Here is a 115343-nt window from a genome sequence, read left to right as displayed (position 1 = left end):
GGTGGTGGGCGATCAGGGGATCTACCGTCCCCAGATGCAGGCCGAAAAAGAGCGCAAGCGCGGCGAACGGATCAATGTGACCAACCTGCGCACGCCGGATGAGATCTGACCATGAAACTGACTCGTGATTTTCCCAGCAATTACGCCATGGCCCAGTGGCAGCCCAGCGACCACAAGGATGCCAAAGTCATTGGCGAACTGTTTGCCCACTTCGGGGCCGAGCACTTCACCGTGCAGACCACACGCACCGGCGTGCCGGTGGTCTGGCTCCCCCGCGAACTGCTGCAGGATGTGATGGGCTTTTTGCGCAAGGTGCCCTCCCCGTTTGTGATGCTGTTTGATCTCAGCGCCACCGATGAGCGGCTGCGCAGCCATCGCGACGGTCTGCCCCAGAGCGATTTCACCGTCTTCTATCACCTCATCTCCATCGACCGTAACGCCGATGTGATGTTGAAAGTGGCGCTGGCCGAAAGTGACCTGCATCTTCCCACCATCACCAACCACTTCCCCAATGCCAATTGGTACGAGCGGGAAGTGTGGGATCTGATGGGCATCACCTTCGATGGCCACCCCCATCTGACCCGCATCATGATGCCCAAGAGCTGGCAGGGTCACCCGCTGCGCAAGGATTACCCGGCGCGCGCCACCGAATTCGATCCCTTCATGCTCGATGCCGCCAAACAGGACATGGAGCAGGAGAACCTGCTGTTCAAACCGGAAGAGTGGGGGCTGGCCCGCGGCAACGAGAACGAGGACTACATGTTCCTCAACCTCGGCCCCAACCACCCCTCTGCTCACGGCGCCTTCCGGTTGGTGTTGCAGCTCGATGGCGAGGAGATCCGCAACTGCGTGCCTGACATCGGCTATCACCATCGCGGTGCCGAGAAGATGGGTGAGCGCCAGTCCTGGCACAGCTACATCCCCTATACCGACCGGGTCGAGTATCTGGGCGGGGTGATGAACAACCTCCCCTATGTGCTGGCGGTCGAGAAGCTGGCCGGCATCAAGGTGCCGCAGCGGGTCGACATGATCCGGGTGATGATGGCGGAGCTGTTCCGCATCCAGAGCCACCTCTTGTTCCTCGGAACCTATATTCAGGACGTGGGGGCCATGACCCCGGTCTTCTTCACCTTCACCGATCGGCAGAAGATCTACACCATCATCGAAGCGATCACCGGTGCCCGCATGCACCCGGCCTGGTTCCGCATCGGCGGTGTGGCCCACGACCTGCCGAAGGGATGGCAACGGCTGGTGCAGGACAACCTGCTGAGCTGGCTGCCCAAGCGGCTGATGGATTACGAAAAAGCGGCGATGCGCAACAGCATACTGCGGGGTCGAACCATAGGCGTCTCTGCCTACACCACCGAGCAGGCGTTGTCCTGGGGCACCACGGGGGCCGGATTGCGCGCCACCGGCCTCAACTTCGACGTGCGCAAGTGGCGCCCCTATTCGGGCTATGACCAGTTCGACTTTGAAGTGCCGGTCGGCAGCAATGGCGATGCCTACGACAGAGCCACCGTGCGGATCGAGGAGATCCGCCAAAGCATGTCGATCATCGAGCAGTGCATGAAGAACATGCCGGAGGGCCCCTTCAAGGCGGATCACCCCCTCACCACGCCGCCGCCGAAAGAGCGCACCCTGCAGCACATCGAGACCCTGATCAACCACTTCCTGCAAGTGTCTTGGGGCCCGGTGATGCCCGCTGCCGAGTCGTTCCAGATGATTGAGGCGACCAAGGGGGTCAACAGTTACTACCTGACCAGTGACGGCTCCACCATGAGCTACCGGACCCGGATCCGCACCCCGAGCTTTGCTCACCTGCAGCAGATCCCCTCGGTGATCAAGGGCAGCATGGTGTCGGACCTCATCGTCTATCTGGGCAGTATCGATTTTGTTATGTCGGATGTGGACCGTTAAGTGATCCGCCATCCCGGCCATGGCCGGGAATCGGGATCGCCGGACGAGCAGTAAAAGGACAAGCCACCAAAGGTCAAGTCATGAGCCAGCAATGTCAGTGTCACAATAATCAGACCCCACAGGGGCAAGGGGCATGCAGCAGCAAACAGGACGACTTCGTTCTGAGCCAGGCTGAACGCGATGCCATCGAACACGAGAAACACCACTACGAAGATCCCCGCGCCGCCAGCATCGAAGCGCTCAAGATCGTGCAGCAGGCCAGAGGCTGGGTACCTGACGGCGCCATTCACGCCATCGCGGCCGAGCTCGGCATTCCCGCCAGCGACGTGGAGGGGGTTGCCACCTTCTATAGCCAGATCTTCCGCCAGCCGGTAGGGCGTCACATCATCCGCGTCTGCGACAGCATGGTCTGCTACATCAATGGCCATGAAGATCTGCTGGCCGGTCTCAAGGAGGTGATGAACCTCGGCCCCGGTCAAACCACCCCGGATGGCCGCTTCACCCTGCTGCCGGTCTGCTGCCTTGGCAACTGCGACAAGGGGCCAGCGATCATGATCGATGACGACACCTATGGCGGCCTCGATCCGGTGACCTTGCTGAAAACGCTGGAGGCTTACCCATGAGCCTGCCGCAGAACAAACTCCTCGCCTCTCTTGGCACCGCCAATCGCACCCCGCGAGCCCCCGAGACCCACCCGCTCACCTGGCGGCTGCGGGATGACGGCCAGCCGGTGTGGCTGGAGGAGTATCAGGCCAAACAGGGCTATGAAGCGGTGCGCAAGGCGCTCGGCCAGATGAGCCCGGACGAGATTGTCAGTACCGTCAAGGATGCCGGTCTCAAGGGGCGCGGCGGTGCAGGCTTCCCCACTGGCGTGAAGTGGGGGCTGATGCCCAAAGACGAGAGCATGAACATTCGTTACCTGCTCTGCAACGCCGACGAGATGGAGCCCAACACCTGGAAAGATCGCCTGCTGATGGAGCAACTGCCCCATCTGCTGATCGAGGGGATGATCATCAGTGCCCGGGCGCTCAAAGCCTATCGCGGCTACATCTTCCTGCGTGGCGAATACGTTGATGCCGCCATCCACCTGCGCCGTGCGGTGGAAGAGGCCAAGGCCGCCGGTCTGCTGGGCAAGAACATTCTGGGATCCGGTTTTGACTTCGAGCTGTTCGTCCACACCGGCGCCGGCCGCTACATCTGTGGTGAAGAGACGGCGTTGATCAACTCGCTGGAAGGGCGCCGTGCCAACCCGCGCGCCAAACCCCCCTTCCCCGCCGTTTCCGGCGTCTGGGGCAAACCCACCTGCGTCAACAACGTCGAGACCCTCTGCAACGTCCCCGCCATTATCGGCAACGGGGTCGCCTGGTATCACGGGCTGGCGCTGCCGGGCTCGGAAGATCACGGCACCAAGCTGATGGGCTTCTCCGGCAAGGTGAACAACCCCGGGGTCTGGGAGCTGCCGTTTGGCATCACCGCCCGCGAGCTGTTTGAAAATTACGCCGGCGGCATGAAGAGCGGCTATCGCCTGAAAGCCTGGCAACCGGGCGGCGCAGGCACCGGCTTCCTGCTGCCGGAGCACCTCGATGCCCAGATGTATACCGCCGGTATCGGCAAGGTCGGTACCCGGATGGGGACTGGCCTCGCCATGGCGGTGGATGACTCCATCAGCATGGTCTCCCTGCTGCGCAACATGGAGGAGTTCTTCGCCCGCGAGTCGTGTGGCTGGTGCACGCCCTGTCGCGATGGCCTGCCCTGGAGCGTCAAGCTGCTACGGGCACTGGAACGTGGCGAAGGGCAATCCGGCGATCTGGCGACTCTGGAACAACTCTGCGGTTTCCTTGGCCCGGGCAAGACCTTCTGCGCCCACGCACCGGGCGCCGTCGAGCCGCTGGCCAGCGCCATCAAATATTTCCGCTCCGAATTCGAGGCCGGGATCAAAGGCAGCGGTGATAACCGCAAGCCGGTCAAAGGGATCCAGCCCAATCTGCTGGGCGAGCGCTGGTAACGACACCACAGATTTCACAAAACAGGTTTCAGGGAAGTTGTATGGCAACCATTTATGTAGACGGCAAAGAGTACGAGGTAGACGGAGCAGATAACCTGCTGCAAGCCTGTCTGTCGCTGGGTCTGGACGTCCCCTATTTCTGCTGGCATCCGGCGCTGGGTAGCGTTGGCGCCTGCCGCCAGTGTGCAGTCAAACAGTATCAGAATGCCGATGACAAACGCGGTCGTCTGGTCATGTCTTGCATGACCCCGGCCACCGATGGCAGCTACATCGCCATCGAGGATGAAGAGGCTAAAGAATTTCGCAAGAGCGTGGTGGAGTGGCTGATGACCAACCACCCTCACGACTGCCCGGTGTGTGAAGAGGGCAGCGCCTGCCACCTGCAGGACATGACGGTGATGACTGGCCACAACAGCCGTCGCTACCGCTTCACCAAACGCACCCACCAGAATCAGGAGCTGGGCCCCTTCATCGGTCACGAGATGAACCGCTGCATCGCCTGCTACCGCTGCGTCCGTTACTACAAGGATTATGCCGGTGGCGAGGATCTCGGGGTCTATGGTGCCCACGACAACGTCTATTTCGGGCGGGTCGAGGATGGCACCCTGGAGAGTGAATTTTCCGGCAACCTGGTGGAGGTCTGCCCCACCGGCGTCTTCACCGACAAGACCCACTCCGAACGTTACAACCGCAAGTGGGACATGCAGTTTGCCCCCAGCATCTGCCAGCAATGCTCCGTGGGTTGCAACATCAGCCCGGGCGAGCGTTATGGCGAACTGCGCCGCATCGAAAACCGCTTCCACGGCAGCGTCAACCACTACTTCCTTTGTGACCGTGGCCGCTTTGGCTATGGCTATGTCAATCTGGCCGACCGCCCGCGCCAACCGCTGCTCAAAGATGGCAACGACCAGCTTACCATCACGGTCGATGGCGCCCTCAACCGAGCCGCCGATGCCCTGCGCACGGCCCGCGACCTCATCGGCATCGGCTCGCCCCGCGCCTCGCTGGAGAGCAACTTTGCCCTGCGCGAGTTGGTGGGTGAAGCCAACTTCTACGCAGGCGTCGAGCAGGCCGAATGGGCCTGTCAGCTGAAGATGCTGCAGATCCTGCAACAGGGCGGCGTGCCGACTCCGAGCCTGCGGGACATGGAAGAGGCTGATGCCATTCTGCTGCTCGGCGAAGATGTCACCATGAGCGCCGCCCGTATCGCGTTGGCGCTGCGCCAAGCGGTCAAGGGCAAGGCTCGCGAGCTGGCTCGCAAGATGAAGGTCGATCTGTGGCAAGTCGCCGCCGTTCAGACCCTGGGTCAGAACGAGCGCTACCCGCTGCTCATCACCAGTCTCGACACCACCCGTCTTGATGATGTGGCGGCCGACAAGCTGCACGCCCCCTATGCTGATCAGGCGCGCCTTGGCTTTGCCATCGCCAATCTGCTCGACCCAGTAGCACCGGCCGTGGCCGACCTCTGCCCCGAACAGCAGGCACAAGCGGCTCGCTGGGCCGAGCTGCTCGGCAACGCCAGGAAGCCGCTCATCATTGCAGGCTCCACTGCCCGCGATGTGGCGCTGCTTGAGGCGGCCAGCAACATTGCCCGCGCCCTGAAAGGCCGAGGACTGGAAGCCAGCATCGCGCTGGTTGGCCAGGAGGCCAACTCGCTGGGTCTGGCCATGCTGGGCGCTCAAACCTTGTCAGACAAGCCGCTCGAAGCCGCCCTTGCGCGTATCGAGGCCGAAGAGGGGTTGGCGCTGGTCACCCTGGAGAACGATCTCTACCGCCGCGCGCCGCGCAACCGGGTGGATGCTGCGCTGGCACGGCTGCAGCACCTGCTGGTCATCGACCATCAGGCAACCCCGACCGCCAACAAGGCAGATCTGGTGCTGCCAGCGGCCAGTTTTGCCGAGGCCGATGGCACCCTAGTGAACATGGAAGGGCGCGCCCAGCGCTTCTTCCAGGTCTATGCGCCCGCCTTCTACAACGCCGATATTCAGGTGCGTGAAGGGTGGCGCTGGCTGGCGGCGCTGCAAGGGGCGATCGAACGCAAGCCGCTGCGCTGGCAGAACTTCGACCAGATCAACCACGCTTGCGCCAGCAGCCACCCGCTGCTCGCTACCATGCTGGAAGCGGCGCCCAACGCAGGCTTGCGGATCCGTGGCATGCGGTTGGCCCGCGAGCCACACCGCTACAGTGGTCGCACCTCCATGCTGGCGGATCAGAACGTCAGCGAACCGCGGGTAGCGCAAGATCCCGACTCCCCCTTCAACTTCTCCATGGAAGGGTATGCCGGAGCCCGTCAGCCGCTGCCGCAAGTACCGTTCGCCTGGGCGCCGGGCTGGAACTCTCCCTCCGCCTGGAACAAGTTCCAGGATGAAGTGGGTGGCAAACTGCGTGCTGGCGATCCGGGTCGCCGTCTGCTGGAAGCAACAGACCCGCAGGCAGAAGGCAAGGAGCTGCTCGGCTGGTTCACCACCATCCCTGCCCCCTTCAAGGCCGCAGAGGCGCTGCAAGTGGTCAATTATGCCCAGCTGTTTGGCGGCGAGGAGCTCTCCGCTCGCAGCCCGGTCATTCAGGCCCGGATGAACGAACCCGAGCTGGTGCTCAATCCCCTTGATGCGCAGCGTCTGGCCCTCCACGGGGGCAGTCAGGTCTCCTTCTCCTGGGGCGGTAGCCACTGGCAACTGCGTCTGCGGCTTAGCGAGCAGCTGAGCGCCGGTCTGGTGGGGCTCCCCCTTGGGGTGAACGGCCTGCCGACGGCCCTGCAACAAGCCTCAATCACTAACCTGCAGGAGGTGATCGCATGAGCGAGTCGCTGATCGATCTGTTGCTGGAGGTGGGCAAGGCACTGATCGTGCTGGTGGGGATCGTGGGGGCTGGCGCCTTCATGAGCTTCATCGAGCGCCGTCTGCTGGCCCTGTGGCAGGATCGCTACGGCCCCAACCGGGTGGGGCCGTTTGGTCTGCTCCAGCTGGCCGCCGACATGATCAAGATGTTCTTCAAGGAGGACTGGATCCCACCCTTCGCCGATCGCCGGATCTTTATCCTGGCCCCCATCATCGCCTTCACCGCCTTTATTCTGGCGTTTGCGGTGGTGCCGATCACCCCCACCTGGGGCGTGGCGGATCTCAACGTGGGGCTGCTCTACATCCTGGCCATCGCGGGGCTGGCTGTCTATGCGGTGCTGTTCGCCGGCTGGTCGAGCAACAACAAATACTCATTGCTCGGCAGCTTGCGCGCCTCGGCCCAGACCCTCTCCTACGAGGTGTTTCTCGGGCTATCCCTGATGGGGATTGTGATCCAGACCGGCAGTTTCAACCTGCGGGATATCGTCGAGGCACAGGCAGACTTGTGGAACGTGGTGCCCCAGATCCTGGGCTTTGTCACCTTCCTGTTTGCCGGTGTCGCCGTCACCCACCGTCACCCGTTTGACCAGCCGGAAGCCGAGCAGGAGCTCGCCGACGGCTATCACATCGAGTATGCGGGGATGAAGTGGGGTCTCTTCTTCGTGGGCGAATATATCGGCATCGTGCTGATCTCCTCGCTCATTGTGACCCTCTTCTTCGGTGGCTGGCACGGCCCCTGGCTGCCCCCCTTCATCTGGTTTGCCCTGAAGACCGCCTGTTTCATGGTGTTCTTCATCCTGCTGCGGGCCTCCCTGCCTCGCCCGCGCTTTGACCAGGTGATGTCGTTTGGCTGGAAAGTCTGCTTGCCGCTGACCCTGATCAATATGCTGGTCACCGCGGCAGTTGTACTGATAAGTACGCAGTGAGGCACTCAATATGAAAATTGTTAGCATTATTCAGGGTGTCGGCACCCAGTTACGCAGTCTGGCCATGGTCTTCTCCCATGCCTGGCGGCCCCGTGAAACCCTCAACTATCCGGAGCAGGCAGTCTATGCGGCCCCCCGCTACCGCGGTCGCATCGTGCTGACCCGTGACCCCGATGGGGACGAGCGCTGCGTGGCCTGCAACCTCTGCGCAGTTGCCTGCCCGGTCGGCTGCATCTCGCTGCAAAAATCCGAGCGGGAAGATGGTCGCTGGTATCCGGAGTTCTTTCGCATCAACTTCTCTCGCTGCATCTTCTGCGGCCTGTGTGAAGAGGCTTGCCCCACCACCGCCATACAGCTGACACCGGATTTCGAGATGGGTGAGTATCGCCGCCAGGATCTGGTGTACGAGAAGGAGGATCTGCTGATCAGCGGGCCCGGCAAATACCCGGACTACAACTTCTATCGCATGAGCGGGATGGCCATCGACGGCAAGCCGAAAGGGGATGCCGAAAACGAAGCCAAGCCCATCGATGTCAAGAGCCTGCTGCCCTGAGGAGTCAATCATGGAACTGGCATTTTATGCCTCGGCCCTGGTGGCCATTTACAGCACGCTGCGGGTAATCAGCACCAGCAATCCCATGCATGCGCTGCTCAATCTCATCATCTCCCTCATCGCCGTGGCCATGATCTTCTTCTGCCTGGGTGCCGCCTTTGCGGGCGCCCTGCAGGTGATCGTCTACGCCGGCGCCATCATGGTGCTGTTCGTGTTCGTGGTGATGATGCTGAACCTGGGGAGTGCCCAGGCGCAGGAGAAAAAGTGGCTCACCCCCATGACCTGGGGGGGCCCAGCCCTGCTCTCGCTGATTCTGCTGGGCTTTCTGGCCCACGGCATTCTCGGGGTGACCGGGGGCCTGATCGGAGTGACCGAGGTGACCGCCAAGCAGGTGGGTGTCGAACTCTTTGGCCCCTATGTGCTGGCGGTGGAGCTTGCCTCCATCCTGCTGCTGGCGGGTCTGGTAACCGCCTATCACCTGGGTCGGGAAGAGAAGAGCGGTGAAGTGCTCTCCGTCCCCCGCACAGCATCCCGCTCTGCACAAGAAGGAGGTCAGCAATGAATGGAATCCCCATGGAGCACGGCCTCCTGCTGGCCGCGGTGCTCTTCTGCATCGGCTTGTGCGGTCTGCTGATCCGGCGCAACCTGCTCTACATCCTGATGAGTATCGAAATCATGATGAATGCCTCGGCACTGGCGTTTGTGGTGGCGGGTAGCCGCTGGGCCCAGGCCGATGGCCAGATCATGTATATCCTGGTGATTTCTCTGGCGGCAGCGGAGGCCAGTATCGGCCTTGCCCTGTTACTGCTGCTCTATCGTCGTTACCACACCCTGAACGTGGACACTGTGAGCGAGATGCGCGGATGAGCCTCTTATATCTGACTTTTCTATTTCCGCTGCTGGGATGGCTGGTGTTGGCCTTCTCCCTCGGCCGGTTTGGTGAGCGTACCTCGGCGCTGATCGGGGTAGGCTCCATTGGCCTGTCGGCCCTCACTACCCTGTGGGTGGGCATCGACTTTCTGGGCAACCCGCCCGAGGGGGGCGTCTATGTCCAGCGCCTGTGGCAATGGATGGCGGTGGGCAACTTTACCCCGAGCTTCTCGCTGGCACTGGATGGCCTGTCGCTGACCATGCTGGGGGTGGTGACCGGGGTGGGTTTCTTTATCCACCTGTTCGCCTCCTGGTATATGCGCGGGGAAGAGGGTTACTCCCGCTTCTTCACCTACACCAACCTCTTTATCGCCAGCATGCTGTTCCTGGTGCTGGCCGATGACCTGCTGTTTGTCTACCTTGGCTGGGAAGGGGTGGGGCTGTGCAGCTATCTGCTGATCGGCTTCTACTACAAGGATCGCAAGAACGGAGCGGCGGCCCTCAAGGCATTTATCGTGACCCGGGTGGGTGATGTCTTCCTCGCCATCGGTCTGTTTATCCTCTATCGGGAGCTGGGCACCCTCAATATCCACGAGCTGCTGGTTCGTGCCCCGACCCTGTTTGCCGAGGGCTCCCCTGCCCTGTCGCTGGCCTGCCTGATGCTCCTGGGCGGCGCGGTCGGTAAATCGGCCCAGCTGCCGCTGCAAACCTGGCTGGCAGATGCGATGGCAGGCCCGACCCCGGTCTCTGCGCTGATCCACGCCGCCACCATGGTGACCGCCGGTGTCTACCTGATTGCCCGTACCCACGGCCTGTTCCTGCTGGCGCCAGAGATCCTCCATCTGGTCGGGCTGGTTGGCGCCATCACCCTAGTGCTGGCAGGCTTTGCCGCGCTGGTTCAGACCGATATCAAGCGGATCCTTGCCTACTCCACCATGAGCCAGATTGGCTACATGTTTCTGGCTCTCGGTGTCGGCGCATGGGAAGGGGCCATCTTCCACCTGATGACCCACGCCTTCTTCAAGGCGCTGCTATTCCTCTCCGCCGGTGCCGTTATCGTTGCCTGCCACCATGAGCAGAACATCTTCAAGATGGGTGGCCTGCGCAAGAGTTTGCCGCTGGTCTATGCCTGCTTCCTGGTGGGGGGCTCGGCGCTGGCGGCGTTGCCGCTGGTCACTTCCGGTTTCTACAGTAAGGACGCCATCCTGTGGCAAGTAGAAGCCTCTGGCCAAAGCGCGCTGCTGTGGGCCGGTCTGGTAGGGGCATTCCTCACCTCGCTCTACACCTTCCGGCTGATCTTTATCGCCTTCCATGGCAAAGAGCAGACCAAAGCCCATGCGGGCCACGGCCTGGCTCACCATCTGCCGCTGCTGGTATTGCTGGTGCTTTCTACCGGCATAGGCGCGCTGATCACCCCGCCACTGGCAGGTGTACTACCCGCAGGCCCTGGTGACCATATCGAAGAGGGTCGCCATGCGCTGGAGGTAGCCTCTGGCATCATTGCCATTGCTGGCATCGCGCTGGCCGCATTTCTGTTCCTTGGTGAGCGCCGTCTGGCCACCTCCATTGCCAACAGCGCGCCAGGCCGGCTGCTCAGCACCCTCTGGTTCAACGCCTGGGGCTTTGACTGGCTCTACGACCAGCTGTGGGTCAAACCCTATCTGCTGGCGACCCGGCTGCTGGCCCGAGACCCGCTGGACTGGATGATGGGCCTGCCCGCCTGGTTTGCCCTGCGTGGCAACCAGCTGCTGGCCTGGACCGTGACCGGCAAGTTGCGCTGGTATGCCGCCTCCATGGGGATCGGCGCCGTGCTGGTGCTGGCGCTGTTGCTGCTGGGATAACGCGATGAACAACCGGACAATCATACAGCCAGGCTGTTTGCTCTCCCTGATGGAACAGGGAGCGCAATCTCATATGAACTTGAACGAGAGCTGATACCGTGACCTTACTCTGGATCTTGCTAATTCCTTTTATCGGCGGCTTGCTCTGCTGGCAGATGGAGCGTCTCGGCGGGCAGTTTGTCCGCTGGGTTGCCCTGCTCTCCATGAGCGCCAGCCTGCTGCTCTCCTGTGCCATCTGGCTAAGTGGTGATTTCTCCCTTGCCACGACCGGCCTCGACAGCGCGGGTGTCTCCGGTGCTGCCTCCGCCTGGGCCGCTGAGTGGCGCCTGCCGTGGATCCCGCGCTTTGGCATCTCTTTGCATCTGGCGGTGGATGGCCTGTCGCTCTTGATGGTGATCCTCACCTGCTTTATCGGGGTACTGGCCATTCTCTGTTCGTGGAAAGAGATCGTGCAGCGCATCGGCTTCTTCCACCTCAACCTGCTCTGGATCCTGGGCGGCGTGCTCGGTGTCTTTATGGCGCTGGACCTGTTCCTCTTCTTCTTCTTCTGGGAGATGATGCTGGTTCCCATGTACTTCCTGATTGCGCTCTGGGGCCATTCAGTCACTGACGGCAAATCACGGATCAACGCCGCGACCAAGTTCTTCATCTACACCCAGGTGAGCGGCCTTATCATGCTGGTGGCCATCATCGGGCTGGTGCTGACCCACCAGCATGCCACCGGAGTCTTCACCTTCAACTATCTGGATCTGCTCAATACCCCGATGAGCAAGGGCGTTCAGTGGCTGCTGATGCTGGGCTTCTTTATCGCCTTCGCGGTCAAGATGCCACTGGTGCCGCTGCACGGCTGGCTGCCGGATGCCCACAGTCAGGCGCCGACCGCAGGTTCGGTGGATCTCGCCGGTATTTTGCTCAAAACCGCCGCCTACGGTCTGCTGCGTTTTGCCTTGCCGCTCTTCCCCGAGGCGTCCGCCGAGTTTGCCCCCTACGCCATGGTGCTTGGCCTGATCGGTATCGTCTACGGTGCCATCGTGGCCTTTGCCCAGACCGACATCAAACGGCTGGTAGCCTACACCAGCATCTCCCACATGGGTTTTGTGATGATCGCTATCTACTCGGGTAGCGAGCTGGCCCTGCAGGGCGCCGTGGTGCAGATGATCGCCCACGGTCTCTCGGCTGCCGGCCTCTTTATCCTCTGCGGTCAGCTCTACGAGCGGTTGCACACCCGGGATCTGCGCCAGATGGGCGGCCTGTGGGGACGCCTGCGCTATCTGCCCGGCGTGATGCTCTTCTTCTCGGTTGCGTCGCTCGGCATGCCGGGCACCGGCAACTTTGTCGGCGAGTTCCTGATCCTGGTCGGCAGCTTCCAGGTTGCCCCTGTCATCACGGCGGTCGCCACCTTCGGTCTGGTGCTGGCCTCGGTCTACTCTCTCATCATGTTGCAGCGTGCCTGCTTTGGCCCCGCCAAGGATGAGAGCATGCTCAAGGGGCTGGATCGCCGCGAGCTGACCATGATGATGGTGATCGCGGGCCTGCTGGTTCTGCTTGGCCTCTATCCCCAACCCGTGATTGACACCGCCAGCAGCAGCCTTATCAACGTGCTGCACTGGTATCTGCTGCCGACTGCTGGAGCCCTGCAATGACTTTCTCCGCTTCCCAACTGCTGGCACTGCTTCCCCTGCTGTTGACCACCGGGGCCATGGCGGCCCTGATGCTGGCCATCGCCTGGCGCCGCTGTGTCACTACCGCCTTTACCGTGACCATTGTTGGCCTCAACCTTGCTCTGTTCTCGCTGCCCATCGTGATGGCGCAAGGGGATCAGGGGGTCACCCCGCTGCTACAAGTGGACAGTTACGCCGTCTTCTACATGGGTCTCGTACTGATCGGCGCCCTGGCCACCTGCACCTTCGGTCAATCGTGGCTGAAAGCCTACCCGGACAACCGGGAGGAGTTCTTCCTGCTGCTGCTGATCGCCACCGCTGGTGGTCTGGTGCTGGCCAGCTCCCGTCACCTCGCCTCTCTCTTTATCGGGATCGAGATGCTGACCCTGCCAATGTTCGGTCTGGTGGGTTACGCCTACCGCGAGCGCCACTCGCTGGAAGCCGCGGTGAAATACATGGTGCTCTCTGCCGCCGCCACCGCCTTCCTGTTGTTTGGCATGGCGCTGCTCTATGCGCAGGCAGGCAGCCTGAGCTTTGCAGCCCTGGGGCAGACCCTGGCCGAGAGCCCGGCTCACCATCCGCTGCTGATGGGCGGTTTGGGGTTAATGCTGGTCGGCTTTGCCTTTAAACTCTCCCTGGCCCCCTTCCACCTCTGGACCCCGGATGTCTACGAAGGTGCCCCGGCACCGGTCGCCACCTTCCTCGCCACCGTCAGCAAGGTGGCGGTCTTTGCCGTGCTGCTGCGCTTCTATCTGGCGGTACCGGCGGCGAGCGATCCCATGATCCACTGGCTGCTGGCAGCCATGGCGGTCATCTCCATCCTGGTCGGCAACCTGCTGGCCCTGGTGCAGACCAACGTCAAACGGATGCTGGGTTACTCCTCCATCTCCCACTTCGGTTACCTGCTGGCGGTAATCGTGGCGAGCCGATTCGGCCAGATGCCGGTGGAAGCAGCCGGGGTCTACCTGTTGATGTATCTGTTCACCAGCCTGGGTGCCTTTGGGGTGGTGAGCATGATGTCGAGCCCCTATCGCGGCAAGGATGCAGACTCCCTGCACAGCTATCGCGGTCTGTTTTGGAAGCGTCCTTACCTCACAGCCGTGCTGACGGTGATGATGTTGTCACTCGCGGGCATCCCGATGACCCTCGGCTTTATCGGCAAGTTCTACCTCATCGGCGTCACCGTCGAGGCGCAGCTCTGGTGGCTCTCCGGTGCCATCGTGCTCGGCAGCGCACTGGGTCTCTACTACTACCTCAAGGTGATGGTGACCCTCTATCTGCGCGAACCGGGCATGCAGCAGCGCGATGCCAGCGCCGACTGGGCGCTCTCCTCCGGTGGTGTGGTGGTACTGCTCTCTGCCGTGCTGGTGGTGTTGCTGGGGCTCTATCCCCAGCCAGTCATCAGCCTGGTACAAGGGTTCCAGCACGTGGTATTGCAGTAACCTTTACCGTCGCTACCCCTCATTACCCGCAAAACCGGCAGCCTTGGCTGCCGGTTTTCTATTTGCGGACCGACAGCATCGCGCACTCCGCGAGCCAGCAAATGACAGATCAATCAGCGAGGGTGATGCCCATCATGGTTTTTGCCATACAACCAGAACCGGGCGAGATCCTCATACCCTCTTGAATTCCTTATTGATATATTGGTTATATTCTGGAATGGAGTTCAGATTGATGAAGCAACACTACGTTTGCCAATTTAACCCGACAGAACTGGCTGCCACGCTGGCACCCTTGCAAGGAGGCAAGCTGACCATACTGCTGGCCGAACAGGATTGCGCTCAGGTCCCCCTGTTGCAGCAGTTGTGCCGCGACTTCAACATCGCCCTGGATGGCGCCATTTTCCCCCAGTTGATCGGTGCGCAAGGATTGTTGCCGCAAGGGGCCTGGCTACTGCCCAGAGCCAACCCCTATCACGCCATACTGCTGCCCCTGACACCGCAGGCCAGCGCAGTATCCCTTGCCCACCGGATTGCGGAACAGGTGGAGAACATGCTGGCCACCTGGCCAACCCCTTCGCCGCCACCAACCCTGTTTCTGACCTTCGACAACCTCATTCCCAATATCGCCTCCATTCTGGATGCGCTTTATCTGCAACTGGCCAATCGCGTCAACTATGCCGGCGCCAACGCAGGCAGCGGCAGCTTCACCCCCCTTGCCTGCCTGTTCGACAATCAACGGCAGCTTCACCCCCCTTGCCTGCCTGTTCGACAATCAACGGCAACTTGCCTACGGGGTCACCTGCACGCTGCTGCCCAGCAACAGCTTCCCCTTTCTGGAACATGGTTACCAACTCTCGGCCCAACCGATGCTGGCCACCAGCAGTGAAGCGAACAAGATTGCCTACATCGATTGGCAACCGGCCTTTCAAAAATATCAGGGGCTGATCCGCCAGCAATTCCAGCACACTATGGTGCGCGAGGAGCTCTACCGTTTTGTGGTGCACATGCCACTGGGCCTGCTGCGGGCCAACGGGGATGTGATTGTCAGGATCCCCGTCGAGGCAAACGATGACGGCGCCCTGCTCTGCGCCGGCGAGGTCGCGGAGCACAGCATCCTCACCCTGCTGAAGGCGCCAGAGAGTGCCACCGAACATGCCTGCTCACTGGCCAGGCGCCTCAACCAGCAACAAACCCTCACCCGGGCACACTTGCTGGAGGTCTACTACTGCGCGGGACGCCAGCTGCACTTCGACCAGCAGACGGTGACCGAGCTGCACACCCTGTTGACCCACTCGGGGGCCGGCGATCTGGCAGGAGCCCTCTCCCTTGGCGAAATTGGCAGCGTGCGCCATGGGGATTACCCCCAATTTCATAACGGCGCCATTCTCTGTAACGGGGCATTGATATGAACAACGACCATGCCATGGCCATCGTCTGCGATCTGGCGCTCTGCATCGGGCGTGAAGTCACGCTGGATGCGCTGCTCACCAAGGTACTGCAACGTTTTATGCATCACTGCGCCACGCCGGTTGGCGCGGTATTGCAGCAACAACGGGAGGGATACAAGCTGCTCAAGGTGATCGGCGACGAGCAGCTGCGCCAGCACACCGGCACCACCCTGCCACTGCCTGGGTGGGTCAGCGAGGAGGAACACTGCCTGCTGCAACAGACGCTCCCCCTGCCGGGCAGCCGCCCCTACCAGTTTGCCTATCGGCTCAAGGTTGAAGGGGGTTATCTCATCTTGCTGCTCGCCCCCCAGCCACATCAGCAGATCGTACCGGTCTGCCATCTGTTCAGCCCGGTGCTCGGCAACCTGGCCCGCGCCATTTCCCTCTGCAAGGACAGCGAGCTGCTCGCCCTGCGTCAGCAGGCCGAACTGAAGGATCTGAAACACTTCAACGAATCCCTGCTCAAGGCCATCCCGATCCCGGTGTTCTACAAAGATATCGAAGGGCGATTTCTGGGCTGCAACCAGGCCTTCAATCAGGTGATCGGCATCGGCAAGGAGGCGCTGCTGGGTCGACGGGTCGAGGAGCTGCTGCCAGTTGGGCTTGCCGAGGCCTACAGCATGCGAGAAGCCGAGTTGCTGCGAAGTCGCCAGCCCCAGTGCATCGAACAGCAGTTGCATGATCGCAATGGCATGCGCTATCAGGTCATCTGTTTCAAGGATCTCTTCTATGACCATCAGGGGATGGTTGCCGGCATCATCGGCACCCTGGTCGACATCACCCGCCTCAAGGATAGCGAGCGTCACCAGCGTGAGCTGCTGTTCCAGACCATCAGTGCCCTCGCCAGCGCTATCAGCCACAAGGATCGCAACAGTGCGGGCCATGAGCTGAGGGTGCGCGATTTGGCACTGGCCATCGGGCAGGCCATGCAACTGCGGCAAGAGCGGCTGGATGCGCTGGGACTGGCGGCCATGGTGCACAATATCGGCCTGCTGCAGATCCCCACCGAGATCATCACCCGCCCACGTGAATTGCGGCCGGTGGAGTTCGAACTGATCAAGCAGCACCCCCAGGCCGGCCACGATATTCTCAAACAGATCGACTTCCCCTGGCCCATCGCCACCATAGTGCTGCAGCACCACGAAAACCTTGATGGCAGCGGCTATCCGCAGGGGCTGGCGGGCAACGCCATTACCCTGGAGGCGCGCATTATCCGGGTGGCCGACTCGCTGATCGCCATGACCTCCCATCGCCCGTTCCGCCGGGCCATGCCTCTGAGTGACGCCATTGCCGAACTGACCCGCTATGCCGGGATCCATTACGATGAAAAAGTGGTCAACAGCTGTATCGTGCTCTGGCAGACCGGCTACCACTTCGGCCCTCCCATCAGTCAACTTGCAGACAAGGCGGGATAAGATGTCCGAACTCCTCACCTCCTGTGCACTCCCCCACCCACTGACCGATGCACTCCCCTCCTCGGCGCTGTTGCTGACCCAAGTGATGGATCAGCTTCCCTATCGGGTGCTGCTCAAAGACACCCGATTCAGCTACATCGCGGGCAACCGCCTGCTGGCGGCGGATCTCGCCCTCTCCCCAGAGGCACTGGTGGGCAAGAATGACTGCGACTTTTTTCCCCCCGAACTGGTACAGCGCTATCGGGAGGATGACACCCGAGTCATGCGCGAGGGGATACACCAGCACATCGAAGAGCCCTATCTGAAGGGGGGAGAAGCCCGCTGGCTCAGCACCACCAAGTTTCCCCTGCGTGATGAGGCGGGGGTCATCGTGGGGGTCGGCGTCTTCTTCGAAGACATTACCGAGCAGAAGTGGCAGCAGGAGAAACTGCAACAGTACAGCTGGACCCAGCAGGCGATCAGCCGCGCCCACCACGCCCTGCTCAAACCGGGCGATGAGCCACAACTGCTGCAGGATATCTGCGATGCCATCGCCGTCGATGACCGTTTTCCGCTGGTCGCAGTGCTGCAAGGCCAGCCCGAACTCGCCCAACCGCCGAGGATCGTGGCACAGGCAGGCAGTGCCGATGCCTCGGAGCAAACGCTGTGGTTGAACGATGAGGCCCTCACCCAGGCCATCCTCCACCAGCGGCGTCTCAATCAGGTGATCTTCCACGAGCGGCACCATACCGGCCACCACCCGTTGCGTTCCCGCCTGCTGATCCCCTTGCCACTGCAGGATGATCTGGCCGGCGCGCTGATCATTCACAGCGACCAGCCACGGTTGTTCAGCCAGGAGGAGGAGCAACTCTTCATCCAGCTGACCGACTACCTCACCTATGGCCTGCAGGCGCGCCATACCCAGCAGGCTTATCTGCGCTCGCAACAGGAGAAAATCTTCCATGCCCGCCAGCTGGAGCTGGCACTGGAAGATGCGCTGGGTGCCATCGCCGCCGTGCTGGAGCAGCGCGATCCCTATACCGCTGGCCATCAGAAACATGTGGCCAAGCTGGCCCAAGCCATCGGCCGGGAGCTCAGGCTGGAAGAGAAGCGGCTGCGAGGGATCTATCTGGGCGCCATGGTGCACGATATCGGCAAGATCCAGGTACCGGCCGAAATTCTCACCAAACCGGAACGCCTCACGCCGCTGGAGTTCGAGCTGGTCAAGGAGCACCCCGCCATCGGCTATCTGGTGCTCAAGGATATCGACTTCCCCTGGCCCATCGCCCGGATGATCCACCAGCACCACGAGTATCTCGATGGCTCCGGCTATCCGCAGGGGCTCAAGGGGGATGAGATCCTGCTGGAGGCCCGCATCCTCACCGTCGCCGATATCGTCGAATCCATGTCCTCGGATCGCCCCTATCGCGCCGCCCTCGGCATTCCCCAGGCCAGGGAGCAGATCATCCAGATGCGCGGCCATCAGCTCGATGCGGATGTGGTGGATGCCTGTCTGCGGATCCTCGACCGGGGAGACTTTATCCCCCAACCGCTCGGCAAGCCGTAACGACACGGATAAAAAAACCGGCCAATTGGCCGGTTTCTGTTTTTATGCACTGGTGCTGTCTCTATTAACCCAGACGAACCCGGGCGTTGCGGAACATCCGCATCCAGGCACCGTCCTCGCCCCAGTTGTCTGGGTGCCAGGAGTTGGCCACGGTGCGGAACACCCGCTCCGGGTGCGGCATCATGATGGTGGCACGGCCATCGGTGGTGGTCACAGCGGTGATGCCCTCCGGCGAGCCATTCGGGTTGGCCGGGTACTGCTCGGTCACGTTGCCACGGTTGTCGACAAAGCGCAGCCCTACCAGACCGCTCTGCTGCAGTGCGCTCAGGTGAGCGGCATCGCGCACTTCCACCCGCCCTTCCCCGTGGGAAACGGCGATGGGCATCACGGAGCCTGCCATGCCGGCGAAGAAGGCCGACGGGGACTCCTGCACCTCAACCAGACTGAAGCGGGCCTCGAAGCGCTCGGAGCGGTTGCGTACAAAGCGCGGCCACAGCTCAGCACCCGGAATGAGATCCCGCAGGTTGGACATCATCTGGCAACCGTTGCAGACACCCAGAGAGAGGGTATCGCCGCGCTCGAAGAAGCGCTGGAACTGCTCGCGGGCGTTGTCATTGAACAGGATGGACTTGGCCCAGCCTTCACCGGCACCCAACACGTCACCGTAGGAGAAGCCGCCACAGGCCACCAGGGTCTGGAACTCCTCCAGCTTGATGCGACCGGAGAGAATATCGCTCATATGGACATCGACCGCCGCGAAACCGGCACGATCGAACGCCGCCGCCATCTCCACATGGGAGTTGACTCCCTGCTCGCGCAGCACCGCCAGACGGGGGGAGGCCCCGCGGGCAATGTAAGGTGCAGCCACATCCTCGGACGGGTTGTAAGTCAGCTTGGCATGCAGACCCGGATCGGTGGCGTCCTGACGGGCCGCGTGCTCACTGTCGGCGCACTCGGGATTGTCGCGCAGGCGCTGCATCTGCCAGCTGGTCTCGCCCCAAATGGTGCGAAGTGCGGTACGGCTGGCGCGATAGACCTCCTGACCGCCCCGCTGCAGGGTGATGAGATCCCCTTCGCGCACGGTGCCGAGCACATGGGAGCAGGCTGCCAGACCGTGACCGGCCAGCAGGGTCATCACCGCCTCTTTATCTTCACGACGCACCTGAATGACGGCGCCCAGCTCTTCGTTGAACAGCGCCGGCAGCAGCTCGCCGCCGATGCGATCGAGCTGGATGTCGAGGCCGCAGTGGCCGGCAAACGCCATCTCGGTCAGGGTGACGAACAGGCCACCGTCGGAGCGGTCGTGATAGGCGATCAGTTTGCGATCGGCTACCAGTGCCTGAATGGCGTTGAAGAAGCCTTTGAGCTGGACCGGATTGTCAAGATCCGGCGCCTTGTCGCCCAGCTGGCGATAGACCTGCGCCAGCGCCGAGGCGCCGAGGCGCTGTTTGCCGTTGCCAAGGTCGATGAGGATAAGGTCGGTTTCACCGAGATCGGTACGCAGCTGCGGAGTAACCGTGTTGCGCACATCCTCGACCCGGGCAAAGGCGGAGATGAGCAGGGAGAGCGGCGAGGTGACGCTGTGCTCCTTGCCATCCTGCTGCCAGCGGGTCTTCATGGACATGGAGTCCTTGCCCACAGGAATGGTGATGCCAAGGGCCGGGCAGAGCTCCTCGCCCACCGCCTTGACCGCCTCATAGAGCCCGGCATCTTCTCCCGGGTGACCGGCAGCGGCCATCCAGTTGGCGGAGAGCTTGACCCGCTTCAGCGACCCGATATGAGCCGGCGCCAGGTTGGTGAGCGCTTCCGCTACCGCCATGCGAGCGGAGGCGGCGTGGGAGAGCAGCGCCACCGGGGTACGCTCGCCCATGGACATGGCTTCGCCGTGATAGCTGTCGTAGGTGGCAGCGGTGACGGCACAATCGGCCACCGGGATCTGCCAGGGGCCAACCATCTGGTCGCGATTGACCAGACCGGTCACGCTGCGATCGCCGATGGTGATAAGGAAGGACTTCTCCGCTACGGTGGGCAGACGCAGCACCCGCTCTGCAGCCTCGCCCAGGGTGATGCCATCGAGTTGGAGCGCTTTGCCTTGGGCAGGCAGGCTTGCAACATCGCGGTGCATCTTGGGCGCCTTGCCGAGCAGCACATCCAGCGGCAGATCGATGGGCTGATTGTCAAAGTGGCTGTCAGAGAGGGTCAGATGCTTCTCTTCGGTCGCGGTACCGATGACGGCATAGGGGGCGCGCTCACGCTCGCACAGCGCCTTGAACAGCGGCAACTTGTCCTGCGCTACCGCCAGCACGTAACGCTCCTGGGATTCGTTGCACCAGATCTCCAGCGGACTCATGCCCGGCTCGTCGCTCTGGATGGCGCGCAAATCGAAACGACCGCCGCGCTCACCGTCGTTGACCAGCTCCGGCATGGCGTTGGAGAGACCGCCCGCCCCCACATCGTGGATAAAGACGATAGGGTTGTCGTCACCCAGCTGCCAGCAGCGATCGATCACCTCCTGGCAACGGCGCTCCATCTCGGGGTTGTCACGCTGCACCGAGGCAAAGTCGAGATCTTCGGCTGACTGGCCGGAGGCCATGGAGGATGCAGCACCGCCACCCAGACCGATGTTCATGGCAGGGCCGCCCAGCACGATCAGCGCCGCACCGACCGGGATATCCCCTTTCTGGACATGTTCGGTGCGGATGTTGCCGATGCCGCCTGCCAGCATGATGGGTTTGTGGTAGCCACGCACCTCGACGCCGTTGTGGCTCGGCACCTCCTCTTCGAAGGTACGGAAATAGCCGAGAATGGCCGGACGGCCGAACTCGTTGTTAAACGCGGCGCCGCCGAGCGGCCCCTCCTGCATGATGTCGAAGGCACTGACGATACGGCTCGGCTTGCCGAAATCCTGCTCCCAGGGCTGCTCGAAGCCGGGAATGCGCAGGTTGGAGACGGAGAAACCGACCAGACCCGCCTTGGGCTTGGCACCGCGACCGGTGGCTCCCTCGTCGCGGATTTCGCCGCCGGAGCCGGTGGCTGCGCCCGGGAACGGGGAGATGGCGGTCGGGTGGTTGTGGGTCTCCACCTTCATCAGGATGTCGACCTGTTCCTGGTGATACTGGTATTCGCCGTTGGCCGGGCTCGGGAAGAAGCGGCCACCCAGGCTCCCTTCCATCACGGCGGCGTTGTCTTTATAAGCAGAGAGGACATGATCCGGCGTCTGCTCGAAGGTGTTCTTGATCATCTTGAACAGCGACTTGGGCTGCTGTTCGCCATCGATGGTCCAGTCGGCATTGAAGATCTTGTGACGGCAGTGTTCGGAGTTTGCCTGGGCGAACATGTAGAGCTCGATGTCGTTAGGGTTGCGACCCAACTTGGTGAAGTTCTCTACCAGATAGTCGATTTCGTCGTCGGCCAGCGCCAGACCGAGCGCCACGTTGGCTTCGGCCAGGGCTGCGCGACCACCGCCCAGCACATCCACCTGGGTGAAGGGGCGCGGCTCGTGGTGAGCAAACAGGGCGGCAGCTTCGCTCATCTCGGCAAACACTACTTCCATCATCCGATCATGGAGCACGGCGGCAATGGCGCTGCGCTGGGCGGCACTCAGCTCACCCTGCCCCTTGATGGTCAGGTAATAGGCAATACCACGCTCCAGCCGCTTGACCTGTTTCAGGCCGCAGTTGTGGGCGATGTCGGTTGCTTTGGAAGACCAGGGGGAGATAGTGCCGGGGCGGGGGGTAACAAGAAACAGCTGACCGCTGGGGGTGTGTTCGGGGATGGTCGGGCCGTAGCGCAAGAGCTGGCCCAAGGTCGCTCGCTCGGGGGGAGAGAGGGGGTTTGTCAGCTCGGCAAAGTGCACATACTCGGCATAGACATCCTCTATCTCTACTCCGCTCTCTACTCCACTCTCGTTTCTCATCTGTGCGAAGCGTTGCAGCAGTTTTTGGACACGAAAATCAGACAGTGCTGGGGCACCACGCAAGATATCCATATGACCTTTCTCACCAAGTTTTAAAGTGGGGGGGGAATTGAGACGCGCGTATTATAGGGATCTGGCTCACAGCGGACAAACGTTTTTCTCACTTCGTGCAGTGTGACTCTGCGCACACTCTCTGGTATAAAGGTGCCTCTTTTTTGACAAATGCCGATTTTTTCAACAAAGGTACTCACCTACTTGCGCTGCATTTTTCGACTGTTTATCGGGCTGTTGTTGACGCTGACACTGGTTGGCTGCGACTTCTATAGCCCCTCCAGCCAGCTGGAGCAGATCCGCCAGCGAGGCGAGATCCGGGTTGGCACCATCTATGGTCCCACCTCCTATTACCAGCGTGACGACCTCGCTCAGGGGTTCGATTACGAGCTGGCGCAAAATTATGCCGACTGGTTGGGGGTGAAACTCACCATCATCCCGGTCGACACCACTGACCAACTGGTCACCCTGCTGAAAAAGGGCAAACTCGATCTGGCGGCTGCCGCCATCATGGTCACCCCCGAACGGCGCGAGCTGTTTCGCTTCGGCCCGGGCTTCTACCAGGTCTCCCCCAAACTGGTCTACCGCAACGGCAAACCCAAGCCGGCCTCATTGAACGATATCAAGGGCAAGCTGGTGGTGGCCGCCGGCTCCACCGGGGAAGATCTGCTCAAAGAGATGAGCAAAGAAAATCCGAAACTAGCCTGGAGCACCAGCGACAACGCCGATGTGGAGGAGCTGCTCAAGCAGGTGGTGGATGGCAAGATTGACTACACGGTGGTGCAGGATACCGTGCTGGCCCGTACCCAGCGCTACTACCCGGAGCTCACCGAGGGGCTGACCCTGGCCCAGAAGCAGACCGTTGCCTGGGCCATGAGCAAGCTGCCCGATGACAGCCTCTATGCCAGCGTGATCGACTTCTTCGGTCAGCGCTTTATGGATGGTGCCATCGCCAAACTGGACGAGAAGTACTTCGGTCATGTGCAAAACTTCGACTTTGTCGATACCCGTACCTTCCTCAAACGCGCCAAGAGCCTGCTGCCCAAGTACCAACCGCTGTTCCAGACTCACGCCAAGAATATCGACTGGCGTCTGCTCGCCGCCATCAGCTATCAGGAGTCCCACTGGGACCCGCAGGCCCGCTCCTACACCGGCGTGCGCGGCATGATGATGCTGACCGAGCCCACAGCCAAGGCGATGGGAGTCAACGACCGGCTTCATCCGGAAGAGAGCATCAAGGGTGGCTCCCTCTATCTGCAACAGATGATGGAGAAGGTGCCGGATTCGGTGCCCGATGACGAGAAGGTGTGGTTTGCCCTCACCGCCTACAACATCGGTTACGGCCACATGATGGACGCCCGCCGCCTGACCAAAGAGCTCGGCAAGAATCCCGACGCCTGGAGCGACGTGAAAGAGGTGCTGCCGCTGCTGCAACAGGCGCGCTGGCACCGCAAGGTACGTTACGGCTATGCCCGTGGCAGCGAGGCGCGCAACTATGTCAACAACGTGCGCCAGTATTACCAGAGTCTGCTCTGGCTCGACAACGAGCAACAGAAGGCACATCAGCGGGAGAGTCTCGACAACGACAGCGAGCCCGAGCTGGCCGAGCGCCCCACCGCCATCGCCGAAGTGGTCAATCAGATCACCATGCGCTAACCAGCCATTATTCGGCTGTTTTCACACAAACTTCTCTGTTACCATCGATTCATATCGGAGCCTATCCGAAATCGCATTGTTTTCATTATGTTGAGAGATTAAATAACAGCAATTTCGGATGGGCTCCATCAATGACCCAAGGCCGGGATGGCCAACTTAGTTGGGAGGAGACCAAGATGCAAAAACGTAGAAAAATCAGTCTGGTCAGAAAAGCGAAGTGCAACTGGAGCCCCAGACGCAAACTCAAGCTTAATGACATCAAGCGCAACCTGTGGCGCAGAAATCGATCCTATACCCTGCTTATTGCAGAGCACACAGCATAAACCCGGCATTCGCCGGGTTTTTTTATCTTCTTTCTCACCTGAATACTGTCTTACACCAGTGCCGCCTTGAACTGTACCGTCCGCTTGGAGATCAGCGAGTTGCAGTGGTTGCAGAAGTAATCCACTGCGCCGCACGCCTTGAGACGCTCCAGCTCCTGCTGGCAGGTGGGGCAGATGGCAGTAACCCGAACAGGGGCCTGGCACTGGCCACAGGTTTGCTCCTTGCTGCGGGTATCCAGTTCAGCCTGGCATGATGGACAAAGCAGGGCTTCCATAGTCGACTCCTCGAAAAGTGGATCTGCCATGGTCTTATTCCATGGCAGATCCCCCTCCCCTTATTCCTCACCTTAACATTGCGAGGATAACAAAGCGGCTGCCGGTGAGGGCAGCCGCAAGGACTTATTTCTTCTTCATTTTCAGCAGGCGTTTGCGCTGACGTTCCTGACTCAGGGTCATGGTGTTCTTCTTGCCTTCAAACGGGTTGACCGACTCCTGGAACTCGACCCGGATCGGCGAGCCCATGATCTTGAGGGACTTGCGGAAATAGTTGATCAGATACCGCTTGTAGGAGTCCGGCAAGTCGTTCAGCTGATTGCCGTGGATCACGATGCGCGGCGGGTTGTAGCCACCGGCGTGGGCATACTTGAGCTTGACGCGGCGACCATTGACCATCGGCGGCTGGTGATCTTCCTGCGCCATCTGCATGATGCGGGTCAGCATGGCCGTGCTGGTACGACGGGTGGCGGACTGGTAAGCCTCCTGAATGGATTCAAACAGATGGCCAACACCGCTGCCGTGCAGGGCGGAGATGAAGTGGACGCGAGCGAAGTCGATGAAGCCCAAGCGACGATCCAGCTCGTTCTTCACATCCTCTTTCACCTTCTGATCCAGACCATCCCACTTGTTCACCACCAGCACCACGGAGCGACCGGCGTGGAGCACATAGCCAAGGATGCTCAAGTCCTGATCGGTGATGGTCTCCTGGGCGTCGATCACCAGCAGGCAGACGTTGGCATCTTCAATGGCTTTCAGGGTCTTGATAACGGAGAACTTCTCCACCGTCTCGTGCACCTTGCCACGACGACGCACACCGGCGGTGTCGATGACTACATACTTCTGCTCGTCACGCTCCATCGGAATGTAAACGGAGTCACGAGTGGTGCCGGGCATGTCATAGACGATGACCCGATCTTCACCCAGCATGCGGTTGGTCAGGGTAGATTTACCGACGTTGGGACGACCAACGATGGCGAACTTGATGGGCAGGTCGGCGAACGGGGTCTCCTTGGTGTCCTCTTTGGTATCGAGTTCACCGGCAGCCACCATGCGCAGCAGGGCTTCTTCGTCGAAGTCCTCCTCTTCCTCATCCTGCGCATCTTCATCGGTAGTGGCGTCGACCAGGGTCTCCAGATGGGGAGCCAGGGCCAGTTCCAGCAGGCTCAGCACGCCACGACCGTGAGCGGCCGCGATCTGGTAGACCTCGCCCAGCGCCAGACCGTAGAACTCGGAGACCGCGGAATCACCGTCGATACCGTCGGTCTTGTTGGCCACCAGAAATACCTTCTTGTGGGCCTTGCGCAAGTGCTCGGCGATGGCTTGATCCGCTGCGGTCAGACCGGCACGGGCATCCACCATGAACAGCACGACGTCTGCTTCTTCGATGGCCAGCAGGGATTGCTCGGCCATCTTCAGCTCGATCCCCTCTTCGGTGCCATCGATACCGCCGGTATCGACCACGATAAATTCCAGCTCGCCCAACTTCGCCTGACCGTATTTACGGTCCCGGGTCAGACCGGGAAAATCGGCAACCAGGGCATCCCGAGTACGGGTCAAGCGGTTAAACAGGGTGGATTTCCCCACGTTGGGGCGGCCCACCAGGGCTACTACAGGAGTCATAAAAGCCTCATTCTCAAGACGACAAAGGCTCCGGGTCCGAAGACCAGGAGCCGGATATTCACATTATCGGACGATCAAGGACGCTTGAGGGCGTACAACTTGCCGTCACGGCTCTGCACATACAGGGTCTCGCCATCCACCAGCGGGGCGGCGTAGAGACCACTGCTATCGAGCTGCTGCATCGCCTTGATGGTACCGTCGGTACGATCAAGCCAATACAGGTATCCTTCCACATCACCCACCACCACATAGTCACCGAAGATGACAGGTGCAGTGACGGTACGATTTTCCAGCTGGGTGTTGGACCACAGCTCCAGACCGTTGCGACGGTCGATGGCAAACAGATGGCTGCGGCTATCGGTCAGCACGATGGCATTACCGGTCATCGCCAGATCGCGATAGCCGGAATACTTACGCTTCCACACTTCATCGCCGGTCATCAGTTTGCGCGCCATCAACTGACCGTTGTAGGCGATGGCATAGAGCTCATCACCGGCAATCAGCGGGCTGGCATCGACGTCAACCATGCGGTCCAGCTCGGTGGCACCGCGCGGATCAGCCACCTTGGACTGGCGCACAGGCTGGCCATTGCTCAGCAGGGCGATGCCCACCTTGCCATCGGCACGACCGTAAATCACGGCGCCGTTGGTGATCACCGGTGCACCGGCACTGCGCAGGGTCAGCGGCGGCTGCTCTTCGGAGAGCGACCACTGCATCTTGCCTTCATCAGTGTCGAGGGCGATCAGGCGACCGGAGGTGGTCAACACCACCACGCGGCCATCTTCCACCGCAGGGCTTGCCACCACTTCGCCGGGCACATTGGTCTGCCACAGCACTTCACCGTTCTCTTCGTTCAGGGCGTAGACCACCCCGTTCTCGGAACCGAGGAACAGCTTGCCGTAACGGGAGACCAGACCGCCGGAAAGGCGGGCGCTGCGCTTGTCGGCGTTGACCGGCAGGTCGGCCAGATCGACACTCCAGAGGCGATCGCCACTGGCACGGTCAAAGGCGCTAACATCGCCGTCACGGGCCGCCGCATAGATACGATCCTCTTCCACCACCGGCTTGAGCTGGGAGTAGAAGTCACCGATACCATCACCCACAGTGGATGACCATGCGGTGTCGGCAGTGAAGGCAGATTCAACCTTGGGCAGCGGCGCCATCGGGTTGAGATCCTCTTCGGAACTGAACAGGGAGCAACCCTGCAGAGCGAAGGAGACCGCAGCCCCCAGCGCCACCATCTTGAATAGATTACGCATCCGGTGCCTCACCAGTCGCAACGGCCGGCAGGGCCAGATCGTCCATTTTCAGCTTGAGCTCGGCGCTACCCTGCAGGCCGCCGGCATCCGCCGCCGCCTGATAGGCATCACGAGCCTCTTCGGTCTTGCCCTGCTTTTGCAGCACATCACCACGGGCTTCGGCTACCTGCGCCTTGAAGGCTTCATTCTGGATGGTCGCCAGCTTGGCCAGCGCTTCATCTGCCTTGCCCTGATCATTCAGCACACGGGCCAGACGCAGCGCCGCGATGGGACGAATGCTCTCGTCACCCGTGGTCGCCACCAGCTCCAGCTGCTCGGCAGCCAGATCCAGCTTGCCCGCCTTGACGGCAGCGGCAGCCAGTTGCAACGCGGCCAGTTCACCGTAGGAGTCACCCTTGTTGGCGGTGACAAACTGCTGTGCCTGCTCGAAACCGGTGGCATCGCCCTTGGCCAGCTGCTCAATCACCTGGTTGTAAGAGTGGGAGGAGGCCTCCATGGTCTCTTGCTGGTGCTGGTTGTAATAGCGCCAGCCGAACAGACCGACCAGACCGATCACGGTCCCGGCAATCACCGAGGTTCCGTTCTCTTTCCACCACTCCTTGATAACCTCAACCTGTTGTTCTTCGGTGGTATAGACTTCCACAGCTTACTCTCCTTTGGCTGCCAGCAGGGCAATGGCGGCGTCAACCTTGACGGTCTGTTGCTCGGCCTGACCACGCAGATATTTGATAGTGATCTCCCCGTTTTGCACCTCGGTCTCACCAAGGATCAGGGCGATTGCCGCGCCGCTCTTGTCGGCACGTTTGAGTTGTTTCTTGAAGTTGCCACCACCGCAGTGGCTCATCAGGCGCAGGTCCGGCAGGGCATCGCGCAGACGCTCGGCCAGCTGGAAGCCAGCCTGTTCGGTCCCCTCGCCCACCATCGCCAGATAGACATCCACCGCCGGGCGGATATCGGCGTTGAGCTCGAGGGTTTCCAGCATCAGCACCAGACGCTCCATACCCATGGCAAAGCCCACGGCCGGGGTCGGTTGACCGCCCAGCTGCTCTACCAGACCATCGTAGCGGCCACCGGCACAGACGGTGCCCTGAGCACCCAGACTGCTGGTGACCCACTCGAACACGGTCAGGTTGTAGTAGTCAAGACCACGCACCAGACGCTCGTTCACTTCGTATTTGATACCGGCAGACTCGAGCAGGCGCTTGAGCCCCTCGAAGTGGGCCAGGCTCTCTTCGCCCAGATGGTCGAACAGACGCGGGGCACCCGCCAAAATGGCCTGTACCTTTTCATCCTTGGAGTCGAGCACCCGCAGCGGGTTGCTGTACATGCGGCGCTGGCTCTCTTCGTCCAGCTGATCCTTGTACTGCTCCAGATAGGCCACCAGCGCATCGCGGTAAGCGGCACGCTCGGCGCTCTGGCCCAGGGTGTTGAGCTGCAGGGTGACATGCTCACTGATGCCAAACAGACGCCACAGGCGGTGGGTCAGCATGATCAGCTCGGCGTCAATGTCCGGCCCGTTGATGCCAAACAGCTCGACACCGAACTGATGGAACTGGCGGTAACGGCCCTTCTGGGGACGCTCGTGACGGAACATGGGGCCCATGTACCACATCCGGCGTTCCTGGTTATAGAGCAGACCGTGCTCGATACCGGCACGGACGCAGCTGGCGGTCCCTTCCGGACGCAGGCTCAGGCTGTCGCCGTTACGGTCTTCAAAGGTGTACATCTCTTTTTCGACCACGTCGGTCACTTCACCGATGGCGCGCTTGAACAGATGAGTCTGCTCGACAATCGGCATGCGCACTTCGCTGTAGCCATAGCTGGCAACGACCTGGCGCAGGATCTGTTCAACCTTCTGCCATACCGGGCTCTGCTCCGGCAGGCAATCATTCATACCGCGAATAGCTTGGATCTGTTTTGCCACGTTGATACTCGAGAAAAAGAGGTAAAATTTGGCCGCATTATAGGGATTTTCCCCCCAAGGTAAAATCAGGGAATCCGGATGCGGGATTTAAAATCAGTCACCTGGAAAAAGGGCCACCCAATGTGGCCCTGTTTCGCTCACTCCTTGTCCATCGGGATCCGGTTGGCGGGATCCAGCATGGCGGCGCGGGCGCGAATGCGGCGCTCCAGAGTTGGAATGAGATCCTTGTTGTCGAGCCGATCGACCCGCTGGCCCCCTTCATAGAAGGCACTCTTGTTGGCGGCACCCGCCAGACCAAGGTCGGAGACCAGCGCTTCACCCGGCCCGTTCACCACACAGCCGATGATGGAAACATCCATCGGTGTGATGATGTCTTCGAGCCGCTCTTCCAGCGCATTGACGGTGGCGATCACATCGAACTCCTGCCGTGAGCAGGATGGGCAAGCGATAAAGTTGATGCCACGGGAGCGAATACGCAGGGATTTGAGGATATCGAAACCGACCTTCACCTCCTCCACCGGATCCGCCGCCAGCGAGATACGCAGGGTATCGCCGATGCCGTCGGTGAGCAGCATGCCCAGACCGATGGCAGACTTCACCGCGCCGGCACGGAAACCGCCCGCTTCGGTGATGCCAAGGTGCAGCGGCTGATCGATCTGCTTGGCCAGCAGGCGATAGGCACCGACTGCCAGGAACACATCAGAGGCCTTGACACTCACCTTGAAGTCCTGGAAATCGAGGCGATCGAGGTAGTCCACGTGACGCATGGCGGACTCCACCAGCGCTTCGGGGGTCGGCTCGCCGTACTTCTCCTGAATATCTTTCTCCAGCGACCCGCCATTGACCCCGATACGGATCGGGATATTGAGGTCGCGCGCGCAATCGACCACCGAGCGCACCCGCTGCTCGTTGCCGATGTTGCCCGGGTTGATACGCAGGCAGTCGGCACCGTACTCGGCCACTTTCAAGGCGATGCGATAGTCGAAGTGGATATCGGCGACGATGGGGATGCGGGTCTGCTGTTTGATGAGCCGGAAGGCTTCCGCCGCCTCCATGGTGGGCACGGAGACACGGACGATATCGGCACCGACCCGCTCGATCCGCTGGATCTGCTCGATGGTGGCGGCGACATCTGTGGTCTTGGTGTTGGTCATGGTCTGCACGGTAATGGGGGCATCGCCCCCAACCGGTACATTACCAACCATGATCTGTCTGGATTTACGACGAATGATGGGAGATTCGTGAGAAGACATGGGAAACAGATTACTCCTGCGGCAGTGAGAAGCGGGCTGTACGACCGTTGTTGTAACGGCTCATATCAAACGACTGCCCCTTGTAGTCAAGCTTGACGGCCATGGGCGCGCCAATGATGAACTTCAGGGGCTCGGCGCCTTCCAGCACCAGCTCGTCGTTGGCCTTCTTCAGACCACTGAACAGGGTCTTGCCGTTGGCATCCTTCACATCCAGCCAGCAATCGGCGGTGAAGCTCATCTTCAGTTGCGGCGCAGTCGCCGGATCAACGACAGCCTCTTCAGATTCGGTGCCATTGGCGCCGGATACCGCTGCATCGGTCGCAGTGCCGACAGCCGCGCTGACATCGGTCGGGGCAACAGCCGCAGAAGCAGGCGCCAGGGTAGCAGTCGCATCGGAGATCACCGCAGGGGCAATCACGTCCGTGGCTGCCGGTGCGTTGGCTGCGCCTTCCACCGGAGCGGTGTTGATCGCATCGGGCGGCGTGATAGCAGGTTCAGCCGGAGTCGAACTGGTTGCACTCATCTCGGTGGCTGCCAGCGCTTCATCACCGGCGGAGCGGCGTGAAGTACTCTGCCACCACCAGGCGACCGAGAGCGCAATCAACACCAGGATCACCAGCCAGGTCACCACCTTGAGCCGACTGTCGTTGGCTTGCTGGCGGGAGCGACGGGAGAAGCTCTGCATGTCGATATTGTCGGGAGGAGTCAGACCCAGCTTGTCGTAAGCAGCCAGAATGGTCTCGTCGGGGATCCCGACCAGCTTGGCATAGGTACGCAGATAGCCCCGAATAAAGGTATGGGAGGTGTGCTTGTCGTAGGTATCCGATTCGATAGCGGCGATCAGGGTCAGACGAAGGTGAATGCGGGACGCAACCTGTTCTCGTGTCCAGCCAAGCTGTTCACGGGCGTTGCGCAGCAATTGGCCTGGGCCTACTGCCTGGGAGTCGTCTTGGAAATCGTGTTGCTGTTCAATAGTCATTGGCTAAATAACGCTTGGCTTGTTGCGAAGTGGGATATTGCCTTACCAGCTCAGTCCCGAATTGGTGAAGTAATGCCGGCTTGTCCATCGCCTGTGCCAGCCGAAGTCTCAACCAGAGACTCTCCTCGTTCTCGTCTGACACATCGGCAAAACGGGCGAGGTAGGACTGCACATCAGGCAGCTTGCCATCTTTCATGGAAAGCTCGGCCAAGTCCAGCAATAACCCTGGATTGCGGGGATTATACCCCAAGGCCAGGCGATAGTACTCGCCTGCTTTATCATTTCTGCGATTTTGCAGCGCACAAAGTGCCGCATTTTCATAGGTATCGGCAATTTTTACGTAGCCTGGCTGAATAACAGCCTGGTTGAACGCCTGATCTGCCTCGGCATACCTGCCGCGATCACAGAGGAAGGCACCATAGTTGTTCATTGCGTCAGCATTGGACGGATCCATGGCAAGGGCGTTCTTGTAATGGGTCTCGGCTGCCTTGAAATCTCCTACCTTCTGGTAAAAGTAGGCAAAACCGATCTGGATCTGGGGGTTGGAGGGGTCATACTGGAGGGCGCGGTCAAGATTGAACTTGGCCTGCTCGGCATTGCCCTGACGCAGGTACTGGATACCCAGGTCGAGGCGGGTTTGGGCAGCCGCCTTGAGGTCAGGACCCACTTCACGCTGGGTCGAATTCTGGCCAGCGTAAGTGGTCTCGGTCACACAGCCTGGCAGCGCGCAGAGCGCTGCCACTACGATCAATGTACGTGTATCCATTCCCTGTCTATACAATGGCTTAGCATTTAAACCATTTTGACGGAAATCCCATCCTGTTGCATCCGATTTTTGATAGTTCGCTTGGTACGGTCAATCACGTCACCCACCAGCTGACCACAGGCAGCATCGATGTCATCACCACGGGTCTTGCGGACAATCACGGTGAAACCGTACTCCATCAGCACCTTGGAGAAGCGATCGATACGGCTATTGCTCGGCTTGCCGTAAGGGTTGCCCGGGAAGGGGTTGAACGGGATCAGGTTGATCTTGCTCGGAGTGTCCTTGAGCACCTTGGCCAGCTCGTGAGCATGCTGCATATCGTCATTGATATGATCGAGCAGCACATATTCGACGGTCACCCGACCACCGTTGGCATTGGATTTGGCCAGGTAACGACGGACACCGGCGAGGAACTCCTCGATGTTGTACTTGTCGTTGATCGGCATGATCTCTGAACGCAACTTGTCGTTCGGGGCGTGCAGGGAGATAGCCAGCGCCACGTCGATCTGGTCACCCAGCTTGTCCAGCGCAGGTACCACGCCAGAGGTGGAGATGGTCACCCGGCGCTTGGAGATGCCAAAGCCGTAGTCATCCATCATCAGACGCATGGCGGGCACCACGTTGGCGAGGTTGAGCAGCGGCTCGCCCATCCCCATCATCACCACGTTGGTGATGGGACGCTTGCCACCGACCACGCGGGCCGCACGCCACACCTGACCGATGATCTCGGAGACTTTCAGATTGCGGTTGAAGCCTTGTTGAGCCGTGGAGCAGAACTTGCACTCCAGCGCACAGCCAACTTGAGAGGAGACGCAGAGGGTCGCGCGGTCATCTTCCGGGATGTAGACGGTCTCTACCTCCTGATCGCCCACCTGCAGAGCCCACTTGATGGTGCCATCGGCAGAGCGCTGCTCACGGCTGATCTCGGGCGCCTTGATCTCGGCGATCGCCTTGAGGCGCTCTTTGAGCACCTTGTTGACGTTGGTCATCTGATCGAAATCATCACACCCAAAGTGATAGATCCACTTCATGACCTGATCTGCCCGGAATGGCTTCTCGCCCAGTTCGACGAAAAAGGCACGCATGGCATCCCGATCAAGATCCAGCAGGTTGATTTTTGTTTCGCTCATCAATGGCCTCAGTTCAAACACTTCATCAATTATTGGCTGACGACGTCAGGGGGCGGCATTGTACAAATAATGGGTCTGGCTTTCCACCTGGAGAATAGAGGGATATTGCGTAAACGGCGAAAACAACAAAGGGAGCCGAGGCTCCCTTGGGTCATCATCCACAAAAATCAGCCGCGCGGGCAGATCTCGTTGTCAGAGAAGAAGTAGGCAATTTCGCGGGCAGCGGATGCCGGTGCATCGGAGCCATGCACTGCGTTGCGATCGATGCTCTCGGCATAACAGGCACGCAAGGTACCAGCCAGCGCCTCTTTCGGGTTGGTAGCGCCCATGATCTCGCGATTACGACGGATGGCGTCTTCCCCTTCCAGCACCTGCACCATGACAGGGCCAGAGGTCATGAAGCTGACCAGATTGTCATAAAAAGGCTTGCCCTGATGCTCGGCATAAAAACCGGCAGCCTGTTCACTGCTCATGTGCAGCATTTTGGATGCCACCACTTTCAAGCCTGCGCTTTCGAAACGGCTATAGATGGCACCGATCAGGTTCTTGCTGACAGCATCCGGTTTAACGATAGAGAAGGTACGTTCGATGGCCATTGATATCTTTCCTTAACTACAGAGTTTTATTGTTAGAATCCATGTTCGCTGGCGATTATACGTAAACAAAAACCGGAAAAACACACAAACAAGCAACTTTTTATTAAACATCACCCCCTTGCAATCAACATCCACACTCATCTTGACCGAGCAGAGCCGGAAAATATGTGCGCTTGCGCACGATAGTTACCTTAAGCCGCCAAAACCCCATCTTTTGTTCACAATTCGAACAGCATGAAAAAGGCACCCGAAGGTGCCTTGTCTCGCCTATTTGGCTTCCGCCAGCAGGGCCCGCGCTATGGTGCGCATCCCCAGGGTATTAGCTCCCGGCGCCCAGAGGGCATCGCCGTTGTCACTGAAGCAAGCTGCCAGATCGATATGCAACCAGCCCATCCCTTCGTTGGCAACGAAACGGGAGAGGAAACCCGCCGCGTTGGAGGCGCCACCCGGCCCGCCCCCCTTCACCGGACGGCTGTTGGCCGTGTCGGCGTAATGGGAGGGGCACTGCTGGCGGTGCCAGGGCTCCAGCGGCAGCGGCCAGGCAGGCTCATGCTCGGCATCGGCATAGGTCATGGCCCGACTTACCAGTCCTTTATCGAGGCCAAACAGGGCATTGTAGCGCCCACCCAGCGCCATCACAGCAGCGCCGGTCAGGGTCGCGGCATCGATGATCAGCGGTGCGCCGGACTCGCTCGCCAGTTGCAGGCCGTCGGCCAGCACCAGCCGCCCCTCGGCATCGGTATTCACAATCTCGACCGTGGTGCCGTTCTTGTAGGTGAGGATGTCGCCCAGCTTGTAGGCGTGGCCGGAGACCAGGTTCTCGGCGCAGCAGAGGATCAGCTTCACCCGCTTGTCGAGCCCGCGCAGCATGGCCAGCGCCAGCGCACCGGTGACAATCGCCGCCCCCCCCATGTCGCACTTCATGGTGAGCATCCCCTCGGAGCTCTTCATGGAGTAGCCGCCGGAGTCAAAGGTGATCCCCTTGCCCACCAGCGCAGCCGCCACCGGCGCCTTGGGGTCACGCCCCGGGTTGAAGTCGAGCTCCAGCAATACCGGTTCGCGCGCACTGCCGCGGCCCACCTGATAGAGGCCGACCCAGCCCGCCTGTTGCAGCGCTTCGCCTTTCAAAATACGATGACTCACCTTGTCCGGCGCCACCTCGGTAATAAAGGAGGCCGCTTCCACCGCCAGCTCCAGCGGGCCCAACTGCTCCGGGGTGGCATTGGTCATCTCGCGCACCCAGCGACCGCAGAGCCAACGCGCTTCCAGCTCCTCTCTGTCCTCTTCCGAGGACATGGCCCACTGCAGTTGCACCTCCGCCTTGGGGGTTTGCAGCCCTTGGGCAAAAGCCCACTGCTGTTCACGCTCCCAGTGACCAGCCAGGGTCACTTTCTGGATCCCCTGCTGGCAGAGGCGACGGGCCGCCTGCTGGATATCGAGCAGCGGATTGGCCGTCACCAGATGGATCACCATGCCGTCGGCACGGTGAGAGAGCAGCGCCCCCTCCCCCCACTCGGCCGGTGCAAATTCACGACTCAGCCAGACATTCATGCGGTCACCTCCTGCAGCCAGCGGGCGATGGTGCGCAGACCGTGACCCTTGGCGCCGGTCGCCCAGAGATCATTGCCCGATTTCTGATAAGAGGCGGCCAGATCCAGGTGCACCCAACCCTTGCCCTCATCACGTACGAAACGGGAAAGGAACGCAGCAGCCGTGGTGGCACCGGCTGTGCCCTCTGCCGAGGCGACGTTGCCCAGATCGGCAAAGGCCGAGGTGAGCTGGCTGGCATGCCAGGGTTCCAGCGGAAGCGCCCACGCCTGCTCGTTTTCCACCTTGGCGGCGGCCAGCGCACGCAGCTGTTCTGTCTCATCGAGGGCAAACACCGCATTGTAGTCACGCCCCAGCGCCATCTTGGCGGCGCCGGTCAGGGTGGCTGCGTCAAGGATATAAGCCGCACCGCTGTCGGAGGCCGCCATCAGGCCATCGGCCAGCACCAGACGACCTTCCGCATCGGTGTTCTGGATCTCGACCGAAACCCCATTCTTGTAAGTGAGGATGTCGCCCAGCTTGAAGGCGTGGCCGGAGACCAGGTTCTCGGCGCAGCAGAGAATGAGCTTCACCCGCTGGTTCAGACCGCGGCTGATAGCCAGCGCCAACGCGCCGGTCACCATGGCGGCACCGCCCATATCGGACTTCATCGGCAGCATGTTGTCAGAGGACTTCATGGAGTAGCCACCGGAATCGAAAGTGATCCCCTTGCCCACCAGCGCCGCCACCACGGGCGCATTGCGATCACCGGTCGGGTTGTAGTCTAGCTCCAGCAGCACAGGCTCGCGCTCGCTGCCACGGCCAACCGACCAGATCCCGATATGGCCGGACTCGCGCAGCGCTTCACCGGCGGTGATGCGGGCAGTAACCTGATCCCCGGCCAGACCACGAATGAGCAACAGGGCCGATTCCGCCAAACTCATGGGGTAGATCTCTTCCGGACAGCCATTGGTGATGTCACGTACCCAGCGAGCCGCCTTGAGCAGCGCATCCAGTTCACGGGCTTCCGCGTCGCTCTGCTGGCCAAAATCCAGTTCACGCGCTCCCTTGGCGGCGTAGAACCCCTGGGCGAACGCGTAGCGACGCTCCAGATCCCAGCCTTCACCGACCAGCGTCACCCGCTTGATCCCGCTCGATTCGAGGCGACGGGCGGCGCGCTGAACGGTGCGCAGAACATCCTTCTCCTGACCGGCGGCACCAAGATGGATCAGTGCCTCGTCGCCATTGAAACTGAGCTGGGCGCCCTCGCCCCAATAGGCGGCCGCAGCCTGGGTGGATAACGCTACCTTCATCATGTCAGCCATCGTGTTTGCTTCCTTTTTACTGGCACTATGTATAAGCACTCTTTATGGGAAAGAGCTTATTGGCAAAGAGAGAATAACGAATACAAAAAAGGCCGTGCCCCCGAGGGTCACGGCCTTCCACCATATCACTGAAGCACCACAGGATGCTGCACGTGCAATTCACTCATGTGTAATTAATGGCGTTCAGAGGCAAGGTTCAGGGTGTACTTGGGCAGTTCCACCACCAGATCCTCGTCCGCCAGTTTTGCCTGGCAACTAAGACGGGATTCCGGCTCTAGCCCCCACGCCTTGTCCAGCATGTCGTCTTCCAGCTCGTCGCTTGGCTCGAGCGAGTCAAAGCCCTCGCGCACCACGCAGTGGCAGGTGGTGCAGGCACAGGATTTCTCGCAGGCGTGCTCGATTTCGATGCCGTTGCGCAGCGCCACATCCAGAATGGTCTCGCCGCTTTGCCCCTCGAGGGCGGCGCCATCCGGACAGAGTACGGGATGAGGAAGAATGATCAGTTTTGGCATATTACACCTTGTTGACGTTTTGTCCGGTCAGCACCTTGCGGATGGAAGCGTCCATCCGGCGGGCTGCAAACTCGCCACTGACAGCATCGGCTGCCTCAATGGCTTCTTTGATTTGATGAGTTGCGCCGCTGTTGCGCATGGTCAGCAGATGGGCGATGGCGGCATCAATCTCGGCACGCTCGGCAGCATTGAGCAGGGCATCGCCATCGGCGGCCAGCGCCGCATTGAGACTCTCGACCACCCGGTCGGCTTCAACCTGCTGCTCGGCCAGCATGCGGGCATCCATATCCTGCTGGGCGTTCTCGATGGAGGCACTCAGCATGTTGAGGATATCCTGCTCCGCCAGCCCGTAAGAGGGCTTGACCTGGATCTCGGCCTGCACGCCGGAGGATTTCTCCATGGCACTGACCGAGAGCAGACCATCCGCATCCACCTGGAAGGTGACGCGAATATGGGCGGCGCCGGCTGCCATCGGCGGAATACCGGTCAGGGTAAAGCGGGCCAGGGAGCGGCAATCGGCCACCAACTCGCGTTCACCCTGTACCACGTGAATGGCCATGGCGGTCTGACCATCCTTGAAGGTGGTGAACTCCTGGGCGCGGGCAACCGGGATGGTGGTGTTGCGCGGGATCACCTTCTCGGCGAGGCCACCCATGGTCTCCAGACCCAGCGACAAGGGGATAACGTCCAGCAACAGCATCTCGGCATCGGGCTTGTTGCCCACCAGAATATCGGCCTGGATGGCGGCGCCAATGGCGACCACCTTGTCCGGATCGATGCTGGTCAGCGGCGCACGCTGGAAGAAATCGCCCACCAGTTCACGCACCAGCGGCACCCGGGTGGAACCACCGACCATCACCACTTCCAGCACTTCCACCTGTTCGAGACCGGCATCGCGCAGGGCGCGGCGACAAGCCAGCAAGGTCCGTTTCACCAGCGGGGTGATGAGTTCATCAAACTGGCTGCGGCTCACTGATCCCTGCCAGCCCGCAAAGGTGCACGCCACCTGCTCGGCATCGGTCAGGCCGTGTTTGACGGCAGCGGCCACATCCAGCAGCTCGCGCTGCAGATGGGCATCCAGCTCGCCGGAGAGGCCCGCTTGCTCCTTGATCCAGTCCGCCAGCAGGTGATCAAAATCATCACCGCCGAGGGCGGAATCGCCGCCGGTCGCCATCACTTCAAACACACCGCGGTGCAGACGCAGGATAGAGATATCGAAGGTACCGCCCCCCAGATCGTAAACCGCGATCACCCCTTCCTGACCGGAGTCAAGGCCATAGGCAATCGCGGCCGCGGTCGGCTCGTTGAGCAGACGCAGTACGTGCAGACCGGCCAGACGGGCCGCATCCTTGGTCCCCTGACGCTGGGCATCATCGAAATAGGCTGGCACGGTAATGACCACGCCATCTAGATCGCCACCCAGGGTCTGGGCGCCACGCTCGGCCAGCTTTTTGAGAATTTCGGCCGATACCTGCACCGGATTGACCAGCCCCTGACGGGTTTGCAGTTGCGGCATGCCATTGTCGGCGGCAACAAACTGGTAAGGCTGCTGGCGGGTATCGATATCGGCCAGCGCCTTGCCCATCATCCGTTTGACCGAGACGATGGTGTTGTGAGGATCGAGCGCCGCTTCGCGCTTGGCATCAATCCCCACTCGAATGGCGTCGCTTTGATAGTGCACCACTGACGGGAGCAGGTCGCGCCCTTGCTCATCGCAAAGGGTATCGGCGTGACCACTGCGAACCGCAGCGACGAGAGAGTTGGTGGTGCCGAGATCGATGCCGACGGCACGTTTGTGCTGATGAGGAACAGCGCTCTGGCCGGGTTCGGCGATTTGCAGTAATGCCATGGGTAATGAAACTTCCAGCGTTAAAGGATCAAGACTCGAGAAGCGAGTCTTCGAATCGTTCCAGCTCTTCGAGGAGCTTGTCGACAAACTTGAGTTTGCGAACGCAATCAGCGGCAACGAGATCTCTGCCGGCGGCAAGAGACTCGGTCAGCTGCTGCATCAACATCTGGTGATCATGCCTGATCTCGCTGCGAAAATCCTTGATGGCGCGCTCAGGGTCGGCGTCATCTTTCAGATCGGCCAGACGCTCGCGCCACTCCAGCTGCTGCATCAGAAACGCGGTATCTTGCAGAGTCTGCTGTTCACCACGGATATCGGTGCCACGCAGGGAGAGCAGATATTCGGCACGGCGCAGCGGCGCCTTGAGGGTGGTGAATGCTTCGTTGATCTGGGCGGCACGTTGCACCGCAGCCAGCTGCTCCCGTTCGGGGGCGGTGGCAAAACGATCAGGATGGAATTGGGTTTGCAGCTGGCGGTAGGTATCAGCCAACTGACGGGTATCGAGCTCGAAGCCTTCAACCAGCCCAAACAGCTCGAAATGATTCATGCAAACCTCTTGGAAACGTTCGCCACAACCTCACTCGCCCCTGGCAAATGAGATGTGGTTGAACGGGTCATGGGCGACCCGCTCAACCACAGACGAAGGATCATTGACGTCAAACATCTCAGACACTGAAGCTTTCGCCGCAACCACACTCGCCTTTGGCGTTGGGATTGTTGAACTGGAAGCCCTCGTTGAGGCCCTCCTTGACGAAATCCAGCTCGGTGCCATCCAGATGGATCAGGCTCTTGGCATCGACAATAATCTTGACGCCCTGCTGCTCGAACACCTGATCCTCATCGGTCAGTTCATCAACGAACTCAAGCACGTAGGCCAGACCGGAGCAGCCGGTGGTTTTGACGCCGAGGCGCAGGCCAATGCCCTTGCCCCGGTTAGCCAGAAAAGAGGAAACCCGTGCCGCGGCGGCATCTGTCATGGTAATAGCCATACTGCTCTCCGGCGCTTAGAGACCTTTCTTCTGCTTGTAATCGGCGATGGCGGCCTTGATGGCGTCCTCAGCCAGAATGGAGCAGTGGATCTTCACCGGTGGCAGGGCCAACTCTTCAGCGATATCGGTGTTCTTGATGCCAGCCGCTTCGTCCAGGGTCTTGCCCTTGACCCATTCGGTCACCAGGGAGCTGGAGGCGATGGCGGAACCGCAGCCGTAGGTCTTGAACTTGGCATCTTCGATGATGCCTTCGTCGCTGATCTTCAATTGCAGCTTCATCACGTCGCCACAGGCGGGCGCACCGACCATGCCGGTTGCAACGCTGGGATCATTCTTGTCGAAACCACCGACGTTGCGAGGATTCTCGTAGTGGTCGATTACTTTTTCACTGTAAGCCATATCTCACTCCTGCTAATTCTGTTGCTCACTGACCAAATAGATCAGTGATGAGCCCATTCGACCGTGTTCAGATCGACGCCGTCTTTGTACATCTCCCACAGAGGGGACATCTCGCGCAGACGACCGATGGAGTCACGAATAAGCTTGACCGCGTAGTCAATCTCTTCCTCGGTTGTGAAGCGACCCATGCTGAAACGGATGGAGCTGTGTGCCAGCTCGTCGTTCAGGCCCAGTGCGCGCAGCACATAGGAGGGTTCCAGGCTGGCGGAGGTACAGGCCGAACCGGAAGAGACTGCCAAATCTTTCAGCGCCATGATGAGGGATTCCCCTTCCACATAGGCAAAGCTGACGTTGAGGTTGCCCGGAACACGCTGATCCAGATCGCCATTGATGTAGACGGCTTCAATATCCTTGATGCCATTCCACAGACGCTGGCGCAGAGCCAAGATGCGCTCGCCTTCACTCACCATCTCTTCTTTGGCGATGCGGAAAGCTTCGCCCATCCCGACGATCTGGTGGGTCGGCAGAGTACCGGAACGCATGCCGCGCTCGTGGCCGCCACCGTGCATCTGGGCTTCCAGACGAACGCGGGGTTTGCGGCGAACAAACAGTGCACCGATCCCTTTCGGACCATACACCTTGTGCGCAGAGACGGAGAGCAGGTCCACTTTCAGTGCTTCCACATCTACCGGGATCTTGCCCACACTCTGAACGGCATCCACGTGCAGCAGGATCTTGCGGGAACGGCACAACTCGCCGATGGCGGCAATGTTCTGAACCACGCCGATTTCGTTGTTCACATGCATGATGCTGACCAGGATGGTGTCATCACGCATGGCATTCTCGATCATCTCGATAGTGAACAGGCCGTTGGGCATCGGCTCAAGATAGGTCACCTCGAACCCTTCACGCTCCAGCTGGCGACAGGTATCGAGCACCGCCTTGTGTTCGGTCTTGGAGGTGATGATGTGTTTGCCCTTGCTGGCATAGAAGTGGGCAACACCCTTGATGGCCAGGTTATTGGATTCGGTTGCACCGGAAGTGAAGACGATCTCGCGGGGATCGGCACCGATCAGATCTGCCACTTGATTACGGGCCAGATCCACCGCCTCTTCGGCTTGCCAGCCAAAGCGGTGAGAACGGGAAGCCGGATTGCCGAACAGGCCATCCATGGTGAGACACTGCATCATTTTTTCTGCGACACGCGGGTCCACCGGACAGGTTGCCGAATAATCAAGGTAAATAGGCAGTTTCATGTTTTTCTCCGTCACAGTCCGGGTCATACAGAGTCCCGCTGTGGAAAGCACGTTTATAGTTGGACTTTCAAGCTCACATCGCCGTGTTCTGCCCGATCAACCAGGGACAACACGGTCTTCATTTGTTCATCTTGCTTGCCGGCAATGCGGCGCACATCGGCCTGGCGTACCAGCTCGGCCAGCGTGATATCCCCGAGGAAGCTGGAGATCCTTTCACTGAGGTCGCGCCACAGGGAGTGAGTCAGGCACTGGGTACCGCCGTGGCAACCGCCCTTGCCGAGGCACTTGGTTGCATCGACCGACTCATCGACCGCGGTGATCACCTGACCAACCGAAATCTCGCCTGGGGCCAACCCGAGGCGATAACCACCACCCGGGCCACGCACGCTGCTCACCAGACCATGTTTACGCAGGCGGGCAAAGAGCTGCTCGAGATAGGACAACGAGATGCCCTGGCGCTCGGAAATATCGGCAAGGGGGACGGGCCCCTGCTCTGCATGCAGCGCCACGTCGAGCATGGCGGTTACAGCGTAACGTCCTTTTGAAGTCAGTCTCATGTGCCTTACCGTCTTGCGAAGCAATTTAATGGGGCACATGGTCACATACCCGACCAAATCAGTCAAGTATATGGTTGAGTAAATCAGTCGGATTAATCCGGTACGCGCGCTTTCTGCACCGAGGTCAGAATACCGCGCAGAATGTTGAGCTCAGCTGCTTCCGGCCGAGCCCGATTGAACAGGCGACGCAGCTTGCTCATCACATGACCCGGATGGTCATCAGCAATAAAACCGGTCTTCATCAGGGTTTGTTCCAGGTGCTGATAAAACCCTTCCAGCTGGGCGGCACTCGGATAGACCATCTCATCTTCAGGCTCGGCGGCCTGCCCCTGCAGCCAGCGCATCCGCACTTCGTAGCAGAGAGTCTGCACCGCCATGGCCAGATTGAGGGAGCTGTAATCAGGATTGGCCGGAATGGCCACGTGGTAGTGGCACTTTTGCAATTCGTCGTTGGTGAGACCGGTGCGTTCACGGCCAAACACCAGCGCGACCGGGTGCTGCATCCCCTCAACCACCGACTTTTCGCCGGCCTCACGGGGATCGAGCATGGGCCAGCTAAGGGTTCGAGAACGAGCGCTGGTGCCAATCACCAGACCACAATCGGCGATCGCGTCGTCCAGTGTCGGGACGATACGGGCATTGGCAAGCACATCGCTGGCACCAGCCGCCAGGGCGAAGGCATTGTCATCCGGCAAGGCTTGCGGATCAACCAATACCAGCTGGGTCAACCCCATGGTCTTCATGGCGCGAGCCGCAGACCCCATGTTGCCGGTATGAGAGGTGTTTACCAAAACGATACGAATCTGATCCAACATGCCCAGTCAATCTTCAGTCAAAAATGGCGCGCAATTGTAACATAAGAGAACACAATGTTGGCACCGTAAAAGCCGAGCCATTTCAGAACAAAACTACCCGTTTGTATAACAAACCAGCATGAGGGAAGTGAGAGGGGGGGACTAAACTTGATGGATATCCGATAAACGGCACAGGAGACACCGCGCCATGCTTCCTCCCTTTATCTATGAGAGATTGCCCAGCCTCTACCTGCTGGCAGCCATTGCCATTATTACGTTGAGTGAACAGCCCCTGCTCTGGTTTGCAGGCGCCTTGCTGTTTATCGCCGGAGCGGTGACCTGGATGATGCGCTCCAGCTACCGACGTACCGATCTGATTATCTTTCCGAGCAAACGCTGGCTACAGCCGGAGTGGCTGTATGAAGCGCAACCCTTTATCTGGCTGGCTGCGGGGCTGGCCATGTCACAGCTGCCCGCCCCTGCGGCACTCATCGCCTTGGTGCCCTGTCTGTGGGCCTGTCGTTGCCTCTGGGCACGGCACCATTATCGTCGCCATGCCCATGGGGTGATTGTCCACTTAAGACGGGATCCCGCCCGGCGCCGTCTGCACCGGAGCCTGCGCTGACTCGGTGCGGGCGCGTTCGATAAACGTCGCCAGATCCATCAGGGGATACTTCATCAGGCTTGGCAAACCATCGAGATCCAGACTGTCCATCAGGTTTTTCACCTCAAGACCCAGTTCGGTATCCCCTTCTATCTTCAGCTTGCGCTGGAAAAAGAGCGAATCCGGATCCTCTTTGCGACCGGCAATCAGGATCAGGTCGTTGGCGGTACCGCTGAAGCAGACATCGGCCTTGTCACACTCGCGAGCCACCACCAGCTGGCCATTCTGCTCACTGATAAACCAGCACAGCTCCAGATCAGAGACTTCGACTTTCAGCCACTTGTCTGCCAGAAACTCGAAATCGCCATCTTCGATAGCCTCTTTGAAAACCCGGGCCAGCAAACTCTCCATCAGCTGCTTTTGCAGATTGAACGGAACCAGCTTGAGGGGATGGCGCAAGAAGCGCGGAGCCTGTTCGACCAGGCGGCGTTGCAGTTGTTGAAACACGATAGACTCCCTTTTTTGCGCATTCAAACACAGGGAGAGTGGCAAGATCCTGTTGGAAATCAAACTTGTGCAGGGTTACCTCAAGAAGGGTAAAGCCACACAAAGCTGCCTCAGGTCAAAAAGCGGGAGTGCATGGCTGCATACAATCAGGGCTCGTTTGCCCTTCATATGCACTCTCGGAGCGTACCAATGGAATTACTCTGTCCGGCAGGCAGTTTGCCGGCACTGAAAACCGCCGTGGATAACGGGGCCGATGCCGTTTATATCGGTTTCAAGGATGACACCAATGCCCGCCACTTTGCCGGTCTCAACTTTACCGACAGCAAACTGGAGAAGGCGGTGGATTATGTGCATCAACATGGTCGCAAGCTGCATATTGCCATCAATACCTTTGCCCATCCCGGGGCCGATGCGCGATGGAAACAGGCGGTTGATCGCGGGGTAGCCCTCGGCGCCGATGCGTTAATCATCGCCGATCTCGCCGTGCTGGAATATGCCAGCCGCCACTACCCAGAGATGGAACTCCATGTCTCGGTGCAGGCCAGCGCCACCAATGCCGCCGCCATTCGCTTCTATCAGCAGCAATTCAATGTCACACGGGTGGTGCTGCCCCGGGTGCTCTCCATGCATCAGGTCAAGCAGTTGGCCCGCGAGACCGATGTCGGCCTCGAGGTATTCGCCTTTGGCAGCCTCTGCATCATGGCCGAGGGGCGCTGCTATCTCTCCTCCTACATGACTGGCGAGAGTCCCAACACCGTCGGCGCCTGCTCACCGGCCAAGTTCGTCCGTTGGGAAGAGACCCCTAATGGTCTCGAGTCGCGGCTCAACGAAGTGCTGATCGACCGCTACGGCCCGGGCGAAAATGCCGGCTATCCGACCCTGTGCAAGGGGCGTTTCGACGTGGATGGCCAGACCTACCACGCGCTGGAAGAGCCCACCAGTCTCAATACCCTCGGTCTGTTGCCCGAGCTGTTCAAGACCGGGATCCAGTCGGTCAAGATTGAAGGGCGCCAGCGCAGCCCCGCCTATGTGGAGCAAGTGACCCGGGTATGGCGTGCGGCCATCGATGCCTATCAGGCCAATCCCGAGGCCTATCAGGTCAAAGCTGAGTGGGATGCCCAGCTCGCCCGCGTCTCAGAAGGTAGCCAGACTACCCTCGGCGCCTACCATCGTCAGTGGCAATAAGGAGTCCACCCATGCAATTTTCTCTCGGGCCTCTGCTCTTCTACTGGCCCAAAGCCGATACCGAAGCCTTTTACCATGCTGCGGCCGACAGTCAGGCCGACATCATCTATCTGGGAGAGACCGTCTGCAGCAAGCGACGCGAACTCAAAGTCGATGACTGGATTGCGCTGGCCCGTCAGGTCGCCAGCTCCGGCAAGCAGGTGGTGCTCTCAACCCTCGCCCTTATCTCCGCCCCCTCCGAGCTCAAGGAGGTGAAGCGGCTGGTCGACAATGGCGATCTGATGGTCGAAGCCAACGATCTCGGTACGGTGCAACTCGCCTGGGAGGCAGGGATCCCCTTCGTCTGTGGCCCCGCCATCAACGCCTATAACGCCGATGTGCTGCGCATGTTGCTCAAACAGGGGATGAAACGCTGGGTCATGCCGGTGGAGCTCTCCCGTGACTGGCTGATCCAGCTCAATCAGGATCTGGGCCCCCTGCGCGACCAATTTGAGGTGGAGGTGTTTGCCTACGGCCATCTGCCGCTCGCCTATTCGGCGCGCTGCTTCACCGCCCGATCCCTCGACAAGCCCAAGGACAACTGCGAGCTCGCCTGCATCAACTACCCCACCGGACGACTGGCCAACAGCCGCGAGGGGCAGCGGGTGTTCAATCTCAACGGGATCCAGACCCAGTCCGGTTACTGCTACAACTTGGGTAACGAGCTGGCTGGTATGGAAGGTCTGGTGGATGTGGTCAGACTTTCACCGCAAGGGATGGAGACGCTGGAGATGGTGGCCCGCTTCAAAGCCAACCGGCAGGGCCAGGCTCCCCTCCCCTTGCAGCAAGGAAGCGACTGTAACGGCTACTGGCGCCAGATCCCCGGCATGAGCCTGGTGGAGTAAACCCGCCATTCGCCCAACAAAAAGGCCTCATCGCGAGGCCTTTTTTACCACTATCTGGCAGTAGATCAGGAGGGCTGATCACCCTTGTTACGAGCGCTCTGGGCACCTGGCGGCAAGGGCTTGCGCGCCATCAACTCCAGCTCCAGCAGCGCATAGCGGTGCTCGATGAAATCATAGACGTTGTTAGATAAGGCCAGCTTGAAGTAACTGATGGCCTCCTTGCGGTTGCCTTTGCCCAGCTCGAACTTGCCCAGATAGAAGTAGGTTTCACACAGGCGCTCGGCAAGCTCCCGGTTATCCTTCACCCCTTTCACCACGTTGCCCATCAGCTGGGAAGCGTTGATCTCGCCGGTATAGAGGCGAACCAGATCCCAGTTCCAGGCATCGTCATCGTACTTGTTGAGACGCTCGCGCATCCGGCTCATTGCGGCCGACGGGTCGAGTTTCTGCTCGGCCAGATAGAGCCAGATCACCCGATAGGGGTCTTCCGGCTGCGCCTCGTAGAAACGCTTCATATCGGCCGCGGCCAGTTCGGGACGGTTACCGTAATAGAGGGCGATGCCACGGTTCAGATAGGCATAGTCATAATCCGGCGCCAGCTCGAGGGCAGAATCGAAGGCATCATAGGCTTCGTCGTAATTCTGCTGCTGTACCAGATAGACGCCGATGAAGTTGTAGGCTTCGGCGAAATCCGGTTTCTCCCGCAGGGCACGGTTGAAATCGAGCCGCGCGAGGGAACGCAGACCAACCCGATCAAACACCACGGCACGCTCATAGAACAACTCTGCCCGTTGCTCGGTGGTCAGTTCCATTTCACTGAGCATCTGCCCGAGTCGGGCGAGCGCCAGCTCACTCTGGTAGGAGACCTGCAGGGGGGTCGCCAACACCAGTGAAGCAGGCTGCGGCTTGGGAACCTTGGGGGTGTTAACCTGACTGCTACTGCTGCAACCCCACATGGGAAGCAACAACAGGATACCGAGGAGGTATCCAATCCCTTTCCTGACGTTCAATGAACACTCCGACGCTTACGCTTGACCCCGCATATGGTAAAGGTCAACTGCCGCTTTGTCATGTAGCTGTGCCCCTCTACCTCAAATAAATCAGGATTCGACAGGGTATCCGGCATCGCACCAACCGCGAAAGCCGCCGTCGACGCTGATCACCTTGCGATAACCCATCTGTTGCAGGTTGTCCGCAGCCAGAATGGAGCGAAAACCACCACCACAATAGAGGTAGAGCTCGGTCTCGAGATCCGGGAACTGGGTCTCGATATCCCGCTCAATCACGCCACGACCCAGATATCGGGCACCGGGCAGATGGCCCCTGGCCCACTCGCTCTCTTCCCGCACGTCAATCAGGTGAAACGTGCGCCCTTCGTCCTGCCAGCGCTTGATCTGGTGAACATCGGTTTCGGTGATGCGGGAGCGGATCCCGTCAACCAGCGCCAAAAAACGGGGATTGTGATGCATGACAAACTCCTGTTGTTTAAATCATGTGCGTCAGCAAACGACACGCAGAGATAAGAAAAGAGCGCCATGAGGCGCTCTTCACTGTTACGGCAGGATTTCCTGTTGGTCCGCACCCTCTTTCTCTACCTGGGTGGGCAGCATGTGCTCGCGCTTGACGCCGAGGAACATGGCAAACGCACTCGCCACATAGATGGAAGAGTAGGTACCGAACGCCACACCGATCACCATGGCCACGGCAAAACCGTGGATCAGCGCACCACCCTTGAGCAGCAGCGCCAGCACCACGATAAAGGTAAGGCCGGAGGTGATGATGGTACGACTCAGGGTCTCGGTCATGGAGAGATCCAGAATGTACTCGGTATCCCCTTTACGCACCTTGCGGAAGTTCTCCCGCAAGCGGTCGAACACCACGATAGTATCGTTCAGGGAGTAACCCACCAGGGTCATCAGTGCCGCCAGTACAGTCAGGTCGAACTCGTACTGGAAGTAGGCAAAGACACCCAGCGTGATCACCACGTCGTGCACCAGGGAGAGAATGCCCCCCAGCGCCAGACGCCATTCGAAACGCACTGCCACGTAGGCCAAGATACAGAGGATGGAGGCCAGCATGGCCAGCGCACCGTCTGTCGCCAGTTCATCACCCACGGAAGGGCCGACGAACTCGACGCGTTTGAGCACTGCGCCCTCGTCGAGCTGCTTGGCCGCCGCCAGCACTTCGTTACCCTGTTGTTCTACCTTGACCCCCTCTTTCGGGGTCAGGCGGAACAGCACGTCACGGCTGGAGCCAAAGTGTTGCAGGGTTGCCCCTTCAATCTTCTGCTCTTCCAGAGCGTCGTGGATCTTGTCCAGGCTCACCGACTGCTGGAACCCCACCTCGATGGTGGTACCACCGGTAAAGTCCAGACCCCAGTTCAGACCCCGATCAAACAGGAAGAACAGGGCTACCACCATCAGCACGGAAGAGAAAACCACACCCGGCTTGGCATAGCGCATAAACGGGATCGGTTTTTCAAAATGTAGAATCTGAAACATCTCTCTATCCTCAGATGGGCAGCTTGTCGATACGCCGTCCACCCCAAGCCAGGTTGATAATGGCACGGGAAACTGTGATGGCAGTAAACATGGAGGCGGTCAGACCAATGCCCAGCGTCAGGGCAAAGCCCTTGATGGCGCCAGTACCGATTCCGAACAGGATCACACAGGTGATCAGCGAGGTCACGTTGGAGTCGGCGATGGTGGAGAATGCTCGATCAAAGCCCAGATGGATGGCTTGCTGAACACCCCGACCGTTGCGGATCTCTTCACGAATACGCTCGTAGATCAGCACGTTGGCATCCACCGCCATACCCAGCGTCAAGACGATACCGGCGATACCCGGCAATGTCATGGTGGCCCCCGGAATCATCGACATGATGCCGACAATCAACACCAGGTTCATACAGAGCGCCAGGTTGGCAACCCAGCCGAACGCGCGGTAGTAGATCCCCATGAACAGCACGATCACCAGCATGGCCCAGCCGATGGCTTCCATACCGCTGTCGATGTTCTGTTGACCCAGGCTCGGGCCAATGGTGCGCTCTTCCACGATCTGGATCGGGGCGATCAGGGCACCGGCACGCAGCAGCAGCGCCAGGTTGTGGGCTTCGTTGGCGTTGTCGATACCTGTGATACGGAACTGGCTGCCAAGACGCGACTGGATGGTGGCGACGTTGATCACCTCCTCCTGCTTGCGGAACTTGCGCTTGCCATCCGGACCCGGTTGACCGACCGGCTTGTACTCGATGAAGACGGTCGCCATCCCTTTACCGACGTTATCCTTGGTAAAGTTGGCCATCTTGTTGCCACCCTGGCCATCCAGCTTGATGTTGACCTGGGGACGGCTGTACTCGTCGAAACCGGACTGGGCACCCACGATGTGGTCACCGGTCAGGATCACCCGCTTTTGCAGCACCACGGGACGACCATTGCGATCGTTGTAGACCTTGGAGCTGGGCGGGACACGGCCATCGGCCGCAGCCTGGATGTCGGCAGTCTCATCGACCATGTGGAATTCCAGGGTCGCGGTTGCACCCAGGATCTCCTTGGCGCGGGCGGTATCCTGAATACCGGGCAGTTCAACGACAATGCGCTCGGCGCCTTGCTGTTGTACCAGCGGCTCGGCCACGCCCAGTTCGTTGACCCGGTTACGGATGATGGTGATGTTCTGCTCGAGGGCGTACTTCTTCACTTCCTTGATCTTGGCTTCGCTCAGACCCGCCAGCAGGATGAACTCATCCCCTTTCTGCTCGGTAGTGAAAGTCAAATCAGGGTTCTGACGACGCAGATGAGAAACGGCGCGTTCCTGATCGGCTTCGTCACGGAAGATCACCTGCACCTGATCACCGACCCGGCGCACGCCGGAGTAACGGATCTTCTGGGTGCGCAGCTCAGAGCGGAAATCCTGCACCATCTGCTCTTGCTGCTTGGTCAGTGCTTCGGCCATGTCCACTTCCATCAGGAAGTGCACACCACCGCGCAGATCAAGACCCAGCTTCAGAGGCGCCGCACCGATGGCTTCGAGCCAGGCGGGAGTGGAAGGTGCCAGGTTGAGTGCGGTAATGAAGTTGTCGCCCAGCTTGTTGGCAACGATATCGCGCGCCTTCAGCTGGTCTTCGGTGTTCTTGAAACGGATCAGGATAAAACCGTGCTCGAATGCAGCATGTTTGACCGGGATCTTGGCCGCTTCAAGGGTCTCTTTCACCAGATCAAGAGTATCTAGCTTGACTTCGGCACCACGGCTGGCAGAAACCTGCAAAGCCGGATCTTCGCCGTAAAGATTGGGGGCTGCATATAGAAAACCGATGGCGATCACCAGGATCACCATCAGGTATTTCCACAGCGGATAGCGATTCAACACGCTGTGCTCCTTGGGAGATTAAAGGGACTGGATAGAACCCTTGGGCAGAACGGCAGAGACGAAGTCCTTTTTGATGGTGACTTGAGTCTGGTCGTTCAGGGCGATCACCAGGTAATCGCTGTCTGCAGCCACTTTGGCAATTTTGCCAACCAGGCCACCGGAAGTGAGCACTTCATCACCCTTGGACAAGGAGCTCATCAGATTGCGGTGATCCTTGGCACGCTTGGCCTGGGGACGATAGATCATGAAGTAGAAGATCAGGCCGAATACGGCCAGCATGATGATCATTTCCATACCACCACCCTGTGCACCCGGTGCTGCGCCTTCTGCATACGCCTTGGAGATAATGCTCATTTAACAACCTCTTATTGATGTAGATTTAAAAAAACAAAATTATATGTTGTTGTTATTTAACGTCATTTTCAGCTAACGGAGGCACAGGCTTCCCTTGCCGACGGTAAAACTCTGTTACAAAGTCGTCTAATTTACCCTGCTCGATCGCGTCCCGCAAACCCTGCATCACACGCTGGTAGTAACGCAGGTTATGAATCGTATTCAGACGGGCACCGAGGATCTCGTTGCACTTGTCCAGATGGTGCAGGTAGCTGCGGCTGTAGTTCTTGCAGGTGTAGCAATCGCATTCGGCATCCAGGGTGCTGGTGTCGTTGCGGTGCTGGGCATTGCGGATCTTCACTACGCCATCGGTGGTGAACAGGTGGCCGTTGCGGGCGTTGCGAGTCGGCATGACGCAGTCGAACATGTCGATACCACGGCGCACCCCTTCCACCAAGTCTTCCGGCTTGCCGACCCCCATCAGGTAGCGTGGCTTGTCAGCCGGAATTTTCGGGCAGACGTGCTCGAGGATTCGGTGCATGTCCTCTTTCGGTTCGCCCACGGCCAGACCACCGACTGCATAACCGTCGAAACCGATCTCCAGCAGCCCCTTGAGGGAGACATCCCGCAGATCTTCGTAGACCGAGCCCTGAATGATGCCGAACAGGGCGTTCTTGTTGCCCAGCGCATCAAACTTGTCGCGGGAGCGCTTGCCCCAGCGCAGGGACATCTCCATGGACTTGCGCGCTTCTTCATAAGTGGCCGGGTACGGGGTGCACTCGTCGAAGATCATCACGATGTCGGAGCCCAGATCGTACTGGATCTCCATGGACTTCTCGGGGTCGAGGAAGATCTTCTCGCCATTGATGGGGTGACGGAAGTGGACGCCCGCTTCGGTGATCTTGCGAATATGGCCCAGGCTGAACACCTGGAAACCACCGGAGTCGGTCAGGATCGGGCCCTGCCAGTTCATGAAGTCATGCAGATCGCCGTGGGCACGCATCACTTCCTGACCCGGACGCAACCAGAGGTGGAAGGTGTTACCCAGCAGGATCTGAGCGCCGGTTTCACGCACTTCTTCCGGGGTCATCCCCTTGACGGTGCCGTAAGTCCCGACCGGCATAAAGGCCGGCGTTTGTACCACACCACGTTCGAAGACCAGTTGACCGCGACGGGCACGGCCGTCGGTGGTTTTCAGTTCAAATTTCATTGCTACCTCGGCTGCGTCAGATAAACAGTCTGACAATAGGAGGGCCGCTCACGGCCCGGTAAATAAGCTGAAGCTTATGCTTCAACCTGGCGACGGGTGACGAACATGGCGTCCCCGTAGCTGAAGAAACGGTACTGCCCGGCCACGGCTGCCTGATAGGCCGCCATCACGTTGTCATAACCGGCAAAGGCGCTGACCAGCATGATCAGGGTCGACTCCGGCAGATGGAAGTTGGTGACCATGGCATCGACAATCTGGAACTGATAGCCAGGGAAGATGAAGATATCGGTGTCACTAAAGAAGGGCGCCAGCGGTTTGCCCTGCGCCAGGGTGACCTTGGCCGCGCTCTCCAGCGAACGGACCGAGGTGGTGCCAACGGCAATCACCCGACCACCACGGGCACGGGTGGCCGCGATGGCATCTACCACCTCTTGCGGCACTTCCGCATACTCGGAGTGCATGTGGTGATCTTCAATCTTCTCAACCCGCACCGGCTGGAAGGTCCCCGCCCCTACATGCAGGGTGACGAAGGCCGTTTCAACCCCTTTGGCCCGAATTTTCTCAAGCAGCGGCTCATCAAAGTGCAGGCCGGCGGTCGGCGCGGCGACGGCGCCCGGCTTTTGATTGTAAACGGTCTGGTAGCGCTCCTTGTCGGCATCCTCGTCGGGACGGTCGATATAGGGGGGCAGCGGCATGTGGCCGATGGCCTCCAAAATTTCCAGCACCGGACGCGGGTCGAGGAAGTGGATCTCGAACAGAGCGTCGTGGCGGGCGCGCATCTCGGCTTCAACGCCACCATCCATGATCATCCGGGTGCCGGGCTTAGGCGCCTTGGAGGCACGGACATGGGCCAGCACGCTGTGCTCGTCCAGAATGCGCTCGACCAGTACCTCCAGCTTGCCGCCGCTGGCCTTCTGGCCAAACATGCGCGCCGGAATGACACGGGTGTTATTGAATACCAGCAGGTCACCCGGATTGAGCTGATCCAGCACATCCACAAATTGACCGTGGCGCAGGGCGCCAGTTTGACCATCGAGCTGCAACAGGCGGCTGGCAGTACGCTCTGCCATCGGATAGCGGGCAATCAGCTCGTCTGGCAGATCAAAATGAAAATCGGATACTTGCATCTTTCACCTCGGGGGGAATCGGCGGCTAGTCTAGTTATCCCCATCTTCCAAGGCAACCCAAAAGACCAAAAACCCAAGAGAGACAAGGGGTAGCGAGCAATATTGAGACACACCTCCGGTTAATGATTCTTTAATGTTCTGTATTGACCCTGATCATGTTTTGCCAATGGGCGCTGGGCTAGGGTGAAAGCAGATACACAAGGAGGCCCACCATGATGACCCTATCCGAAATCATGACCGAACACCCCTTCACTCTGGGTCCGTCAAACAGTGTCAAACAGGCGATGGACCTGATGCAGCAGGAGCGGATCCGCCACATTCCCATCGTCGACGAGCAGCACCACCTGCTGGGGTTGGTAACCCTCACCGATATCCTGGCCACCCGGGAATCCAAGCTGCTGCTCATCAGCCCGGAGCGGGAAGCCGAATTTACCGACAGCGTGCAACTCGACGAGATCATGACACGGCAAGTGGCGAGCGTAGATCCTCACGCCGGCATCAAGGAGGCGGCACTTTACCTGCAGCGGCACAGATATGGCTGCCTGCCGGTACTCAAAGGACGCAAGCTAATCGGCATTGTCACCGAGTCGGACTTTATTGCCGTGGCCATCAACCTGCTGGAATTGATGGAAGAGCAGGAACCACCTATCGACTTTTGACAGAACCACCTGTAATTAAATTACAATAAAAGCGTTTTCAGTCGTCAAAATAAGCTGAAACGATGAAACACTTTCATTTTGATTGAAAAATTACACCAAATGCTTGCCTTGTGATCTGCGTCACACTATCATCCTCTCATGCAATAGTTGCCGAGGGGGAGACGAGGGATTGTGCACCCATTATCTTCCTCTCATATGTCTGCAAGTTTGCACACCCCGTAGTTAGTCTTTGCTGTAAAGCATTTGTTTATATAGCCATTCCTTGTTTGATGACCCGGCCCTGTCGTTGCGATAGCGCCGGGATTTTTTTATCTGCGCCTTTCGGCCTCCCCTTGCCAGCACATCCCCATCGCTGCGACCAACGGCCTCAACCTCCTCGCCACCTGTTTGCACCACCGTTTATCTCATCGCGTCATCGTGGCTCTGCACACCCCTTCTTATGCCTTGAAAAGGCGATGTAGCGCACAGACATTGAACCACGACAAGGAGTTATCTCAGTAGGTCAGAGATATTCATGTTAGGTACAGCCATAGTGAGCTATCTAATAAGTAGATTTAAGCGATTCAAAATTGCGGCTTTTATCGATTAACGGAAGCCCCTATGATGAATCCATCGAAAGTTAAGCGCCTCGTCTGGCAAGACTCTTCAACACCAGACCGGCATATGTACATCACCAAGGAGCAATTACATGTCTACCTACATCAACACTGAAATCAAGCCGTTCAATGCTACCGCCTACCACAATGGCAAATTCGTTCAGGTGTCTGACGCTGACCTGAAAGGCAAGTGGTCCGTGGTCTTCTTCTACCCGGCTGACTTCACCTTCGTTTGCCCGACCGAGCTGGGCGACCTGGCTGACAACTACGCTGAATTCCAGAAGCTGGGCGTCGAGATCTACTCTGTCTCTACCGATACCCACTTCACTCACAAAGCATGGCACGACACTTCTGACACCATTCAGAAGATCCAGTACCCGATGATTGGTGACCCGACTGGTACCATCACCCGCAACTTCGGCGTGATGATCGAAGAAGCTGGTCTGGCTGACCGCGGTACCTTCGTAATTGACCCGCAGGGCATCATCCAGATCGTCGAGATCAATGCTGGCGGCATCGGCCGTGACGCACTGGAACTGCTGCGCAAAGTCAAAGCGGCCCAGTATGTTGCTTCCCACCCGGGTGAAGTGTGCCCGGCTAAATGGAAAGAAGGCGAAGCCACTCTGGCCCCGTCCCTGGACCTGGTAGGCAAGATCTAAGCCTCCCGCTTCCAAGACCGGCCCGTATAAGGGCCGGTTTTGTTTCCGGCCCCAAGCAAAGGCGCCGGTCTGCTTTCCGGCTTACATCTCACGCCGACCCGCAATCACAAGAAGGAATTCGAAGATGTTGGATACCAACCTCAAACAACAGCTGAACACCTATCTGCAGTACATCGTCAATCCCATCGAGATCAGCGTGTCCGGCAACGACAGCGACAAATCTGCAGAGCTGCTGGCACTGGCCAGCGAGATCGCCGAGATGTCCCCCAAGATCACCCAGACCTCTGGCACTGCCGCTCGCAAGCCTTCCATGAGTGTCGCGCCGCAGGGCCAAGCCCCGCGCGTTCACTTTGCCGGCATCCCCATGGGTCATGAATTTACCTCTCTGGTGCTCGCCCTGCTGCAAAGCGGCGGCCACCCCTCCAAGGCCGATGCGGCCGTGCAGGAGCAGATCCGCAATCTCAAAGGTGAGTTCCACTTCGAGACCTATATCTCCCTCTCCTGCCACAACTGCCCGGACGTAGTACAGGCCCTCAACCTGATGGCGACCCTGAACCCCGGCATCACCCACACCATGATCGACGGCGCCCTGTTCCAGGAAGAGGTTGCCGAGCGTCAAATCATGGCGGTACCGAATGTCTACCTGAACGGCCAACCGTTCAGCCAGGGCCGTATCTCGCTGGAAGAGATCGTCGCCAAACTCGACACAGGTGCTGCCGAGCGCAAGGCTGCCGAGCTGAATGAGAAAGCTCCCTACGACGTACTGGTCGTGGGCGGTGGCCCGGCGGGCGCCGCAGCGGCCATCTATGCCGCTCGTAAAGGCATTCGCACCGCCATCGTTGCCGAGCGCTTTGGTGGTCAGGTGATGGACACCGTCGGCATCGAGAACTTTATCTCCGTGCCCTATACCGAAGGCCCCAAGCTGGCCGCCAGCCTGGAGCAGCACGTCAAAGAGTACGGCGTGGAAGTGATAACCGAACAGCGCGCCGCCGCCATCAGCAAAGATGGATATGTGAACGTGAATCTCGCCTCTGGCGCCACCTTGAAGAGCCGCGCCGTGATCCTGGCTACCGGTGCGCGCTGGCGTGACCTGAACGTGCCGGGTGAGATCGAGTACCGCACCAAGGGCGTGGCCTACTGCCCGCACTGCGATGGCCCCTTCTTCAAGGGCAAGCGAGTGGCGGTAATCGGTGGCGGTAACTCCGGCATCGAGGCAGCGATCGACTTGGCTGGCATCGTCGAACACGTCACCGTAGTGGAATTTGCCGATACCCTGCGTGCCGATGAAGTGCTGCAGAAGAAGGCTCGCTCCATGGGCAATATCGACATCATCATGAGCGCTCGCACCACCGAAGTGATCGGTGATGGCAGCAAGGTGGTCGGTATGGACTACGAAGATCGCACCACCGGTGAGATCAAACACCTGGCGGTGGCGGGTATCTTCGTCCAGATCGGCCTGGTACCGAACACCGAGTTCCTGAAAGGGAGCGAGATTGCCCTGACCCGCTTTGGCGAGATCGAGATCGATACCAAAGGGGCGACCTCCCTGCCCGGCGTCTACGCCGCAGGGGATGCCACCACGGTACCGTTCAAGCAGATCATCATCTCCATGGGTGCTGGCGCCACCGCCGCACTGGGTGCGTTTGATTACCTCATCCGCAACCCGGCTCCTGAAGCGACCCAGGCTGATGCTTTGACCGCCTGATAAGCCCCGCCAACAAAAAGCCGACGCTCGATTAAGTAAACACGAGCGTCGGCTTTTTTATATCTGCATCGATGCGCAATAAAAACCCCGCAGCAAATAGCGGGGTTGTTCATGACTGGACTTCAACGACGGGCATCACTCCAGCAAGAAAACAGCCTCGATATTATCGCTTACCGTGATCTGCTGTTGTTGATAACTGTTGTCCGCCATATCCGCCGCAGGAGCAGCCATCGCCATGGCCTGCACCACCTTCAGGTTGCGGCTGTAGGCGGTAATGGGCGAAGCATTGCGGTACTCCACACTGTAGACCTTGCCAAGCTTCATCCCGAACGCCTTGGCCAGAGATTCAGCCTTGGTTTTGGCATCCTCAACGGCATTCAGACGGGCCTGCTCCTTGATGACCTGCGGCGATTTCAACCCGTACTCAATCTGGGATACGGACTCCAGCCCGGCTTTGAGTGCGGTATCCATCAGGGGGCTCAATTTATCCAGTTGATAGAGTTTGACCGCCAATTGCCGCTGGGCACGGTATCCCAGCAATACCGGCTTCTTGTTCTCGCCATACTGATATTCCGGAGAGACCATCAGGTTGCCAGCCTCAACATCGCTGCGCTTGATCCCCAACCCTTCCAGTTGGCTGAAAAAGGCTGCGACCTTGGTATCGACCTGCTGCTTGGCCTTGAGGCCCTGCTTATCCAGTGCACTCACCGCCACATTGAGGGTGAGCATATCGGGTTCGGTCTTCTGCTCGGCATAACCGCTCACCACCAGATGGGGCGCTTGCGGCACTTCAATCGCCAGCAGCGGAGCACTGACAACCAGAGCGGAAAGAGTAAGAAGGGGACGCCACATAGAAAAAAACCTCAATCGGAAAGATTGAGGCCATTATGCCCGTGCAGCTACAGGATTCATATATCGTGCAAGGGGGGGAGCTGATCCAGTATCTGATTGGTCAGATCGAGACTAATGGTGACCATGCTGCCGGGATCCTGGTTCTGGTTTGCCATATCCAGCGCAGGAGCCGCGCCACAGACCAACACCTCATCATCGAAATGGAACGAGTCCCACGACAGAACGTGTCCTTGCACCGCCTGTCCGATATTGGTGCCACCACTATCCTCCTCCATCGCAGACCAAGGGATGGTATCAGATGGTCCTAGCAAATCTTGCAACAACGGAGAGTGAAAACTGGCCAGCGGATACTCCTGCTGCCCCTGATGATGGCCAACCAAAATCATGTTATGGGCAGACTCGGTATCCATGACCGGCACATAAGTGATAGAGGCCGTAGCGAAGTCAACATAGAGCGAGCCCGCTACATCACCGGCCTCATTCTCAATCTCCATCCCATCCAGCCGATCCCCCGCGATCGAAGCCTGATAGCCAAACTGGCCTGCGCAGGTAATGTTCCCCTGCCCATCCCAGCTATAACGGATGCCATCAATGTCGACCCAGTTGAATGACTGCATGATTACCCCTCTCCTCTACTGCCGCTATCTTATCCATCCCCTTGAGGAAAAAACAGGGGCCAGGCAAGCCCGGCCCCGAGACAAGGTTACGGATCAACCTTCAAGTTACCGTCATCCAGCAAGTGCTTGATGATCTCCTGATTGGAGCCCAGTGAGGCAAGGTCGAGTGAGTTCTGGAACTGGATGGTCAGTTCCGGGCTCCCACCGGCCCCGGCAGGATCTATCGTCAACGTCTTGGTCGTCGTGTTGAACTGCAGATAGTTGATCAGCACGGCTGCCAAGTCTTCGTTGTCCCCCAGCGCTGGTACGCCAACCAGCAGATCAGACAGATCCAGCACATCGCCACCGCTGGCCGTTTTACCCAGAGTGAAGTCAGTTATGCTGTCGGTACTGCCATCAGCATCCCCCGCCAACCACTTGAAGGTGTCACTACCAAGACCGCCGATCAAAATGTCATCACCCAGACCACCAATCAAAGTGTCATTGCCCGCCCCTCCTTCCAGACGGTCATTGCCATCATTGCCATTAAGCACATCAGCACCTGCATGGCCGAGTAATACGTCATCTCCGCTGGTGCCTACGAGGGCATCATTGGCATTGGTACCTTCCATTACTATCGGTGCCACCGTGGCACTGGAAGCAATATTGATGGTCAGCTGAGCTGTATCCTGATCTCCATCACTTTGTGCCAGTTGATAGTTGAACACATCCGCCTTGCCCACATTGTTGAGATCCGGGTTCGGTGTATAGGTGTAGGTACCATCACTGTAGACTTCGAGTGAGCCATAAAGCCCAACTACTGTTTGGCTCGTGGTAACTGCGGTATAGCTGCTGCCATTCCAGATCTTGAGCACAGTGCTCTCCGCTCCGATGGCATCAACACTTCCCCAAGGATCGCCACTCATCATGTCGTGGTTGGGCTCGGTTAACAGATTGCCATGTGCAGCCGTCAAGGCAATCGCAGCCGTCACGTTGAGTTTGATATTATCCAGCTGCAAAGTGGAGTCAGAGTTACCAGAACCATCATTCACCGAGAAATAAACCCGGTAGCGTGTCCCTGCATCCAGGGTAGACGTCGTGATAGTCGACAACGAACCCGGATCACCGGATAGATTACCGCTAAAGCCAACGCCAGAGAGTTGAACCCAGCTTGAACCATCGAATTTGTACAGATTCCAAGTCACTGTATCGCTGGCATGTACGTTAGCTCTATCGTATTGGAAGCTAAGTGTGGTTGTATCTGCCAGCCCAGTGACGAACTCTGGGGTCAAAAGCTGTGCAGCACCTGCGCCATCATCATTTCTATCAACGAGTTGTAATATGCCTCCACTAACACGGCCGTCCAGGGTTGAAGTATCTAGCGTACTGACAATCCACTTGTTGCCATTGCTCGCCACGGCATCGCCAATGGAACTGGAGCTCAAGTACATCACACTCCGACCAGTGCCAGAAGTGTCATAGATCCAGGGATTGTACCCGGCACCACTGTTCGCAGAATTGGTCGTATCCCCAAAGTCTGCCAGTGTGGTGCTGGTCGTGGCCCCCGGGATCATGATCTGGGTTACCAGCGCTTCATCACCGTTGTCATAGGCGATAACATCACTGGAATCTGTCGTGATCATGTTGAGTACGCCGGTCTTCACGTCCCCATCCGCATCGCTGATGGTGTAGCGGAAGGTCTCTGTATAGTCATTTGCCACGTCCAGCGACAAGCTATAGCTATATGCCCCTGTCAACAAATTGACCGAGAAAGTTCCCCCACCATGAGTGGGAATAGTTAGCACATGCGTTATTGCGTTGTAGCCGGAATACGTCGTGGTATACACCACATCCGGGGTTTCCGGGTTGCCATCTGCATCATGAGAGATACTGGTGATGGGCAAGTCCGCCGGACCATCAGCACCGAATACAACCCCAGCATCAGTCAGCAAATTCCCTGTGGTTGGAACCTGTACTGTCCCGGACAGGGTCGAAGCCAGCTGACTCAGATCCGTGACAATGATAGCAGGTTGCTGTTGACCAGAGCTTCCGTTGTAAGCTATCGGCGTCAGCGCGCCAGCGGTTGCGCCGGTACCCATGCCCAGGGCATAAGCATTGATATCATTACTGTTAAGGAAAGCTTCCCAAGCGGTTTGTTCCGCTGTGTTGATGCCCGTACTTCCGGTACCGCTAACACCTGGCCAATTGGTACTTTCGGTGGGTTCCCCATCAGAGAGGAAATACAGCACACTCTGACCACCGATGATTTTTCCTGCCGAGTTGTAAGCTGACATAGCCTTGATCAGAGCATCGTCATAATCAGTCCCGCCATTACCCAAATAGTCGGTAACACCATTAATGACATTCAAAGCCTGAGTGGCTGTCAGCCAGACATCGCCAGATCCCAAGAAGTTAGTGGTTGCCGAGCTGGCAAAACCAACCAGACGCACCATTACGTCTCCTACATCGTCATAATCACTAATGAGCTGCAGAACGGATGCCTTGGCAATGGCCATGCGGGTAGCAAATCCAGCCACTCCCGAGGCGTAATCCATGCTGCCTGATGTATCCAGGATGATCATAAGATTGGTGCCTGGATTCGAAAACTCCTCGACACGGGTATTAAGGTCAACAGGCTGTGCCGGCACATCATCCACTATCTGCACGCTCAGGGTGTTCGTCGCCGAGTCCCCATCGCTGTCTATCAGGCTCACCGCAAAGTCTTCAAACAAGCTGTTGTTGCCGTCAGCATTGGCGTGCGCTACGTTGTCGTTCAGGGTGTAGCTGTAGCTCACCAACCCCGTCGCCGGGTTGTACCCGGTGATGGTCAGGGTGTTGCCCAGCGGCGTGGTCACCCCGCTCAGCGGGAAGCCCGCCACCACCCCGTTCACCACGATGTTGATGCCACCCACGCTCAGGGTCTGTACCCCGTCCGGCGCGCTGATGGTGAAGCTGCCGGGCACAGTGGTCGGCTCCTTGCTGCTGTCCGACCCCGCCGATTCGTTCTCGCCGCGACCCGACAACAGGTCATCTTCGTACACGGTGGCATCACCACCCGCCCCTTGCGGAATGAGATTGGTGATGGTCACCCCGTCATCGTCGTTCCTGATGGCCAGGGTCAGGGTCGCCGTACTCACATCCCCGTCCGCATCGGTCAGGGTGTAGGTGAACACTTCACTCCCCGTCGCCCCGCCCGGCAGCGCCACAAATTGCGGGTCTGTCGGGTCGAGGGTGTAGGTGTAGCTGCCGTTGGCATTGAGCACCAGGCTGCCGTAGATCCCGGGCAGAGTGCCCGCACTCACCGCCGCACCATCCGCCCCCTGCACGTCGTTGGTAATGACGTTGCCGGTGAGGGTGCCGCTGTTTTCGCTCGCCGTACCATTGGTGTCGTTCACCGCCGTCGGCACATCATCCACTATCTGCACGCTCAGGGTGTTCGTCGCCGAGTCCCCATCGCTGTCTATCAGGCTCACCGCAAAGTCTTCAAACAAGCTGTTGTTGCCGTCAGCATTGGCGTGCGCTACGTTGTCGTTCAGGGTGTAGCTGTAGCTCACCAACCCCGTCGCCGGGTTGTACCCGGTGATGGTCAGGGTGTTGCCCAGCGGCGTGGTCACCCCGCTCAGCGGGAAGCCCGCCACCACCCCGTTCACCACGATGTTGATGCCACCCACGCTCAGGGTCTGTACCCCGTCCGGCGCGCTGATGGTGAAGCTGCCGGGCACAGTGGTCGGCTCCTTGCTGCTGTCCGACCCCGCCGATTCGTTCTCGCCGCGACCCGACAACAGGTCATCTTCGTACACGGTGGCATCACCACCCGCCCCTTGCGGAATGAGGTTGGTGATGGTCACCCCGTCATCGTCGTTCCTGATGGCCAGGGTCAGGGTCGCCGTACTCACATCCCCGTCCGCATCGGTCAGGGTGTAGGTGAACACTTCACTCCCCGTCGCCCCGCCCGGCAGCGCCACAAATTGCGGGTCTGTCGGGTCGAGGGTGTAGGTGTAGCTGCCGTTGGCATTGAGCACCAGGCTGCCGTAGATCCCGGGCAGAGTGCCCGCACTCACCGCCGCACCATCCGCCCCCTGCACGTCGTTGGTAATGACGTTGCCGGTGAGGGTGCCGCTGTTTTCGCTCGCCGTACCATTGGTGTCGTTCACCGCCGTCGGCACATCATCCACTATCTGCACGCTCAGGGTGTTCGTCGCCGAGTCCCCATCGCTGTCTATCAGGCTCACCGCAAAGTCTTCAAACAAGCTGTTGTTGCCGTCAGCATTGGCGTGCGCTACGTTGTCGTTCAGGGTGTAGCTGTAGCTCACCAACCCCGTCGCCGGGTTGTACCCGGTGATGGTCAGAGTGTTGCCCAGCGGCGTGGTCACCCCGCTCAGCGGGAAGCCCGCCACCACCCCGTTCACCACGATGTTGATGCCACCCACGCTCAGGGTCTGTACCCCGTCCGGCGCGCTGATGGTGAAGCTGCCGGGCACAGTGGTCGGCTCCTTGCTGCTGTCCGACCCCGCCGATTCGTTCTCGCCGCGACCCGACAACAGGTCATCTTCGTACACGGTGGCATCACCACCCGCCCCTTGCGGAATGAGATTGGTGATGGTCACCCCGTCATCGTCGTTCCTGATGGCCAGGGTCAGGGTCGCCGTACTCACATCCCCGTCCGCATCGGTCAGGGTGTAGGTGAACACTTCACTCCCCGTCGCCCCGCCCGGCAGCGCCACAAATTGCGGGTCTGTCGGGTCGAGGGTGTAGGTGTAGCTGCCGTTGGCATTGAGCACCAGGCTGCCGTAGATCCCGGGCAGAGTGCCCGCACTCACCGCCGCACCATCCGCCCCCTGCACGTCGTTGGTAATGACGTTGCCGGTGAGGGTGCCGCTGTTTTCGCTCGCCGTACCATTGGTGTCGTTCACCGCCGTCGGCACATCATCCACTATCTGCACGCTCAGGGTGTTCGTCGCCGAGTCCCCATCGCTGTCTATCAGGCTCACCGCAAAGTCTTCAAACAAGCTGTTGTTGCCGTCAGCATTGGCGTGCGCTACGTTGTCGTTCAGGGTGTAGCTGTAGCTCACCAACCCCGTCGCCGGGTTGTACCCGGTGATGGTCAGGGTGTTGCCCAGCGGCGTGGTCACCCCGCTCAGCGGGAAGCCCGCCACCACCCCGTTCACCACGATGTTGATGCCACCCACGCTCAGGGTCTGTACCCCGTCCGGCGCGCTGATGGTGAAGCTGCCGGGCACAGTGGTCGGCTCCTTGCTGCTGTCCGACCCCGCCGATTCGTTCTCGCCGCGCCCTGCCAGCAGATCATCTTCGTACACGATGGCATCGCCACCCGCCCCTTGCGGAATGAGATTGGTGATGGTCACCCCGTCATCGTCGTTCCTGATGGCCAGGGTCAGGGTCGCCGTACTCACATCCCCGTCTGCATCGGTCAGGGTGTAGGTGAACACTTCACTCCCCGTCGCCCCGCCCGGCAGCGCCACAAATTGCGGGTCTGTCGGGTCGAGGGTGTAGGTGTAGCTGCCGTTGGCATTGAGCACCAGGCTGCCGTAGATCCCGGGCAGAGTGCCCGCACTCACCGCCGCACCATCCGCCCCCTGCACGTCGTTGGTAATGACGTTGCCGGTGAGGGTGCCGCTGTTTTCGCTCGCCGTACCATTGGTGTCGTTCACCGCCGTCGGCACATCATCCACTATCTGCACGCTCAGGGTGTTCGTCGCCGAGTCCCCATCGCTGTCTATCAGGCTCACCGCAAAGTCTTCAAACAAGCTGTTGTTGCCGTCAGCATTGGCGTGCGCTACGTTGTCGTTCAGGGTGTAGCTGTAGCTCACCAACCCCGTCGCCGGGTTGTACCCGGTGATGGTCAGAGTGTTGCCCAGCGGCGTGGTCACCCCGCTCAGCGGGAAGCCCGCCACCACCCCGTTCACCACGATGTTGATGCCACCCACGCTCAGGGTCTGTACCCCGTCCGGCGCGCTGATGGTGAAGCTGCCGGGCACAGTGGTCGGCTCCTTGCTGCTGTCCGACCCCGCCGATTCGTTCTCGCCGCGACCCGACAACAGGTCATCTTCGTACACGGTGGCATCACCACCCGCCCCTTGCGGAATGAGATTGGTGATGGTCACCCCGTCATCGTCGTTCCTGATGGCCAGGGTCAGGGTCGCCGTACTCACATCCCCGTCCGCATCGGTCAGGGTGTAGGTGAACACTTCACTCCCCGTCGCCCCGCCCGGCAGCGCCACAAATTGCGGGTCTGTCGGGTCGAGGGTGTAGGTGTAGCTGCCGTTGGCATTGAGCACCAGGCTGCCGTAGATCCCGGGCAGAGTGCCCGCACTCACCGCCGCACCATCCGCCCCCTGCACGTCGTTGGTAATGACGTTGCCGGTGAGGGTGCCGCTGTTTTCGCTCGCCGTACCATTGGTGTCGTTCACCGCCGTCGGCACATCATCCACTATCTGCACGCTCAGGGTGTTCGTCGCCGAGTCCCCATCGCTGTCTATCAGGCTCACCGCAAAGTCTTCAAACAAGCTGTTGTTGCCGTCAGCATTGGCGTGCGCTACGTTGTCGTTCAGGGTGTAGCTGTAGCTCACCAACCCCGTCGCCGGGTTGTACCCGGTGATGGTCAGGGTGTTGCCCAGCGGCGTGGTCACCCCGCTCAGCGGGAAGCCCGCCACCACCCCGTTCACCACGATGTTGATGCCACCCACGCTCAGGGTCTGTACCCCGTCCGGCGCGCTGATGGTGAAGCTGCCGGGCACAGTGGTCGGCTCCTTGCTGCTGTCCGACCCCGCCGATTCGTTCTCGCCGCGACCCGACAACAGGTCATCTTCGTACACGGTGGCATCACCACCCGCCCCTTGCGGAATGAGATTGGTGATGGTCACCCCGTCATCGTCGTTCCTGATGGCCAGGGTCAGGGTCGCCGTACTCACATCCCCGTCCGCATCGGTCAGGGTGTAGGTGAACACTTCACTCCCCGTCGCCCCGCCCGGCAGCGCCACAAATTGCGGGTCTGTCGGGTCGAGGGTGTAGGTGTAGCTGCCGTTGGCATTGAGCACCAGGCTGCCGTAGATCCCGGGCAGAGTGCCCGCACTCACCGCCGCACCATCCGCCCCCTGCACGTCGTTGGTAATGACGTTGCCGGTGAGGGTGCCGCTGTTTTCGCTCGCCGTACCATTGGTGTCGTTCACCGCCGTCGGCACATCATCCACTATCTGCACGCTCAGGGTGTTCGTCGCCGAGTCCCCATCGCTGTCTATCAGGCTCACCGCAAAGTCTTCAAACAAGCTGTTGTTGCCGTCAGCATTGGCGTGCGCTACGTTGTCGTTCAGGGTGTAGCTGTAGCTCACCAACCCCGTCGCCGGGTTGTACCCGGTGATGGTCAGGGTGTTGCCCAGCGGCGTGGTCACCCCGCTCAGCGGGAAGCCCGCCACCACCCCGTTCACCACGATGTTGATGCCACCCACGCTCAGGGTCTGTACCCCGTCCGGCGCGCTGATGGTGAAGCTGCCGGGCACAGTGGTCGGCTCCTTGCTGCTGTCCGACCCCGCCGATTCGTTCTCGCCGCGCCCTGCCAGCAGATCATCTTCGTACACGATGGCATCGCCACCCGCCCCTTGCGGAATGAGATTGGTGATGGTCACCCCGTCATCGTCGTTCCTGATGGCCAGGGTCAGGGTCGCCGTACTCACATCCCCGTCTGCATCGGTCAGGGTGTAGGTGAACACTTCACTCCCCGTCGCCCCGCCCGGCAGCGCCACAAATTGCGGGTCTGTCGGGTCGAGGGTGTAGGTGTAGCTGCCGTTGGCATTGAGCACCAGGCTGCCGTAGATCCCGGGCAGAGTGCCCGCACTCACCGCCGCACCATCCGCCCCCTGCACGTCGTTGGTAATGACGTTGCCGGTGAGGGTGCCGCTGTTTTCGCTCGCCGTACCATTGGTGTCGTTCACCGCCGTCGGCACATCATCCACTATCTGCACGCTCAGGGTGTTCGTCGCCGAGTCCCCATCGCTGTCTATCAGGCTCACCGCAAAGTCTTCAAACAAGCTGTTGTTGCCGTCAGCATTGGCGTGCGCTACGTTGTCGTTCAGGGTGTAGCTGTAGCTCACCAACCCCGTCGCCGGGTTGTACCCGGTGATGGTCAGAGTGTTGCCCAGCGGCGTGGTCACCCCGCTCAGCGGGAAGCCCGCCACCACCCCGTTCACCACGATGTTGATGCCACCCACGCTCAGGGTCTGTACCCCGTCCGGCGCGCTGATGGTGAAGCTGCCGGGCACAGTGGTCGGCTCCTTGCTGCTGTCCGACCCCGCCGATTCGTTCTCGCCGCGCCCTGCCAGCAGATCATCTTCGTACACGATGGCATCGCCACCCGCCCCTTGCGGAATGAGATTGGTGATGGTCACCCCGTCATCGTCGTTCCTGATGGCCAGGGTCAGGGTCGCCGTACTCACATCCCCGTCCGCATCGGTCAGGGTGTAGGTGAACACTTCACTCCCCGTCGCCCCGCCCGGCAGCGCCACAAATTGCGGGTCTGTCGGGTCGAGGGTGTAGGTGTAGCTGCCGTTGGCATTGAGCACCAGGCTGCCGTAGATCCCGGGCAGAGTGCCCGCACTCACCGCCGCACCATCCGCCCCCTGCACGTCGTTGGTAATGACGTTGCCGGTGAGGGTGCCGCTGTTTTCGCTCGCCGTACCATTGGTGTCGTTCACCGCCGTCGGCACATCATCCACTATCTGCACGCTCAGGGTGTTCGTCGCCGAGTCCCCATCGCTGTCTATCAGGCTCACCGCAAAGTCTTCAAACAAGCTGTTGTTGCCGTCAGCATTGGCGTGCGCTACGTTGTCGTTCAGGGTGTAGCTGTAGCTCACCAACCCCGTCGCCGGGTTGTACCCGGTGATGGTCAGGGTGTTGCCCAGCGGCGTGGTCACCCCGCTCAGCGGGAAGCCCGCCACCACCCCGTTCACCACGATGTTGATGCCACCCACGCTCAGGGTCTGTACCCCGTCCGGCGCGCTGATGGTGAAGCTGCCGGGCACAGTGGTCGGCTCCTTGCTGCTGTCCGACCCCGCCGATTCGTTCTCGCCGCGCCCTGCCAGCAGATCATCTTCGTACACGATGGCATCGCCACCCGCCCCTTGCGGAATGAGATTGGTGATGGTCACCCCGTCATCGTCGTTCCTGATGGCCAGGGTCAGGGTCGCCGTACTCACATCCCCGTCTGCATCGGTCAGGGTGTAGGTGAACACTTCACTCCCCGTCGCCCCGCCCGGCAGCGCCACAAATTGCGGGTCTGTCGGGTCGAGGGTGTAGGTGTAGCTGCCGTTGGCATTGAGCACCAGGCTGCCGTAGATCCCGGGCAGAGTGCCCGCACTCACCGCCGCACCATCCGCCCCCTGCACGTCGTTGGTAATGACGTTGCCGGTGAGGGTGCCGCTGTTTTCGCTCGCCGTACCATTGGTGTCGTTCACCGCCGTCGGCACATCATCCACTATCTGCACGCTCAGGGTGTTCGTCGCCGAGTCCCCATCGCTGTCTATCAGGCTCACCGCAAAGTCTTCAAACAAGCTGTTGTTGCCGTCAGCATTGGCGTGCGCTACGTTGTCGTTCAGGGTGTAGCTGTAGCTCACCAACCCCGTCGCCGGGTTGTACCCGGTGATGGTCAGAGTGTTGCCCAGCGGCGTGGTCACCCCGCTCAGCGGGAAGCCCGCCACCACCCCGTTCACCACGATGTTGATGCCACCCACGCTCAGGGTCTGTACCCCGTCCGGCGCGCTGATGGTGAAGCTGCCGGGCACAGTGGTCGGCTCCTTGCTGCTGTCCGACCCCGCCGATTCGTTCTCGCCGCGACCCGACAACAGGTCATCTTCGTACACGGTGGCATCACCACCCGCCCCTTGCGGAATGAGATTGGTGATGGTCACCCCGTCATCGTCGTTCCTGATGGCCAGGGTCAGGGTCGCCGTACTCACATCCCCGTCCGCATCGGTCAGGGTGTAGGTGAACACTTCACTCCCCGTCGCCCCGCCCGGCAGCGCCACAAATTGCGGGTCTGTCGGGTCGAGGGTGTAGGTGTAGCTGCCGTTGGCATTGAGCACCAGGCTGCCGTAGATCCCGGGCAGAGTGCCCGCACTCACCGCCGCACCATCCGCCCCCTGCACGTCGTTGGTAATGACGTTGCCGGTGAGGGTGCCGCTGTTTTCGCTCGCCGTACCATTGGTGTCGTTCACCGCCGTCGGCACATCATCCACTATCTGCACGCTCAGGGTGTTCGTCGCCGAGTCCCCATCGCTGTCTATCAGGCTCACCGCAAAGTCTTCAAACAAGCTGTTGTTGCCGTCAGCATTGGCGTGCGCTACGTTGTCGTTCAGGGTGTAGCTGTAGCTCACCAACCCCGTCGCCGGGTTGTACCCGGTGATGGTCAGGGTGTTGCCCAGCGGCGTGGTCACCCCGCTCAGCGGGAAGCCCGCCACCACCCCGTTCACCACGATGTTGATGCCACCCACGCTCAGGGTCTGTACCCCGTCCGGCGCGCTGATGGTGAAGCTGCCGGGCACAGTGGTCGGCTCCTTGCTGCTGTCCGACCCCGCCGATTCGTTCTCGCCGCGACCCGACAACAGGTCATCTTCGTACACGGTGGCATCACCACCCGCCCCTTGCGGAATGAGATTGGTGATGGTCACCCCGTCATCGTCGTTCCTGATGGCCAGGGTCAGGGTCGCCGTACTCACATCCCCGTCCGCATCGGTCAGGGTGTAGGTGAACACTTCACTCCCCGTCGCCCCGCCCGGCAGCGCCACAAATTGCGGGTCTGTCGGGTCGAGGGTGTAGGTGTAGCTGCCGTTGGCATTGAGCACCAGGCTGCCGTAGATCCCGGGCAGAGTGCCCGCACTCACCGCCGCACCATCCGCCCCCTGCACGTCGTTGGTAATGACGTTGCCGGTGAGGGTGCCGCTGTTTTCGCTCGCCGTACCATTGGTGTCGTTCACCGCCGTCGGCACATCATCCACTATCTGCACGCTCAGGGTGTTCGTCGCCGAGTCCCCATCGCTGTCTATCAGGCTCACCGCAAAGTCTTCAAACAAGCTGTTGTTGCCGTCAGCATTGGCGTGCGCTACGTTGTCGTTCAGGGTGTAGCTGTAGCTCACCAACCCCGTCGCCGGGTTGTACCCGGTGATGGTCAGGGTGTTGCCCAGCGGCGTGGTCACCCCGCTCAGCGGGAAGCCCGCCACCACCCCGTTCACCACGATGTTGATGCCACCCACGCTCAGGGTCTGTACCCCGTCCGGCGCGCTGATGGTGAAGCTGCCGGGCACAGTGGTCGGCTCCTTGCTGCTGTCCGACCCCGCCGATTCGTTCTCGCCGCGCCCTGCCAGCAGATCATCTTCGTACACGATGGCATCGCCACCCGCCCCTTGCGGAATGAGATTGGTGATGGTCACCCCGTCATCGTCGTTCCTGATGGCCAGGGTCAGGGTCGCCGTACTCACATCCCCGTCTGCATCGGTCAGGGTGTAGGTGAACACTTCACTCCCCGTCGCCCCGCCCGGCAGCGCCACAAATTGCGGGTCTGTCGGGTCGAGGGTGTAGGTGTAGCTGCCGTTGGCATTGAGCACCAGGCTGCCGTAGATCCCGGGCAGAGTGCCCGCACTCACCGCCGCACCATCCGCCCCCTGCACGTCGTTGGTAATGACGTTGCCGGTGAGGGTGCCGCTGTTTTCGCTCGCCGTACCATTGGTGTCGTTCACCGCCGTCGGCACATCATCCACTATCTGCACGCTCAGGGTGTTCGTCGCCGAGTCCCCATCGCTGTCTATCAGGCTCACCGCAAAGTCTTCAAACAAGCTGTTGTTGCCGTCAGCATTGGCGTGCGCTACGTTGTCGTTCAGGGTGTAGCTGTAGCTCACCAACCCCGTCGCCGGGTTGTACCCGGTGATGGTCAGAGTGTTGCCCAGCGGCGTGGTCACCCCGCTCAGCGGGAAGCCCGCCACCACCCCGTTCACCACGATGTTGATGCCACCCACGCTCAGGGTCTGTACCCCGTCCGGCGCGCTGATGGTGAAGCTGCCGGGCACAGTGGTCGGCTCCTTGCTGCTGTCCGACCCCGCCGATTCGTTCTCGCCGCGCCCTGCCAGCAGATCATCTTCGTACACGATGGCATCGCCACCCGCCCCTTGCGGAATGAGATTGGTGATGGTCACCCCGTCATCGTCGTTCCTGATGGCCAGGGTCAGGGTCGCCGTACTCACATCCCCGTCCGCATCGGTCAGGGTGTAGGTGAACACTTCACTCCCCGTCGCCCCGCCCGGCAGCGCCACAAATTGCGGGTCTGTCGGGTCGAGGGTGTAGGTGTAGCTGCCGTTGGCATTGAGCACCAGGCTGCCGTAGATCCCGGGCAGAGTGCCCGCACTCACCGCCGCACCATCCGCCCCCTGCACGTCGTTGGTAATGACGTTGCCGGTGAGGGTGCCGCTGTTTTCGCTCGCCGTACCATTGGTGTCGTTCACCGCCGTCGGCACATCATCCACTATCTGCACGCTCAGGGTGTTCGTCGCTGAGTCCCCATCGCTGTCTATCAGGCTCACCGCAAAGTCTTCAAACAGGCTGTTGTTGCCATTCGCCGTCGGGTGCGCCTCGTTGTCATTCAGGGTGTAGCTGTAGCTAACACTTCCTGTTCCGGTGACAACGTTGAAGTTAATCCCTGTCACAATCAGCTGATTACCCAACTGGCTGGGGATCGCCTGAGGGAATCCGGTGATGAGCTGGCCGTTGCTGACGAGTAGCACGCCGCCCAGCGTAAGGCTTTGCACGCCGTCAGGAGCATTGAAGGTAAACACTCCACTTTGAGTCAGATCTGCTGCGTTGGGAGCCGAACCGTCGGCCAAGTTGGCATCACTGACCAACACCTCTCCCCCTTCCTGAGTAAGCCCATCAAGACTTACCTCCTCATCTACCGGAGTAATGGAGATAACGAGTGTTGAAGTCACTGTGTCCTGGCCATCAGTTACCTGATAGTTCACCGGGGGAACTGCACCATCATAGTTAGGAGCCGGAGTAAAGGTATAGCTCCCATCCGGATTGATGATCAGCGTGCCCACTCCGGTAATGGTGGCAGCAACACCGGCAGGGACTCCGATATTGATACCCCAGTCATATGAAACGATGGAGGCATCAGCGGGTCCATCTGGATTGGTACTATTGTCGAGCAAATTCCCACTGACCTGAGTGTCTTCCAGGGTTACGGCGGTTTCGCCCAAATCATCAAGCTGATTTTCAAGAATCAAATCTTCGGCCTGATTTTCATTGATGACAGCGGCCGTATCGTAGGTGGTATCAAACCCTGCAGCCGCTATCGTGGCATCGCCAGTTCGATCAATTGTGACGAAACCACCATTACCACTGGCCCCCGCAACCCCACCAATACCGCCACCACCACCGGCCGCTGGAGCCCCACCAGCAGCAGAAGCCTCAAAGTTTTGAGTCGGGTCAACACCCTGCAGAATCGATTCTTGCAATGCGGCAATATCTGAAGGTGCGCCTTCCTGGCTGGCCGCCACTTGCGGTTGAGCAGGTTCAGCGGACTCGGAACCGGCCGGAACATCCGATGCTGGAGTATCGTCATAAGGGGAAAGAGCCAGCTTGGCGTCATCAGCTATGGCCAATTTTGCTCCGGGTTGGAGAATTTCCCCTTTTTGCAGAGGGCGGCTGCTTCCATCAGCCATCACAATCTCCACATTGCCTTCTATAGCTGAGACAACCACGGACTTGTCGATGATTTGGGTACGCATATCCATTGCTCCAAGGTGACAGATCTTAATGGATAGAACATAGAGCTCATCGGAGAGAACAACTGTTGCAAAAATGTATCTGCTGGAAGGTGAATACCCGACACTATTGAATTAAATCGAAAGGAACTTCTTTAACTTAAATATCAACAACTTAAAGACACCCCAATTGAGGCTATATAAGATATTCATTCAATAGATATGGTTTAAAAACAACGGAAGTTATAAAAAAGCAATCCACCGACATCACGACATCAATGTCGCTCAACTGAAACTCAAGCTATGACAACCAAATAGATGTTTCACTAGGTACAGAAAATGGCTAAAAACAATGCCAGTCAGATAGACCTGACTGGCATTGTTGCATCATGATATTAAAGCCGTAACTGCTGTTCTAATTAACGACTGTACAAACTAGCGGCCACGTTTCACTACTTTAATTTACCGTCATACTGCTCCGCCAGATAAAGCCAGGTATCGACCACGGTATCGGGGTTGAGCGACACCGAATCGATCCCCTGCTCCACCAGCCAAGCGGCAAAGTCCGGGTGATCGGATGGCCCCTGGCCACAGATCCCCACGTACTTGCCCGCCTTGCGCGCGGCCTGAATCGCCATGGCCAGCAGTGCCTTGACCGCCTCGTTGCGCTCGTCGAACAGATGGGCGATTAGCCCTGAATCCCGATCCAGCCCAAGGGTGAGCTGGGTCATGTCGTTGGAACCGATGGAGAAGCCGTCCACGTGCTCGAGGAACTTGTCTGCCAACAGGGCATTGCTCGGGATCTCGCACATCATGATCACCTTGAGCCCCCGCTCGCCACGGCGCAGACCGTTCTCTGCCAGGATGTCGATCACCTGCTCCGCCTCGCTCACGGTGCGCACGAAGGGGATCATCACCTCGACGTTGGTCAGCCCCATGACATCACGCACCCGCTTGATCGCCTCGCACTCGAGGGCAAAACAGGGGCGGAAGCTGTCGGCGATGTAGCGCGACGCGCCACGAAAACCGATCATCGGGTTCTCTTCGTGAGGCTCGTAGCCACGGCCGCCCACCAGGTTGGCGTACTCGTTGGACTTGAAGTCCGACATCCGCACGATCACCCGCTCCGGCCAGAAGGCGGCGGCTAGGGTGGCGATGCCCTCGGTCAGCTTGGCGACGTAGAACTCCCGCGGGCTGTCGTAACCGGCGATCATCTTGCCGATGGTGGCCTTGAGTTCGGGGCTCTGGCTGTCGAACTCCAGCAGCGCCTTGGGGTGCACCCCGATCATCCGGTTGATGATGAACTCGAGACGGGCCAGACCGACACCGGCGTTTGGCAGCAGGGCAAAATCGAACGCCCTGTCCGGGTTGCCAACGTTCATCATGATCTTGATGGGCAGACGCGGCATGTTGCCCACCTCGGTGACCGCCACGTCGAAGTCCAGCTCGCCGTCATAGATAAAACCGGTATCCCCTTCCGCGCAGGAGACGGTGATAAGCTGGCCAGCCTCGATGCTATCGGTGGCATTGCCACAGCCCACTACCGCCGGAATGCCCAGCTCGCGGGCGATGATGGCGGCGTGACAGGTACGGCCGCCCCGGTTGGTGACGATGGCGGAGGCCCGCTTCATGATGGGCTCCCAGTCCGGGTCGGTCATGTCGGTGACCAGCACATCGCCGGGCTGTACTTCGTCCATCTGACTGATGGAGGAGATGACCCGCGCCGGGCCCGCGCCAATCTTGTGACCGATGGCCCGCCCCTCGATCAGCACCTTGCCCGCTTGCTTGAGGGCAAAACGCTCGAGGGTGTTGGCCTCCTGGCGGCTGCGCACGGTTTCCGGGCGTGCCTGCACGATGTAGAGCTGGCCATCCTGCCCATCCTTGGCCCACTCGATGTCCATCGGGCGGCCATAGTGCTGCTCGATGATAAGGGCCTGTTTCGCCAGCGCCATCACCTCCTCATCGCTGATGCAGAAGCGGCTGCGCTCGGCCTCATTGGTGTCGACAATCTTCACCTGACGGCCGTGACCGGCATCGTCCGAGTAGGTCATCTTGATAAGCTTGGAGCCGAGGGTCTTGCGCACCACCGCCGGGCGGCCCCCCTTGAGAGTAGGCTTGTGCACATAGAATTCATCCGGGTTGACCGCCCCCTGCACCACCATCTCGCCAAGACCATGGGCGCCGGTGATAAAGACCACGTCGTTGAAGCCGGACTCGGTATCCAGAGTAAACATGACGCCGGAGGCGGCGAGATCCGAGCGCACCATCCGCTGCACCCCTGCCGAGAGGGCAACACCCTTGTGGTCGTAGCCCTGATGCACCCGATAGGAGATGGCGCGATCGTTGAACAGAGAAGCAAACACATGCTTGACCGCCGTCATGACGGCATCGATGCCACGTACGTTGAGGAAGGTCTCCTGCTGACCGGCAAAGGAGGCGTCCGGCATATCCTCGGCGGTGGCGGAGGAGCGCACCGCAAACGAGGCCTCGACACCGGCACTCAACTTTTCATAGGCAACCCGGATCGCCTGCTCCAGCTCGGGCTGGAATGGGGCTTCGATCACCCAGTCGCGGATCTGCTGACCGGCCCGGTTGAGGGCGGCGATATCGTCCACATCCAGATTGTCGAGCAGATGGTGGATCTTGCCGTTGAGGCCGCTTGACTCCAGAAACTCGTTAAACGCAAAGGCGGTGGTAGCAAAGCCCCCCGGCACGGATACACCGGCGCCAGAGAGGTTGCTGATCATCTCGCCAAGGGATGCGTTCTTGCCGCCAACTCGTTCTACGTCCTGCATTCCGAGTTGTTCGTACCAGAGCACGTACTGTTGCACTTGGATGTCTCCAGGTTGGTGGGCACCGGTGCCATAGCACCTCGTGCGCCCGATTTAATCGATGAGGTTATGGGTAAGTCAGGTGCGTTATTGTCTGTTTCTTTTGTTGCCAACGACCATGAAAACGTTTTCTGCTGGTTTTCAAAAAAATCCCCGAGCAAGAGTTGGGGATAGTCGAATGACCGGAACATTCTACAATGGCGACACAAAAAGATAACGATTCAGGTTTGCAAGCCACTTCACAACTTGGGCACAGCAGACCGGTTGACAAAACTGGTATGGTTTCGGGAGATACTTCTCACCCTTTACCCCATGCGACCCCACCCGCGGTATCACAGGAGCCCTACGTGCACACCGTATTTTATGTTTCAGACGGAACCGCCATCACCGCCGAAGTGTTCGGTCACGCGGTATTGAGCCAGTTTCCGCTGGCCTTCGAGCAGATCACTATCCCCTTTGTGGAGACACTGGAGAAAGCCCGTCAGGTACGGATGCGGATCGACGAGCAGTTCCGCCAGACCGGGGTACGCCCCATCCTGTTTCACACCATCGTCGACCCGCTGGTACGGGAAGAGGTACTGAAATCGGAAGCGTGCGGCCACGACTTTCTCAATACCTTCGTCAGCCCGCTGGAGCAGGAGCTGGGGGTAAAAGCCGAGCCCCGCCTCCATCGCACCCACGGCATGGAGAATCGCAAGCTCTATGACGATCGCATCGAGGCAGTCAACTTCGCACTGGCCAACGACGATGGCATCACCACCAGGGAGTACGATGAGGCGGACATCATCCTGATCGGGGTCTCCCGCTGCGGCAAGACCCCCACCAGCCTCTATCTGGCGCTGCAGTTCGGCATTCGCGCCGCCAACTACCCCTTTATCGAGCAGGACATGGGGATGCTGGAGCTGCCGGCCCCCCTCAAGGCCAACCGTCACAAGCTGTTTGGCCTCACCATAGCGCCGCAGCGGCTGCACGAGATCCGTAACCAGCGCCGTGCCAACAGCCGCTACTCCTCCATCGAACAGTGCGAGCAGGAGCTGGCCTGCGTGGAGCGACTGTTTCGCCAGGAGGCGATCCGCTTCCTCGATACCAGCTCCCACTCGGTGGAGGAGATCAGCGCCAAGGTCCTCGAGGCGACCGGTCTGCGCCGCCAGCTCTGTTAAGACAGCTTGACAGCTATCGGCATCAACAAAAGATAAAAATTACAGTGTCGCGGCGAAAGTCAGCTGTGGCGAACTGCAATTCACATAGATGACAGTGAAAAGCGTGGATAAAAAAGGGATAAGCACCACAAATGCTTATCCCTCTTCTTGTCGACCTTAGCGTTGTGCCCTTGTCACCCGCTGCCAGTTAGCCGCTATTCGATTCCGTTCTGCTGCGCTCGGCAAACAGCCAGCGTTAACTAACGATTGAGCTCAGGGTTGTTCATCAACCGGGCATAGAAGGCCAGCAAACCGTGGCGCAGGCGAACCCGCTCCGCCAGCCAGCCGCCAACGAGCGCCCCCGTTACCCCACCAACCAGCAACAGCGGCTGCCAGTAGTGCAGCAACTCCTGATCACCGAGTAACAACCAACCCAGCAACATAATCGCGGCCAGCAGCAACAACAGCGGACTGGCGGCAATCCCTAACCAGAGCGCCACCTGTACACCCCGGGCAACCCCTTGTTGCAGCACGCTTTCGCGCTTTCTGTACTCCAACTCCCTGCACTCTTCCCTGTACTCTCGCTTGTTTGGCATCATTTGCATCCATTTGTGGCTTGGCACCACAAAAGCACACCAACAAGACAAAATGTCAATCAAACAGAATTCGATTGCACAAACATTAACCAAAAACTACCAAGAAGCCTCTTCAGATCATGAAAAAGCTGCCTTTGGTACAAAACACGGCCATTAGAGATGGAAAACAGGTGCATTCATGGCGGATTATCACTATTCTGCTTCGGTTGCCAGCCAACACTAAAAATTGCAAATGGCATGGTGTAACGAAATAAATACAGCTTTCGTCAGGTTTTGGCTACGCACTGCGGCCTGCTCAGGATGAGCCCAACACCGACCAGATACAACAGAGACGTAAGGACAGACCCATGGATTTGAAACAAGACGGTGAGGAGCTGAAGCGCGGCCTTAAAAACCGCCACATTCAGTTGATTGCTTTGGGCGGCGCCATCGGCACCGGCCTCTTTCTGGGCATTGCCCAAACCATCAAGATGGCAGGCCCCTCAGTCCTGCTGGGTTATGCCATCGGCGGCTTTATCGCCTTCCTGATCATGCGCCAGCTCGGTGAAATGGTGGTGGAAGAGCCGGTAGCCGGTTCATTCAGCCACTTTGCCTACAAATACTGGGGTGAGTTTGCCGGTTTTGCGTCCGGCTGGAACTACTGGGTGCTCTACGTGCTGGTGAGCATGGCCGAGCTGACCGCGGTGGGCATCTATGTCCAGTACTGGTGGCCCGAGATCCCGACCTGGATGTCGGCCGCCTTCTTCTTCGTGCTGATCAACGCCATCAACCTCTCCAACGTCAAAGCGTTTGGCGAGATGGAGTTCTGGTTCGCCATCATCAAGGTGGTTGCCATCATCGGCATGATTGGCTTTGGCGGCTATCTGCTCCTCTCCGGTGCCGGCGGCCCCGAGGCAAGCGTCACCAACCTGTGGGCTCAGGGCGGCTTCTTCCCCAACGGCATCAGCGGCCTGGTGATGGCGATGGCGGTGATCATGTTCTCCTTCGGCGGTCTGGAGCTGGTGGGCATTACCGCCGCGGAAGCGGACAACCCCGAGAAGAGCATTCCCAAGGCCACCAATCAGGTGATCTACCGCATCCTAATCTTCTACATCGGTGCTCTGGCTATCCTGATGTCCCTCTACCCTTGGGGTAAAGTGGTGGAAGGCGGTAGCCCGTTCGTGATGATCTTCCATGCACTGGACAGCAATCTGGTCGCCACCGTGCTCAACATCGTGGTGCTGACGGCGGCGCTGTCGGTCTACAACAGCTGCGTCTACTGCAACAGCCGCATGCTGTTCGGTCTGGCCAAACAGGGCAACGGCCCGAAAGTGCTGCTCAAGACCAACAAGAGCGGTGTACCGCTGGTTGCCCTCTCGGTCTCTGCCATCGCTACCCTGCTCTGCGTGCTGATCAACTACCTGATGCCGGGCAAGGCCTTCGGTCTGCTGATGGCGCTGGTGGTCTCCGCACTGGTGATCAACTGGGCGATGATCAGCCTCGCGCATCTGAAGTTCCGCAAGGCCAAGGTCGCAGAAGGTGTCCAGCCCAAGTTTAAGGCGTTCTGGTATCCCTTCGGCAACTACCTCTGCCTCGCGTTCATGGCCGGTATTCTGGTGATCATGTATATGACCCCGGATTTTCGCATCTCGGTCGAACTGATCCCCGCCTGGCTGGTGGTACTGGGTATTGGCTTTGTCATCAAGCGCAAAGGACAAGCTCAAAGCAAGGTCGCAGCCAATCTGGGTTAATGCCCGAATCTAGCGACATCAATGCAAAACGCCGATCACATGATCGGCGTTTTTTTATTGCGCGCAGCGCAACTGACCGCACTACTAGCAGCCATAGCCCTCAGGAAGGCAGCTCTTGCCTTTGATCTTGCCGATGCTCTGGGCTGTTGACGCAACACTCATCGCGGAAAAAGGCGATGATCTCCTCCAACACCGCGTATTGAGAGACGCAAAGCAGGGTGCGACTCTCCCGGTTTTGCTTCACCAGCCCCACCGAGACCAGCGCCGCAATATGGTGGCTGAGGGTGGAAGCGGGGATCGCCAGCTGCTTTTGCAGCTCACCCACCGGCAGCCCCTGCTCTCCCGCCTTGACCAGATGCTTGAAGATAAACAGCCGGGTCGGATGACCCAGCTCTTTCAATGCCTTGGCGACCTCTTCCAGTTGCATCTCTGCGCCCTCCACAAATTTGATATTTCGATAATACCAGAAATATCTTGACCGGCCATTCATTTCGATTATTTTGGAAATATAGAAATCAAGTGAGGATACGACAATGAATGAGTGGTTAACCATGCTGACCAATGCAGCCCAGATGTTCCTGTTTCTGGCTGTCGAGCTGTCGGTGCTGTTTCTGGTCATTAGCGCCGGGGTCAGCCTGATCCGCCAGAAGATCCCCGACGAGAAGATCCAGCGGATGCTGGGGGCGCGCCATGGCAAGGGCTATCTGCTCTCGGCCCTGCTCGGTGCCGTCACCCCCTTTTGCAGCTGCTCCACCATCCCCATGCTGAGAGGATTGCTCTCGGCCAAGGCTGGCTTTGGCCCCACCCTCACCTTCCTGTTTATCTCGCCACTGCTGAACCCCATCATCGTCGGCTTGATGTGGGCCACCTTTGGCTGGAAAGTGACCCTGCTCTACGCCGTGATCGCCGCCAGCGTCTCCGTCATGGCGAGCATGCTGCTCCACAGATTGGGATTCGAGCGCCATGTCATCGACCCCAAAGAGGCCACCCCCTCTTGCGGTAGCGACTGTGGCCCGGCGACCCGCGCCACAACTCAAAGAAATTGCAGTGACAACCAACGCAGTGCCATTCGCGCAATCAAACCCCTCAACGGGGCAGCGTGCTGCCCGGCTCCGCAACCAGAGATGGCAGAACAGGCCACCCTCCCCTGCTGCGGCGATGGCACGGCTGCCCTGACCAGAGCGCCACAGCTCCCCACCGCCTGGGTCAAAGCTCGCATCGATGCTTGGCAGCAGTTCAAAGCGGTATTGCCCTTCCTGCTGCTGGGGGTGCTCATCGGCTCGTTTATTTACGGTTTTATTCCGGCCGAGTGGATCGCCGCCCATGCCGGCGCCGACAACCCGATGGCCATCCCCTTCAGCGCCATCGTCGGGATCCCGCTCTACATCCGCGCCGAGGCCGTGATCCCGCTGGCGTCGGTACTACTGGGTAAAGGGATGGGAATGGGCGCCGTCATGGCGCTGATCATCGGCAGTGCCGGTGCCAGCCTGACCGAGGTGATCCTGCTCAAATCGATGTTCAGAACCCCGATGATTGTGGCCTTCCTTACCGTGATCCTCGGCATGGCGATCCTGATGGGCTACCTGACGCAACTGCTGTTTTAAGTCGCCCATCTTTAAACAGACAGGGTGTTAAGCCAGCAGAGTGTGAAACCATCAGGCTTACCCTAGACAAACTCCGATCGGATGATCGGCGTTTGTCTATTCCGTACGGCAATCAATTTGAGACAGCCAAAGGATGAGGGGTTTGCTGCTCTCCGGGCCATGTGACTTGGCCTGCCTCCCCTCGCCGAACTGTGCTGTAAAAATGTGAGACCCATCCCGTCCCCACGCAGTAGCACAAGAGTTAATGTGCAACAACACAATAAATGAACATCCTCTGCCATACTCAAACGAAGTATTCCGTTACGCCGAAACCGGAGCCTGATCATGGTAACCAGCTCGCTTCACACCACAGATACCGAGGTTGAATTTGCCGACGATATCCAGTTGGTATCGACGACCGACCTCAAAGGGGACATCACCTACGCCAATCCGGCGTTTTGTCAGGTGGCAGGCTATCGCCTGGAAGAGATGTTGGGGCAGCATCACAATCTGGTGCGCCATCCCGACATGCCCAAGGCAGCGTTTGCCGATCTCTGGGCCCACCTGCAGGCAGGAAAACCATGGCGAGGCATGGTAAAAAACCGCTGCAAAGATGGTCGCTATTATTGGGTTGATGCCTATGTCACCCCGATTTATGAAGATGGCAAGATGGTGGGCTACCAATCCGTCCGCTGCCGTCCCGCCGCAGAGCACAAAGCGCGTGCCAGCAAGATGTACAAAACCCTTAAAGCCCGTGAAACCGGCTCTGCCATTCACATGGGCCTGCGTCAACTCACACCGGCCATGATGACCATACCTCTGCTGCTCGTCAGCGTGATCAGCGCGCTCTGGCTGCTCTCACCGCTGCTGGCGCTCTGGGTCATCATTCCTCTCTTGGCAGCCATCTGGTTCAATCGCCATCCTCTCTTCCTCACACCGCGATTCTTGCAGCAGCTCGAGCAGGATTACGACAGCATCAGCCGCCTTATCTTCTCGGGGGATGCCCCCCACAGCATTGCCGATTTCCATATCAAACTCGGGCAAGCGAAGATCCGTACCGTACTCGGCCGGGTGGATGACACCACGGCTTCGCTCAATGCCATGGCCAATGACCTGCGCGGCTCCGCCTCGCTGGCCAGCCAGGATATCTCTTCGCAAGACACGCAGATCCAGCAGATTGCCACCGCCGTCACCCAGATGGCTTCGGCCGCCGAGGAGATCAACCGCAATATTCAAGACAGCAACAGCCAGATTGAAGAGGCCCGCAGCCACTGCATCACCACCAGCACCCAGCTTTCGGAAGCAGGAGAAGAGATGTCTGCGCTGGCCACCCAGGCGGAGCAAGCCTTTCAGTCAGCCGTTGAGCTGGCGAGCGAGTCCGAGCGGATCGGCACCATCATGAGCGAAATTCGCGGCATTGCAGATCAAACCAACCTGCTGGCGCTCAATGCCTCCATCGAAGCCGCACGGGCCGGCGATCAGGGGCGCGGCTTTGCAGTGGTGGCGGACGAGGTTCGCAGCCTGTCGACCAGAACCCACAAGGCGACAGAGCAGATCCAGAACAGCATTGGCCATATCCAGCAAACCCTTGGGGGATGGAAAGAGATGATGCATCTCAATGTGACCAGAACCAACGCCTGCCTCGCCACCACCCGGGCAAGCACCGGCAACCTGAATCAGGTTGTGGTCGAGATAGACAAGGTCTCTGATTTTTCCAACCAGATCACCGCCGCAGCCACCGAGCAACAAGCGGTCATCGAGGAGATCAGTCGCAATATCAACCAGATATCCTCGCTCTCTCACGATAACAGTCTCAAAATCGATCAGGTGAGTGAAACCAGTGCCAACTTGCAGAGCAAAGCTAGCCAGCTCAAGGACTTAAGCCGGACATTCGGATAGCAACATGCAAATAAAGTCCATGTAAACGAAGGGCCACCCGTCTGGGTGGCCCTGTTGTTTATAAGGCTTAACTGTAGCTCCTAAACGCCACTTACTTGGCGTAATCCTCAGTCGGGATACAGGAGCAGAACAGGTTGCGATCGCCGTAGACGTCGTCGATGCGGTTCACAGAGGGCCACAACTTGGCAGCGCGCACGGCGTCGGACGGGAAGACCGCCTCGGCGCGGCTGTAGCCACGGGACCACTCTGCATCCATCACATCATCCTGCGTGTGCGGCGCATGGACCAGCGGGTTGTCGGCGAGGCTCCACTGCCCCTCCTGCACCTTGGCAATCTCGGCGCGGATGGACGTCATCGCCTCGACGAAGCGATCCAGTTCGCGCTTGGATTCCGACTCGGTCGGCTCGACCATCAGGGTGCCCGCTACCGGGAAGCTCATGGTCGGCGCGTGGAAGCCGTAGTCCATCAGCCGCTTGGCCACGTCCATCTCGCTGATGCCGGAAGCCTCCTTGAGCGGACGGATATCCAGAATGCACTCGTGGGCCACCCGACCGTTGCGGCCAGAGTAGAGCACCGGGAAGGATTCACCCAGCTTCTTGGCCAGATAGTTGGCGTTGAGGATGGCGACCTGAGTGGATCTCTTCAGCCCCTCGTCACCCAGCATGGCGATATACATCCAGCTGATGGGCAGGATGCTGGCCGAACCGAATGGTGCAGCCGACACGGCGCCATTGTCACGGCTCTCCTTGTCGGTCTTGACCACGGCATGACCAGCCACGAACGGTGCCAGATGTTTCTTCACGCCGATGGGGCCCATGCCCGGGCCGCCACCGCCGTGAGGAATGGCGAAGGTCTTGTGCAGGTTGAGGTGAGAGACGTCTGCCCCGATAAAGCCCGGTGCCGTCAATCCAACTTGCGCGTTCATGTTGGCGCCGTCCAGATAGACCTGACCACCGTGCTGGTGAACGATGTCGCACACCTCCTTGATGGTCTCCTCATACACCCCGTGGGTGGAGGGGTAGGTCACCATCAGACAGGAGAGTTGATCCCCCGCCTCGGCGGCCTTGGCGCGCAAGTCGTCGAGATCCACGTTGCCGGACTTGTCACAGGCGGTGACGATCACCTTGAGCCCCGCCATCTGGGCAGAGGCCGGGTTGGTACCGTGGGCAGAAGCTGGGATAAGGCAGATGTCGCGATGCCCTTCACCACGAGACTCGTGATATTTCTTGATGGCGAGCAGACCTGCGTATTCACCCTGCGCACCTGAGTTGGGCTGCATGCAGACCGCATCGTAACCGGTCACTTTCACCAGCCAGTTTTCGAGGTCGGCCAGCAGCAGTTGGTAGCCCTTGGCCTGTGCCAGCGGGGCGAACGGGTGCAACTTGCCGAACTCGGGCCAGGTCACCGGGATCATCTCGGCGGTGGCGTTGAGCTTCATGGTGCAGGAGCCGAGTGAAATCATGGCGTAGTTGAGCGCCAGATCTTTGGCTTCGAGACGGTGGATATAACGCAGCATCTCGGTTTCGGAGTGGTACTTGTTGAACACCTCGTGGGTCAACACGGCATCGGTGCGCAGCAGATCCTGCGGGATGGCGTGATGGGTCTGCGCCGCCTTGTCGAGGGCCTCGATGTCGAGGCCATGGCCTTGGCCGAGGAAGAGATCGAACAGCTCGGCCACATCGCCGCGAGTGGTGGTTTCAGAGAGGGAGATCCCTACCGCACCGTCGAGGTCTGCACGCAGGTTGATGCCATTAGCTTCAGCCTTGGCAATAAGTGCTGCTTTATCTGCCGTCAGCACGGTCAGGGTATCGAACCAGCTGGCATGCTTGAGGGCAACCCCCTTAGCCTTGAGGCCAAGCGCCAGAATGGTAGTGAGACGGTGCACGCGGGAGGCGATGGTTTTCAGTCCTACCGGGCCGTGATAGACGGCGTAGAAGCTCGCCATGTTGGCCAGCAGCACCTGAGCGGTACAGATGTTGGAGTTGGCCTTTTCGCGGCGGATATGCTGCTCGCGGGTCTGCATCGCCATACGCAGCGCGGCCTTGCCACGGGCATCCTTGGAGACGCCGATAATGCGGCCCGGCATCGAACGCTTGTAGGCATCGCGGGTGGCGAAGAAGGCGGCGTGGGGGCCACCGTAACCCATGGGCACACCAAAGCGCTGGGCGGAGCCCAACACCACGTCGGCACCCAGCTCGCCCGGGGATTTGAGCAGCAGCAGGGAGAGCAGATCGGCGCTGACGCAGGCCAGCCCTTTCTGGGCCTGTACCGCGGCAATCAGGGCACGCAGATCTTTCACCTCACCTGTGGTGGTGGGGTACTGGAACAGGGCCCCGAACACCTCTTCGCTCACTGCATCGCTCGCAGCGCCAACCGCCACGTCGAAACCGAAGTGAACCGCGCGCTCCTTGACCACGTCGATCACCTGCGGGTGCACGTCATCGGCAACAAAGAACAGGTTGGATTTGGACTTGGCCATCCGTTTGGCCAGCGCCATCGCCTCGGCGGCGGCGGTCGCTTCATCCAGCAGGGAGGCGCTTGCCAGATCCATGCCTGTGAGATCCAGCGTCAGCTGCTGGAAGTTGAGCAGGGCTTCGAGACGGCCCTGCGCCAGCTCGGGCTGGTACGGGGTGTAGGCGGTATACCAGCCCGGATTTTCCAGCACATTGCGCAAAATAACGTGGGGCACATGGGTATCGTGATAACCCATGCCGATGTAGCTCTTGGCAATCTTGTTCTGGGCGGCATAGCCCTTGAGCTTGGCCAGCGCCTCCACTTCGGTCATGCCGGCACCGATCCCCAGCGGACCCGGCAGGCGAATGGCGGCGGGCACGGTCTGGGCAATCAGATCGTCCAGGCTTTCGGCCCCTACGGTCGCCAGCAGCTGGCGCAGCTCTTCCTCGCCCGGGCCGATATGGCGGCGGACAAAATCGTTTTTTTGCTCGAGTTCAAACAGTGACTGGGTCATTTCCCTATTTCCTGATAAATAAGTCCTGGCATGACATCCTGATAACCAAGACCTGATGTTCCTGATCGTCGGCTGATACCGACGCCACTCATGTTCTGGGTCCCGCAGACAGGGTGCGGCACCGGATGCTGCGGCAGCATCAAGAGGGGATCGCCTTGTTGCGAACCGGCCCGTTTGCCCTGGCAAAAGCAGGCAAGCAAACGGCAGGCGCGGGCGACTTCACCTTTCCACCGGCCGGTGCTTGCCCGGCTGGCGGTCATACAAAGGGGCCCTGCTGTATTGGCAGGGCCCGGGGGCATTACTCTTCGTCCACCACGTTCTGGTAGCCTTCGGCATCCAGCAGGTTGGCCAGCTCGCTCTCGTCATCGAGCTTGATGCGGAACAACCAGCCAGCGCTGTAGGGGTCGGAGTTGACCAGCTCGGGGCTCCCTTCCAGCTCGTCGTTGACGGCGATGATCTCGCCGCTCACCGGGCTGTAGATGTCGGAGGCCGCCTTGACCGACTCGGCCACGGCGCAGTCGTCACCGGCACTGACCTGCTTACCCACTTCCGGCAGCTCGACAAACACCATGTCACCCAGCAGCTCCTGGGCGTGTTCGGTGATACCGACCACGGCCTCGCCGTTGGCTTCAACACGGATCCACTCGTGGGAAGTGGCATATTTCAGTTCGCTCGGGATATGGCTCATTTGTGCTTCCTTTGATCTTTGAGTCGCGTTTAAAAACGAATATGAAAAGGGATAGGGGAGGCACTGCCCTCCCCCAAGACGGTATTAAACCAGCTTCTGGCCGTTACGGACGAAAGCGGGCTTGGTGACCTTCACGGTGACCAGCTTCTTGCGGATCTCCACCTCGGCCAGCTCACCGATATCGCGGGGCACCCGCGCCAGGGCAATACTGTAGCCCAGGGTGGGGGAGAAAGAGCCGGAGGTGATCACACCTTCCCGCTTCTCACCGTTTGCCGCGGTGAAGGTGACCGGCATACCGGCACGCAGCACCCCTTTCTCTTCCATCACCAGACCCACCAGCTTGGGCTGGTTGCCCGCCGCTTTCTGCGCTTCCAGCACGTCACGGCCGATGAAGTTGCGATCGCTCGGCTCCCAGGCGATGGTCCAGGCCATGTTGGCGGCGAGTGGAGAGATTGACTCGTCCATATCCTGACCGTAGAGGTTCATCCCCGCCTCGAGGCGCAGGGTATCGCGGGCACCGAGGCCGCACGGGGCGACGCCGTTATCCAGCAGCGCTTGCCACAGCTCGCAGGCTTTCTCTTGCGGCACCACGATTTCATAACCATCTTCGCCGGTGTAGCCGGTAGTGGCGATAAAGAGATCGCCAGCCTGCACGCCGAAGAAGGGTTTCATCCCCACCACGGCGGTACGCTGAGCGGCGCTCAGCACAGCAGCAGCCTTGACCTTGGCGTTGGGGCCCTGCACCGCAATCATCGCAAGCTCGGGACGCTCGGTCACTGTGATGTCGAAATCGATGGCGTGATGGCGGATCCAGGCCAGATCCTTCTCGCGGGTAGCGGAGTTGACCACCAGCCGGTAGAAGGTATCGGTCAGGTAATAGGTGATGAGGTCATCGATCACGCCGCCTTCCGGATTGAGCATGCCGCTGTAGAGGGCCTTGCCGGGGGCAGTGAGTTTGGCCACGTCGTTGGCCAGCAGGTGTTGCAGAAAGGCTTTGACCCGTTCGCCGGTCAAATCGACGATGGTCATGTGGGAGACATCGAACATACCGGCATCGCTGCGCACCGCGTGGTGCTCTTCCAGCTGGGAGCCGTAGTTGATGGGCATTTCCCAACCGTGGAAGTCCACCATCTTGGCGCCGGCTTCCAGGTGTTTGGGATGCAGTACAGTAGTCTGGATCATCGCATTCTTTCCTTAGCAAAAAGCCTTTTCGCTTTGGCGACCACCCTTGCGACCCGCGCCACCGCTCTGACTGCAATACGTACAGCAAAAAGCGACCGGATCCAAAAGTGTGTGCTCGCTCCTGCCCTTGCCAGGCAAGAGGGATTCCTTGAACGGAGCGGATTATATGACAAGCAGGCGAGCGTGCCGCTCAAAAAAAACTAATCCCCTCCCGTAAAACTGACTCCAGACACTAAGATAAATGCAGTGATAAAAACAGCCATAAGCCGACTCAGGCGAGATTAAATTTTGATTTTTACCGTTTCGTCACAATTTGCAGAAAAACGTTTCGCTCCAGAGCAAAATTAAAGGCTGACACCCAAAACGGGTCATCAGCCTTGTCGGATTACTTTTGTTGTCAAAAACGGCGAGTAATATTAGTTTTTTTCACCCTTGGCCTGCATGGCACTGCCCTTGGTCGCAGCAACAGTCCAGTCAGGCCGGGCCAATGCGGGCAACTCGCCCTCCAGCCCCATGGCGGCGCGGATCACCCCCTCCTTGAACGGAGTCAGCAGGTTGGCCGCGCGCAATCCCACGCCCCGCACCAGCTTCTTGAGCGGGTTGGCCCCGCTGAACAGCCGCTTGAGCCCTTCCATCGCAGCCAGCATGCGAGCCGCTTCGCTCTTGCGCCAGCGCTCGTAGCTACGCAGGTTGGCAAGCAGGCCGATATCCTCACCCGCGGCATGATTTTGCAAGATCTGCTCCGCCAGCGCGGCAGCATCCAGCAGGCCAAGGTTGACCCCCTGCCCCGCCAGCGGGTGGATGGTGTGGGCGGCATCTCCCACCAGCACCAGCCGCTCGCGGGCAAAGTCGCGGGCATAGCGGGCGGTGAGCGGAATCGCGCTGCGCGGCCCCTCCACCTTGCACAGACCGAGCCGGGCATCGAAGGCGGCGGTAAGCTGGCGATTGAACTGCTCGTCATCGCAGGTGCAGAGCGCCTCGGCGCGGGCCGCAGGCAGTGACCAGACGATGGAACAGAGGTTCTCCTGCCACAGCGGCAAAAAGGCGAGCGGGCCATCCGGGGTGAAGATCTGGCGTGCCACCGCCTCATGGGGTTCGGCGCAGCGCACCGTCGCCACCAGCGCGTGGTGGCCATAATCCCAGCTGGTAAGCGGGATATCAGCCTGACGGCGCACCCAGGAGTGGGCGCCATCGGCAGCCACCACCAGTTTGGCCGAGATGGCCTGACCATCTTCAAGGAGCAGCAGGGCGCCCGCCGGGCCGCTCTGCAGGCTCTTGGCTCTGGCAGGGGTCAGCAACTGGATATTGCTGGCACCTTCAATCGCCTCAAACAGCGCCTGCTGGATCACCCGATTCTCGACGATGTGGCCGAGGTTGGCCTGACGCAGGCTGGCGGCATCGAAGTCGATATGGCCAAAACTGTCCTGCTCCCACACCGCCATCTTGTCGTAGGCCTGCAAGCGGCGCGCTTCAATGCCGTCCCAGGCGCCAACATGACGCAGGATCTGCTGGCTGGCCAGACTCAGGGCGCTGACCCGGTTATCGGCCACCTCCCCCAGCTGCGGATCGGGCAATTGCCCCTCCACCACCAGCACCTTGAGGGCGCTATGTTTCAGGGCCGCAGCGAGCCCCAGCCCCACCATGCCGCCACCGACAATCACCACATCCACATTTTGCATCTGCATCATCTCATCCTTTCAGGGCTGACCGGCTGGCCAGCGAGGGGACACCCGCAGGCATCACCTCTTTATTCAATAGGTTTTGATCAACGAATGGCGGTCACCATCTTCCGGTCAACAGGTTCCACTCAACAAGTGCTGGCTAGTTGCCGCACACATCGGCGACAAAACCCAGGGTGCGCGAGGCAAGCGGCGCCTTGAGGCACGGGAATCGCCCCATCAGGGTGAGCGCCAGATTGCGCCCCGCCACCAGCGGATCGTGACCATTGGAGAAGAGCTGGGCCAGCGAAGAGGTGAGCCAGACGGTCTGCTCCTGATCCTGCTTGCGCTGCTGCCAGTAGCCACTCAGTACCTTGAAGCTGCCGATATCCTCCCCCTCTGCCAACGCCTTGGCTACGGCGCCGGTAAGCAGGTCGAGATCCCGCATCCCGAGGTTGAAGCCCTGTCCGGCAATCGGGTGCAGGGCGTGGGCGGCATTACCGACCAGCACGGTGCGCTGGGCCAGCGGGTAGTCGCAGGCGGTCAGAATGAGCGGATAGACGTTACGCACGCCGCATCGCTCGAAGCGACCAAGCCGCCAGCCAAAGGCCTGCTGCAGACGGGCAAGAAACGCCGCCTCATCGAGGGCCGTCAGCTCATCCACCTCATGCTGCCCTACGCTCCACACCAGCGAGGAGAGCCCCTCCTGCATCGGCAGCAGGGCCAGCGGCCCCCCTTCGGTAAAACGCTCGAAGGCGCGTCCCTCAGGGTCTTGCGCCGTTTTGACCGTGGCGATGATGGCGTGTTGTTCAAAGTCGTGGCGGGTCACCGGCAACTTGAAGTGCTGACGCACAAAGGAGTTGCCGCCGTCTGCCGCCACCAGCAGGCGGGTCTCAATCTGTTCACCGCTCTCGAGGGTGAGGGTCACCTTCTCCTCATCGGGCGCAATCTCGCTCACCCGAGCCGGACAGCAGACCCGGATATTGGGAGAGGCCGCCATCGCCCGTTGCAGCTCATGACCGGCAGCGGCAAGCTCGATCACCTGGCCCAGCGCGGGCAGACCGTATTCGGCCGCCGACAGGCGAGCCTGACCGAAGTGGCCCCGATCCGAGACATAGATCTGGGTAATGGGGGCGCAATGGGGGGCAAACAGCGGCCAGAGTCCGCGTCGCAACAGCGCATCACAGGTACCGGCCGAAAGCGCAATGGCGCGGGCGTCGAACCCTGAATGGGTGTGCTGTTCGGGGACGCTTGCCTCCAGCAGAAGGATCTCGAGGGGGGAGCCATCGGATCGAAGCAGAGCCGCCAGCGAGAGCGCCAGCACGGCACCGCTCATTCCACCGCCGACCAGGGTGACATCGACCTGTCGCACATCAGATTGAGACATAAGCAGAGAGGAAGAAGTGAAAAAGGTGGCCTCATGCTATCACAAAGCCGCTGGCCGAATGCGAGGTCACCGGCAAAAAACCGGTTGCGCCTCACAGGGTTAGCCACCACAAGGAAATAAAAAAGAGCGCCATCAGGCGCTCTTGCAGATTCAGTAAGGGTCGCGTTGACCCGCACCTCAATGAAGGGTCGGCGGCGCGCTCGGGGTATCGGGGCGCTTGCCAAACTCTTCGAAGGCCATCATGACACCCAGTTTGACGTGTTCGTAGAGCACCAGGAAAGAGGCTTCGTTCTCGTCATCTTCCTGATCGAACTCGGCGGAGACCTGAGTGATGCTGGCAATATCCTGGATCATCTCCTGCAGCTCTTCCGACGCGCGGGAGAGCTCCTGCTGCACCACGCCGAAACCGGCCAGAAATGCCTGTGACCAGTCCACCAGCGAATCGATGCGCTCGTCGAGGGGAGCATCATCGCTTGGCAGCAACAGCTCGACGCCCTTCTGGGCCATCAGGCTCTCGACCACATTGTGATAAAGATCGGTCATCACCTGGCGCACCGGGGCCGGCAAGCCGAAACCGTCGTTCACCAGATCGTTGAAATGGGGCAGCCAACTCTTGTCGTCCAGTGCCACTCCGCCGCACACCAGACCGCAGATCACACCATGGGCCTCTACTGCGCTGGCCATCAGTTCATGTTGTTCCATGATGTCGGCCACTGCCGCATATTTAAGGGGGTTCGTTTTGCTCATCGAGGATCCGCTCAAAGTTCAGTCAAATTTGCAGAATTAATGGTCAGGATCCTAGCATTCTCCCTCTTGCAGAGCCAGCAAGGCCTTGAAACTTATGCATCTGCGCTATATAGTCCCGCCCAGTTGTCCACGTGGATAAAGGCGGAAATCAGCTCCGCCGTATTGAGGAAGGCATGAGCACAGAGGCCGTAGAAATCGTCATTTTGGGACGTCCCTACAAGGTATCCTGTCCCTTGGGACAGCAGGATGCCCTGCGCCAGGCCGCCGAGCAGCTGACCGACAAGTTGATCGACCTGCGTCAACGCTCCAAAGTCTCCAGCAACGAGCAATTGGCTATCATGGCGGCGCTTAATTTCTGTCATGAGCTCTGCCTTGAAAAAGAGAAAAACCACCAATACTCTGAGACCATGGACAAGCGGATCAAGATGCTGCAGCGCACCATCGAAGCGGCCCTGATCGAGCACGGACAATATGGTGATTCCAGCGAAGAGGGGCAACAGCCCTAATCGCAAACCGTTTTAAAATTCCCTGGGATGTTTGTCAGCCGGTTCAAGTCCCCGAGCCGATATTCATACCAAACAGGGGATCTGCCTTCTGGCTATTGCGCATGCTCGGCACGACCGAGAAGCCTGCGGTCAGATCCGATCCCCGCCTTGAACCGACGGTTCAAGGGCCCAAACCGGCAACGGCATCTCGGGGTACCAACAGCAAAAGCCCGTCACCAGCGTGACGGGCTTTTTCTTTGCCTGATGATCAACGAACTGTCCCGTCCTGAATATGGTTTACACCTTTCCCCCCAATAAATGGAGAACCCGATGGGACAAGGTGTGAAACGGACACTACCATAACGACAAAGCCCGCCAAAAGGCGGGCTTTGTTTTGCAGCAGGCAAGCACGTTTAGATGGCCATCTGCTCGTGGGGGGAGCCATGGTGGCGCAACCAGACAAAGCTCAGCGCCACGATCAGCACCATCAGGGTCATGATGGCCCCCAGGGTCACCTGTCCAGTCATCGGGAAACCGGCGGCCAGCAGGGTCACCACGCCCGCCCCCAGATTCTGCATCCCGCCGAGAATGGCCCCCGCGGTGCCGGCCTGACCCGGGAAGGGCTCGATGGCACAGGAAGTGGCGGTCGGGTAGAGAATGCCGCTACCGATGAAGTAGACGGCCGCACCACCGACCAGCGAGGCGGCACTCACCACCCCGAACAGCCCCGGCACCAGAATGATGAGGGAGCCGAGCGCCAGAAAGGCGATGCCAAGGCGCATCAGTTTGCCCTGAGTCAAACGGAAGCTCAGCTTGGCAGAGAGCCAGGCACCGAACAGATAGCCGGGCAGCGGCAGCACGAACAGCACGCTCACGGTACGGGCGCTCAGTTTCAGCACATCGCCCAGCAGCACACCGGCCGCCGCTTCAAATACCGCGAGTCCAGCAAAGGTCGCCATCAGGCAAAGCAGGTTGCCCTGAAACTTGGGGTTGCCCAGCACGTGGCGATAGGCAGCACCGACGCGCAGTGGCTGACGGGCAGCAGCAGGCAGAGTTTCACCAAACCAGGCCATGATCGCCAGAGTGGCTACGGCACCAAAACCGAACAGGAACCAGTAACCGGCGCGCCAGTTGAACAGCTCGGTCAGCCAGCCCCCAAGCACAGGCGCCAGCAGCGGGGAGAAGATCACCCCCATGCTCACCAGACTGTTGGCGCGGTTGAGCTCGGCGCCGTTGTAGCGATCGCGCATCACGGTGCGGCTCATGGCGCCACCGGCACCGGTGCCCAGCCCCTGAATAAAGCTGCCCACCAGCAGGGCGGAAAAATGGGGGATGACCTGAATGATCAGGGTGCCTACCAGAAACACCATCATGCCGACGATCAGCACCGGACGACGACCAATGCGATCCGACAACGGCCCGTAGACAAACTGGGAGAGGCCATAGGGGATCAGGTAACAGGCCATCACCGCCTGCAACTGGCCCGAGGCCACATTGAAGTCCCCCGCCATCATGGGAATGGAGGGGACATAGAGGGTCTGGGTCATCTGGCCCACAGCGACCATCAGAATGGTCAGTAAAAACAACGGATAAAAACTGTGCCGATCCATATCAGTCCCAAAAAATCGAAAAATGCTGCCGCCCCTCTGGCACAAAATGGCCCAGAGGAATCTGATCACAGAGGCTGTGATGCAATCAAAAACAGTGTTGGAAACAGTAGGCGGGGAGCCCGCCAGACCACCGCACAGGACGCTTGGTGGTATGGGGGCATCATAGTGATTCAGCTCACAGAAAACGAACGAATCTTTATAATCGGCTTGCCTTAGTTTTTCTAATATTACGGGGCTTTACGCCCCATCAGCAGTTAAAAATCAACGGGTTACCATCTGCTGCGCCTGCTTGATCAGCTCATCGGGCTGCTCCTTGCGTGGCGGTATGGTGATCCCCTTCTGGCAGGCAGGTTTCTCGGCCATCCGATCCATCCAGGCTTGCAGATGGGGTAACCCCTCGATGGAGATGCCGCTCCAGTCATAAATCCGCACCCAGGGCCAGGTGGCGATATCGGCGATGCTGTACTCGTCCGCCAGATATTCGTGATGAGCCAGATGGCTGTCGAGCACCTCGAACAGGCGGCGCCCCTCCTTCTGGTAGCGTTCGATGGCGGCGGGGATCTTCTCGGGGAAATAGCGGTAGAAGACGTTGGCCTGCCCCATCATGGGTCCTACCCCGCCCATCTGGAACATCAGCCACTGGATGGCCTGAGAGCGTCGTTTAGGATCGGCCGGCAACAATTTGCCTGCTTTCTCCGCCAGATAGATGAGGATGGCGCCCGACTCGAATACGGCAAAATCGTCGTTATCCCGATCGACGATAGCCGGAATGCGGCCATTTGGGTTGATGGCAAGAAACTCGGGCTTCTTCTGATCCAGTGCCGACAAATCGAGGGGAATGACCCGATAGGGCAAACCCAGCTCTTCGAGAGCGATCGCCACTTTGAAACCATTGGGGGTCGCGGCGGTGTAAAAATCGATCATGATTCACTCCTTGTTGGTCATAGCCAGATTGCACAGTTTTAACAGGGTGCAACACCATAGCCACCTCATCTTGCAACAAGTGACCGGCTCCAGACCATTAAAAAGCGGCGCACCATAGGCCAAATAAGGCCACGGTGCGCCGCTGGTGCGCTCTGGCAATGGTAGATATTAGTTGATCACGGCGACCGGCTTGCGCTGGCGCAGCATGATCAGGCGGGAAAGCAGCGGGAAGTAGGACTCCAGCTTGCGCAACAGCACCCGGCTGCAGGCAGGCTCGGCCAGCTCCGACTCATCCAGCACGATGCCGTTTGAGACAAAATAGAAACGGGGGTCACGCACATCCGGCCCGCAGACCGTCAGCTCCTTGTCCCCCTTGCGGATCAGCAGCGGCAAGACCGGCAAACCGATCGTCTCATCCTCTCCCCGGGCAAATCCGGCATCCTGCCAGGGCGCATCACCGTCGATCAGCAGGATCGCCGCCTCCGTCTTGGCCGGTTGCCACTGGGCCAGGGGGTCACGGTGATGTGGGCAAAGTGATCACCGTACTCGGGTGACGATCGTAAAATGGCCAGCAGTCCCTCGCTGGCAGTAGACACATTTTGACTCACTAATGACAAATTCATGGTTCACATCCCTATGCTCATGACAGCCTGTATCCGGCTGCTGGGATAAGACTAGCGCAGATCTGGTCTATATTGGAGCCGTCAAATCTGGCAGTGGTAATCAATTGGTCGTAGGGGGATAACAGTTGCCATCGCACAAAATACTGGTATCATACCGTGTCCTTTTATCCCCGTTCTTTAACATCCAGTGGTGAACCTATGCATCCGATGCTGAATATCGCCGTGCGCGCTGCGCGCAACGCCGGTCAAGTTGTAGTAAAAGCCTTCTCCCAGCCCGAGAACATTGAGGCTATCCAAAAAGGCAGCAATGACTTCGTGACCAACGTTGACCGTGAAGCCGAAGCGGCCATCATTCACACCATCAAAAAATCTTACCCGGAGCACAGCATTGTTGCTGAAGAGTCTGGTGAGATTGCCGGTACCAATCCGGACTACCAATGGATCATTGACCCACTGGATGGCACGACCAACCTTGTCAAAGGCATTCCGCACTTTGCCGTTTCCATCGCCCTGCGCGTAAAAGGCAAAACCGAACAAGCCGTTGTTTACGATCCCATCCGTGACGAACTGTTTACTGCTACCCGTGGTAGCGGCGCCCAGCTGAACGGCTACCGCATCCGTGTCGGCAAAGCCAAAGAGCTGGCTGGCACCGTACTGGCCACAGGTTTCCCCTACAAGCAAAAGCACCACATCGAGTCCTACCTGAAGATGTTCCAGAGCATGTTCATCGAATGTGCCGACATCCGTCGCTCCGGCTCTGCCGCACTGGATCTGGCCTACGTGGCTGCCGGTCGCGTCGACGGTTTCTGGGAAATCGGCCTCAAGCCCTGGGACACCGCTGCCGGTGAACTGCTGGCCAAAGAAGCTGGCGCCATCGTCACTGACTTCGTAGGTGGTCACAACTACGAAAACTCCGGCAACATCGTGGTTGCCAACCCGCGCGTCCTGAAAGAGATGCTGGGCAAGATCCGTGAAGAGCTGCCGGAGTCTCTGGCCAAATAAGCCAGCCTTCGAGCAGACAGATAAAAAAACCGGCGCAAGCCGGTTTTTTTATTGCTGCGATATGCCCTGTCAGGGCACACTGTAGTGATGTGATGGACGCCCCCTCCCTGCGCGGTCAGTTTCATACTTAGGCTGACAGCGTTCAACTTGGGGGATCACCACATGAACACGATCAAAGTAGTTGGAATCGATATTGCTAAGTCTGTTTTTCAGGTGTGTGTATGGATGGCTGATGGTTCTGTTGCCTGGAATCGTAAAATATCTCGCCAGAAACTGCTCCACACGTTGCGCCAGTTTCCACCGCAAACACTGATTGCTATGGAAGCTTGCTCAACATCTCATTTCTGGGGACGAGCACTGATATCGATGGGCTATGACGTAAAGCTCATTCCCACACAGCATGTCAAAGCCTTTGCAAGACACCAGAAGAATGATGCCAACGATGCATTAGCTATTTGTGAAACAGCTTGCCGACCAGGGATCCACTTCGTCTCAGTTAAAACTACAGAACAACAAGATATCAAGGCGTTACGTAGTGCTCGCCAGCTCATAGTTGAGCAGCGAACCGCTCTGGCTAACCAACTACGGGCATTACTTGCCGAGTACGGAGTCATTATTCCAGCCGGGTTACAACGCCTGCAACGACAACTGCCAGAAGTGCTTGAAGACGGAGACAATACGATAACCTTCACGCTTCGCCGACTACTGAGCCTGTTACGAGAAGATATGCAGATGCTCACTGAACGGATTGATGTCTTGGATAAGGAACTAGCTGAACTGTCCAGCCAGCAGGTTGCCTATCACCACTTATTGACCATTCCTGGTGTCGGGCCACTGATTGCCGCTGCGGTGGTCAGTGAGGTTGATGCCACCCAGTTTTCCAGCGGCCGTGAGCTTTCTGCTTGGTGTGGCTTAGTCCCTCGACAGCACAGTTCAGGTGGAAAACAACGGCTTTCATCCATGACCAAGAACGGTAATCGTAACTTGAGGACCTTGATCATCCATGGCGCTCGAGCGGTGATGCGTTGTGTGCAAAAACGGGATGACAGTTTAGGGAGATGGGTTAAGGCAATTGAATTGCGGCGTGGCTTCTTGAAAGCCACTGTCGCCCTGGCAAATAAGTTAACTCGGATCATCTGGCGTGTACTAACTGACTCGGTTGATTTCAGTATGAACAGAGCTTTTGCAGGAAGTTAATTTGATATTTGCTTAGAAAATCTACGTTACTGAGTTTGCAGGCACTGATGAAGAAACGGGTACCGTCCTTGTAACAGCCTGAATTAGACCTGGGTATGCATATACCGGTGTAGTGATAAGGAAGCAAGGCTCGGATGACATCATGGCGAGGGAGTTAATCCCATCATAACGCCGGATATATGGTCGCAAACCGTATCAGTTCAGTTCTTGCACAACCCGGGGGCGTCCATATATGGTCTAATCATCCCGGACACCATTTTAGGTGGTACAGTCGCCACCATGACCTGAGGTGTTCAATGACAAGATTACGTCGCTCATTTACTGCCGAATTCAAACTCGAAGCCGCATCCCTGGTGCTCGACCAGGGATATTCTGTCCCTGAAGCCAGCCGTTCACTGGATGTCGGTGAAACCGTACTTCGCCGCTGGGTTCAGCAACTGCAATCCGAACGAACTGGCACAACCCCAATCGGCAAAGCACTGACTCCGGAGCAGCAAAAAATTCAGGAGCTGGAAGCCCGTATCAACCGGCTCGAACGTGAAAAGGACATTCTAAAAAAGGCTACTGCTCTCTTGATGGCGGACGAGTTCACACGTACGCGCTGATAGACCGATTAAGGGAGCAAGCCCCCATCACCTTGGTCTGCTGCGCTTTCGATGTTCCAACATCCTGCTTTTACGACTATCTGGCCCGCAGACGGGCGATTAACCGTGAGCGGATACAGCAACGCAGTGAGTTGCGCCGGTTGTTCAAAGAGAGCAGGAGCTCTGCAGGCAGCCGCGCCTTGATGTCGATGATGCGGGAGTTGGGGTATCAGATTGGTCGATTCAAAGTACGTAACCTGATGAAGGAAGCCGGGCTGGTATCCAAACAGCCGGGCGCTCATCGTTATCAGGTCGCCCAGTCTGAGCGACCGGACATTTCCAATCTGCTGGCTCGCGAATTTGATGTCCAGCAACCCAATCAGGTGTGGTGTGGCGATATCACCTACGTCTGGGCAGGTGGACGCTGGCATTACCTGGCAGCGGTGCTTGACCTGCACACCCGGCGGGTCGTGGGCTGGGCGATGTCTGATAAACCTGATGCAGAATTGGCAATCAAAGCACTGGAGATGGCCTATCAGCAGCGTGGTTGCCCATCCGGTGTGCTATTTCACTCTGACCAGGGCAGCCAATATGGCAGTAGGGCATTTCGGCAACGACTGTGGCGCTATCGCATGACCCAGAGCATGAGTCGGCGTGGCAACTGCTGGGATAATGCCCCGATGGAGCGATTGTTCAGAAGTCTTAAAACGGAGTGGGTTCCGGCTATGGGATACATGAGCGTGCGGGAGGCAAAGCGGGATATCAGTTATTACCTGATGGATTACTACAACTGGCGGCGTCCACATCAATACAATGACGGGATACCGCCAGCAAAAGCCGAGGTTCGGCCTAACCAAGTGTCCGGATTTAGTTGACCACTACACACATATTCTGGCGTTGGGGAGACTCAGGCTGCCAATTTGGGCTGGGGGTACGTGGCGGTATGCTCAAGGTAGAAGATGAAAAGAGCGCCAGACTGGGGGGCTGCGCCCGTATCGAATGCCAATGGGGTAACTGGGTAACCTGGCTCCCCGGCGAAATGGTCTGGCTCGATCAGTACCAATTTGGCACTCGCGGCAACGGCTACAAGGATTACGGCGGCCCCTTCCAGTTCGCCCTGGGTATCGGCCTCGGTTACGCCATCACCAAGAATTGGCTGATCGGCTATCAGTATGAGCACATGTCCAACGCCTATATGTATGACAAGAACCCGGGGCTGGACAGCTATACCCTCCACATCGAGTACCGTTTTTAGCCAAGCAGGCTCAACCGTTATCGAAACCGTTAGACAAAAAAAAGCCTTCACTCTCGTGAAGGCTTTTCGTCATGTGCACACTATCCATCGTTACAGATAGAAGATCCCCACGATCAGGGTATGGAAGACAAAACCGACCATCAGTGGTACCGAGGTGCGCTTGATCACCGCGAATGGGGTCAGCTTGGCACCGCTGGAGACGGCGATAATCACCCCGGAGACTGGCGACATGGCTCGCCCCATGTGGGAGGCCTGCTGCATCGGCAGGATCATGGCGGCGGTATTGACCCCCATGCTGGCGGCGATCTGCGGGATCAGCTCGACAAAGGCAAGGAAGGGCGCATTGCCAGAGCCCATGATGATGGCGGCAACCAGCGTCACCAGAGCAAAAACGATCGCCATGGCAAAGGCGGGCAGTCCCACATGTTCGGCGCCGACGATCAGGATATCGATCACCCCCAGCACCTTGATGCCGTGAGCGAAGATCCCCGCCGCCACCAGCAGCCCCACCACGTTGCTGAACGCTGACCCCATGCCGTTGAGGAAGTGGCTGAAACCACCACACACCTGTTTCATGTCACGGGTTCTGGCTGCCTCGACCACCATGCTGATAAACATCGAGATCATCACTATGGTGATGACGTTGAGCTTGATGTGATCGACAAACAGTGAAGAGAAGCCCACCGCCATGATGATGGGCAGCATCGGCAAAATGGCATAAAAGCCGGGGACTCCGACCTGTTGCGCCGACTCATCCACCGTAGCCGCGCCCTGATGCGGGTGTCCATCCTGCAGATCGCAACGACGTTGCCAAAATACGTGCATCAAGCCCACCACCAGCACTGTCGCCAGCGCGGCAGGGCCCTGATAGGTATAGACATACTCGATCACGTTGTGGCCCATGCCCACCGCATCGGTTGCACGGATGGCGTCGATAGCGGTCGGGGTATAAGCCACCCCGAGGGAGGTAGCAATCACCCCGGCCGACGAGGCCGCAGAGAGGCCAAGCCCTACCATGATGGGGAACAGGGTCGCCATCAACAGTACCGCCAGACCAGTCGCCGAGGGGATCGCCAGTTGCAGCGCGCTGGCCAGCAGGTAGGAGAAGAACAGCAACACATAGGGGGAGCGCAACCGGCGCAGTGGACGAATCGCAATGCACACCACCGCATCGTTGGCACCGATATGATCCATGTAATGGGCAAAGCCCATCAGCGCCATGATCATCAAGCCAAGATCGGCCGCCCGCGAGCTGAAGAGATCCCGCATCACCTCGAAGGGATCGAACAGGGCAATTCCGGTGCTCTCGACCCCTTTGGGCAGCACACTCCCCCACCCTGCCAGCTGGCTTGCCATCATCAGCACCAGACCGGCGGCAAACAGCACCGGCTCGGCCCGATAGCCTTTGAGAATCAGTCTGGCCACCAGCACGATGACCAGCACTGCAATAACTACCTGAAACATGACGACTCCTTAGCGGCTGAAACGGGCGTGGGTGAACTTGATGATCTCGATCACCACGGCACTGGCCGCCTCGAGGGATTTAACCGGCAGGTACTCGTAGATGGAGTGAAAGTTGTGGGCACCGGTAAAGAGGTTCGGGCAGGGCAATCCCTTCTGGGAGAGCACAGCGCCATCATAACCACCGCGCATCGGGATAGGCTTGGGGGTGATCCCCAGCGTCTCGTAAGCGGCCAGCGCCAGCTCGATGGGGTAGCGGTTCTCCCCCTGCAGGCTGTTGAAGACATTGCTGTAGCGATCGCTCAAGTGGTAACTCACGCTCTGCTCACCCCACAGGGCCTGACAGCTCTTGCCGAGGGTATCGAGCAGGGTCATTCGTTGCTGATACCCCTGCTCGGTGAAGTCGCGCACATCCAGCTTGAGCACTGTGTTGGCGCTGTTGCCCTGCATCTGCTTGACCCAGTAGTAGCCCTCACGCCCTTCGGTATATTCAGGCGCCTCGCCCCCCGGCAGCATGGCGATGAACTTGTGGGCCATCAGCAGGGAGTTCTTCAGCTTGCCCTTGGCCGACATGGGGTGGGCCGAGGCACCGTGAAAGACAAACTCCGCATCCCCCGCATTCCAGTTCTCATAGACCAGCTCGCCAATCCCGCAGCAGTCGAGGGTGTAGGCAAAGTCAGCGCCAAAACGTTCGGTATCGAACGCCTTGGCCCCGCGCAGCCCCTGCTCCTCGTCCGGTACCAGACCAATTTTGATGGTGCCGTGAGGGATCTCCGGGTGTGCCTGCAGATAGGCAACCGCATTGACGATGGCGGCGATGGCCGCCTTGTCATCGGCCCCCAGCAGGCTGGTGCCGTCGGTCACGATGATCCGATCGCCGACATAGTTGGCCAGCTCGGGGAACTCGCTCAGACGCAGGGTGACCTGCTGGTCGGCATTGAGGCAGATATCGCCCCCTTCATAGGCCACTACTTGGGCATGGGTATCGTTGGTGTGTTCAGCACTGGTATCGAGATGAGCAAAGAAGGCCACGGTGGGCAGATCCCCCGCCACATTGGCAGGAAGTGTGGCGGTCAGGATGGCGTTATCCGCCACCTCCACGGTCAACCCCAGGGCGATCAGCTCCTGCGCCACCTTGTCAGCCAGCACCCGTTGCCCCGGGGAGGAGGGCATTACCCCGGCGGCGCCCGCTTCACGATTGGTGGTGGTATTGATGGCGGTGTATCCCAAAAATCTGTCGACAATATGCATTGCGGTAGTCCTGTGAGTAGTGACGGATATGATGCCGTGACGAGATCCGGCGGCGCGGTCGCCTTATTCAGAAAGCAGCCGTCTGATGAAGCGATAACGCCTTGGATTAACGAGAAAAAATGAGATGGATAAAGAGAGTGCCCATCACAGTCGAATCAATGGGTAGTGATAAATAACACAGAAAAGCTGCATAAAAGCCATCAGATAACCAAAAGTGGGTAGCTGATCACATGCCTGATATGCTGAAAGGCGAAATAAAAACCTGAATGAAAGTCTCTGCTTTCGTATCGGGTAGCGAAATCCACTGCCCGGGCCAGACACATTGGCGGGATGTCATAAAGGAAAAATGCCGGAGCACAGGCTCCGGCATCGATAGAGGAAAAGTGAGCTGGGGGCCGGTCAACCCGGCGGCTGCTCAAACCGACCGCCCCCCTTCTGCATGATAAGTGCGTCGCGGTTAATCCTTCTTCGCCTTGTTGGCGAAGAAGATATCGGCCTGAATATCCTGGGTGCGCACCGTGAAGATCTGGTTGGTCAGATCCTCGGTCAGCGTTTCGGCCTCCTGCATCACCCGCAGATTGAAGTCGTTGAGCATGCTGTTGGCGGCAACCTTGTCGGTCTTGACCGTTTTCAGGTAGTTGGCTTCCATCTCTTTCTGCTCTTTGGCGATCTTAGCCTCCCAGCTCTGGTACGCATGCTTCACCATGGGGGCCAATTTGGGGTAATCGGTCATCACCAGGGTCTGCAGCTTGCGATATTTCCAGTAGATGGAGTCGCTGTCGGCCTTGTCGCTACCCATGGCATAGTGGGCCGGATAGGCTTCCAGACTGCTGTAGTAGGGAACGAAGGCGGTCAAGTCCGCCATGCCGAGGCCCACATAGGTCACCTCCCCCACCTCGCGCGGCATCCAGGGGCGCACCTGCATCACATGGGCCTCGTAGGTGCGAAGCACGCTGATGGGGCGCCACGGCTCCTGGCCGTTCAACCCTTTGCCGTAAGGGTCGTGCTCGGTGCCGTCATAGTGATTGCGCAGCACCGCCTTGACCTCCTCCAGAGTCATCTTCTTCTCGGGGGTCAGGGTGACCGGGAATTGGCGACCGGCATCCACCGTTTGCTTGAGCGAGGGGTTGAACATCTGCTGTATGGTCCAGACCCGGGGATCGTTATAGGTACGATCCCGCTCGTCGTCGCGGGTATAGGCTTTCGAGAAATTGAACGTCCCATCCTTTTGTGGCTGGTAGAGCCCCTTCTCGGTGGCAAACTCGACCAGATTTTTCGAGCCCATCATGTCGGCACTCTTGGGATCGTAGTGCTGCAAGCGACCCTGATTGCCAGAAGCAAAATACTGGTCCTTGGGCAGACGCTGCGCCATCCAGTGGTGACCAGTGGCTGTCTCCAGATACCAGAGCTCGTTGTCATCCACCACGGCGACGCCAAACCCCTCCCCCGCCCCCAGGGTCTCTATGATGTTGCCCAGCAGGGCGACCGCCTCGCGGGCCGATGTGGACCGGGAGAGCAACACATCGGGAATGTCATCCTCGGTGATCCCCTTATCTTCCACATAGGGGTCAAAGGCGAGCGCTTCGGGTGAGGCAAAAATGGACTCGGTGCCGCTCACCCCGACTCCCTTCTCGTTGAACCCGGTGGCGCCATGCAGCTGGGTCTTCCAGTTCGGTACCGTGGTATAGCGCAGGGAGTTTTTCGGCAAGGGGTAGCTGAAATCATTGGCGCCATTGTGAGCCTTGGAGCTGTGCATACCGCTCTGCCCCTGCTTGGCCGGATGGATCACGAAATGCTGGGCTTTCAGGGCATCGCTGTCGGCGCTGCGGGCCACCATCATGGAGCCATCGGCGCTGGCTTCACTGCCGACCAGCAAGGTGGTACAGGCGAACGCCGACGAGAAGAGAGCAAGGTTGATGGAGAGTGCGACGACGCACTTTTTGAAGGAATACATGAGATCTCCTTGTTGCACAGAGTGGTTGCAAATAAGCGGTGGCGCGCCAGTCAACCTGCCGCTGTCACAAGGGATCTGCGCGGTGACACGGGCCGGACAGTGCGGGCCATCAAACCGTAAACACGAAAAAGAGCAGTGCGAATAAACCATGGAAACCAAGGAGGTAGCCAAGGCCCCCTGATAGGCGACCTGTACGCATTTCTGCTTTCAGCTGTTCCGCTGGCGTGGCGATACTAGGCCCAATCAACTGACTTGAGTGTGACTGACAGCCCAAAACACCAACAATAAAGACTCAATCGATGCAAAATGTTGATAAGTGTGACAAGCGCAGGATCCTTGGCGACATTCAGCCGTCAACACGAGGCACGCAAGGCGCATACAGAAGGGAAATAAAGAGATGAGGAGATATAACGCGCGGGATGGCGTGCTGACGCCATCCCGCGATTCAAGTCAGTAGGTCACTGCGCATCCGGCTGGTTGGCGGGGGCGGCTTTGATAAAGGCTTGCAACTGTTCGCAGTTGGCGACGATGCGGCGGATAGTGGGGTAATCGTCCAGGGTCATGTCGTAGCGGCGGGCGTTGTAGACCTGGGGCACCAGCATGCAGTCGGCCAAGGTCACTTCGTTGCCAACACAGTAGACACCGGCGGTGGTCATCAACAGCTGTTCGAGGGCGGTGAAGGTCTCGTCAATCCAGTGGCGATACCAGCGAGCCTCCTGCTCGTTGTTGGCCCTGAAGTGTTCTTCCAGATAGTTGAGCACCCGCAGATTGTTGAGCGGGTGGATATCGCAGGCGATCATGTTGACGATCTGGCGCACCCGGGCCCGCGCGTCGGGGGAAGAGGGCATCAGTGAGTAGGCTGGATAGGTCTCGTCAAGGTACTCCATGATGGCGACCGACTGACCGATCTGCACATCGCCATCCACCAGAAACGGCACCAGCCCTTGCGGGTTGATCCGGCGATAAGCCTTCTCGCTCTGCTCGCCTTGCCGCAAATTGATGGGGTGCTGCTCATAGGCGAGCCCCTTGAGCTGCAACACGATCCGCACCCGAAAACTTGCCGACGAACGCCAATAGCCAAACAACTGCAACATAATCTGTCCCTGCATCTTATCTGGGCCCGAAGCCCGGCAGGTGCTCACCACCTGCCTCCTTGTGTATCCGGCACCGGTTGAGGGCTCGTCGTGATCCGGACATATCCCGAATAGGTTTGCCGCCAACCGGCGCTGGCCATCAACCTCCCTGACCGCTCGCTGGCACCACCTGTTGAGAGATGGTGCCAAACAGGTTTTGGCCAGAGCGATCCTCCATCGCGATCGACACTCTATCACCAAACTGCAAATAGGGGGTTATAGCTTGATCACAATCAAGAATTTCCAGCATGCGGCGCTCGGCAATGCAGGATGAACCGGCGCTGCGATCGTAGTTGGAGACGGTGCCGGAGCCGATGATGCAGCCCGCACCAAGGGGGCGGGTCTTGGCCGCATGGGCAATCAGCTCGAAGAAGCTGAAGGTCATGTCCACCCCGGCATCAGGTGCGCCAAACAGGGCGCCATTCAGATGGGTGTGCAGGGGCAGCAGCACCTTGCCATCGCGCCAGTCATCGCCGAGCTCGTCCGGGGTGATGGCCACCGGCGAGAAGGCGCTCGACGGTTTGGACTGGAAGAAACCAAAGCCCTTGGCCAGCTCCGCCGGAATGAGGTTACGCAGGCTCACGTCGTTGACCAGCATCAGCAGCTTGACGTGACTGGCGGCCCCCTGCGCGCTCACCCCCATCGGCACGTCGTCGGTGATGATGGCCACTTCCGACTCGAAATCGATCCCCCACTCCTCGGAGCCCATGACAATCGGCCCACGGGGGGCGAGAAAACTGTCGGAGCCCCCCTGATACATCAGCGGATCGTGCCAGAAGCTCTCCGGCATCTCGGCGCCGCGCGCCTTGCGCACCAGCTCCACATGGTTGACGTAGGCGCTGCCATCGGCCCACTGATAGGCGCGCGGCAGCGGAGAGAGGCAAGACGCTTCGTCAAAGGGGAACGCCTCGGCCACACGGCCCTCGTTAAGCTGCTGATAGATAGCCTCCAGCCTGGGGGCAACCTCGGCCCACTCGTCGAGGGCGGCCTGCAGGGTGGGAGCAATCTCGCTCACCCGTACCGCACGGGTCAGATCCCGGCTCACCACCACCAAAGCGCCATCGCGCTTGCCATTGTTCAATGTTGCCAATTTCATAAGCGATTCCTTATTTGCCGGCAGCAGCGTCCGAGCGCTGCCAGCTGGAGACATACCGGGTGTTCTCGATCCCTTCGCACAGACTGCCGACATTCAGCGCATCGCGGGTATCTAACATCACCGCCACCTCGTCGGTGAACTTCTTGGCATAGGCCTGCCCTGCCGCAAACGCCTTGGGATGGGGGCCATGGGTGAAACCGGCGGGATGGAAGGTGACCATGCCCCGCTCGATGTTGTCCCGGCTAAAGAAATCCCCCGCGTGGTAAAAGAGCACCTCGTCGTAATCGTCATTGCTGTGATAGAAGGGCACCTTGAGGGCGCCGGGATCGCTCTCGATGGGGCGTGGCACGAAGGTACAGATCACGAAGCGGCTCGCCACAAAGGTCGAATGAGCCGACGGCGGCAGATGGTAGCGGTGGCTCATCAGCGGGCGGATATCCCGCCAGTTGAGGCGCACAACGCACAAATCCCCGTGCCACCCTTGCGCATCCAGCGGGTTGAACGGCCAGGTGATAACGCTAATCTCGTCGTGGCGCTTGACCTGCAGCGACCAGGGATTCTCATCCTGCTGGGCTAAAAAGCGCTCGTTGATGGCGGGCACATCGAGCGCCGCCGGGTCGAAGATGGCGTGATTGCCCACCAGCCCCTTGTCCGGCAGCTGGTAGCTGTCGTTGGTCGCCTCGATCATCAGGATGAACAGGGGCGCCGTCGGCTCGATGCGCCACATGGTGCCACGGGGGATCACCACATAGTCGCCGTCCCGCAGGCTCAGGTGGCCGTAATCGCAGAAAAACTCGCCGCCCCCCTCGTGGATAAAGAGCAGCTCGTCACCGTCGGCGTTGCGCACCAGAAACGGCATTGCCTCGGAGAGCCGCCAGATGCGATAGCGGCAGTGGGGGTTGCTAAGAATGTCGGGAGCCACCCAAGGGGAGAGCGAGCTTACCTCCTCTTGCAGGGCATTGAGGTCAAACAGCCGTGGCCGCAGCGGCCCCTCCCAACTGCTCCAGTCGGTAGGGGCATGCTTGTGGTGCATGTGGGTGGCGGGGCCGAAAAAACCGCTGCGCCCCAGTTCGCGCTCATAGATGGCCTGTTCCGGCAGGTCGGCATGGGCCTGCCGGGAGTGGGTTCCCTCCCGATGGGGGAAGTTAATCCAGTTACGCATCGCTCGCTCCCTCTTTGCGGGCACCCTTGTCATCCTCGCCGCCATCCAGCACGCCACGGCGGATCTGGTCCAGCTCGATCGATTCAAACAGCGCCTTGAAATTGCCCTCACCAAACCCTTCGTTGCCCTTGCGCTGGATGATCTCGAAGAAAACCGGGCCAATCACGGTATCGGTAAAGATCTGCAACAGGATGCCATCCTTGGTAGGGGAGCCGTCGATGAGGATGCGCAGCTCTTTGAGGGCCGCCAGATCCTCCTGATGCCCCTCGACCCGACTGTTCACCTTCTCGTAGTAGGTATCCGGGGTCGGCATAAAGCCGGTACCGCGGCTGCGCAGGGTGCGGATGGTGTGGTAGATATCGCTGGAGGCCATGGCGATGTGCTGGATCCCCTCCCCCTTGTACTGACGCAGGTACTCCTCAATCTGGGACTTGTCATCCGCCGACTCGTTGATGGGGATGCGGATCTTGCCGCAGGGGGCGGTCATGGCGCGTGAATGCAGCCCGGTCAGCTTGCCCTCGATATCGAAGTAGCGAATTTCGCGGAAGTTGCCGATCCGCTCATAGAAGTTGGACCAGACATCCATATTGCCGCGATGCACGTTGTGGGTCAGGTGATCGATCTCCATAAGACCGGCATCCACCTCCGCCATCCGGGCCTGCCAGTCGGGGTAGAAGACAAAATCCACGTCATAGATGGAGCCTTTGTCGCCGTAGAGGTCGACAAAGGAGAGCGTGCTCTCGCCGATACCGTAGATGGCGGGAATATTGAGCTCCATCGGGCCAATCTTGCCGACAAAAGGCTTGGCCCCCTTGGCGATGGCGTACTGCTGGGCTTTACCCGCATCGCTCACCCGAAATGCCATGCCGCAAACGCTCGGTCCGTGCAGGCTGGCAAACTGCTCCGCCTGGGAGTGGGGCTCGGCATTGACCACAAAGTTGATATCCCCCTGCCGGTAGAGCCAGCACTGTTTGTGTTTGTGCTTGGCGACCTCGGCAAACCCGAGCGAAACAAACAGGCTCTTGAGAGCGGCAATCCCCTTGGCATCGGGGGCCGTGTACTCGACAAACTCGAAACCGTCAGTGCCTAACGGATTGATGGTGTGGGTGGCGGAAGAGGTGGCATTCATCGGGCGCTCCTTGCTCTTGATTCGGTTAAAACGGATTGCAGCACCCAGCGGCGCGGCAAGTGTTAACAACTTGTTTCATTAGAAGCAGGGCGTAGCAGGAAGAGAAGAGGCGGGTTGCAGATAGTTTTTCGCAGCTGGCAACAAAAGATGTAAATAGATTGTGACATTCAAGCGGCAGCCCTGCGGATCAAACGGTGACGACCAGTATGGCTGTCAGCTTTGGCTTACAGTTGCCAGTTTTTGACCATCAGATGGGGCAAGCAGGCCCGGGCCTTTTGCAGTCGCACAGGCGTTGGATTGATCAACCACGCCTCTTTCCCCAACCCCAGCAGCGGCAGATCGTGCAGGCTGTCGCTCAGGGCCAGCTCGGCATCGAGGGCGCAGATCTCCGGCAGCAGCTTGTGCTGGCCGTGGCAATAGAAGCGCGGCATCAGGCCGCCAAAACGGTAGTGCATCTGCGAGCCAATGATCCGGTGGGGCAACTGGCCGGGCAGTTGCTGATAGAGCTGGGCTCGCACCAGCGCGCAAGGACTGGCGGAGATCACCCAGCAGCGCGCCCCCTCGCTTTGCAGCAATTCGCGAGCCTGACAATACAACCCCGGCCTGGTGCGGCAATAGGCGCGCACCAGCTTACGCCAGCCCAAAGGGGAGAGCCCAAAGGTGATGGCCCACCAGATAAGGGAGATACCTCGCCGCCGCTGGCTGGGCAGCAAATAGACCCCCCCACCCAGCGCAATCACCGGCAACAGCAGCAGCGGCCAGATCCGGCGGCGCAGAATATAGCGCAGCAGACCGGCATGACTGTCGCCGGGGGCCAGGGTGTCGTCAAAGTCGGCCAGGATCCAGCGCGGCGCGCGCTCATCAGGCTCACGCTTTATCGATGAATGGATCATGACGTCAGACGCTGGGCGCATAAGCATCAGGGCGCAAGGGTCGCGATGGCGGCCATGAGCTCGGGAGTAACAAATTCACTCCCCACATCGGGCGGACAGACAAAGTCGAACGGCTCGCCCGCCAGGGTAAAACTCAGTCGCCAGGCGTGCAGATAGCCGCGATCGGAGGGCGTACCGCCATAGCGCTCATCCCCGAGAATGGGGGCGCCGATACTTTTGAGGGCAACCCGGATCTGGTGGGTTTTGCCGGTCTGGGGCTTGATACGATAGAGCCGCAGCCCCTCGCGCACCGACACCGAATCAAACCAGCTGATGGCGGGGTTATCCAGCGTGCGCGCCAGCATCCAGCTGCCGCCACGCCCCTTTTGCATATCCCCTTTCACCCAGCCCTGCTTCTTCTTCGGTTTGCGATCGGAGAGCGCCAGATACTGCTTGCTCACCTCACGGGCCGCAAAAGCCATGCTCAGCTCACGGTTCGCCTCCGTGGTGCGGGCCAGCAGCACCAAGCCGGATGTCATCTTGTCGAGCCGGTGCACCGGATAGAGGGTGAGCCCTGTATCGGCCTTCACGCGATTGACCAGCCCCGGAATGACCGACTCCCCGTCGCCCTTCTCGTCGTGCATGCCTATGCCGGGCTGCTTGTCGATAACCAGGAAAGCGGGATGCTCAAACAATATCCGGTACATAAAACCTCGGGAACTGGGGAATAAGGCTCACAACCAACGACTGGCGGCGCTCGGGAGTGCTGCATTCTCCCTGCTCGGGCACTATTTGGCAAACCGGGCGGGCAGAGGATAAAGATAAAAAATGGCCCCGCCTGCAACAGGCGGAGCCATTTTCGCTCATCTTGGCAGCTCACACCTTACACATTGCGCGGGCGCAGGTGAGCGTGCCAGCGCGCTTCCCACTTCTTGAACAGCCAGACGATGACAAAGGTGAGCAGCATATAGAGCAGCCCTGCGGTCAAAAACGCCTCGAACGGACTGTAGTAGCGAGAGTTGATGATCCGCGCCGCGCCGGTCAGATCGACGATGGTGATGATGCCCGCCACCGCCGAGCCCTGCAGCATGAAGATCACCTCGTTGCTGTAAGCCGGCAGTGCCCGACGAAACGAGTTGGGCAAAATGATCCGGGTCAGGGTCTGCCAGCGAGTCATGCCAAAGGCGTTGGCAGCCTCAATCTGGCCGCGCGGCATATTGTGCACCGCCCCGCGCACGATCTCGGCGGTATAGGCGGCAGTATTGAGGGTGAAGGCCAGCAGGGCGCAGAACCAGGCTTCGGAGAAGAGCGACCAGGCGGCACTGTTCTTCAGCCACTCCCACTGAGCGGCGCCGTAGTAGATGATAAAGAGCTGCACCAGCAGCGGGGTGCCGCGAAAGAAGTAGATATAGGCCCAGATCGGCCCCTTGATCAGCCAGTTGCGGCTGTTGCGCAGAATGCCCATGGGCACCGCCAGCATCAACCCAAGGATCAGAGAGAGGGCCACCAGCCAGACGGTGGTATAGAGCCCCTCCCAGTAGGTGGGCCACTCTTTGAGAATGATTGAGAAATCCATGGCTTACCTCGTCTTGATGGCGTAATGACGCTCGGCCCACTTGAGCGCCGAGGTGGAGACTGCGGTGAAGATCAGGAAGATCAGCGCCACCGCCATGTAGAAGGTGAAGGGTTGCTGGGTCGAGCCCGCCGCCAGCGAGGCTTTGCGCACCATGTCATCAAGGCCGATGATGGAGACCAGCGCGGTGGTTTTCAGCAGCACCAGCCAGTTGTTGCCAAACCCCGGCAGGGCGTGGCGCATCATCTGGGGGAAGAGGATCCGGACAAACACCTGGGTTGCCCGCATGCCAAAGGCCCGTGCGGCCTCCAGTTCGCCTTTGTCCACTGCCAGAATGGCGCCGCGAAAGGTCTCGGTCATGTAGGCGCCGAAGATAAAGCCGATGGTCGCGACACCGGCCACAAAGGGGCTGATGTCGATATAGTCCGGAAGCAGGGAGACCCACTCCTGATTGGGATTGCTTTCCAGCAACCAGTTGTTGTAAGCCTCGTTGACCCAGGTGCAGATGCCGTTGATCAGCACCTGGCCACCAAAGAAGAGCAGCATCATCAGCACCAGATCGGGGATGCCGCGAATAATGGTGGTGTAGCCGGTGGCGATGGCCCGGGCCCACTTGTAGGGAGAGAGTTTAGCCAGCGCCCCCAACATCCCCAGCAGCAACGCCAGCAGCAGGGAGGCCAGCGCCACTTCCAGGGTGACCCAGGCGCCCTCCAGCAGCGAGGCTTCGTATCCTTTCAAATCAAACATATGCAGCTCCATCGCCACTGAATCTTCACGCACCTGCTAACCAGAAGGCTCCATAGCAGTCCGAATGAAATATGTGCAGCTCCATTGCAATCAATGCGGGCCCGTAAACTCCCTCAGGGAGGTGACGGGCCCGATGACTACTGACGGGATCAACCTGTCGTTACTTGCCGTAGACGTCTTTGGACTTACTCGCCGTAAACGTCTCTTTGTTTTACTCTCCGTAAACGTCGAACTCGAAGTACTTGTCGTTGATTTCCTTGTACTTGCCGTTGGCACGCAGCGCCAGAATGGCGGCGTTGAATTTCTCTTTCAGATCCTTGTCAGCCTTGCGCACCGCAATACCGGCACCCTCGCCAAACCACTTGGGATCGGTCAGTTTCGGGCCGACGAATTCGAAGGCATCACCCCCCTCTTTCTTCAGCAGACCGTCGGTGATGGCGGCAGAGTCGGCCAGCACATAGTCCACACGACCGGATTTCAGATCGAGATAGGCTTCATCGGCGGTGCCGTAACGCTTGATGGTGGCATTGGGGAAGTTGTCGGTAATAAAGGTATCCATGGAGGTTGCACGCTGCACCGCGACGGACTTGCCTTCCATAAAGGCTTTGTCGAGCTGCACATCAGTGCCCTTCTTGGCGGCAAAGCGGGCCGGAATGTGCTGGTACTTCTGGGTGAAGTCCACCTTCTTCTTGCGCTCTTCGGTGATGTCCATGGTGGCGATGATGGCGTCAAACTTGCGCGACAACAGCGCCGGAATGATGCCGTCCCAGTCCTGCTTGACCAGGGTGCACTTCACTTTCATCTCTTCGCACAGGGCGTTGGCGATGTCGATATCAAAACCTTTCACCTCGCCACTGGGCTCGGTCCAGGAGAAGGGGGGATAGGCACCCTCAACCCCGATCCGGACCTCTTTCCACTCCTTGGCCATCAGGCTACCGGACGCGAGGGCAGTAACTACGGCTGTCGCCAGCATCAGCTTGTTCATGTATCACTCCTTGATAAAACAGTTGATTGGGTAACCAGGCATCCCGCCATCAGTAGATGGAGGAGATGAATTGCTTGAACCGCTCGGATTTGGGATGGGCGAAAATCTCCTTGGGGTTGCCCTCCTCTTCCACCCGCCCCTGATGCAGAAACATCACCTTGTTCGATACATCCCGGGCAAACGACATCTCGTGGGTCACCACCAGCATGGTGCGCCCCTCTTCGGCCAGCTCGCGCATCAGGCCGAGCACCTCCCCTACCAGCTCGGGATCCAGCGCCGAGGTGGGTTCGTCAAACAGCATCACCTCGGGCTCTACCGCCAGCGCACGGGCAATGGCGGCCCGCTGCTGCTGACCACCGGAGAGGTGGCCGGGATAGTAGTCACGCCGCTCCCAGAGTCCAACCCGGTTGAGCAGTTGCTCCGCCTTGGCCAGTGCTTCGGCGCGAGGCACCTTGAGCACCTGGATCGGCACTTCGATGATGTTCTGCATGATGGTCATGTGTGACCAGAGATTGAAACTTTGAAACACCATGGCCAGCCGGCTGCGGATCCGCTCCACCTGACGCATATCCTCGGGCAACCGCTCGCCGGCGCGGCTGGTTTTCATCCGGATCAACTCGCCATGGAGCGAGACGGTGCCGGATGAGGGGGTTTCGAGCAGATTGATACAGCGAAGAAAGGTCGACTTCCCCGAGCCGGAGGAGCCGATAAGGGAGATCACATCCCCCTTGTGGGCGGTCATGTCGATGCCCTTGAGCACTTCGTGGGTGCCAAAATATTTGTGCAGATCACGTACTTCCAGTGCGGCAACGTCGCTCATCCATTACAACCTTGTCTGTCCCTAGACGCCGCAGGGGGCGTGACTCAACCATCGTCCATTTAACAAAAAGTTAACCGATGGCAACCTTCAGCGAAAATATCACCCGGATAGTGAAAAAACAATACAGAACGAGGGTCTTCAGGGGATTCGCTCTATTTTTATTCGCTCTTTGCGTATTTTTCAGCACTTTGTTTGCATAAACAGCCGTTTCAATGGCTATTCCGATAACGCCTTTTTATACCCCAATCATATCAGTGGCAAGAGAAAAGCGTGATGTGTGCCAAACCGGCACCAAAATGGCTTTATGCACCCCCTTGCCGAGCGAAATATCGGTCCCCCGATTGGATCAACTTGATTTCATTGGTGCACTCGGGCTCGCACAGAACCTTATCAAACAGAGAGGTTGTGGCAAAAAAGTAACAATCTGCCCCCAAAAGGGCTGTTTTCGGCCATGAAAGCGATAGATATGTGACACAGAGCCAATAAGTAATGATAAGGTGGTGTTTTTATCAGTTTTTGTGATCGAGGCCTCGATGCTGCTCAATGTGTTGCTGATCCTGTTGCCACTGGCAATCGGCTATCTGATTCCCCTCTCCTCTGCCCGGCTGATCAAGCTGGTCAACCAGAGTCTGGGCAAGATGGTCTACCTCATTCTGTTTCTGATGGGGCTCGGGCTTGCCTATGTGGAGAACCTGGGCAGCAATCTGGCGGTGATCTTCAAGGTCGCCGGGGTGATGCTGACCGCGATCACGGTCTGCAACCTGCTGGCCCTCTGGTGGCTCGACAAGCGCACACCGCCGACCCATGAGGCGAGTGATACCAAGATGCCGAGCAAGCTGCACCTGCTGTGGGAATCCCTGCAGCTCTGCTTTGTGGTGCTCGGCGGCGTGCTGCTCGGGCTGCTGGTGGATCTGCGCGCACTGCCCATCGACAAGTGGAGCGAGTGGGCCCTGATGCTGCTGCTGTTTCTCATCGGGGTGCAGATGCGCAACTCCGGCATGCGGCTGCGCCAGATCCTGCTCAACCCCTGGGGGATGAAGATAGCCGCCACTGTCATCCTCAGCAGCTGGCTGGGCAGCCTGCTGGCGGCCCAGTTGCTGGGCATGCCCTTTGCCCATGGTCTGGCGATGAGCTCGAGCTTCGGCTGGTATTCGCTCTCCGGCATTCTGGTGGCCGACAAACTGGGGCCGGTGCTCGGTTCTGCTGCCTTTATCAACGATCTTGGGCGCGAGCTTATCGCCATTCTGATCATCCCGGTCCTGATGCGTCGCCACCCCTCGGCGGCCATCGGTTACGGCGGCGCCACGGCGCTGGACTTCACCCTGCCGGTCATCCAGAAATCAGGGGGCATTCAGGTGGTACCGGTAGCCATCGTCTCCGGCTTTATCCTGAGCCTGCTCGGCCCCATTCTGATCCTCGGGTTTCTGGCGATCTAAGCCTTATTTCCCCACTGTGTCTAGTCCTGAAATAGGTTTACACATTTTCAACTAGCATTTCTCTACTCAGAACCCCCTATGGACCGCATCGGGGGTTCTGTATTTCAACGCATGATGCGGCCGCTCCGCGTTGTAAATATCCACTGCTTCACGCACCATTTCCCGCGCTTGCGTCAAATCCTGCGGGCTTTGCAACAACAACTCTCCTTTCAAAATCCCGTTCACCCGCTCCGCCAACGCATTCTGGTAACAGTCATACCCATCCGTCATCGAGCATTTCACCCCGTACCGTTCATGTAATGACTGATACAGCACAGAGCAATACTGCACGCCGCGGTCCGAGTGATGGATGAGTTCACCGCCGCCACGCCGTTGCTTCAGTGCTTTCTTAAACGCCATCGCCACCGATTCGGCGTGCATCCCTTCGTGCACGTGATGGCCCACTATCTTGCGTGAGTACGCATCCGTCACCAGGCTCAGGTACAGCGGTCCGCTCCTGGCTGGCAGATAGGTGATATCAGCAACCCAGACCTGCTCCGGAGCCACCGGTGTGACCTGCTCTGGCCCCGCCTTGAGCAAGTTGGGATGACGGTAGAAACGGTGAAAACTGTGGGTGGTCTTGTGATACGCCCGTCTGGGCTGCACCAGCAAGCGGTGCTCGGCCAATATCCGAAACAGCCTGTCCCGCCCGACCTTGAGCCCGCCATCATCCTGACCCTGCAGCAGATAATGTAGCTTGCGGGTGCCGACCCGAGGTTGTCGCAGTCGAACCTGACGCACGAAGCGCACCACCTGCAATCCTTGTGCATGGCGCTCGTCGGCGACCCGATTGCGCTTGTAGTAAGCCTGCCGGCTTATCCCTAGAAACAGGCAAGCCCTGACAATGGTCAGCCTCTCGACTTGCCGCTGCGAGAGGACTTGCCGGGTCGCTTTTTTACGATGGAGACGCCGTAGTCATTCTTCAGCACATCGACGACGGCCTCAAAGAACTGGGCTTTCTGGCTCATCAGCGCCAGCTGTTGCTCGAGTTCCTTGATGCGCTGTTCGGGCGTCTGGTTGTCGGGGTCAGGCATGGTGATGCTCCTGCCGGCACGAACAGAAGCCCCCTGGCTCCAATCTTGCCGACCATGTTTACGCAACCATACCAGAACGGTGGAGCGGCCCTGAATGCCATAA

At 59.2% G+C, this 115343-nt stretch carries 90 protein-coding genes, 1 other RNA gene and 2 pseudogenes (2 of these 93 cut by a window edge); 34 read left to right on the top strand and 59 right to left on the bottom strand.

Features of this window, described 5'->3' with window-relative positions; translation table 11 throughout:
* From ACTG2U_RS00700 to ACTG2U_RS00625, 16 genes are all read left to right on the top strand, one after another.
* Nucleotides 1-109, top strand: partial view of a NuoB/complex I 20 kDa subunit family protein gene (locus tag ACTG2U_RS00700; RefSeq protein WP_005344917.1) — the final stretch only. The gene continues 566 nt to the left of window position 1, outside the view; only the last 109 of its 675 coding nucleotides appear in the window; the start codon falls outside the window, past its left edge; the stop codon is at nt 107-109.
* 2 nt (nt 110-111) lie between these two features.
* A complete protein-coding gene (gene nuoC / locus ACTG2U_RS00695; RefSeq protein WP_040067274.1) occupies nt 112-1917 on the top strand; it encodes an NADH-quinone oxidoreductase subunit C/D in 1806 nt (601 codons plus the stop codon).
* 80 nt (nt 1918-1997) lie between these two features.
* The gene (gene nuoE, locus ACTG2U_RS00690; RefSeq protein WP_005337236.1) at nt 1998-2540 is read left to right on the top strand and encodes an NADH-quinone oxidoreductase subunit NuoE; all 543 of its coding nucleotides are present in this window, start codon (nt 1998-2000) and stop codon (nt 2538-2540) included.
* Nucleotides 2537-3922 (top strand): NADH-quinone oxidoreductase subunit NuoF, encoded by a 1386-nt coding sequence (gene nuoF / locus ACTG2U_RS00685; RefSeq protein ID WP_227340743.1) that lies wholly within the window; start codon nt 2537-2539, stop codon nt 3920-3922. Before nuoE ends, nuoF begins: the two co-directional genes overlap by 4 nt.
* Nucleotides 3923-3963: 41 nt before the next feature.
* A complete protein-coding gene (gene nuoG / locus ACTG2U_RS00680; protein WP_439973873.1) occupies nt 3964-6720 on the top strand; it encodes an NADH-quinone oxidoreductase subunit NuoG in 2757 nt (918 codons plus the stop codon).
* Nucleotides 6717-7685: an NADH-quinone oxidoreductase subunit NuoH gene (gene nuoH, locus ACTG2U_RS00675; protein ID WP_005337244.1), complete on the top strand. Its 969-nt coding sequence runs from the start codon at nt 6717-6719 to the stop codon at nt 7683-7685. The genes nuoG and nuoH overlap by 4 nt, the downstream gene beginning before the upstream one ends.
* Nucleotides 7686-7695: 10 nt before the next feature.
* Complete coding sequence (nuoI, locus tag ACTG2U_RS00670; protein ID WP_005337245.1) at nt 7696-8238, top strand: NADH-quinone oxidoreductase subunit NuoI; 543 nt, start codon at nt 7696-7698, stop codon at nt 8236-8238.
* Nucleotides 8239-8248: 10 nt separating this feature from the next.
* Nucleotides 8249-8800: an NADH-quinone oxidoreductase subunit J gene (gene nuoJ / locus ACTG2U_RS00665; protein ID WP_005359828.1), complete on the top strand. Its 552-nt coding sequence runs from the start codon at nt 8249-8251 to the stop codon at nt 8798-8800.
* Complete coding sequence (gene nuoK / locus ACTG2U_RS00660; RefSeq protein ID WP_005337247.1) at nt 8797-9105, top strand: NADH-quinone oxidoreductase subunit NuoK; 309 nt, start codon at nt 8797-8799, stop codon at nt 9103-9105. The genes nuoJ and nuoK overlap by 4 nt, the downstream gene beginning before the upstream one ends.
* Entirely contained in the window at nt 9102-10949 is a 1848-nt protein-coding gene (gene nuoL, locus ACTG2U_RS00655; RefSeq protein ID WP_439973872.1) for an NADH-quinone oxidoreductase subunit L, read from the top strand. The genes nuoK and nuoL overlap by 4 nt, the downstream gene beginning before the upstream one ends.
* A gap of 98 nt (nt 10950-11047) precedes the next feature.
* Entirely contained in the window at nt 11048-12592 is a 1545-nt protein-coding gene (nuoM, locus tag ACTG2U_RS00650; RefSeq protein ID WP_139473774.1) for an NADH-quinone oxidoreductase subunit M, read from the top strand.
* Nucleotides 12589-14052: an NADH-quinone oxidoreductase subunit NuoN gene (gene nuoN / locus ACTG2U_RS00645; RefSeq protein ID WP_005344895.1), complete on the top strand. Its 1464-nt coding sequence runs from the start codon at nt 12589-12591 to the stop codon at nt 14050-14052. Before nuoM ends, nuoN begins: the two co-directional genes overlap by 4 nt.
* A gap of 232 nt (nt 14053-14284) precedes the next feature.
* The gene (locus ACTG2U_RS00640) at nt 14285-14938 is read left to right on the top strand and encodes a hypothetical protein (protein WP_439973871.1); all 654 of its coding nucleotides are present in this window, start codon (nt 14285-14287) and stop codon (nt 14936-14938) included.
* Nucleotides 14919-15461 carry an FIST C-terminal domain-containing protein gene (locus ACTG2U_RS00635; protein WP_439973870.1) on the top strand — a complete coding sequence of 181 codons (543 nt, stop codon included), beginning with the start codon at nt 14919-14921 and terminating at the stop codon, nt 15459-15461. The genes ACTG2U_RS00640 and ACTG2U_RS00635 overlap by 20 nt, the downstream gene beginning before the upstream one ends.
* Nucleotides 15458-16915, top strand: a complete 1458-nt coding sequence (locus ACTG2U_RS00630) for an HD domain-containing phosphohydrolase (RefSeq protein WP_439973869.1) — start codon at nt 15458-15460, stop codon at nt 16913-16915. Before ACTG2U_RS00635 ends, ACTG2U_RS00630 begins: the two co-directional genes overlap by 4 nt.
* A 1-nt stretch (nt 16916) precedes the next feature.
* Nucleotides 16917-18461 (top strand): HD domain-containing phosphohydrolase, encoded by a 1545-nt coding sequence (locus ACTG2U_RS00625; RefSeq protein ID WP_439973868.1) that lies wholly within the window; start codon nt 16917-16919, stop codon nt 18459-18461.
* Nucleotides 18462-18525: 64 nt separating this feature from the next.
* On the opposite strand, the gene purL is transcribed toward ACTG2U_RS00625, so the two are convergent.
* Nucleotides 18526-22449, bottom strand: a complete 3924-nt coding sequence (gene purL, locus ACTG2U_RS00620; RefSeq protein WP_439973867.1) for a phosphoribosylformylglycinamidine synthase — start codon at nt 22447-22449, stop codon at nt 18526-18528.
* A 150-nt stretch (nt 22450-22599) separates the two neighbouring features.
* Here purL and mltF point away from each other — a divergent pair, with 150 nt between their 5' ends.
* Nucleotides 22600-24084, top strand: a complete 1485-nt coding sequence (gene mltF / locus ACTG2U_RS00615) for a membrane-bound lytic murein transglycosylase MltF (protein ID WP_005344877.1) — start codon at nt 22600-22602, stop codon at nt 24082-24084.
* 373 nt (nt 24085-24457) lie between these two features.
* Here mltF and ACTG2U_RS00610 read toward each other — a convergent pair whose 3' ends face one another.
* From ACTG2U_RS00610 to trmJ, 20 genes are all read right to left on the bottom strand, one after another.
* On the bottom strand, nt 24458-24682 hold the full coding sequence (locus ACTG2U_RS00610) for a zinc ribbon domain-containing protein (RefSeq protein ID WP_005344872.1): 225 nt from the start codon (nt 24680-24682) through the stop codon (nt 24458-24460).
* A gap of 124 nt (nt 24683-24806) precedes the next feature.
* Entirely contained in the window at nt 24807-26303 is a 1497-nt protein-coding gene (gene der / locus ACTG2U_RS00605) for a ribosome biogenesis GTPase Der (protein WP_108588207.1), read from the bottom strand.
* A gap of 74 nt (nt 26304-26377) precedes the next feature.
* Nucleotides 26378-27562 (bottom strand): outer membrane protein assembly factor BamB, encoded by a 1185-nt coding sequence (gene bamB, locus ACTG2U_RS00600; protein WP_040066510.1) that lies wholly within the window; start codon nt 27560-27562, stop codon nt 26378-26380.
* Complete coding sequence (locus ACTG2U_RS00595) at nt 27555-28205, bottom strand: YfgM family protein (protein WP_005333798.1); 651 nt, start codon at nt 28203-28205, stop codon at nt 27555-27557. The genes bamB and ACTG2U_RS00595 overlap by 8 nt, the downstream gene beginning before the upstream one ends.
* Before the next feature lie 3 nt (nt 28206-28208).
* Nucleotides 28209-29486: a histidine--tRNA ligase gene (gene hisS, locus ACTG2U_RS00590; protein ID WP_005344864.1), complete on the bottom strand. Its 1278-nt coding sequence runs from the start codon at nt 29484-29486 to the stop codon at nt 28209-28211.
* A gap of 137 nt (nt 29487-29623) precedes the next feature.
* The gene (gene ispG, locus ACTG2U_RS00585) at nt 29624-30739 is read right to left on the bottom strand and encodes a flavodoxin-dependent (E)-4-hydroxy-3-methylbut-2-enyl-diphosphate synthase (RefSeq protein WP_439973866.1); all 1116 of its coding nucleotides are present in this window, start codon (nt 30737-30739) and stop codon (nt 29624-29626) included.
* A gap of 10 nt (nt 30740-30749) precedes the next feature.
* Complete coding sequence (gene rodZ / locus ACTG2U_RS00580) at nt 30750-31718, bottom strand: cytoskeleton protein RodZ (protein WP_439973865.1); 969 nt, start codon at nt 31716-31718, stop codon at nt 30750-30752.
* The gene (tapF, locus tag ACTG2U_RS00575) at nt 31708-32499 is read right to left on the bottom strand and encodes a PilW family type IVa pilus biogenesis/stability lipoprotein TapF (RefSeq protein WP_085943024.1); all 792 of its coding nucleotides are present in this window, start codon (nt 32497-32499) and stop codon (nt 31708-31710) included. The genes rodZ and tapF overlap by 11 nt, the downstream gene beginning before the upstream one ends.
* Before the next feature lie 11 nt (nt 32500-32510).
* Nucleotides 32511-33614, bottom strand: a complete 1104-nt coding sequence (locus ACTG2U_RS00570) for a bifunctional tRNA (adenosine(37)-C2)-methyltransferase TrmG/ribosomal RNA large subunit methyltransferase RlmN (RefSeq protein WP_005344856.1) — start codon at nt 33612-33614, stop codon at nt 32511-32513.
* A gap of 167 nt (nt 33615-33781) precedes the next feature.
* On the bottom strand, nt 33782-34210 hold the full coding sequence (gene ndk / locus ACTG2U_RS00565; RefSeq protein WP_005333805.1) for a nucleoside-diphosphate kinase: 429 nt from the start codon (nt 34208-34210) through the stop codon (nt 33782-33784).
* 267 nt (nt 34211-34477) lie between these two features.
* On the bottom strand, nt 34478-35761 hold the full coding sequence (gene pepB, locus ACTG2U_RS00560) for an aminopeptidase PepB (protein ID WP_236396538.1): 1284 nt from the start codon (nt 35759-35761) through the stop codon (nt 34478-34480).
* Nucleotides 35758-37062 carry an aminopeptidase PepB gene (gene pepB, locus ACTG2U_RS00555; RefSeq protein WP_064341952.1) on the bottom strand — a complete coding sequence of 435 codons (1305 nt, stop codon included), beginning with the start codon at nt 37060-37062 and terminating at the stop codon, nt 35758-35760. Before pepB (ACTG2U_RS00555) ends, pepB (ACTG2U_RS00560) begins: the two co-directional genes overlap by 4 nt.
* Nucleotides 37063-37235: 173 nt before the next feature.
* Complete coding sequence (fdx, locus tag ACTG2U_RS00550; protein ID WP_005333808.1) at nt 37236-37574, bottom strand: ISC system 2Fe-2S type ferredoxin; 339 nt, start codon at nt 37572-37574, stop codon at nt 37236-37238.
* A gap of 1 nt (nt 37575) precedes the next feature.
* Nucleotides 37576-39423 carry a Fe-S protein assembly chaperone HscA gene (gene hscA, locus ACTG2U_RS00545; RefSeq protein ID WP_338710021.1) on the bottom strand — a complete coding sequence of 616 codons (1848 nt, stop codon included), beginning with the start codon at nt 39421-39423 and terminating at the stop codon, nt 37576-37578.
* A 28-nt stretch (nt 39424-39451) separates the two neighbouring features.
* Complete coding sequence (gene hscB, locus ACTG2U_RS00540; protein ID WP_005351031.1) at nt 39452-39970, bottom strand: co-chaperone HscB; 519 nt, start codon at nt 39968-39970, stop codon at nt 39452-39454.
* Between the two features lie 118 nt (nt 39971-40088).
* The gene (gene iscA / locus ACTG2U_RS00535) at nt 40089-40412 is read right to left on the bottom strand and encodes an iron-sulfur cluster assembly protein IscA (protein ID WP_005333812.1); all 324 of its coding nucleotides are present in this window, start codon (nt 40410-40412) and stop codon (nt 40089-40091) included.
* A gap of 15 nt (nt 40413-40427) precedes the next feature.
* On the bottom strand, nt 40428-40811 hold the full coding sequence (gene iscU / locus ACTG2U_RS00530; RefSeq protein ID WP_005333813.1) for a Fe-S cluster assembly scaffold IscU: 384 nt from the start codon (nt 40809-40811) through the stop codon (nt 40428-40430).
* A gap of 41 nt (nt 40812-40852) precedes the next feature.
* Nucleotides 40853-42067, bottom strand: a complete 1215-nt coding sequence (locus ACTG2U_RS00525) for an IscS subfamily cysteine desulfurase (RefSeq protein WP_021229687.1) — start codon at nt 42065-42067, stop codon at nt 40853-40855.
* Nucleotides 42068-42120: 53 nt separating this feature from the next.
* Nucleotides 42121-42624, bottom strand: a complete 504-nt coding sequence (iscR, locus tag ACTG2U_RS00520; protein WP_026035025.1) for a Fe-S cluster assembly transcriptional regulator IscR — start codon at nt 42622-42624, stop codon at nt 42121-42123.
* 92 nt (nt 42625-42716) lie between these two features.
* Nucleotides 42717-43439, bottom strand: a complete 723-nt coding sequence (gene trmJ / locus ACTG2U_RS00515; protein ID WP_047434362.1) for a tRNA (cytosine(32)/uridine(32)-2'-O)-methyltransferase TrmJ — start codon at nt 43437-43439, stop codon at nt 42717-42719.
* A 187-nt stretch (nt 43440-43626) separates the two neighbouring features.
* Here trmJ and ACTG2U_RS00510 point away from each other — a divergent pair, with 187 nt between their 5' ends.
* Nucleotides 43627-44043, top strand: a complete 417-nt coding sequence (locus tag ACTG2U_RS00510) for a hypothetical protein (RefSeq protein ID WP_005351023.1) — start codon at nt 43627-43629, stop codon at nt 44041-44043.
* Here the strand turns inward: ACTG2U_RS00510 and ubiT are convergent.
* Entirely contained in the window at nt 43996-44529 is a 534-nt protein-coding gene (gene ubiT / locus ACTG2U_RS00505) for a ubiquinone anaerobic biosynthesis accessory factor UbiT (RefSeq protein WP_005344837.1), read from the bottom strand. The two genes, ACTG2U_RS00510 and ubiT, sit on opposite strands and share 48 nt — an antisense overlap.
* Before the next feature lie 189 nt (nt 44530-44718).
* Here ubiT and ubiU point away from each other — a divergent pair, with 189 nt between their 5' ends.
* Nucleotides 44719-45714, top strand: a complete 996-nt coding sequence (gene ubiU, locus ACTG2U_RS00500; protein WP_005344835.1) for a ubiquinone anaerobic biosynthesis protein UbiU — start codon at nt 44719-44721, stop codon at nt 45712-45714.
* 11 nt (nt 45715-45725) lie between these two features.
* Nucleotides 45726-46598 (top strand): U32 family peptidase, encoded by an 873-nt coding sequence (locus ACTG2U_RS00495; protein WP_429066830.1) that lies wholly within the window; start codon nt 45726-45728, stop codon nt 46596-46598.
* 65 nt (nt 46599-46663) lie between these two features.
* Here ACTG2U_RS00495 and nlpI read toward each other — a convergent pair whose 3' ends face one another.
* The 7 genes from nlpI to queA form a co-directional block, all read right to left on the bottom strand.
* The gene (gene nlpI, locus ACTG2U_RS00490) at nt 46664-47608 is read right to left on the bottom strand and encodes a lipoprotein NlpI (protein ID WP_005351017.1); all 945 of its coding nucleotides are present in this window, start codon (nt 47606-47608) and stop codon (nt 46664-46666) included.
* Between the two features lie 90 nt (nt 47609-47698).
* Complete coding sequence (locus ACTG2U_RS00485) at nt 47699-48067, bottom strand: rhodanese-like domain-containing protein (protein ID WP_005351016.1); 369 nt, start codon at nt 48065-48067, stop codon at nt 47699-47701.
* A gap of 84 nt (nt 48068-48151) precedes the next feature.
* Nucleotides 48152-49099, bottom strand: a complete 948-nt coding sequence (secF, locus tag ACTG2U_RS00480; RefSeq protein WP_005337322.1) for a protein translocase subunit SecF — start codon at nt 49097-49099, stop codon at nt 48152-48154.
* A gap of 10 nt (nt 49100-49109) precedes the next feature.
* The gene (gene secD / locus ACTG2U_RS00475) at nt 49110-50963 is read right to left on the bottom strand and encodes a protein translocase subunit SecD (protein ID WP_005337324.1); all 1854 of its coding nucleotides are present in this window, start codon (nt 50961-50963) and stop codon (nt 49110-49112) included.
* 18 nt (nt 50964-50981) lie between these two features.
* Nucleotides 50982-51317, bottom strand: coding sequence for a preprotein translocase subunit YajC (yajC, locus tag ACTG2U_RS00470; protein ID WP_005337327.1), 336 nt, complete (start codon nt 51315-51317; stop codon nt 50982-50984).
* Between the two features lie 52 nt (nt 51318-51369).
* Nucleotides 51370-52506, bottom strand: coding sequence for a tRNA guanosine(34) transglycosylase Tgt (gene tgt, locus ACTG2U_RS00465; RefSeq protein WP_005337329.1), 1137 nt, complete (start codon nt 52504-52506; stop codon nt 51370-51372).
* A 74-nt stretch (nt 52507-52580) separates the two neighbouring features.
* Entirely contained in the window at nt 52581-53633 is a 1053-nt protein-coding gene (gene queA / locus ACTG2U_RS00460; protein WP_005344678.1) for a tRNA preQ1(34) S-adenosylmethionine ribosyltransferase-isomerase QueA, read from the bottom strand.
* Nucleotides 53634-53845: 212 nt separating this feature from the next.
* On the opposite strand from queA, the gene ACTG2U_RS00455 reads away from it, so the two are divergent.
* The 3 genes from ACTG2U_RS00455 to ahpF all read left to right on the top strand — a co-directional run bounded on the left by ACTG2U_RS00455 (nt 53846) and on the right by ahpF (nt 57252).
* Entirely contained in the window at nt 53846-54292 is a 447-nt protein-coding gene (locus tag ACTG2U_RS00455; protein WP_041235032.1) for a CBS domain-containing protein, read from the top strand.
* Nucleotides 54293-54980: 688 nt separating this feature from the next.
* Nucleotides 54981-55547 carry an alkyl hydroperoxide reductase subunit C gene (gene ahpC / locus ACTG2U_RS00450; RefSeq protein WP_005337335.1) on the top strand — a complete coding sequence of 189 codons (567 nt, stop codon included), beginning with the start codon at nt 54981-54983 and terminating at the stop codon, nt 55545-55547.
* Between the two features lie 124 nt (nt 55548-55671).
* A complete protein-coding gene (ahpF, locus tag ACTG2U_RS00445; RefSeq protein ID WP_429066828.1) occupies nt 55672-57252 on the top strand; it encodes an alkyl hydroperoxide reductase subunit F in 1581 nt (526 codons plus the stop codon).
* Nucleotides 57253-57387: 135 nt separating this feature from the next.
* Here ahpF and ACTG2U_RS00440 read toward each other — a convergent pair whose 3' ends face one another.
* The 4 genes from ACTG2U_RS00440 to ppsA all read right to left on the bottom strand — a co-directional run bounded on the left by ACTG2U_RS00440 (nt 57388) and on the right by ppsA (nt 75291).
* Nucleotides 57388-58104 (bottom strand): SIMPL domain-containing protein, encoded by a 717-nt coding sequence (locus ACTG2U_RS00440; RefSeq protein ID WP_005337338.1) that lies wholly within the window; start codon nt 58102-58104, stop codon nt 57388-57390.
* Nucleotides 58105-58160: 56 nt separating this feature from the next.
* Entirely contained in the window at nt 58161-58721 is a 561-nt protein-coding gene (locus tag ACTG2U_RS00435; RefSeq protein ID WP_335812725.1) for a hypothetical protein, read from the bottom strand.
* An 86-nt stretch (nt 58722-58807) separates the two neighbouring features.
* Complete coding sequence (locus ACTG2U_RS00430; RefSeq protein ID WP_439973864.1) at nt 58808-72484, bottom strand: retention module-containing protein; 13677 nt, start codon at nt 72482-72484, stop codon at nt 58808-58810.
* A 428-nt stretch (nt 72485-72912) separates the two neighbouring features.
* Nucleotides 72913-75291 carry a phosphoenolpyruvate synthase gene (gene ppsA / locus ACTG2U_RS00425; RefSeq protein WP_439973863.1) on the bottom strand — a complete coding sequence of 793 codons (2379 nt, stop codon included), beginning with the start codon at nt 75289-75291 and terminating at the stop codon, nt 72913-72915.
* 347 nt (nt 75292-75638) lie between these two features.
* On the opposite strand from ppsA, the gene ppsR reads away from it, so the two are divergent.
* Entirely contained in the window at nt 75639-76451 is an 813-nt protein-coding gene (ppsR, locus tag ACTG2U_RS00420) for a posphoenolpyruvate synthetase regulatory kinase/phosphorylase PpsR (protein ID WP_005333888.1), read from the top strand.
* Nucleotides 76452-76690: 239 nt separating this feature from the next.
* Here ppsR and ACTG2U_RS00415 read toward each other — a convergent pair whose 3' ends face one another.
* Nucleotides 76691-76987: a hypothetical protein gene (locus tag ACTG2U_RS00415; RefSeq protein ID WP_234917802.1), complete on the bottom strand. Its 297-nt coding sequence runs from the start codon at nt 76985-76987 to the stop codon at nt 76691-76693.
* 386 nt (nt 76988-77373) lie between these two features.
* Between ACTG2U_RS00415 and ACTG2U_RS00410 the strand changes: the two genes are divergently transcribed.
* Nucleotides 77374-78756 carry an amino acid permease gene (locus tag ACTG2U_RS00410; RefSeq protein WP_101529969.1) on the top strand — a complete coding sequence of 461 codons (1383 nt, stop codon included), beginning with the start codon at nt 77374-77376 and terminating at the stop codon, nt 78754-78756.
* A gap of 100 nt (nt 78757-78856) precedes the next feature.
* Here the strand turns inward: ACTG2U_RS00410 and ACTG2U_RS00405 are convergent, their stop codons facing one another.
* Nucleotides 78857-79183, bottom strand: a complete 327-nt coding sequence (locus tag ACTG2U_RS00405; protein WP_005344826.1) for an ArsR/SmtB family transcription factor — start codon at nt 79181-79183, stop codon at nt 78857-78859.
* 106 nt (nt 79184-79289) lie between these two features.
* Here ACTG2U_RS00405 and ACTG2U_RS00400 point away from each other — a divergent pair, with 106 nt between their 5' ends.
* Together ACTG2U_RS00400 and ACTG2U_RS00395 are read left to right on the top strand one after the other, a co-directional pair.
* Nucleotides 79290-80360: a permease gene (locus tag ACTG2U_RS00400; RefSeq protein WP_439973862.1), complete on the top strand. Its 1071-nt coding sequence runs from the start codon at nt 79290-79292 to the stop codon at nt 80358-80360.
* A 324-nt stretch (nt 80361-80684) separates the two neighbouring features.
* The gene (locus tag ACTG2U_RS00395; RefSeq protein ID WP_429014084.1) at nt 80685-82238 is read left to right on the top strand and encodes a methyl-accepting chemotaxis protein; all 1554 of its coding nucleotides are present in this window, start codon (nt 80685-80687) and stop codon (nt 82236-82238) included.
* A 91-nt stretch (nt 82239-82329) separates the two neighbouring features.
* On the opposite strand, the gene gcvP is transcribed toward ACTG2U_RS00395, so the two are convergent.
* The 7 genes from gcvP to ACTG2U_RS00360 form a co-directional block, all read right to left on the bottom strand.
* Nucleotides 82330-85206 carry an aminomethyl-transferring glycine dehydrogenase gene (gene gcvP / locus ACTG2U_RS00390; protein ID WP_439973861.1) on the bottom strand — a complete coding sequence of 959 codons (2877 nt, stop codon included), beginning with the start codon at nt 85204-85206 and terminating at the stop codon, nt 82330-82332.
* Complete coding sequence (locus ACTG2U_RS00385) at nt 85203-85466, bottom strand: hypothetical protein (protein WP_160882027.1); 264 nt, start codon at nt 85464-85466, stop codon at nt 85203-85205. The genes gcvP and ACTG2U_RS00385 overlap by 4 nt, the downstream gene beginning before the upstream one ends.
* A gap of 38 nt (nt 85467-85504) precedes the next feature.
* On the bottom strand, nt 85505-85894 hold the full coding sequence (gene gcvH / locus ACTG2U_RS00380; protein ID WP_042060204.1) for a glycine cleavage system protein GcvH: 390 nt from the start codon (nt 85892-85894) through the stop codon (nt 85505-85507).
* Between the two features lie 84 nt (nt 85895-85978).
* Nucleotides 85979-87076 (bottom strand): glycine cleavage system aminomethyltransferase GcvT, encoded by a 1098-nt coding sequence (gene gcvT / locus ACTG2U_RS00375; protein WP_058056652.1) that lies wholly within the window; start codon nt 87074-87076, stop codon nt 85979-85981.
* 416 nt (nt 87077-87492) lie between these two features.
* Nucleotides 87493-88761, bottom strand: a complete 1269-nt coding sequence (locus ACTG2U_RS00370; RefSeq protein WP_429068252.1) for an FAD-dependent 2-octaprenylphenol hydroxylase — start codon at nt 88759-88761, stop codon at nt 87493-87495.
* Nucleotides 88762-88897: 136 nt separating this feature from the next.
* On the bottom strand, nt 88898-90121 hold the full coding sequence (ubiH, locus tag ACTG2U_RS00365; RefSeq protein WP_439973858.1) for a 2-octaprenyl-6-methoxyphenyl hydroxylase: 1224 nt from the start codon (nt 90119-90121) through the stop codon (nt 88898-88900).
* 177 nt (nt 90122-90298) lie between these two features.
* On the bottom strand, nt 90299-90868 hold the full coding sequence (locus tag ACTG2U_RS00360) for a UPF0149 family protein (protein WP_005333908.1): 570 nt from the start codon (nt 90866-90868) through the stop codon (nt 90299-90301).
* Between the two features lie 173 nt (nt 90869-91041).
* Here ACTG2U_RS00360 and zapA point away from each other — a divergent pair, with 173 nt between their 5' ends.
* A complete protein-coding gene (gene zapA / locus ACTG2U_RS00355; protein ID WP_005333910.1) occupies nt 91042-91374 on the top strand; it encodes a cell division protein ZapA in 333 nt (110 codons plus the stop codon).
* A gap of 16 nt (nt 91375-91390) precedes the next feature.
* Nucleotides 91391-91572, top strand: a non-coding RNA gene (gene ssrS / locus ACTG2U_RS00350) — 6S RNA.
* 194 nt (nt 91573-91766) lie between these two features.
* Here the strand turns inward: ssrS and emrD are convergent.
* The 3 genes and pseudogenes from emrD to ACTG2U_RS00335 all read right to left on the bottom strand — a co-directional run bounded on the left by emrD (nt 91767) and on the right by ACTG2U_RS00335 (nt 94510).
* On the bottom strand, nt 91767-92963 hold the full coding sequence (gene emrD, locus ACTG2U_RS00345) for a multidrug efflux MFS transporter EmrD (protein WP_151286272.1): 1197 nt from the start codon (nt 92961-92963) through the stop codon (nt 91767-91769).
* Between the two features lie 261 nt (nt 92964-93224).
* Nucleotides 93225-93887: a glutathione S-transferase family protein gene (locus ACTG2U_RS00340; RefSeq protein ID WP_005333923.1), complete on the bottom strand. Its 663-nt coding sequence runs from the start codon at nt 93885-93887 to the stop codon at nt 93225-93227.
* A gap of 168 nt (nt 93888-94055) precedes the next feature.
* Nucleotides 94056-94510, bottom strand: a pseudogene (locus tag ACTG2U_RS00335) (hypothetical protein).
* Nucleotides 94511-94708: 198 nt separating this feature from the next.
* Here ACTG2U_RS00335 and suhB point away from each other — a divergent pair.
* From suhB to ACTG2U_RS00315, 4 genes and pseudogenes are all read left to right on the top strand, one after another.
* Nucleotides 94709-95512, top strand: a complete 804-nt coding sequence (gene suhB, locus ACTG2U_RS00330) for an inositol-1-monophosphatase (protein WP_005352992.1) — start codon at nt 94709-94711, stop codon at nt 95510-95512.
* Between the two features lie 162 nt (nt 95513-95674).
* The gene (locus ACTG2U_RS00325; protein WP_201035198.1) at nt 95675-96709 is read left to right on the top strand and encodes an IS110 family transposase; all 1035 of its coding nucleotides are present in this window, start codon (nt 95675-95677) and stop codon (nt 96707-96709) included.
* A gap of 296 nt (nt 96710-97005) precedes the next feature.
* A protein-coding gene (locus ACTG2U_RS00320; RefSeq protein ID WP_429070639.1) for an IS3 family transposase occupies nt 97006-98168 on the top strand; the annotation gives its coding sequence in 2 pieces (ribosomal slippage) (nt 97006-97261 and nt 97261-98168; 1164 coding nt in all).
* 8 nt (nt 98169-98176) lie between these two features.
* A pseudogene (locus tag ACTG2U_RS00315) lies at nt 98177-98548 on the top strand (acyloxyacyl hydrolase); the annotation flags it as partial.
* 90 nt (nt 98549-98638) lie between these two features.
* Here the strand turns inward: ACTG2U_RS00315 and dcuC are convergent.
* The 13 genes from dcuC to ACTG2U_RS00250 form a co-directional block, all read right to left on the bottom strand.
* A complete protein-coding gene (dcuC, locus tag ACTG2U_RS00310) occupies nt 98639-100012 on the bottom strand; it encodes a C4-dicarboxylate transporter DcuC (protein ID WP_335812253.1) in 1374 nt (457 codons plus the stop codon).
* Nucleotides 100013-100021: 9 nt separating this feature from the next.
* Entirely contained in the window at nt 100022-101260 is a 1239-nt protein-coding gene (gene pepT, locus ACTG2U_RS00305; RefSeq protein ID WP_429067363.1) for a peptidase T, read from the bottom strand.
* Between the two features lie 457 nt (nt 101261-101717).
* Entirely contained in the window at nt 101718-103214 is a 1497-nt protein-coding gene (locus tag ACTG2U_RS00300; RefSeq protein ID WP_429067362.1) for a C69 family dipeptidase, read from the bottom strand.
* Nucleotides 103215-103672: 458 nt separating this feature from the next.
* The gene (gene maiA, locus ACTG2U_RS00295) at nt 103673-104308 is read right to left on the bottom strand and encodes a maleylacetoacetate isomerase (RefSeq protein ID WP_005361400.1); all 636 of its coding nucleotides are present in this window, start codon (nt 104306-104308) and stop codon (nt 103673-103675) included.
* A gap of 139 nt (nt 104309-104447) precedes the next feature.
* Entirely contained in the window at nt 104448-105443 is a 996-nt protein-coding gene (locus tag ACTG2U_RS00290) for a fumarylacetoacetate hydrolase family protein (protein WP_439973855.1), read from the bottom strand.
* A 10-nt stretch (nt 105444-105453) separates the two neighbouring features.
* On the bottom strand, nt 105454-106605 hold the full coding sequence (locus ACTG2U_RS00285; protein WP_439973853.1) for a homogentisate 1,2-dioxygenase: 1152 nt from the start codon (nt 106603-106605) through the stop codon (nt 105454-105456).
* Nucleotides 106598-107734: a 4-hydroxyphenylpyruvate dioxygenase gene (gene hppD, locus ACTG2U_RS00280; protein WP_439973852.1), complete on the bottom strand. Its 1137-nt coding sequence runs from the start codon at nt 107732-107734 to the stop codon at nt 106598-106600. Before hppD ends, ACTG2U_RS00285 begins: the two co-directional genes overlap by 8 nt.
* 224 nt (nt 107735-107958) lie before the next feature.
* On the bottom strand, nt 107959-108627 hold the full coding sequence (locus tag ACTG2U_RS00275; RefSeq protein ID WP_439973851.1) for an HAD family hydrolase: 669 nt from the start codon (nt 108625-108627) through the stop codon (nt 107959-107961).
* A 26-nt stretch (nt 108628-108653) separates the two neighbouring features.
* Nucleotides 108654-109313, bottom strand: coding sequence for a TIGR01621 family pseudouridine synthase (locus ACTG2U_RS00270; protein ID WP_439973849.1), 660 nt, complete (start codon nt 109311-109313; stop codon nt 108654-108656).
* Nucleotides 109314-109489: 176 nt separating this feature from the next.
* Nucleotides 109490-110182 (bottom strand): ABC transporter permease, encoded by a 693-nt coding sequence (locus ACTG2U_RS00265; RefSeq protein WP_005337302.1) that lies wholly within the window; start codon nt 110180-110182, stop codon nt 109490-109492.
* 3 nt (nt 110183-110185) lie between these two features.
* A complete protein-coding gene (locus ACTG2U_RS00260; RefSeq protein ID WP_042053114.1) occupies nt 110186-110926 on the bottom strand; it encodes an ABC transporter permease in 741 nt (246 codons plus the stop codon).
* A gap of 211 nt (nt 110927-111137) precedes the next feature.
* Entirely contained in the window at nt 111138-111911 is a 774-nt protein-coding gene (locus ACTG2U_RS00255; protein WP_005337307.1) for an ABC transporter substrate-binding protein, read from the bottom strand.
* A 49-nt stretch (nt 111912-111960) separates the two neighbouring features.
* Nucleotides 111961-112731, bottom strand: coding sequence for an ABC transporter ATP-binding protein (locus ACTG2U_RS00250; protein ID WP_005337310.1), 771 nt, complete (start codon nt 112729-112731; stop codon nt 111961-111963).
* 533 nt (nt 112732-113264) lie between these two features.
* On the opposite strand from ACTG2U_RS00250, the gene ACTG2U_RS00245 reads away from it, so the two are divergent.
* Nucleotides 113265-114167 (top strand): lysine exporter LysO family protein, encoded by a 903-nt coding sequence (locus tag ACTG2U_RS00245; RefSeq protein WP_158114028.1) that lies wholly within the window; start codon nt 113265-113267, stop codon nt 114165-114167.
* A 66-nt stretch (nt 114168-114233) separates the two neighbouring features.
* On the opposite strand, the gene ACTG2U_RS00240 is transcribed toward ACTG2U_RS00245, so the two are convergent.
* A protein-coding gene (locus ACTG2U_RS00240) for an IS3-like element ISAs31 family transposase (RefSeq protein ID WP_439973848.1) occupies nt 114234-115343 on the bottom strand; the annotation gives its coding sequence in 2 pieces (ribosomal slippage) (nt 114234-115105 and nt 115105-115343; 1221 coding nt in all); it runs 110 nt beyond the window's last position.

The organism is Aeromonas sp. 95A (genome assembly GCF_051919235.1).
Lineage (GTDB): Bacteria > Pseudomonadota > Gammaproteobacteria > Enterobacterales > Aeromonadaceae > Aeromonas > Aeromonas veronii.
The sequence above is the reverse complement of the archived record's forward strand: the minus strand, read 5'-3'. Positions and strand labels throughout refer to the sequence as shown.

Bases quoted from the DNA above. Each gene is read 5' to 3' on its own strand.
- nuoC (WP_040067274.1), top strand. From the start codon at position 112: ATGAAACTGACTCGTGATTTTCCCAGCAATTACGCCATGGCCCAGTGG.
- nuoE (WP_005337236.1), top strand. From the start codon at position 1,998: ATGAGCCAGCAATGTCAGTGTCACAATAATCAGACCCCACAGGGGCAA.
- nuoF (WP_227340743.1), top strand. From the start codon at position 2,537: ATGAGCCTGCCGCAGAACAAACTCCTCGCCTCTCTTGGCACCGCCAAT.
- nuoG (WP_439973873.1), top strand. From the start codon at position 3,964: ATGGCAACCATTTATGTAGACGGCAAAGAGTACGAGGTAGACGGAGCA.
- nuoH (WP_005337244.1), top strand. From the start codon at position 6,717: ATGAGCGAGTCGCTGATCGATCTGTTGCTGGAGGTGGGCAAGGCACTG.
- nuoI (WP_005337245.1), top strand. From the start codon at position 7,696: ATGAAAATTGTTAGCATTATTCAGGGTGTCGGCACCCAGTTACGCAGT.
- nuoJ (WP_005359828.1), top strand. From the start codon at position 8,249: ATGGAACTGGCATTTTATGCCTCGGCCCTGGTGGCCATTTACAGCACG.
- nuoK (WP_005337247.1), top strand. From the start codon at position 8,797: ATGAATGGAATCCCCATGGAGCACGGCCTCCTGCTGGCCGCGGTGCTC.
- nuoL (WP_439973872.1), top strand. From the start codon at position 9,102: ATGAGCCTCTTATATCTGACTTTTCTATTTCCGCTGCTGGGATGGCTG.
- nuoN (WP_005344895.1), top strand. From the start codon at position 12,589: ATGACTTTCTCCGCTTCCCAACTGCTGGCACTGCTTCCCCTGCTGTTG.
- ACTG2U_RS00640 (WP_439973871.1), top strand. From the start codon at position 14,285: ATGAAGCAACACTACGTTTGCCAATTTAACCCGACAGAACTGGCTGCC.
- ACTG2U_RS00635 (WP_439973870.1), top strand. From the start codon at position 14,919: ATGCTGGCCACCAGCAGTGAAGCGAACAAGATTGCCTACATCGATTGG.
- ACTG2U_RS00630 (WP_439973869.1), top strand. From the start codon at position 15,458: ATGAACAACGACCATGCCATGGCCATCGTCTGCGATCTGGCGCTCTGC.
- ACTG2U_RS00625 (WP_439973868.1), top strand. From the start codon at position 16,917: ATGTCCGAACTCCTCACCTCCTGTGCACTCCCCCACCCACTGACCGAT.
- purL (WP_439973867.1), bottom strand. From the start codon at position 22,449: ATGGATATCTTGCGTGGTGCCCCAGCACTGTCTGATTTTCGTGTCCAA.
- mltF (WP_005344877.1), top strand. From the start codon at position 22,600: ATGCCGATTTTTTCAACAAAGGTACTCACCTACTTGCGCTGCATTTTT.
- ACTG2U_RS00610 (WP_005344872.1), bottom strand. From the start codon at position 24,682: ATGGAAGCCCTGCTTTGTCCATCATGCCAGGCTGAACTGGATACCCGC.
- der (WP_108588207.1), bottom strand. From the start codon at position 26,303: ATGACTCCTGTAGTAGCCCTGGTGGGCCGCCCCAACGTGGGGAAATCC.
- bamB (WP_040066510.1), bottom strand. From the start codon at position 27,562: ATGCGTAATCTATTCAAGATGGTGGCGCTGGGGGCTGCGGTCTCCTTC.
- ispG (WP_439973866.1), bottom strand. From the start codon at position 30,739: ATGTCTTCTCACGAATCTCCCATCATTCGTCGTAAATCCAGACAGATC.
- rodZ (WP_439973865.1), bottom strand. From the start codon at position 31,718: ATGACTATTGAACAGCAACACGATTTCCAAGACGACTCCCAGGCAGTA.
- ACTG2U_RS00570 (WP_005344856.1), bottom strand. From the start codon at position 33,614: ATGAGCGAAACAAAAATCAACCTGCTGGATCTTGATCGGGATGCCATG.
- ndk (WP_005333805.1), bottom strand. From the start codon at position 34,210: ATGGCCATCGAACGTACCTTCTCTATCGTTAAACCGGATGCTGTCAGC.
- pepB (WP_236396538.1), bottom strand. From the start codon at position 35,761: ATGAATGTCTGGCTGAGTCGTGAATTTGCACCGGCCGAGTGGGGGGAG.
- pepB (WP_064341952.1), bottom strand. From the start codon at position 37,062: ATGGCTGACATGATGAAGGTAGCGTTATCCACCCAGGCTGCGGCCGCC.
- fdx (WP_005333808.1), bottom strand. From the start codon at position 37,574: ATGCCAAAACTGATCATTCTTCCTCATCCCGTACTCTGTCCGGATGGC.
- hscA (WP_338710021.1), bottom strand. From the start codon at position 39,423: ATGGCATTACTGCAAATCGCCGAACCCGGCCAGAGCGCTGTTCCTCAT.
- hscB (WP_005351031.1), bottom strand. From the start codon at position 39,970: ATGAATCATTTCGAGCTGTTTGGGCTGGTTGAAGGCTTCGAGCTCGAT.
- iscA (WP_005333812.1), bottom strand. From the start codon at position 40,412: ATGGCTATTACCATGACAGATGCCGCCGCGGCACGGGTTTCCTCTTTT.
- iscU (WP_005333813.1), bottom strand. From the start codon at position 40,811: ATGGCTTACAGTGAAAAAGTAATCGACCACTACGAGAATCCTCGCAAC.
- ACTG2U_RS00525 (WP_021229687.1), bottom strand. From the start codon at position 42,067: ATGAAACTGCCTATTTACCTTGATTATTCGGCAACCTGTCCGGTGGAC.
- iscR (WP_026035025.1), bottom strand. From the start codon at position 42,624: ATGAGACTGACTTCAAAAGGACGTTACGCTGTAACCGCCATGCTCGAC.
- trmJ (WP_047434362.1), bottom strand. From the start codon at position 43,439: ATGTTGGATCAGATTCGTATCGTTTTGGTAAACACCTCTCATACCGGC.
- ACTG2U_RS00510 (WP_005351023.1), top strand. From the start codon at position 43,627: ATGCTTCCTCCCTTTATCTATGAGAGATTGCCCAGCCTCTACCTGCTG.
- ubiU (WP_005344835.1), top strand. From the start codon at position 44,719: ATGGAATTACTCTGTCCGGCAGGCAGTTTGCCGGCACTGAAAACCGCC.
- ACTG2U_RS00495 (WP_429066830.1), top strand. From the start codon at position 45,726: ATGCAATTTTCTCTCGGGCCTCTGCTCTTCTACTGGCCCAAAGCCGAT.
- ACTG2U_RS00485 (WP_005351016.1), bottom strand. From the start codon at position 48,067: ATGCATCACAATCCCCGTTTTTTGGCGCTGGTTGACGGGATCCGCTCC.
- secF (WP_005337322.1), bottom strand. From the start codon at position 49,099: ATGTTTCAGATTCTACATTTTGAAAAACCGATCCCGTTTATGCGCTAT.
- yajC (WP_005337327.1), bottom strand. From the start codon at position 51,317: ATGAGCATTATCTCCAAGGCGTATGCAGAAGGCGCAGCACCGGGTGCA.
- tgt (WP_005337329.1), bottom strand. From the start codon at position 52,506: ATGAAATTTGAACTGAAAACCACCGACGGCCGTGCCCGTCGCGGTCAA.
- queA (WP_005344678.1), bottom strand. From the start codon at position 53,633: ATGCAAGTATCCGATTTTCATTTTGATCTGCCAGACGAGCTGATTGCC.
- ACTG2U_RS00455 (WP_041235032.1), top strand. From the start codon at position 53,846: ATGATGACCCTATCCGAAATCATGACCGAACACCCCTTCACTCTGGGT.
- ahpC (WP_005337335.1), top strand. From the start codon at position 54,981: ATGTCTACCTACATCAACACTGAAATCAAGCCGTTCAATGCTACCGCC.
- ahpF (WP_429066828.1), top strand. From the start codon at position 55,672: ATGTTGGATACCAACCTCAAACAACAGCTGAACACCTATCTGCAGTAC.
- ACTG2U_RS00440 (WP_005337338.1), bottom strand. From the start codon at position 58,104: ATGTGGCGTCCCCTTCTTACTCTTTCCGCTCTGGTTGTCAGTGCTCCG.
- ACTG2U_RS00435 (WP_335812725.1), bottom strand. From the start codon at position 58,721: ATGCAGTCATTCAACTGGGTCGACATTGATGGCATCCGTTATAGCTGG.
- ACTG2U_RS00430 (WP_439973864.1), bottom strand. From the start codon at position 72,484: ATGCGTACCCAAATCATCGACAAGTCCGTGGTTGTCTCAGCTATAGAA.
- ACTG2U_RS00410 (WP_101529969.1), top strand. From the start codon at position 77,374: ATGGATTTGAAACAAGACGGTGAGGAGCTGAAGCGCGGCCTTAAAAAC.
- ACTG2U_RS00405 (WP_005344826.1), bottom strand. From the start codon at position 79,183: ATGCAACTGGAAGAGGTCGCCAAGGCATTGAAAGAGCTGGGTCATCCG.
- ACTG2U_RS00400 (WP_439973862.1), top strand. From the start codon at position 79,290: ATGAATGAGTGGTTAACCATGCTGACCAATGCAGCCCAGATGTTCCTG.
- ACTG2U_RS00395 (WP_429014084.1), top strand. From the start codon at position 80,685: ATGGTAACCAGCTCGCTTCACACCACAGATACCGAGGTTGAATTTGCC.
- gcvP (WP_439973861.1), bottom strand. From the start codon at position 85,206: ATGACCCAGTCACTGTTTGAACTCGAGCAAAAAAACGATTTTGTCCGC.
- ACTG2U_RS00385 (WP_160882027.1), bottom strand. From the start codon at position 85,466: ATGACCGCCAGCCGGGCAAGCACCGGCCGGTGGAAAGGTGAAGTCGCC.
- gcvH (WP_042060204.1), bottom strand. From the start codon at position 85,894: ATGAGCCATATCCCGAGCGAACTGAAATATGCCACTTCCCACGAGTGG.
- gcvT (WP_058056652.1), bottom strand. From the start codon at position 87,076: ATGATCCAGACTACTGTACTGCATCCCAAACACCTGGAAGCCGGCGCC.
- ACTG2U_RS00370 (WP_429068252.1), bottom strand. From the start codon at position 88,761: ATGCAGATGCAAAATGTGGATGTGGTGATTGTCGGTGGCGGCATGGTG.
- ubiH (WP_439973858.1), bottom strand. From the start codon at position 90,121: ATGTCTCAATCTGATGTGCGACAGGTCGATGTCACCCTGGTCGGCGGT.
- ACTG2U_RS00360 (WP_005333908.1), bottom strand. From the start codon at position 90,868: ATGAGCAAAACGAACCCCCTTAAATATGCGGCAGTGGCCGACATCATG.
- zapA (WP_005333910.1), top strand. From the start codon at position 91,042: ATGAGCACAGAGGCCGTAGAAATCGTCATTTTGGGACGTCCCTACAAG.
- emrD (WP_151286272.1), bottom strand. From the start codon at position 92,963: ATGGATCGGCACAGTTTTTATCCGTTGTTTTTACTGACCATTCTGATG.
- ACTG2U_RS00340 (WP_005333923.1), bottom strand. From the start codon at position 93,887: ATGATCGATTTTTACACCGCCGCGACCCCCAATGGTTTCAAAGTGGCG.
- suhB (WP_005352992.1), top strand. From the start codon at position 94,709: ATGCATCCGATGCTGAATATCGCCGTGCGCGCTGCGCGCAACGCCGGT.
- ACTG2U_RS00325 (WP_201035198.1), top strand. From the start codon at position 95,675: ATGAACACGATCAAAGTAGTTGGAATCGATATTGCTAAGTCTGTTTTT.
- dcuC (WP_335812253.1), bottom strand. From the start codon at position 100,012: ATGTTTCAGGTAGTTATTGCAGTGCTGGTCATCGTGCTGGTGGCCAGA.
- pepT (WP_429067363.1), bottom strand. From the start codon at position 101,260: ATGCATATTGTCGACAGATTTTTGGGATACACCGCCATCAATACCACC.
- ACTG2U_RS00300 (WP_429067362.1), bottom strand. From the start codon at position 103,214: ATGTATTCCTTCAAAAAGTGCGTCGTCGCACTCTCCATCAACCTTGCT.
- maiA (WP_005361400.1), bottom strand. From the start codon at position 104,308: ATGTTGCAGTTGTTTGGCTATTGGCGTTCGTCGGCAAGTTTTCGGGTG.
- ACTG2U_RS00290 (WP_439973855.1), bottom strand. From the start codon at position 105,443: ATGAAATTGGCAACATTGAACAATGGCAAGCGCGATGGCGCTTTGGTG.
- ACTG2U_RS00285 (WP_439973853.1), bottom strand. From the start codon at position 106,605: ATGCGTAACTGGATTAACTTCCCCCATCGGGAGGGAACCCACTCCCGG.
- hppD (WP_439973852.1), bottom strand. From the start codon at position 107,734: ATGAATGCCACCTCTTCCGCCACCCACACCATCAATCCGTTAGGCACT.
- ACTG2U_RS00275 (WP_439973851.1), bottom strand. From the start codon at position 108,627: ATGATCCATTCATCGATAAAGCGTGAGCCTGATGAGCGCGCGCCGCGC.
- ACTG2U_RS00270 (WP_439973849.1), bottom strand. From the start codon at position 109,313: ATGTACCGGATATTGTTTGAGCATCCCGCTTTCCTGGTTATCGACAAG.
- ACTG2U_RS00265 (WP_005337302.1), bottom strand. From the start codon at position 110,182: ATGGATTTCTCAATCATTCTCAAAGAGTGGCCCACCTACTGGGAGGGG.
- ACTG2U_RS00260 (WP_042053114.1), bottom strand. From the start codon at position 110,926: ATGTTTGATTTGAAAGGATACGAAGCCTCGCTGCTGGAGGGCGCCTGG.
- ACTG2U_RS00255 (WP_005337307.1), bottom strand. From the start codon at position 111,911: ATGAACAAGCTGATGCTGGCGACAGCCGTAGTTACTGCCCTCGCGTCC.
- ACTG2U_RS00250 (WP_005337310.1), bottom strand. From the start codon at position 112,731: ATGAGCGACGTTGCCGCACTGGAAGTACGTGATCTGCACAAATATTTT.
- ACTG2U_RS00245 (WP_158114028.1), top strand. From the start codon at position 113,265: ATGCTGCTCAATGTGTTGCTGATCCTGTTGCCACTGGCAATCGGCTAT.